The sequence below is a fragment of the Pseudomonas capeferrum genome (assembly GCF_000731675.1).
Taxonomy (GTDB): domain Bacteria; phylum Pseudomonadota; class Gammaproteobacteria; order Pseudomonadales; family Pseudomonadaceae; genus Aquipseudomonas; species Aquipseudomonas capeferrum.
Genome location: NZ_JMIT01000001.1, coordinates 2674958 through 2787505, shown reverse-complemented (window position 1 = coordinate 2787505; position 112548 = coordinate 2674958). Strand labels below are relative to the sequence as shown.

The window sequence follows — 112548 nt, the reverse complement described above, 5'->3', positions numbered from 1 at the left end:
GGGTTGGTGATCAGGCGGTACACGGCCAGGGCCAGGTTGTTGGCAACCAGGGAGTCGGCGGTGGAGAAGAAGCCCAGGTTGCGCATGACGATGCGGCGCTCGTCTTCGGTCAGGCCGTCCTGGCTCTTCCACAGGGCGATGTCGGCGGTCATGTTGACCTCTTGCGGCATCCAGTGGTTGGCGCAGCCGTCGAGGTACTTCTGCCAGGCCCAGTCGTACTTGAACGGTACCAGCTGGTTGAGGTCGGCGCGGCAGTTGATCATGCGCTTTTCGTCGACCGCAACGCGGGCAGCGGAGCCTTCCAGCTCGGCCAGGCCTTCAGCAACGTCGAGGGCGTCGAGGGCGGCCTTGGCGCGTTTTACGGCTTCGGAGTCAGAAGCGGTAGCAGCACGGGCTTCCAGGGCGGCGGCACCGCCGGCGCTGTCGAGCTTGTCGAGGGTGGCGGCGGCGTTGGCCTGCGCAGGGGTGTTGCCTTTGGCGGCTACTTCGCCGTCTTCGTTGTCGAATTCGTCCCAGCTCAGCATGGTTTGGCTCCTGCTTGAGGGTTGCCCTGAGGCAACCGGTTGGATTTTAAGAATGTGATGCCTGACGCAAGGCCGTTACGGCGAATGGACAGCTCGAGAGGCTGACTCTCGTTACATCTGACGTGTGCCTGGCCAGGCCTCGGGGAGGGGCCAGGGACTTGAATGGGTGCCCTTTTCAGAGGGGGCGCAGTATACCGGAATTCGTCTTCGATCGGGGCGCGTGTCTGGCGGTCGGGGGTAACTTTTTCGACCGGTTTTAGGTGCGTCCGTTCACGAGGCTTGTGTCGGCATCTACGGGGTGGAAGTGTAGCGGCAAAAAGCGCATGGCACTACATGTGGTGTGTTTTAATTTTAGCAGCACATTATGTTGTGTCTGGCGCGATTCTTGTAGGAGCGGCCTTGTGTCGCGAAAGGGCTGCGTAGCGGCCCCATGGATACCCGCGGCGACGCTAAAATCCTGGGGCCGCTGCGCAGCCCTTTCGCGACACAAGGCCGCTCCTACAGAACCGCGTTCAGCCGGCCACTGCGCAGATACAAAAATGCCGCAAAGGGGCACCCGTGGGCACCCCTTTTGCGGCATCAGGCCTTACTGGCAGGCTTCGCAGTCAGGCTCGTCGATGGCGCAAGCTTTCGGCACTGGTGCCGGGCCGGCAGCCTGGACCGGGGCGCTGTCGCCGCCGCTGGAAACGGCGTTGAGCTTGCCGGTGTTGATGGTCGACTTCTCGGTGCTGGTCGCGGCCAGGGCACGGAGGTAGTAGGTAGTTTTCAGACCACGGTACCAGGCCATGCGGTAGGTCACGTCCAGCTTCTTGCCCGAAGCGCCGGCAATGTACAGGTTCAGCGACTGAGCCTGGTCGATCCACTTCTGGCGACGCGAGGCGGCATCGACGATCCACTTGGTCTCGACTTCGAACGCAGTGGCGTACAGGTCTTTGAGCTCTTGTGGAATACGCTCGATCTGCTGCACCGAACCGTCGTAGTACTTCAGGTCGTTGATCATGACCGAGTCCCACAGGCCGCGGGCCTTCAGGTCGCGGACCAGGTACGGGTTGATCACGGTGAATTCGCCCGACAGGTTCGATTTCACGTACAGGTTCTGGTAGGTCGGCTCGATGGACTGCGATACGCCGGTAATGTTGGCGATGGTCGCGGTCGGCGCGATGGCCATGATGTTCGAGTTACGAATACCTTTTTGTACGCGAGCACGCACCGGTGCCCAGTCCAGGGTCTCGTTCAGGTCGACATCGATGTACTTCTGGCCACGGGCTTCGATCAGGATCTGTTGCGAATCCAGCGGCAGGATGCCCTTGGACCACAGCGAACCTTGGAAGGTCTCGTAGGCGCCACGCTCGTCGGCCAGGTCGCAGGAAGCCTGGATCGCATAGTAGCTGACCGCTTCCATCGACTTGTCGGCGAACTCGACGGCAGCGTCGGAGCCGTAGGCGATGTGCTGCAGGTACAGTGCGTCCTGGAAGCCCATGATGCCCAGGCCGACCGGGCGGTGCTTGAGGTTCGAGTTACGCGCTTGCGGCACCGAGTAGTAGTTGATGTCGATCACGTTGTCGAGCATGCGCACGGCGGTGTTCACGGTGCGTTGCAGCTTGGCGGTGTCCAGCTTGCCATCGACAATGTGGTTCGGCAGGTTGATCGAGCCCAGGTTGCAGACCGCGATCTCGTCCTTGTTGGTGTTCAGGGTGATCTCGGTGCACAGGTTCGAGCTGTGGACCACGCCCACGTGCTGCTGCGGCGAACGCAGGTTGCACGGGTCCTTGAAGGTCAGCCATGGGTGGCCGGTCTCGAACAGCATCGACAGCATCTTGCGCCACAGGTCTTTGGCCTGGATGGTCTTGAACACCTTGATCTTGTTGTACTCGGTCAGGGCTTCGTAGTACTCGTAGCGCTCTTCGAAGGCCTTGCCGGTCAGGTCGTGCAGGTCTGGCACTTCCGACGGCGAGAACAGGGTCCACTTGCCGTCATCGAAGACGCGCTTCATGAACAGGTCAGGGATCCAGTTGGCGGTGTTCATGTCGTGGGTACGACGACGGTCATCACCGGTGTTCTTGCGCAGCTCGATGAATTCTTCGATGTCCAGGTGCCAGGTTTCCAGGTAGGCACAGACAGCGCCCTTGCGCTTGCCGCCCTGGTTGACCGCAACGGCGGTGTCGTTGACCACTTTCAGGAAGGGTACGACGCCCTGGGATTTACCGTTGGTGCCCTTGATGTAGGAGCCCAGTGCACGCACAGGGGTCCAGTCGTTGCCCAGGCCACCGGCGAATTTCGACAGCATGGCGTTGTCGTGGATCGCGTGGTAGATGCCCGACAGGTCGTCCGGCACGGTGGTCAGGTAGCAGCTGGACAGCTGCGGGCGCAGGGTACCGGCGTTGAACAGGGTCGGGGTCGAGGCCATGTAGTCGAAGGACGACAACAGGTTGTAGAACTCGATCGCACGGGCTTCTTTTTCTTTCTCTTCCAGCGCCAGGCCCATGGCCACGCGCATGAAGAACACCTGTGGCAGCTCGAAGCGCACGCCATCCTTGTGGATGAAGTAGCGGTCGTACAGGGTCTGCAGGCCCAGGTAGGTGAATTGCTGGTCGCGCTCGTGGTTGATCGCCTTGCCCAGTTTTTCCAGGTCAAAGTCGGCCAGGGCCGGGTTCAGCAGTTCGAACTCGATACCTTTGGCGATGTAGGCGGGCAGGGCCTTGGCGTACAGCTCGGCCATCTCGTGGTGGGTGGCGCTGTCGGCAACGCTGAGGAAGCCCAGGCCTTCGGCACGCAGGGTGTCCATCAGCAGGCGGGCGGTGACGAACGAGTAGTTCGGCTCACGCTCGACCAGGGTACGGGCGGTCATCACCAGGGCGGTGTTGACGTCCTTGATGGCCACGCCGTCGTACAGGTTCTTCAGGGTTTCGCGCTGGATCAGGTCGCCATCGACTTCGGCCAGGCCTTCGCAGGCTTCGCTGATGATGGTGTTCAGGCGCGCCATGTCGAGCGGCGCCATGCTGCCGTCGGCCAGGGTGATGCGGATGCTTGGGTGCGGCTCGACCACAGCGTCGGTGTTGGCGCGGGTGGCGCGCTCTTTCGCGCGCTGGTCGCGGTAGATCACGTAGTCGCGGGCGACTTTCTGCTCACCGGCACGCATCAGGGCCAGTTCGACCTGGTCCTGGATTTCTTCGATGTGGATGGTGCCACCCGATGGCATGCGACGCTTGAACGTGGCTGTGACCTGCTCGGTCAGGCGCGCGACGGTGTCGTGGATGCGCGACGAAGCGGCGGCGGTGCCGCCTTCAACTGCGAGGAACGCCTTGGTGATGGCCACGGTGATCTTGTCGTCGGTGTAGGGGACGACAGTGCCGTTACGCTTGATCACGCGCAGTTGGCCGGGCGCGGTGGCAGCCAGATCCTGGTTGGCATCGGCGGCCTGCGGCACCTGGGCCTGCGGGTTCTCGCGAGTTGTGTCGGTTTGCATGGGTGGGTGTCTCCACAGTTTCTATATTGTACAGGCGCCTTTTGAGCGCCCACCGTTCCGTCCACTTGCTCGATCACCTGGCGGGGGATGCGTCATGCGCGCGCATCCGCCCGCTCGGGTGTACCGACTTCGGGACAGACTCAGGAATAAGGGGCAATAGCTTGCCGCTCCCTGGCCGAAGTCAAAGGCTTTGGGCTGAGCCCAAAAGCTGTTGCAGTTCAGTACTCCGCTGGAGCGGTATGGCTGGTCAGATCACCTGAAGTTCAACCGTAAAATCGAATAATTTGCCGGGTTGACTTTTGTGTGTGATTTTGCACGAACCCCAACATCTAGTGGTTCGCTGCGATCGGGATACAAGATAATGCGGTATTGGGGTCTTTGCAAGGCGAGCGCCTGTGGATAAGTTGTGCGTACTTTGTGGGTATGGCCTGTAGGCCTTGTGCCAAGTGGTTTGCAGTATTTTTCTTTCGCTCGCTGCCCCAAGGCAGAATTTTGAGGGCGCGAACCCTACCACAAAAAACGGTTCAGTCCAGTGGCTTGTGCGGCACCGCTGGCCGGTTGGCAGTACCCGGGGCGGCACGTAGTATCGGCCACAGAACAACAACAATTGCAAAGGCACAGGCCATGGACCAACCCGCACCGCGCATCCTCATCGTTGAAGACGACCAGCGCCTGGCCGAGCTCACGGCCGAATACCTCCAGGCCAACGGCTTCGATGTGGCCGTCGAGGGCGATGGTGGCCGCGCCGTGCGGCGAATCGTCGACAGCCAGCCCGACCTGGTGGTGCTCGACCTCATGCTGCCCGGTGAAGACGGCCTGAGCATCTGCCGCCGGGTACGCAGCCAGTACGCGGGCGCGATCCTCATGCTCACCGCCCGCAGCGACGAGCTCGACCAGGTGCAGGGGCTGGACCTGGGCGCCGACGACTATGTCTGCAAACCTGTGCGCCCGCGCTTGCTGCTGGCCCGTATCCAGGCCCTGCTGCGGCGCAGCGAGGCGCCGGAAAGCAAGCGCCAGGCCCTGGCCTTTGGTGCGCTGCGCATCGACAACCGCCTGCGCGAAGCCCGGCTGGGCGAGCAGCTGATAGACCTGACCGGCGCCGAATTCGACCTGCTCTGGTTGCTGGCCAGCAACGCCGGCCGGGTGCTGTCGCGCGAGCAACTGTTCACCGCCCTGCGCGGTGTCGGCTACGACGGCCAGGACCGCTCCATCGATGTGCGCATCTCCAAGATCCGCCCCAAGATCGGTGACGACCCGATCCACCCACGCCTGATCAAGACCCTGCGCAGCAAGGGCTACCTGTTCGTCGGCGAGGCGCCATGAACAACTCGATCTTTCTGCGCATCTATGGCGGCATGCTCGCCGTGCTGGTGCTGGTGGCGCTGCTCGGCGTGCTCAGCCTGCACCTGGTCAACGAAGTGCGCGCCGCCCAGCACCGCGAGGGCCTGGCCCAGGGTACCTTCAGCCTGATGGCTGACAACCTGGCCGGGCAGAACGAAACCGAACGCAAGCGTTCGCTGCTGATGTGGGAGCGCCTGCTCGGGGTGCCGCTGGCGCTGCAGCCGATGTCGGCGCGTACCCTCGATGGCGGCCAGCGTGCCCGCCTGTACCGTGGCCTGGTGGTGGTCGAGAAGACCGGCCCGCACGCCGCCCAGGTGCTGCGCAAGGTCGGCCGCGAGGAGGTGCTGCTGGTGGCCCAGGTGAAGCAGGTCAGCGAGCAACTGGCGCGGGCCACCCTTTATCTGTTGGCCGACGAACTGGTGCGTTACCCGGTTACCGAGCAGCAGCAACGCCTGGCGCAACTCAAGCAGAGCAAGGGCTTTGGTTTTGACATTGCCTTGCAGCGCCTGGAGCGGGTTGGCCTGGATGACGACCAGCGGCGCCGGGTCGAGGAGGGCGACACGGTCATGGCCCTGGGCAAGGATGGCGATTCGATCCGGGTATTCGCCGGGCTGTCGGGCTCGCCCTGGGTGCTGGAAATCGGCCCGTTGCATCAGTTGAACCCCTATCCGCCGCAACTGCTGATCTTGATCGCCTTCCTTGGGCTGTGCCTGATCGGGCTGGTGGTGTACCTGCTGGTGCGTCAGCTGGAGCGGCGTGTGTCGGGGTTGGAGGTCGCCGCCACGCGTATTGCCCAGGGCAGCCTCGACACGCGGGTACCGGCTGGCGATGCCGATTCGGTCGGGCGCCTGGCTGCGGCATTCAACGGCATGGCCGAACATTTGCAGCGCTCGCTGACCATGCAGCGCGAGCTGGTGCGGGCGGTGTCCCACGAGCTGCGCACGCCGGTGGCGCGGCTGCGTTTTGGCCTGGAGATGATAGAGACCGCGAGCACTGAGCAGGCCCGTGCCAAACACTTGGCTGGCATGGATGGCGACATCCAGGACCTGGACAAACTGGTCGACGAAATGCTGACTTACGCACGGCTTGAGCAAGGCGCACCGGCCCTGAAGTTCCAGCGGGTCGACCTGGATGCGTTGCTGGACCGGGTGATCGAGGAGCTGGCGCCGCTGCGCGCTGAAATCAAGGTGGTGCGCGGCGCATGCCAAGGGGGTGAGAGCGAAGGCGCCTGGGTCGAAGCCGAGCCGCGCTACCTGCACCGGGCCCTGCAGAACCTGGTGAGCAACGCCATGCGCCATGCCGAGGCCGAGGTGCGCCTGAGCTACCAGTTGGGTCAGCAACGCTGCCGGGTCGACGTGGAAGACGACGGCCCGGGTATCCCGGAAGGGTTCTGGGACCGCATCTTCACGCCCTTCACCCGGCTCGACGACAGCCGCACCCGTGCGTCGGGCGGGCATGGCCTGGGCCTGTCGATCGTTCGGCGGATCATCTACTGGCACGCAGGCCGGGCCACGGTAGGGCGCAGCGAAACCCTCGGCGGTGCCTGCTTCAGCCTGAGCTGGCCGCGGGCACAGGCGCCGCTGTAGGGCTCAGACGCTGATCAGGCTGAGCAGGTGGCCGTCCTGAAGGCAGAACTGGCCTTGCAGCTCGGTGCCCTGCTGCCACTCGGCCGATAGGTCGGTGAGCAGGCGCAGGCGGGCCAGGCCCTCGGCCGACCATTCCAGCACCTCGGCGTGCTCGAAATAGAAACGCTGGCGGGTCAGCGGGTAGAGGGTCTTGAACAGGCTTTCCTTGAGCGAGAAGGTCAGGGTCACTGCCAGGCCGAGCTGGCGGCGGTCCAGGCGCTCTATTTCGGCGGGCGTGAGGATTTCGGCCAGCAGGCGCTCGGCGCGTTCGTCGTCCAGCAGCGCTTCCTGGTCCAGGCCCAGGCCGCGGCAACTGCCCTGGCCGGCGACCACGGCGGCGGCCCAGCCTTGGCCGTGGGTGATCGAGCCGTGAATGCCGGCGGGCCAGATGGGCGAGCGGTCTTCATGGCTGGCTGGCACGTAGTTGCGGCCGTCCAGGCGTTGCAGCGCGGCACGGGCGCAGACACGGCCGGCCAGGTACTCGGCCTGGCGCTTGGCCACCGAGCGTTGCAGGCTGGCGCTGGGGACGATGCCGGCACGCTGGAAGTCGTCGGCAGCCAGGCGGGCGGGGTCGAAGGCGCAACTGACCAGCACCGCACCTGGCAGCGGGCGGGGCAGGGGCCAGTGGTGCTGAAGCGGGGCGCAGCAGGTGGGGAGTGTGTTCATGGGGGGTATTGTGCCAGCCGTAGCGGCTGTAGGGGAGGTGGGCGCGTCGGGGGCGCTTGCGCCCCCAGCGATCATTACTGGAACGCCTTCTTGAAGAACGCCTGCATATCCTTCCACGAGCTTTCATCAGCCGCTTTGTTGTAACCAATGTCTGGCCCGCCATGCTCGCCATGGCTCAAGCGGTCGGCATCCGGGTTGGTAAACCCATGCTTGGCCTCAGGAATACTGACGAACTGGTAATTGACCTTGGCCGCGTCCATTTCCGCCTTGAACGCTGCAACCTGCTCCTCGGTCACCATGCTGTCTGCCGCGCCGTGCTCGACCAGTATGTCGGCCCTGACCACGCCGGGCTTGGCCGGGGTCTGTGTGGCCAATGCCCCATGGAAACTCACCACGCCGTCCAGCTTCTCACCCCGGCGCGCCGCATCGAGCACCACCTTGCCGCCAAAGCAGTAACCCACGGCGCCCAATTGGTGCTTGTTCACGTTGGGCTGCTTTTTCAGCAACTCAAGGCCTGCGTCGAAGCGCGCGGCCGCCGCTGCCGGGTCTTTCATTGCCTCGGCCATGAATGCCTGGGCATCCTGCGGATGCTCGGTGTGCTTGCCATCGCCGTACATGTCGATGGCCAGCGCTTTATAGCCCAGGGCCGCCAGGTCGCGGGCGCGGCGCTTGGCATAGTCGTTCAGGCCCCACCATTCATGCACCACGACGATGCCCGGGCGCTTGTCGTCCAGCGCATCGTCATAGGCGTAGTAGCCGACAAAGCGCTTGCCTTCGTCGTCCTGGTAGGGGATATCGCGGGTCACCACTTGCGCCTGGGCAAGGGCGGCGCTGCACATCAGGGTCAAGGCCAGCAGGGCACGCATGTTCACTACTCCTTGTTCATCGCAAACGGTTCGTTCAGCCGCGGTTCAGCCAGGGTTCAGTCACGGTTCAGGGTGCCCTCCTTACTCTAGCTTCCAGACCGAAACAGCGCATCCAACTGGAGTACGAAGCCATGAAATCCTTCAACACCCTGCTCGCTGCCATGGCCGTTTGCGCCGCTGGCATCACCACCGTCCAGGCCGCCGATGACAATTTCGCCAGCCTGACCTACGGCCAGACCAGCGACAAAGTCCGCAAGTCCGGCCTGCTGCAGCGCAACACCGACAACCTGAACGCCGACGGCATCATCGGCAAGGACGACACCTGGGGTGTGCGTCTGGGCAAAATCAATGACCAGGGTCGCTACTACATGACCTACGACAACGTCTCGGGCGACCACAGCGGCCTCAAGCTGCGCCAGGAAAACCTGCTGGGCAGCTATGACCTGTTCCTGCCGGTGGGCGACACCACCAAGCTGTTCGGCGGTGGCAGCCTGGGCATGACCAAGCTGACCCAGGATTCGCCAGGTGCCAGCCGTGATACCGACTACGGCTACGCGGTCGGCCTGCAGGCCGGTGTGATCCAGGAGATTACCGACAAGGCGTCGGTGGAACTGGGCTACCGTTACCTGCGCACCAATGCCGCGACCGAAGTCGGCCAAAGCGGTGGGCCCAAGGACGGCACCCTGCGCCTGACCAGCAGTGCACAGACGTATCTGTCGGCCAACTACAAGTTCTGAGGTAGTTGTTATCCTGTACTGCCCTGTGCGCGGGTAAACCCGCGTACAGGGCAGTACAGGCCATAAAAAAGGAGCTGCACATGAAACTGCTGGTGGTCGAGGACGAAGCCCTGCTTCGCCATCACCTCTACACGCGCCTGGGCGAAAGCGGCCATGTGGTCGAGGCGGTGGCCGATGCCGAAGAAGCGCTGTACCAGGCCGAGCAGTACCACTTTGACCTGGCCGTGATCGACCTGGGGCTGCCGGGCATGAGCGGCCTCGAACTCATTGGTCGCCTGCGCAGCCAGGACAAGACCTTCCCCATTCTCATCCTCACCGCCCGTGGCAACTGGCAGGACAAGGTCGAAGGCCTGGCCGCCGGTGCCGACGACTACCTGGTCAAGCCCTTTCAGTTCGAAGAGCTCGAAGCGCGCCTCAACGCCCTGCTGCGCCGCTCCAGCGGTTTCACCCAGTCGACCATCGCCGCCGGGCCACTGGTACTCGACCTCAACCGCAAGCAGGCGACGCTGGACGATCAGCCCCTGGCCCTGACCGCCTACGAATACCGCATCCTCGAATACCTCATGCGCCATCACCAGCAGGTGGTGGCCAAGGACCGCCTGATGGAGCAGCTGTACCCGGGCGATGAGGAGCGTGACCCCAATGTCATCGAAGTGCTGGTCGGGCGCCTGCGTCGCAAGCTCGAGGGCGAACGAGGCTTCAAGCCCATCGATACGGTACGTGGCCTGGGTTACCTGTTCACCGAGCGCTGCCGATGATCCGTTCCCTGCGGGTGCGCCTGATGCTGGCGGCCGCAGTGCTGGCGCTGCTGTTCATGCTGGCGCTGCTGCCTGCCTTGCAGAAGGCCTTCAGCCTTGCCCTGCAGGAATCCATCGAGCAACGCCTGGCCTCGGACGTGACCACGTTGATCTCCGCAGCACGCATCGAACACGGCCAGTTGCAGATGCCGACACTGTTGCCGGACGAGCGCTATAACCTGCCGTACACCGGCCTGCTTGGCTATATCTTCGACCGTGAAGGCCACCTGGTGTGGCAGTCGCGGGCCACCGCAGACCAGAACGTCAACTACCGGCCGCGCTACGACGGGCGTGGCAACGAGTTCGCCCGCATCCACCAAGGCGATGGCGAAGAGTTCTTCGTCTATGACGTCGAAATAAAACTGCTCGGCGGCCAGAGTGCGGCCTACAGCATCGTTGCGCTGCAACCGGTGCGCGAGTACCAGCACACCCTCGATGGCCTGCGTGAAAAGCTCTACCTGGGCTTTGGCGCAGCGCTGCTGGCGCTGCTGGTACTGCTGTGGGCCGGCCTGACCTGGGGCCTGCGTTCGCTGCGGCGGCTGAGCCGGGAGCTGGACGAGGTCGAGGCTGGCGCGCGGGACGGGTTGAGCCGCGAGCACCCGCGTGAACTGCTGCGCCTGACCGGTTCGTTGAACCGCCTGCTGCACAGCGAGCGTGAACAACGCCAGCGCTACCGAGATTCCCTGGATGACCTGGCGCATAGCCTCAAGACACCGCTGGCGGTGTTGCAGGGGGTGGGCGAGAGCCTGCGCCAGCGCAGTGGTGAGCGCGAGCAGGCGCGGGTGCTGCAAAGCCAGATCGAGCGCATGAGCCAGCAGATCGACTATCAACTGCAGCGCGCCAGTTTGCGCAAGAGCGGCCTGGTGCGCCACAGCGTGCACCTCAAGCCGTTGCTCGACAGCTTGTGCAGCACGCTGGACAAGGTCTATCGGGACAAGCGCGTCAGCGTGCTGCTGGAAATACCCGAGGCCGCGCAGGTGCCGATGGAGCAGGGCGCCTTATTGGAACTGCTCGGCAACCTGCTGGAGAACGCCTACCGGTTGAGCTTGGGCCAGGTGCGGGTGAGCCTGGAACAAGCGCCAGGCCAACTGACCCTGTGCATCGAGGACGATGGGCCCGGGGTGCCGGCCGATCAGCGCGAGCGCATTCTTGAGCGCGGCGAGCGGCTGGACAGCCAACACCCGGGGCAGGGCATCGGCCTGGCGGTGGTCAAGGATATCGTCGACAGCTATGACGCCAGCTTGAGCCTGGGGGATTCGCCACTGGGCGGCGCGGCGTTCCGGGTCACCTTCAGGCTGGATTGATGTGCGGCCAGGGGCAGCCCTTTTGCGGGGGAACCCATAGCGGGCGGATTCCCGCCATCATCCCCTGTACAAATTCCGCCACCGGGCGGATATCCGCCAGCCTTCCTCAGCATTTTCGCCCTGTCGTTGGGCAGTGACCCCTAGCAAACAGTGCCTTTGCACCCTTCATGGGCATTTTGGCATTGCCCTTGCTATTGATCCTGGCAGAGGCCTGCAAAGGCAACTCGAACACAACGACAAATCCCTCCAAGTGCAGGAGGGTTAGCGATTCAGGTGCCCTCACCCTGGGAAGGGTGAAAACCGGCACACTTGAGGAAATTAGCCATGACGACACGTCAGCCGCTGTACAAATCCCTGTATATCCAGGTGTTGGTCGCCATCACCATCGGCATCCTGCTCGGCCACTTCTATCCTGAAACCGGTGTCGCCCTCAAACCGCTGGGTGACGGGTTCGTCAAACTGATCAAGATGGTCATCGCCCCCATCATCTTCTGCACCGTGGTCAGTGGCATCGCTGGCATGCAGAGCATGAAGTCGGTAGGCAAGACCGGCGGCTACGCGCTCCTGTACTTTGAAATCGTCTCCACCATCGCCCTGATCATCGGCCTCGTCGTCGTCAACGTGGTCAAGCCGGGCGCTGGCATGCACATCGACGTCACCACCCTGAACGCCAGCAGCGTGGCCGCTTACGCCGCCGCCGGCGCGCAGCAGACCACCGTTGGCTTCCTGCTCAATATCATCCCCAACACCGTGGTCGGTGCCTTCGCCAACGGCGACATCCTGCAAGTGCTGATGTTCTCGGTGATCTTCGGCTTCGCCCTGCATCGCCTGGGCAGCTACGGCAAGCCGGTGCTGGACCTGATCGACCGCTTCGCCCATGTCATGTTCAACATCATCAACATGATCATGAAGCTGGCCCCGATCGGTGCCTTCGGTGCCATGGCCTTCACCATCGGCCAGTACGGCGTGGGTTCGCTGGTGCAGCTGGGCTACCTGATGGCCTGCTTCTACGTGACCTGCCTGCTGTTCGTCCTGGTGGTGCTCGGTGGTATCTGCCGCGCCCACGGCTTCAGCGTCATCAAGCTGATCCGCTACATCCGTGAAGAGCTGATGATCGTGCTGGGCACGTCCTCCTCCGAGTCCGCCTTGCCCCGCATGCTGGCCAAGATGGAGCGCCTGGGTGCCAAGAAATCCGTGGTTGGCCTGGTTATCCCGACCGGTTACTCGTTCAACCTCGACGGTACTTCGATCTACCTGACCATGGCCGCTGTGTTCATCGCCCAGGCGACTGACACCACCATGGACATCACCCACCAGATCACCCTGCTGCTGGTGCTGCTGGTGGCCTCCAAAGGCGCTGCTGGCGTAACCGGTTCGGGCTTCATCGTACTGGCCGCTACGTTGTCTGCTGTTGGCCACCTGCCGGTTGCCGGCCTGGCGCTGATCCTCGGCATCGACCGCTTCATGTCCGAAGCCCGCGCCCTGACCAACCTGGTTGGCAACGCTGTCGCTACCGTGGTCGTGGCCAAGTGGGTCAACGAAATGGACAACGACAAGCTGGCCTCAGAACTGGCTTCCGGTGGCGCCCCGCTGGAAGATACCCGCCCGACCGACGACCTCGGCGTGGCCGAAGGCCCGGCTCGCTGATCGCGCAACTGAAATGAAAAAGGCGACCTTCGGGTCGCCTTTTTCGTGGTGGGTCGATCAACAGTCCTGGACCACTTCCAGCACCCGGATCAGTGTGGGCTGCGGATAATGCCAGCGCACCTGCACATCCCAGAACTTCACCCCGTACACCCGCTCCGCAGGTGGCACCTGATACGCCGGCCGCGGGTCTTGCCCCAGGCACTGCTCGATCAGTTCCACCAGTGGCTCACCCAGGCGCAGTGCATGCGCGCGGGCCTGGGGCAGGGCATTGTCGTGCCACTGCACGGCGATTGCGTCAGGCGCTTCGCTGGCCATCAGGTTGCTGGCGCCGGCAACACTGTCGGCGTACGGTACGTAGGGCTTGATATCCAGCACTGGGGTGCCATCGAGCAAGTCGATCCCGGACAGCAGCAGGCGCCCAGGCTCAACGCCCTCCAGGCGTACCACCGACTGGCCGATACCGTTGGGCCTGTGGGTGGCGCGGGTGGCGAACACCCCCATGCTCTTGTTGCCGCCGAGGCGGGGTGGCCGCACTTTCAGGCGTGGTTTGTCTTCCACGGCCTGGTGAAACAGAAACAGCAGCCACACATGGCTGACCTGTTCCAGCCCCGCCACTGCATCACCCTGGTCGAACGGCGGCAGCAACTCCAGCACACCACGCGCCGCCGGTGCCAACTGCGGCTGGCGCGGGATGGCGAACTTTTCCTTGAAGCACGAGCGGACGATGCCGACCGGTGAAACCGTATGCTGCATGGCCACTCAGCCGCGCACGCGCAGGGTCAGGCCCTTGAGGAAGTTGCGCAGCAACTGGTCGCCGCACGGGCGGTAGTTGTCATGGCCGACTTTGCGGAACAAGGCGCTGAGTTCGGGTTTGGAGACCGGGAACTTGACCGAATTGAGGATGACATGCAGGTCTTCTTCCTTGAGTTCGAACGCTACCCGCAGTTTTTTCAGGATGGTGTTGTTGGTCACCGGCAGCTCCACCGGCTGGGCCGGGCGGCTGTCGTCCTTGCCGCGACGGTGAATCACCAGGCCATCCAGAAAGTGCGCCATGACCGGGTCAGGGCAGCGCACGAAGCCGGGCTCTTCTTCTTTCTTGACGTAGCTGGCCAAGGCCTCGGCGCTGACCTCCAGGCCAGACAGCTTGATGATGCCCACCATCTTGGCATCATTGAACTTGAGCATGTAGCGCAGGCTGCGCAGTACATCGTTGTGGTTCATTTGACTCGAATCCTGTTCTGAGCCGTGCCATCTGGCGCGGCGGTATTGCTTAGAAACGTTCGCTGGCGGCCATGTAACGCCACTGTGCCAGTGGCAGCTTGCCCATGGACACACCGCCCAGCCGAATGCGGCGCATGCTGATGATCTGCAGGCGCAGGCTGGCGCACAGCTCGGAGATCTGCCCCGGTTGCGGGTTTTTCAAGGCCAGGCGCAGGTGGGTTTCGTTCTGCCAGCTGGCTTTGGCCTTGGGCAGTTCACGGTCGTTGCGCATGATGCCGCGGGCCAGGCGCTCCAGCGCCTGTGGCGTGGCTTCGCCGCTTACTTCGATGATGTATTCCTGCTCCAGGCGCCGCAGGTCTGCGTCGATCTTGCGGGCAACCCGCCAATCCTGGGTGAACACCTGCAGGCCGCTGGCGCCGCGCTCCAGCGGGGCAATGCAGGACAACTTGGTGAAATGCCCATGCAATGGCCGTACGCCTTCACGGTGCGCCTCGCTGAGGCTGTCCATGGTCATGCTGATACGCGCCGACTCGGTGTCCAGGCCAGCAGGCTGGTTGAGCAGCAGGGTGACGGGCTCAAGGCTGTCGGCACGCGCGCCAGGTAGCAGCGCGACCTGCTGGCCGTCGACCTTGAACTGCGGCTGCTCGACCACCACGCCATCGACCGTGACCCAGCCGCCTTCGATATACAGCTCGGCTTCGCGGCGGGAGCAGCCGAACTGCTCGATAAGGCGTTTGGACAGGCGGACGGGCTCAGACATGACGGTGATTCGCAAAGGCAGGGAAAGGCCGCCATTGTACCTGCCTGAGCGGTCGAGGGGCTGGGAATCTGTGTCATTTACGCCGTTTAGGCGAGACAACACGGCAGGCGGCTCAGGCCCCTGTGCGGATCAGTCGCAGGTGCAGCAAGGGGTAGGGCTGCCCCAGCCCATCGGTTTGCGAGCGGCCGACCACCTCGAAGCCTTCGTGCAGATAGAACCCCAGCGCCTGCGGGTTCTGCTCGTTGACATCCAGGCGTTCGGCATTGAGTTCGTCGATGGCGTAGCGCAGCAGCCGCTTGCCAATGCCCATGCCACGGCAGGCGGGCGCGACGAACAGCATGTCGACCTGCCTGTTGGACACGCCGGCAAAGCCCTGTATGCGTTGCTGGCTGTCCTTGCTGCAGATCAGCATCACTGCGTCCAGGTAATGGCGCAGTACATGCTCGCGAAGCAGGACGATATAGGCATCAGGCAGGAAGTCATGGGTCGCGCGCACCGAGTCCTCCCAGACCTGGGTCAGCTCGGGGTAGTCGCTAAGATGAGGGGTTTGTAGCGTCGATACCTGGCGCATCCGTGTATTCCTCAAGGGGATTGAGGAAAACATAGATGTAAAAACCAGAGGGGGCCTGGCGGATGTTGGGGCTGCAACGCAGCCCCGGGAATTTCAGACCTATACGCCGATCAGACAGGCTCAGCCCACATGTCGTATTCGTCGGCATCCACCACCCGGCAACGCACTTTGTCGCCTGGCTTGAAGCCGTGGTCGCCATCGATGAACACGCTGCCGTCGATTTCCGGCGCGTCGAAGAAGCTACGGCCCACCGAACCTTGCTCTTCGACTTCGTCGATCAGCACTTCGATCTCCTTGCCGATGCGCAGTTGCAGGCGGGCGCTGCTGATGGCCTGCTGATGGGCCATGAAGCGGTCCCAACGGTCCTGCTTGACCTCATCCGGTACTTCATCAAGGCCCAGGTCATTGGCCGGGGCACCTTCGACAGGCGAGTACTGGAAGCAGCCGACGCGGTCGAGCTGGGCTTCGGTCAGCCAGTCGAGCAGGTACTGGAAGTCTTCTTCGGTTTCGCCGGGGAAGCCGACGATGAAGGTCGAGCGGATCACCAGCTCAGGGCACTGTTCGCGCCAGTTCTTGATGCGCGCCAGGGTACGGTCTTCGAAGGCCGGGCGCTTCATCGCCTTGAGCACCTTGGGGCTGGCGTGCTGGAACGGGATGTCCAGGTACGGCAGGATCTTGCCGGCGGCCATCAGCGGGATCACGTCGTCGACGTTCGGGTACGGGTATACATAGTGCAGGCGCACCCAGGCGCCCAGGCTGCTCAGCGCTTCGCACAGCTCGAGCATGCGGGTCTTGACCGGGCGGCCGTTCCAGAAGTCGGTCTTGTACTTGACGTCGACCCCGTAGGCGCTGGTGTCCTGGGAAATCACCAGGATCTCCTTGACGCCGGCCTTGACCAGGCGCTCGGCCTCGCTCAGCACTTCGCCAACCGGGCGGCTGACCAGCTTGCCGCGCATCGACGGGATGATGCAGAAGCTGCAGCTGTGGTTGCAGCCTTCGGAAATCTTCAGGTAGGCATAGTGGCGCGGGGTCAGCTTGACGCCCTGCGGCGGCACCAGGTCGATCAGCGGGTTGTGGTCCTGGCGCGGTGGCACTACCTGGTGCACGGCGTTGACCACTTGCTCGTACTGCTGGGGGCCGGTCACCGACAACACGCTTGGGTGCACATCGCGGATGCTGCCTTCCTCGACACCCATGCAGCCGGTGACGATGACTTTGCCGTTTTCCTTGATGGCTTCACCGATCACTTCAAGCGACTCGGCCTTGGCGCTGTCGATGAAGCCGCAGGTGTTGACCACCACCACGTCGGCGTCCTCGTAGGTAGGCACGACTTCATAACCTTCCATGCGCAGCTGAGTCAGAATGCGCTCGGAATCGACCAGGGCTTTTGGGCAACCCAGGCTTACGAAACCTACCTTGGGAGTGGCGGGAGTGGTGGACATGACTAACCTCGGTATTGAATGCAGGTCGCCCGGCCGGAAACGGGGGCGATCTTGACGGGCGCTTATTGGCGCCTCTGATCAAAAAGTGCGCAATTCTAGCGAGCGCAAGGTCACTTGACTAGCAGAAATGCGACGAACGCTGCGCTATGCTTCGCGCCGTTGCGTCCGGGCATCTGCCATGCCCTGGCGTGGGGGTGAATTCTATCGGCCGAGAGGGCCGTCTGCGGGAGTGGTCGATGGTTCAGGCAAGCAGTCATGCCGAAGGCGGGCACGCGGGGAAGCAGGGCGCGACACGGTCGCTGGGCCTGCTCGTGGCGGCAGTCGGGGTGGTCTATGGCGATATCGGCACCAGCCCGTTGTATACGCTCAAAGAAGTCTTTACCGGTGGCTATGGCGTGCCGGTCAACCATGATGGCGTGCTGGGGATCCTGTCGCTGATCCTCTGGTCGCTGCTGTGGGTGGTCTCGTTCAAATACGTGATGTTCATCCTGCGCGCCGACAACCAGGGCGAGGGCGGCACCATGGCGCTAACCGCGCTGGCGCGGCGGGCGACTGCGGCCCACCCGCGGCTGCGTAGCTTGATGGTCATCTGCGGGTTGATCGGCGCTTCGCTGTTCTATGGCGACAGCATGATCACCCCGGCCGTGTCGGTGCTGTCGGCTGTCGAGGGCATGGGCCTGGCCTTCGACGGCATCGATCACTGGGTGGTACCTATTTCGCTGGTGGTGCTGGTGGCGCTGTTTCTGGTGCAGAAGCATGGCACCGAGAAGATCGGCAAGCTGTTTGGCCCGATCATGGTGGCCTGGTTCGTGGTGCTCGGGGCATTGGGGGTGCATGGCATCTCGCAGAGCCCGGAAGTGCTCAGGGCGTTCAACCCAGGCTGGGCGGTGAACTTCTTCATCGTCCACCCCGGCATGGGCGTGGCCATTCTCGGCGCCGTGGTGCTGGCGCTGACCGGTGCCGAGGCGCTGTACGCCGACATGGGCCACTTCGGCCGTAAACCCATCGCTCGCGCGTGGTTTGCCTTGGTGTTGCCGGCGCTGGTGCTCAACTATTTCGGCCAGGGCGCAATACTGCTGCAGAACCCGGAGGCGGCGCGCAACCCCTTCTACCTGCTGGCACCGTCCTGGGCGCTGTTGCCGCTGGTGGGGCTGGCGACCATGGCCACGGTGATCGCTTCGCAAGCCGTGATTTCCGGGGCGTTCTCCCTGACCCGCCAGGCCATCCAGCTGGGCTACATTCCGCGCATGCACATCCAGCACACGTCCAGCGATGAGCAGGGGCAGATCTACATCGGTGCGGTGAACTGGACGCTGATGGTTGGTGTGGTGTTGCTGGTCATCGGTTTCGAATCTTCCGGTGCCCTGGCGGCGGCCTACGGTGTGGCGGTCACCGGCACCATGTTGATGACCACGATTCTGGTGTCGGTGGTGATGTTGCTGCTATGGAAGTGGCCGCCGGTGCTGGCAGTGCCGATTCTGCTGGGCTTTCTCTTCGTCGACGGGCTGTTCTTCGCCGCCAACGTGCCCAAGATCGTGCAAGGCGGGGCGTTCCCGGTACTGGCAGGTGGTGTGCTGTATCTGCTGATGAGTACCTGGAAGCGCGGCAAGCAGATCCTCGTCGAGCGCATCGATGAAGGGGCGCTGCCGCTGCCGGTGTTCATCAGCAGCATCCGCATACAGCCGCCGCACCGGGTTGAAGGTACTGCTGTGTTCCTGACTGCACGGCCGGACGCCGTGCCCCATGCGCTGCTGCACAACATGTTGCACAACCAGGTGCTGCACAGCCAGGTGGTGCTGCTGACGGTGGTGAGCGAGGACCGGCCACGGGTGCCGGAGCAGGAGCGTTTCGAGGTGGAAGCCTATGGCGACGGGTTCTTCCGTGTGCTGTTGCATTTTGGCTTCATGGACGAGCCGGACGTGCCGGCGGCCCTGAAGTTGTGCCATCTGGAGGATCTGGACTTCAGCCCGATGCGCACCACCTACTTCCTCAGCCGCGAAACGGTGATTGCTTCGCGGCTGGAGGGTATGTCGCGCTGGCGTGGCAACCTGTTTGCGTTCTTGCTCAAGAACGCCAACGGTAACCTGCGGTTCTTCAATCTGCCGTTGAACCGGGTGATCGAGTTGGGCACCCAGGTCGAGATCTGAATGGGTGCCTGATCTGCGTAGTGGGTTGGGCGTGGCTCAATTCTGCTCGGCCACGCTCGACTTGCCCTGGCGCGTCTCGATCTCACCGATCAGGCGCTTGGCCAGGGCCGGGTAGTTCTCGTCGAAGTGGTGCCCGCCCGGCAGCTTCAGGCGCTCGCCCACCGCCGTCTTCTCGGTGCAACCGCTCTCGTCGGTCTCTTCCACGCCATACACACACACCACTTTGGACGCCGGCAGCCGGGCCATTTCCGGCCCGGTTGGCGCCTCCTGGCCTTCCTTGCCCAGCCAGCCTTCCACCTCGATCTCGAAGCTGCCGCTACGGGCGAAGGCCAGTAGCATCACCGCGTCGATACGCTGCTGGTCCTCGGCCGGCAAGCGGTTGTAGATCGCTGGCAGCACGTCGGCGCCAAACGAGTAGCCGGTCAATACAAAGCGCTTGGTGCCCCATTTCTGGCGATAGTGCTGCATCAGTTCCGACAGGTCTGCGGCGCTCTGCTCGGGGGTCTTGTGTTGCCAGTAATAACGCAGCGTGTCGATGCCGACCACCGGGTAGCCCAGCTTGGCCATTTCTCCGGCCACGTCGCGGTCCAGGTCGCGCCAGCCGCCATCCCCGGAGAGGAACAGGGTGACGGTGTCGGTGGTTTGCCCTGCCGGCACCTCGACTACTGGAATGGCCAGGGCGTTGCCGTCGTGGCCGACCAGGGCTTGGGTCAGCTGTGACTTGAGCACCTGCGGCAAATGGATGTCGTAATCGCTGATGCTGGTTTCGGCGTTGGCCTGGTCGCGTACGAAGGCTGCGCTGGCGTCATCCGGGTTGTCGTTCCAGGCGACGTTCCAGTGGCCATGGGCCGCCGCTTTGGGTAGCGCGGCCTGGCAGCCGGGTTGCTCCAGGCTGAAGTCCACGGAAATGGCCCGCGCCTTGTCGTCGGTCTGTGCCGCCAGCCAGCGCCAGGCCTGCGCCGCGCCTGGGCCGATACCGGCTACCAGGGTCGGTTTTTCGGACAGCTGGGTCGCTGCCAGGTCCAGCGCTTGTTGCTGCTGGGTGCAGTCGTTGGGTGGCAGGATAACCTGCACCAGTTGCGCTTCCCCAGCCTGGCTCAGGTCCAGCAACTGCTTGTCGGTCAGGGCCTGGTCCTGAGGGACGCCGATGGCGACCCGGGCCTTGGCGTGCACGCCCGGGGTCACGCGGGTGATGCTGAGGTTGTTGAGGGACAGCTGTTCGAGGTGCGCCTCAGGCGCAGGGCGCGTCCATAGCCAGAAGGCCACGGCACCGCCCAGGGCGGCCAGCAGCAGGGGAATCGCCAGGTACAGCCAATAGCGTCGGATCATCAGCGTTTCACCAATCCAGTCAGGCCGCCAGCGATGAGGGCGGCAGTGTCGGCCAGTGCCACCAGCGGGTCGAGCCCCGCAGGCACGGCCATGTAACGGGGTTCCCAGTCCGGTTGGAATTTGTCCTTGAAGCGTCGAAGCCCCTGGAAGTTGTAGAGCTGTTCGCCACGGCGGAACACCATTGAACCCAGGCGCTGGGTCAAGGGCGCGCCGCGCCGTGGCTGCAGCCCGGACAGCGGGACCATGCCCAGGCTGAAGCGGGCATAGTCGTGGCTTTTGTAGTGCAGGATGAGCCCTATCATCATGAACTCCATGGTCAGCTTCGGAGCTTCAGGGTGGGCCCGCATCAGGTCGAGGCTGGCCAGCTCGCGACCGTGGGTTTCCAACAGGTTGGCAAAGGCCACCGGCCGGCCTTGGAAGCGAATCAGGGCGATGCGAAAGTGCTGCAGGTACTCGGGGCTGAAGCGCCCGAGCGAGAAGCCTTTCTCGCGCACGTTCTTGCCACCCAGCCAGGCATCGGAGATTTCCTTGAGCGCTATCAGTGGCGCGTGACCGGGTTCGTGGATTTCCAGGCTGAGGCCGTCACGGCCACCGCGGTTCCAGGTGTAGCGCAGGTCTTTCATCTCCTTGCCCTTGGCTTCGAGGTCGAAGCGGCGCAGGTCGACCCGGGCCTCCTCGCCAAGTTTGAGCGCGGTCAGGCCAATGTCCATGTAGAACGGCAGGTTTTCCGCGCGGACCTGATAAAACACCGGCCTGGCGTGGTGCAGGTCGCACAGGTCGCGGAACTGCCAGATCATCTCAGCGCGCTCCTGGGCCGGGCCGATCGGGTCATACAAGGCCACCAGGCTGCGACCGCGACGGGCGTACATAAGGAAGGCGTTGTCGCGCGGGTGGAACAGCAAAGCCTTGTCGCCGGTCAGGGCCAGGCCGCCATCGGGCTGGTCGGATGCCAGCAGGATGCGGTTGGCGCGTTGCAGTTCTGCGTCGTCAGGCAGGTGGATGACCGGCGGTGCGGTGCGCAGCAGCCAGGTCAGGGCGACAGCCACCAGCAGCACGGCGCTGCCCATGGCGGCGCGCAGGCCCCGCGGTGCATCGGCGTCCAGGGTGAACTGCCACCACAGCTGGTGGCTGTAGGGCACATCCTGGTAGGCGAACAGCAGCAGCCATACCGAGGCCCCGACCACGCACGCGCTGGCCACCAGAAACACCGGAGAGAAGGGCAGTTCCAGCAGGCGGCTGGGGCGGTAGAACGAACGGCGGAACAGGGCCAGCAGCGCGGCGGTGAACGTCAGTAGGCAGGCTTCTTCCCAGTCGAAGCCCTTGAGCAATGACAACAATGCGCCGACCAGCAGCAAGGTGGTGGTCAGCAGCCAGGCTGCGGACAGGCGCCGGCGCAAGCCTTGGGCCAGCAGCAGGCACAGCACGCCGATCAGGCTGGCGCCGAAGTGCGAAGCATCGATCAGGCGGTGGGGGACCAGAAAGCCCATGTGTTCCAGGCGCGTGTCGATCTCGGGCGTGGCCCCCGAGAACAGCAGCACCACCCCGGACAGAAACACCAGAATTGACAGCACCGGCGCCGCCAGCCCGGAGGCCACCTTGATGGCCTGTTGCGCGAACAGCAGGCGCCGGGCTTCGTTGGCCAGCAGCAGCACACACGCCAGCAGCAGCGGCAACACCACATAGATCAGGCGATAGAGCAGCAGGGCCGCAGCCAGTGGGGCGGCGCCCAACTGGTCGGCAAAGGCTGCCAGCAAGATCGCCTCGAACACCCCGACGCCCCCTGGCACATGGCTGAGCACGCCTGCGGCCAGGGCCAGCAGGTACACCAGGATGAAAGCGCCAAATGGCGGGGCTTCTGGCAGCAGGAGATACAGTACGGTGGCGGCGGCGGCCACATCCAGGGCGGTGATCAGCAATTGCAGCGAGGCGAGGCGAGCGCTCGGCAGGCGCAGGGTGCGACGGCCCAGCTGTACCAGTAGGTTGTCGGCCAAGGGCTGTTCGGCCAGGCGCTTGCGGTAAAGCCCGAGCACCAGCACGGCAGCCAGCACCAGCACGGCTGCGGCGATGCCGGCCAGCAGCCCCGGCGAAAGGCCCAGTGCGGACGAGGCTGCTGGCAGGTCGCTCAAGGTCGCCAGAGCAGCCAGCGGTGGCAGCGCACACCCCAGGGACAGGCTGGCAAACACGGTCATCCGCGCGACTTCGCCAGCCCCCAGGCCTTGGCGGGCATACAGGCGGTAGCGCACCGAACCACCAGACAGCAACGACAGGCCGATGGCGTTACCAATGGCGAAGGCGCTGAAGCCGCCCAGTATCAAACTGCCTGCTGGCAGTTTTACCCCGGCATAGCGGCTGGCCGACCACTCGTACCCAAGCAGAATCACAAACCCGACAGCCGTGGCCAGCAAGGCCCCCAGCAGCGACTGCGTCGGCACGCTGAGCATGGCATCGTGCAAGGCGTAGATGTCCAGCTCGCTCAGCAGGTGGCGGCAGGCAACCAGCGCCATGGCGAACAGTATCAGCGTCACCGCCAGGCCGATGGGTTGACGATAGCGGCTCATTCGCTCGATCAGGGGCAGGCGCTGCGCGGCCGTGGGTAGCACCGAAGCAAGGGGCACCGGAGGTTCGGGGTTATGGGAGGTCATGAATCAATACCCCGAGCAGGCAGCGCGAGGTGAGGGCGAGGTGCGGCCAAGTGAAAGTCCCTTAGGAAAACGTATCCAATGTTACTCCGGGCACAGGCGCTTTCAGCTGCCTGGCAGGGTTAAAGATAGTTCATCCAAAGGGCGACATCTCAAGCCTGGGGGGTAGGCTGATGGCAAGGCATTTCCAGGCGACGAAATGCAGGGGGCGTAAAACAACAAACCCCGCGCTGCTGTTACACAGGCGGGGTTTGTTCTGACGAATATGGTTGCGGGAGCCGGATTTGAACCGACGACCTTCGGGTTATGAGCCCGACGAGCTACCAGACTGCTCCATCCCGCGTCAGAGGTGCGCATTCTACAGCTTGTTGAAGCTGTGTAAAGCGTTAATTGTTGATTTATCGATCTTTTTTCTTCGGCATCATTTTCGATGCAAAGAAAAAGGCCACTGCGCTAACAGTGGCCTTTTCTTAAAGCTGGTTGCGGGAGCCGGATTTGAACCGACGACCTTCGGGTTATGAGCCCGACGAGCTACCAGACTGCTCCATCCCGCGTCTGTGGGGCGCATTCTACAGTTTATCTAATCAGTGTCAAGCGCTACTAATTGATTTCTCGCCAGTTTTTGCCAATGGCTTTTCTACGGGCAAAGAAAAAGGCCACTGCGTTAACAGTGGCCTTTTCTCGAATCTGGTTGCGGGAGCCGGATTTGAACCGACGACCTTCGGGTTATGAGCCCGACGAGCTACCAGGCTGCTCCATCCCGCGCCTGTGAGATCGAATTCTACGGATTTACGCAACTATGTCAAGCGTTTTTCCTAAAAAACCTTTTTCGTTCAAACCCTTAGCACTCGCTCAAAGCACGCGGCTCAGGCGCGGCGGGGGTTTCAGGCCGATTGTCGAGGCAAGCGGCGTGCAATCTGTTGCAGCGTAGGAGGCATGCGATATTATCTGTATGAATCTACAGTACTGACGGTCATCCATGTCCTTGCGCAAGATCATCCATGTCGACTGCGATTGTTTCTACGCCGCAATCGAAATGCGTGATGACCCGCGCCTGGCCGGTCGGCCCATGGCCGTAGGCGGGTCGGCCGACCACCGCGGGGTGATCGCCACCTGTAATTATGAAGCGCGGGCCTATGGTGTGCGCTCGGCCATGTCATCGCGCCATGCGCTCAAGCTTTGCCCTGACTTGTTGATCGTCAAGCCTCGCTTTGAAGCCTATCGCGAGGCATCCCGTGAGATTCACGCCATTTTCCGTGACTACACCGAGCTGATCGAGCCACTGTCGCTGGATGAAGCCTACCTGGATGTGAGCGATAGCCAGTGGCATGCCGGCAGCGCCACGCGTATCGCCGAAGATATCCGCCGGCGCGTTGCCCGTACCTTGCATATCACCGTGTCGGCGGGTGTTGCACCCAACAAGTTCCTGGCCAAGATCGCCAGTGACTGGCGCAAGCCCAACGGGCTGTTCGTCATAACCCCGGGTGAAGTCGAAGCCTTTGTCGCGGCCTTGCCGGTGGCCAGGTTGCACGGCGTTGGCAAGGTCACGGCGGACAAACTGGCGCGGCTGGGTATCGATACCTGCCTGGACCTGCGTGACTGGTCGCGCTTGGCGCTGGTGCGCGAGTTCGGCAGCTTTGGTGAGCGGTTGTGGGGGCTGGCGCGGGGTATTGATGACCGCGCCGTGCACAACGACAGCCGCAGGCAGTCGGTCAGTGTGGAAAACACCTACGACACCGACCTGCCAGACCTGGCCAGTTGCCTGGAGCGTCTTCCTGCGTTGCTCGACAGCCTTAATGAACGCATTGCCCGCATGGACAGCAGTTACCGGCCAGACAAGCCTTTCGTCAAGGTCAAGTTCCATGACTTCAGCCAGACAACGATGGAACAGGCAGGGGCTGGCAGGGACCTGGAAAGTTATCGGCAGTTACTGCGGCAGGCGTTTGCCCGGGGTGGCAAGCCGGTGCGCTTGCTGGGGGTAGGGGTGAGGTTGAAGGACTTGCGCGGGGCGCATGAACAGTTGGAATTGTTCCCGCCTAAATGAAAGGGGCCGCAAAGCGGCCCCTGAATCAGTTCACTGCACGCCAGGGTCGGCGACCAATCGCCCGGTTGCCTTGGTCAGCGACTGCAGAAATTCCTGCTGCAGTTCCGGATCGTTGCGCGTCAGCTCGATCAGGCTCTGCTCCATTTCGCTGGCTTCCTCTTCCAGGCCCAGTTCGGACAGGCGTTTGACCCGGTGTACCCACTGGCCGACATCATCGTCTTCCAGGTCGTCGAAGATCAGTTCGTGGGCTTCGAGCAGCTTGTTGCGCAGGGTGGCGCTGACCAGCAGGCTGGCGTCACCGCGCACCGCGTTGTCCTCATCCACCACCTGCAAGTGCAGGGTACCAATGTGGTTGAGGTTCTGCTCGGAGAACGGGCTGTCGAGCAGGTTCAGGCGCAGTACGCCGTTTCTGTCGGTGGTCAGCTCGTGGGTCATCTTGCCGGCCTTGACCTCGACCAGGCGCTCGCTCCAGGGCAGGCTGGTGGATTCTTCGCGCTGGTCCTTCTGCACTTCGCTGATCCCGGCAAGGTTCTGCTGGGCGCGACCGTTGGACTGCACGTTCATGAACGGGTTGAGCCCCGCCACGCCATAGCTGAGCCAGTCGTGGGTCACGCTTTCGGGCAGGTTGCCCAAGGCGAACACATTGACCACGTTGGCGCCCACGCCGGCCACCACAGCCACCGCGCCCAGCGGGATCTCGTAGACCTCCCGCCAGGGCTGGTAGGGCGTGTAGCGGTCGTAGCGACGGGTGACTTCGAATTCGGTGACTTCGAAGCGCTTCTGCTCATGCACGCGCACACGTCGTTGCGGCAGCTCCATCACCTTCGGCTCGCCGACATCGATCTGCAGACTGTGTTCGAGCAACTTGCGCTCGACGCGCTCCTCATGCTCGCTGCGCTGGGACATCTGGTTGGCGCAGCCGCTGATGAGCAGGGCGCCGCTAAGTGCGGCGCCCCCCAGGGTAAAGGTACTTCGCTTGGACATGATCACTCGTGCATTGATTATCAGCGGCGAACGCGGGCCTGCAGGAACGACAGCACTTCATTGAGTGGCAGCGCTTGAGCATCCTGTTCGGTGCGGTGCTTGTATTCCAGGTTGCCTTCGGCCAGCCCGCGGTCGCTGACGACGATGCGGTGCGGGATGCCGATCAGCTCCATGTCGGCAAACTTGATGCCTGGGCTGGTCTTCTTGTCGCGGTCGTCCAGCAACACTTCAAAACCGGCGGCGGTCAGCTCGGCATACAGCTTGTCGGTAGCCTCGCGAACCACGTCGGTTTCGTAGCGCAGCGGCACCAGGGCGATCTGGAAGGGCGCCAGGGCATCGTTCCAGATGATGCCTTTGTCGTCGTAGCTCTGCTCGATCGCGGCGGCGACCACGCGGGAAACGCCGATGCCGTAGCAACCCATCGACAGCACCACCGGCTTGCCGTTCTCGCCCAGTACCTGGCACTTGAGCGCCTCGCTGTACTTGGTGCCGAGCTGGAAGATGTGCCCGACTTCGATGCCGCGCTTGATCACCAGGGTGCCCTGGCCGTCCGGGCTCGGGTCGCCTTCGACGACATTGCGCAGGTCGGCGACTTGCGGTACCGGCAGGTCGCGTTCCCAGTTGACGCCGAAGTAGTGCTTGTCGTCGATGTTGGCGCCAATGCCGAAGTCGCTCATCAGGGCAACCGAACGGTCGATGATGCATTCCAGCGGCAGGTTCAGCGGGCCGAGCGAACCTGCGCCGGCGCCAATGGCGTCGTGCAGTTCGGCTTCGGTGGCCATGACCAGCGGGTCGGCAACCTGTTCCAGTTTGGTGGCCTTGATTTCGTTGAGCTCGTGGTCACCACGGACGATCAGGGCGATCAGCTTGCCTTCTTCGGCGCCGCGCACGATCAAGGTCTTGACGGTTTTCTCGATCGGCAGGCCGAACTGCTCGACCAGTTGCGCGATGGTCTTGGCGTCCGGGGTGTCGACCAGGCGCAGCTCCTCGGCAGGGGCAGGGCGCACGGTTTCACGCGGGATGGCCTCGGCCTTCTCGATGTTGGCGGCGTAGTCGGAGCTGTCGCTGAAGATCACATCGTCTTCGCCGGACTCGGCTAACACGTGGAATTCGTGCGAATAGCTGCCACCGATGGAGCCGGTATCGGCCTGCACCGGGCGGAAGTCCAGGCCCAGGCGGGTAAAGATGTTGGTGTACGCCTGGTGCATGCGGTCGTAGGTTTCCTGAAGGGAAGCCTGGTCGGCATGGAAGGAGTAGGCGTCCTTCATGATGAACTCGCGGCCGCGCATCAGGCCGAAGCGCGGGCGGATCTCGTCACGGAATTTGGTCTGGATCTGGTACATGTTGAGCGGCAGCTGTTTATAGCTGGACAGCTCGTTACGGGCCAGGTCGGTGATGACTTCTTCGTGGGTCGGGCCAACGCAGAAATCACGGTTGTGGCGGTCTTTGAGGCGCAGCAGCTCGGGGCCATACTGCTCCCAGCGGCCGGATTCCTGCCACAGTTCGGCGGGCTGGATGCTTGGCATCAGCACTTCCAGGGCGCCGGCGGCGTTCATTTCTTCGCGGACCACGGCTTCGACCTTGCGCATTACTCGCAAGCCCATCGGCAGCCAGGTGTACAGGCCCGAGGCCAGTTTGCGGATCATGCCGGCGCGCAGCATGAGCTGGTGGCTGATGACCACTGCGTCGGCAGGGGTTTCTTTCTGGGTGGCGAGCAAATATTGACTGGTGCGCATGGTGGGCCGTGTCGATTGCCTAAGACGTTGAAATGACCCCGCATTGTACGGGGGCGAAACGAAGGCGTACAGGATGCCCCAGGGCGTGGCAAATGTCAGCCAAGAAAAAGCCCGGCAATCGTGCCGGGCTTTTTCAGGTGCGGGGCACTATAAGCGAGGCTTACAGGATGCTCAGCGGGTACTCGACGATCAGACGCAGTTCGTCGATCGAGCTCGAACCGTAGTACACACCGTCGCTGGAACGGTAAGTGGCCTGACGGACACGGAAGCTCAGGTCCTTCGCTGGGCCGCTCTGCATCACGTACTTGACGTCGATGTCGCGTTCCCATTCCTTGCCGTTGTCGGTGGTGCGGGTGGTTGCACCGCTACCGCGAGCATAACGGGTCATGAAGGTCAGGCCTGGTACGCCGAACTCGGCGAAGTTCAGGTCGTAGCGTGCCTGCCAGGACTTCTCGTCTTCGGCGTTGAAGTCGGAACGGGCGATGGAGTTGGCCAGGAACACGGTACCGCCGCCGTCTACGCCGTAGGCGTAGTCGCCGTCACCGCTGACCTTCTGGTAGGCCAGGGTAAAGGTGTGGGCGCCGATGTTGTAGGCGCCGGACAGGCTGGCTGCGATGTTGTCGAGTTCGTTGCTGCCGTCGGACTTGGTGACGAACGCGCCAGTGCGGTTGTCGCCGATGGACTTGGTGTCATAGATGTTGAAGTCGAACACCAGGCCTTGCTTGTCGCTGATCGGCAGCGCCCAGTTCACGTTGCCGTACCACTTGCGGAAGTGATCTTCGACGCGCGAGTAGTAGATGCTGGTGCTGAGGCTGTCGGTAAAGGCGTAGGTGCCACCGAAGATGTTGGCTTCGCTCAGATTCAGGCTGTCGTGGTAGGTCTGAGCCTGGGCATTCATCGCGGTGAAGTGACCGGCGTTCAGGGTCAGGCCGCTGATCTCGTTGCTGGTGATCAGGCCGCCTTCGGCAACTTCCGGCAGCAGTCGGCTGTCGTCGGTGGCGAATACAGGCATGGCGGTGAACTGGTCGCCGAACTTCAGCACGGTATTGGAGATGCGCATTTTTACAGCGCCACCGCCTTCGGAGTAATCATCTTGCGAGCGACCGTCGGAGCCTTGTGGGAACAGGCCGGTGCCGGCACGGCCACGGCCGCTGTCCAGCTTCAGACCGAGCATGCCGATGGCGTCGACGCCGAAGCCTACGGTGCCCTGGGTGAAGCCCGATTCGTAAGTGCCGAGGAAGCCAAGGCCGGTTTCTTCCACGCGGCTCTGGGTGCCGGCTGGGTTGTTGCGGAAGTCACGGCTGAAGTACAGCATGCGAGTTTTGACGTTCAGCTGGCTGTCTTCGATGAAACCCTTGGACTCGTCTTGTGCAGAGGCGAAGGCCAATTGCGAGGTCCCTGCCGAAACGGCCAGGGCGATCATGCTCCACTTCATCACGCGCATCGTGATTTGCTCCTTTGGTTTTTAGGAAGAGTACCGCTGCGCCCAAGTCTTTTAGTTATATGGGGCAGCTCTTTCTTGTTATGTCGGCGGAAATGTATAGCACGCTGACTGTTGTTGGCGATATGGGCATATAGAACCTTTCGGGAACTTTATGGTCATGTCGCTTGTAGGTAATTCCATGTCGCAAATCACGTCCCGGATTCCCGGGCCGTACAACGCCAGCGCCGTTCCTGTCACCGTAACGAATCTGTAACTACAGATTCCGGCTAGGGAAACTCCCTGGTGTATCCAAAGCGGCTGTTGTTATTTGTCGCGTACATCCCTTGATGCAGATGTCGTGCCGACTTGGTGTGGAGGGAATGCAACAAGCGTGCACAAAATTAACCCCGGTTCATGAAATTTTCACAAATGGGGGTGCCGAAGGTCGGAAAGTACCGGAAACACGGGCTGAGGCTTGTCTGATGGTGTGCCAGATAAGTTAGGCGTTTCAAACCCAAAAGCTGTCATAAAAGTCAATGTGTTACCGGCCACTGTTAATGCAGTGTCATTCGAGTGGGTAAAAGCGTAGTGGTGTGCTCGTTTGCGGCCTCATTTTGGTGCGAAAAGTAGCGCTGTGTTACCGCCGTTGTGCAGGCGGCGGGCATGGATGAACTTAAAGTGTGCAGCGCAGGGCAGCGCTTGCATGCCGGCGCCTGCGAAGCAAGGTATCCTTGCCCGATGCCCCGTGTAGGGCGGGCCCGTTTTTGTTTGTTGGAGGTTTTGCAGTGTTTGAGATGGATACGCGTTTGCAGCAGGATTGCCTGGTGCTTGGAGACTTCCCGTTGTGCCGTCTGCTGCTCAGCAAAGATGCCAATTACCCCTGGTTCATCCTGGTGCCCAGGCGCGCCGGCGTGAGCGAAGTGTTCGACTTGAGTCAGGAAGACCAGGCCCAGCTGTTCAAGGAAACCACGGACCTGGCGCAGGCGCTCAAGGGTGAGTTCAAGGCTGACAAGATGAACGTTGCCACGCTGGGCAATGTGGTCAGCCAGTTGCACATGCATGTCATCGTTCGCCGCCATGGCGATGTGGCCTGGCCTGCGCCGGTGTGGGGCAGGGTGCCTGCGGGCGAGTATGCGCCTGGGCAGGTCGACGCCATTCGTCAACGCCTTCGCACGCTGCTCGACAACGATTACCAGGAGGCCTGATATGACACCTGAATCGCGAATTATCGAGCTTGAAACCCGCCAGGCGTTCCAGGACGACACGCTCCAGGCGTTGAATGATGTGGTGGTCGAGCAGGGGCGTGTGATCGACCGCTTGCAACTGCAGATGGCCGAACTGCTCAAGCGTTACGAAGAAATGGTAGGGCAGTACGGCAGCGAGGGAGAAGAGGCGCCGCCCCCTCATTATTGAGTTCAGGCAGCCCTGGCATTGCACCAGGGCTGGCAAGGTCAGCGACGGGTTACTGCCACCACATCTTCGGCCTGCAGGCCTTTGTCACGGTGCATGACCGAAAACTCGACGCGCTGGCCTTCCACCAGAATGCGGTGGCCTTCGCCGCGAATAGCGCGAAAGTGCACGAAGATGTCATCGCCCGAATCGCGGGAAATAAAGCCAAAGCCTTTGGAGGTATTGAACCACTTCACGGTGCCCGTATCGCGGTTGCCGGCCTCCAGTGGGGCGCTCTGGCTGTTGCGGGCCTTGCGGGGGGCACGGGCGAAACCTGCGGCCAGGTGCAGGGCCACGGCCAGCACCGCGCAGACCAGTGCAGCCAGGTTGCCCATCTCGGGGCGAGCCAGCAGGGTCAGTGTCTGCAGTACCACGGCGACCACCAGCAAGGCGCAAGCCAGGTGTTGCAGCTGTTGCCGTGCACCTCGGTAGTACAGCGGCACGACCGGGGCCAATACCAGGTTAAGCAGGCCGAGCAGTGCCAGGTAGACCGCATCGGGTTGCTGCAGGAAGGGTGTTGCATCGGTTTTCAGGCTGGGCATGAGCGATAGCAGCAAAGCCGCTACGCCCGTCACCAGGTGGACGATCTTGAACATGGGGTTGGCTCACAGTTGACAAGCTGATCACAGGAAGAGCTGGCGACACGGTGCGCATGAGGTGTAAAGCGCGAACACGTGATGGGCCAGCCTATGCACCCGGCAATGACAATCCGCACGGGTGGCACCCTGCCTATTTAACAGCAAAGGCGCAGGCTACTCAAACCGCAGGTCTGCGCAGCCGATGTGTTGCGCCATGTCACAGGCGGCTTTTGCCAAGTGTTGATACAGTGTCAAGGGCCCGCTTGATCATCAAGCCTTATGGAAAGGGGAACTTCATGGCAATCGATATCGGTATCAGTGAAGAAGATCGTAAGTCCATCGTCGACGGGCTGTCGCGCCTGTTGTCGGATACCTATGTGCTGTATCTGAAAACCCATAACTTTCATTGGAACGTCACCGGCCCTTCGTTTCGCACCCTGCACCTGATGTTCGAAGAGCAATACAACGAGCTGGCCTTGGCGGTCGACTCGATCGCCGAGCGGATTCGTGCCCTGGGCTTCCCGGCACCGGGGTCCTATGCATTTTATGCGCGGCATTCTTCGATCAAGGAGGAGGAGGGCGTGCCGGTGGCGGATGAGATGATCCGTCAGTTGGTGCAAGGCCAGGAAGCGGTCGTGCGCACGGCGCGCAGCATCTTCCCCGTGGTGGATAAGGTCAGCGATGAGCCGACCGCCGACTTGCTGACCCAGCGCATGCAGGTACACGAAAAGACTGCCTGGATGCTGCGCGTGTTGCTTGACGGTAAATAGCCGCCGTAGCGTCAGAAATGCCTGAAAAGCCCGGTTGCCGTCACGGCAACCGGGCTTTCTGCATTTCTGCGGGAAGGTTTTGCCGCTGCTGCGGATGCGCAGGCTGGCGCTTCATGGCTGCCGTAGCCCTGGGTGCAGGGCAATGACAGTCGATGGATGGAGTGGCCCGATGGCGAGTATGTGGCAGGTGGACAAGCGGGGCGCTGGTCAGGGGGGGTGGCCAGGCAAGCAATGCGTCGACCCCTTCAAGGCCGATTTCGACATGCTGCAGATCAGGCCGGTGTCACGCTCGGTCCGGCTCAATGGGTTTTCAACCTGCCTGCGGCTGGAAGCAGTCTACTGGGGCATTCTGGAGCGTATCGCCGAGGCCAACCGCTGTTCGGTCAGTGCGGTGCTGTCGTATGTGGACCGCGAGGTACATCTGCGCCAGGGTGGGGTACGCAACTTCAGCGGCCTGATCCGCGTGATCTGCGTCGCCTGGCTGCTCGACCCGCCGAGTGCACGCTGATCGCCAGGCGGGCTGCGCAGTGCTTGCTAACCATATATAATCCCGCTTTTTGCTGCCCCGGCAGCCAGCGTTATGGTTGACGAGAGACACCCATGCCCCTTTATGACTATCAATGTGCGTCCTGCGAGCACCGCATGGAAGCGCTGCAGAAGATCAGCGCCGCGCCGCTGACCGATTGCCCGGCCTGTCAGGCGCCGGCACTGAAGAAGCTGCTGTCTGTCCCAGGCTTTCGCCTGAGCGGCACCGGTTGGTACGAAACCGACTTCAAGACCGGGGCAAAAAAGAATCTGGCAGGCGGCGACAAGGCCGACTGAGTTGAATGCTGTGACCGGGTCTTGCAGTATTAGCCCTCTGGGCGGCCAAGGCCTCCACCGAATACACGAATCACGAGAAGCGAAACCACCATCATGATGCGCAGCCATTATTGCGGCCAACTGAACGAGAGCCTGGACGGCCAGGAAGTCACCCTTTGCGGCTGGGTCCATCGTCGCCGCGACCACGGCGGGGTGATCTTCCTCGACATCCGTGACCGCGAGGGCATGGCCCAGGTCGTATTCGACCCTGATCGCGCCGAAACCTTCGCTGCCGCCGACCGTGTGCGCAGCGAGTACGTCGTGCAGATCACCGGCAAGGTACGCCGCCGTCCGGAAGGCGCGGTCAACCCGAACATGGCCTCCGGTGGCATCGAAGTGCTGGGCTACGAACTGCAGGTGCTCAACGAGGCCGAAACGCCGCCGTTCCCGCTCAACGAATACTCCGACGTCGGCGAGGAAACCCGCCTGCGCTACCGCTTCATCGACCTGCGTCGTCCGGAAATGGCCGACAAGCTGCGTCTGCGTTCGCGCATCACCAGCAGCATCCGTCGCTTCCTCGACGAGAACGGCTTCCTTGACGTCGAGACGCCGATCCTCACCCGCGCCACCCCAGAAGGCGCGCGTGACTACCTGGTGCCGAGCCGCACCCACGCTGGCAGCTTCTTTGCCCTGCCGCAGTCGCCCCAGCTGTTCAAACAGTTGCTGATGGTTGCCGGTTTCGACCGTTACTACCAGATCGCCAAATGCTTCCGTGACGAAGACCTGCGTGCTGACCGCCAGCCGGAATTCACCCAGATCGACATCGAGACCAGCTTCCTCGATGAAGCCGAGATCATGGGCCTCACCGAGAGCATGATCCGCAAGCTGTTCAAGGAAGTCCTGGACCTGGAGTTCGGTGAATTCCCGCACATGACCTTCGAAGAAGCCATGCGCCGTTACGGTTCCGACAAGCCAGACCTGCGTAACCCGCTGGAACTGGTCGACGTTGCCGATCAGCTCAAGGACGTCGAGTTCAAGGTCTTCGCAGGCCCGGCCAACGATCCTAAGTGCCGCGTTACCGCCCTGCGTCTGCCAGGCGGCGCCAGCATGCCGCGCAGCAAGATCGACGAGTACACCAAGTTCGTCGGCATCTACGGTGCCAAGGGCCTGGCGTACATCAAGGTCAACGAGCGCGCCAAAGGCGTCGAAGGCCTGCAGTCGCCGATCGTCAAGAACATCCCTGAGGCCAACCTCAACGTGATCCTTGATCGCGTGGGCGCAGTCGACGGCGACATCGTGTTCTTCGGCGCCGACAAGGCCAAGATCGTCAGCGAAGCCCTGGGCGCGCTGCGGATCAAGGTGGGTAACGACTTCAACCTGCACACCTGCGAATGGGCGCCGATGTGGGTTGTCGACTTCCCGATGTTCGAAGAGAACGACGACGGCAGCTTCACTGCGCTGCACCACCCGTTCACTGCACCGAAGTGCTCCCCGCAAGAGCTGGAGGCCAACCCGGCCACCGCGCTGTCGCGTGCTTACGACATGGTTCTGAACGGCACCGAACTGGGTGGCGGCTCGATCCGTATCCACCGCAAAGAGATGCAACAGGCGGTGTTCCGTCTGCTGGGTATCGAAGCGGCAGAACAGGAAGAGAAGTTCGGTTTCCTGCTCGACGCCCTGAAGTTCGGCGCCCCGCCTCACGGTGGCCTGGCCTTCGGCCTGGATCGCCTGGTCATGCTGATGACCGGCGCCCAGTCGATCCGTGAAGTGATCGCCTTCCCGAAAACCCAGAGCGCTGCCTGCGTCATGACCCAGGCTCCAGGCATGGTCGACGCCAAGGCCTTGCGCGAGCTGCATATCCGCCTGCGCGAACAGACCAAGGTCGAGTAAGCGGGCCCCAGGCGCATCCACATGGATGCGCCTTTGCGTTACGGCGCAGGTTTTTTTGTCGTTGCGCCCCGTCAGGGGCGCAATTGTTTGTGTTTCAAAGAATTTGGAGTCGTTATGGCTGGTCATTCCAAGTGGGCGAACATCAAGCACCGCAAAGAGCGCCAGGATGCCAAGAGAGGCAAGGTCTTTACCAAGTGGATCCGTGAGCTGACCGTTGCAGCCAAGCAGGGCGGCGGTGACCCGGCGTCCAACCCGCGCCTGCGTCTGGCGCTGGACAAGGCCCTTGGCGCCAACATGAGCCGCGATATCATCGACCGCGCTGTTGCCCGTGGTGCTGGCACCAACGAAAGCGACAACGTCGAAGAGCTCAGCTACGAGGGTTACGGCCCAGGTGGCGTGGCGATCATGGTCGAGGCCATGACCGACAACCGCAACCGTACTGCCGCGGCCGTGCGTCATGCCTTCACCAAGTGTGGTGGCAACCTCGGTACCGATGGCTCGGTGGCCTACCTGTTCGAGCGCAAGGGCCAGATCAGCTTCGCGCCGGGCGTGGATGAAGACGCCTTGATGGAAGCCGCGATGGAGGCCGATGCCGACGACGTGGTGAGCAATGACGATGGCTCGTTCGACGTCTTCACTTCCTTCAACAGCTTCTACGCTGTGCGTAATGCCCTGGAAGAGGCCGGCTTCAATGCCAATGACGCCGAAATCGTCATGCAGCCGACCACCAGCGCCGATCTCGACCTGGAAGGCGCAGAAAAGGTGCTCAAGCTGATCGACATGCTCGAGGACCTGGACGACGTGCAGAACGTCTATTCCAATGCGCAGATTTCTGACGAGATCATGGAAAAACTCGGCTAAGGTGTGCTGGCGGATCAAGCCCGGCATGTGAGTTTTTCAGCGTCTGTACCGGCCCTTTCGCGGGGCGAGCCCGCTCCCACAGGTCCCTGCCATCCTTAAGGCCAGCGGGGTACCTGTGGGGGCGGGCTTGCCCCGCGAAAGGGCCGGTGCAGTTTGCAAAAATGCATCCCTAAATACGACAGGCGTTATGACTCTGATTCTTGGTATCGACCCCGGCTCGCGGATCACCGGTTACGGCGTGGTTCGCCAAACGGCCCGTGGTTGCGAGTATGTGGCGTCGGGTTGTATCCGCACGGGCAGTGGCGAGTTGCATGAACGTCTGCAGATCGTCTTTCGCGGTGTCGGCGAGGTCATCAGGCTGCACGAACCGGTAACCATGGGCATCGAACGGGTGTTCATGGCCCGCAACCCCGACTCGGCGCTCAAGCTCGGCCAGGCCCGCGGTGCGGCGATCGTGGCGGCGGCCGAGGCGGGGCTGGAAATCGCCGAATACAGCGCCACCCAGGTCAAGCAGGCCGTCGCGGGCACGGGCGGTGCCAACAAGGAGCAAGTGATGATGATGGTCATGCACCTGCTCAAGCTGACGCAAAAGCCGCAGATCGACGCCTCCGACGCCCTCGCCATCGCCCTGTGCCATGCCCATACCCGCTCCAGCCTGGTGCCACATGGCTTGGCCACGGCACGCCGACGCGGTGGGCGCTTGCGTCTGTAAGCGCTTCATGCGCTGATACACATTTTGTTCGGGTGGCAAGCTCACCCGGCGCATTTGCTGATAGGGTTGAGCGGTCTTTGACCGGCTCCCCGAGAGGAAGGATCGGAACGTGATTGGACGTTTGCGCGGCACCCTGGCGGAAAAACAACCGCCGCACCTGATTATCGACGTCAATGGCGTGGGCTACGAGCTGGAAGTGCCCATGACCACCCTGTATCGCCTGCCCAAGGTTGGCGAAACGGTGACCGTGCACACCCACCTGGTGGTACGTGAAGACGCCCACTTGCTCTATGGCTTCCACGAAAAGCGCGAGCGCGAACTGTTCCGCGAACTCATTCGCCTCAATGGCGTCGGGCCGAAGCTGGCGCTGGCATTGATGTCGGGCCTGGAAGCCGACGAGTTGGTGCGCTGCGTGCAGGCCCAGGACACCTCGGCCCTGGTGCGCGTGCCGGGTGTTGGCAAGAAGACCGCCGAACGCCTGCTGGTCGAACTCAAGGACCGCTTCAAGGCCTGGGAGACCTCGCCGGCCATGTTCACCCTGGTGTCCGACGGGCCGGTACCGGCCAGCGGCGACTCCTCGGCCGAGGCCGATGCGGTCAGTGCATTGGTTTCCCTGGGCTACAAACCCCAGGAAGCCAGCAAGGCAGTGTCCGCCATCAAGGACAAGGCCGGCCTGAGCAGTGAAGAGCTGATCCGCCGCAGCCTCAAAGGGATGATTACCAAGTGATCGAAGCCGACCGTCTGATCGCCGCCAGTGGGCGTGACCGCGAAGAGGTCCAGGACCGCGCGATCCGCCCCTTGCGCCTGGATGACTACATCGGGCAGCCCGTGGTGCGCGAGCAGATGGCGCTGTTCATCCAGGCCGCGCGTGGCCGCAGCGAGTCGCTTGACCATACCTTGATCTTCGGCCCGCCAGGGCTGGGCAAGACCACCCTGGCCAACATCATCGCCCAGGAAATGGGCGTGTCGGTCAAGAGTACCTCGGGGCCAATTCTCGAGCGCCCGGGCGACCTGGCGGCGATGCTGACCAACCTTGAGCCCCATGACGTGCTGTTCATCGACGAAATTCACCGGCTTTCACCGGTCGTCGAAGAGGTGCTCTACCCGGCAATGGAAGACTTCCAGCTCGACATCATGATCGGCGAGGGGCCCGCCGCACGTTCGATCAAGCTCGACCTGCCGCCCTTCACCCTGGTGGGGGCCACCACCCGTGCCGGCATGCTGACCAACCCCTTGCGGGACCGTTTCGGCATTGTTCAGCGCCTGGAGTTCTACAGCGACAAGGACCTGGCGACCATTGTCAGCCGTTCCGCCGGTATCCTGGGCCTGGTCATCGAAGACCAGGGCGCCTTCGAGATCGCCCGGCGTGCCCGTGGCACGCCACGTATCGCCAACCGCTTGCTGCGCCGTGTGCGCGACTACGCCGAGGTGCGCGGCAAGGGCCAGATCACCAAGGCCGTGGCAGACCTTGCGCTGAACCTGCTTGACGTCGACGAGCGTGGTTTCGACCACTCCGACCGCCGCCTGCTGTTGACCATGATCGAGAAATTCGACGGTGGCCCGGTGGGGGTAGACAACCTTGCGGCAGCCATCAGCGAAGAGCGTCACACCATCGAGGACGTGCTCGAGCCCTACCTGATCCAGCAGGGTTACATCATGCGCACGCCGCGCGGCCGTGTGGTCACCCGGCATGCCTACCTGCACTTTGGCCTGAATGTTCCCGGGCGCCTGGGGGAGGGTAGTGATTTTTCCGAGCCAGGCGATGAATGACAGATCAAAACCGGCTTTTTGTGGTCCTACCGCTGGCATGCCACAGGCGCGCTGGCAATAAGACATTAATGAAGAAAAAACAGTTGCCGCAGCGGATTGGCAAGCTGAGGAGTAAGCACTAGAGTATGCGCGCGCAAAATCAGCTCGAACCGTTCGCCCACCGTTGTCGCGTCTATTACGAAGACACCGATGCGGGCGGCGTGGTGTATTACGTCAACTACCTGAAATTCATGGAGCGCGCGCGTACCGAGCGGTTGCGGCACCTGGGCTTTTCCCAGTCGCAGCTGGCCGGTGAAAACCTGTTGTTCGTGGTCCATTCCAGCGAGGCGCGCTATCACGCGCCGGCGCGGCTGGACGATGAGCTACGGGTCACCGCGCAAGTACTTGAACTCAATCGTGCCAGCCTGCGCTTCGTGCAGCAGGTCTGGCGGGAAAAGGATGAAACGCTGCTCTGCGAGGGGCAGTTCCTGGTGGCCGCCGTGCGCGCCGACACTTTCAAACCCCGAGCCATACCCCCCAAGCTGCGCGACGCCTTTATGGCGGACGGCTCGGGTACTCAATCGAATGCAGGAGAATAAGCGTGGAAGCTAACGTCGTCGACCATACCTCCATGTGGAGTCTGGTCAGCAATGCCAGCGTGGTGGTACAGCTGGTAATGCTGATCCTGGTGGCCGCCTCGGTCACCTCATGGATCATGATCTTTCAGCGCAGCACCATGCTGCGCGCCGGTCGTCGTGCGCTGGATGCCTTCGAGGAGCGCTTCTGGTCGGGTATCGACCTGTCCAAGCTGTACCGTCAGGCAGGCAGTAACCCGGACCCGGACTCGGGCGTGGAGCAAGTCTTCCGCGCAGGTTTCAAGGAGTTTTCGCGCCTGCGCCAGCAGCCTGGCGTAGACCCGGACGCGGTCATGGAGGGCGTTGGCCGGGCCATGCGCGTGGCCATCTCGCGTGAGGAAGAAAAGCTCGAGCAGAGCCTGCCGTTCCTCGCCACTGTTGGTTCGACCAGCCCGTACATCGGCTTGTTCGGTACCGTGTGGGGCATCATGAACTCCTTCCGCGGCCTGGCCAGCGCCCAGCAGGCCACTTTGGCCACGGTTGCCCCAGGTATCGCCGAAGCCCTGATCGCCACCGCAATCGGCCTGTTCGCGGCAATCCCTGCGGTTATCGCCTACAACCGTTTCGCCGCACGCAGCGAAGTGCTGATCGGCCGTTACTACACCTTCGCCGACGAGTTCCAGGCGATCCTGCACCGCAAAGTGCACACCAGCGAAGAGTAATCAGGTAGAAGCCCATGGCCCGAGTTCGCCACAAACGCAAGCCGGTCGCCGAGATGAACGTGGTGCCCTACATCGACGTGATGCTGGTGCTGCTGGTCATCTTCATGGTGACGGCCCCCATGCTCAACCAGGGCGTGAAGGTCGACCTGCCCAAGGTTTCCAGTGAAGCCTTGCCGCAAGACAACAACGTCCAGATTCTCACCATCTCCATCAAGGCCGACAAGACCTACTACTGGAACCTCGGCAGCGAAGTCGATACCGATAAACAGATGGACAAGGCCATGACCTTGCCCGACATGACCAACGCAGTGACCAAGATCATTGCTGCCGGTCGTGACCAGGGCAAGCAGACCCAGGTCTTCATTCGTGGCGACAAGGCTGTCGACTACGGCGCGGTCATGGGTGCCATGGGCGGGTTGCAGAAGGCCGGTGTCGGTAACGTTGGCCTGATTACCGAGGCGCCCTGATGCAACAGCGAGAGCCATCCGCCTCGGAAAGCTACTTCTGGCCCAGTGTCTGGGCCATCGGCCTGCATGTGCTGGTGTTCGCTATGCTGTTCGTCAGTTTTGCCATGACGCCTGAACTGCCGCCTTCCAAGCCGATCGTCCAGGCTACTCTGTATCAGCTCAAGTCCAAGAGCCAGGCGACTACCCAGACCAATCAGAAGATTGCCGGGGAAGCGAAGAAAACCGCCTCGCGCCAGACCGAAGTCGAGCAGCTGGAGCAGAAGAAGGTCGAGCAAGAGGCCGTGAAGGCCGCGGAACAAAAGAAAGCCGACGCCGCTCAAAAGGCCGAGGAGGCTCGCGAGGCCGCCGAAGCCAAGAAGGCCGAGGACGCCGCCAAGGCCGCCGAGGCGAAAGAGGCCACCGAGGCCAAGAAAGCCGCCGAAGCCAAGAAGGCCGATGAGGCGAAGAAAGCCGCCGAGAAACAGCAGGCCGACATCGCCAAGAAGAAGGCTGAGGAAGAGGCCAAGAAGAAAGCCGCCGAGGACGCCAAGAAAGAGGCCGCCGAGGAAGCGAAAAAACAAGCCACCGAGGATGCCAAGAAAAAGGCAGCCGAAGAGGCCAAGAAGAAAGCAGCCGAGGACGCCAAGAAGAAAGCGGCGGCCGAGGACGCGAAGAAGAAGGCAGCTGAAGAGGCCAAGAAAAAGGCCGCGGCAGACGCCCAGAAGAAAAAGGCACAGGAAGCGGCCCGCAAGTCGGCAGAAGACAAGAAAGCCCAGGCCCTGGCCGAGCTGTTGTCCGATACCACCGAGCGGCAGCAGGCGCTGGCTGACGAGCAAGGTGACCAGGTGGCCGGCGATTTCGACGACCTGATCCGCATGCGCGCAGCCGAGGGCTGGGCACGTCCGCCTTCCGCGCGCAAGGGCATGACGGTAGTCCTGCAGATCAACATGCTGCCAGATGGCACCATCACCAACGTCAGCGTGTTGCGCTCCAGTGGCGACGGCCCGTTTGACAGTTCGGCGGTGGCAGCGATGAAGAACATCGGTCGTCTGACCGAAATGCAGGGTATGAAGCCGAGCGATTTCAACAGGTATCGTTCGTTCAAGATGACATTTACTCCTGAGGATCTAGCGTTGTGATTAAACTCCTTCGAGGACTGCTGGTCATGCTGTGCTGCGTGGCAGGCATGGCCGTAGCAGAGGAAAAGAACATCCTGGTCACCAGCGGCAGCGACCGGGCCACGCCCATCGCGGTAGTGCCGTTCGGTCTGCAGGGCGGCAGCGTGCTGCCCGAAGACATGGCTGACATCATTGGCAACGACCTGCGCAACTCCGGCTACTACTCGCCGATCCCGCGGCAGAACATGATCAGCCAGCCTTCCCAGGCCAGCGAAGTCATCTTCCGCGACTGGAAGGCGTTGGGTGCGCAGTACGTGATGGTCGGCAGCATCGTGCCGTCCGGCGGCCGCCTGCAGGTGCAGTACGCCCTGTTCAACGTCGCCACCGAGCAGCAAGTGCTGACCGGCAGCGTGGCGGGCAGCGTCGACCAACTGCGTGACATGTCGCACTACATCGCCGACCAGTCGTTCGAAAAGCTCACCGGCATCAAGGGTGCGTTCTCTACCCGCATGCTGTACGTGACGGCCGAGCGTTTCTCCACCAACAACACCCGTTACACCCTGCAGCGCTCGGACTACGACGGTGCCCGGGCAGTGACCCTGCTGCAATCGCGTGAGCCGATCCTGTCGCCACGCTTTGCACCGGATGGCAAGCGTATTGCCTATGTGTCGTTCGAGCAGAAGCGCCCGCGCATCTTCGTGCAGCACATCGACACCGGCCGCCGTGAGCAGGTCACCAACTTCGAAGGCCTCAACGGTGCACCGGCCTGGTCGCCTGACGGTTCGCGCCTGGCGTTCGTGCTGTCGAAAGATGGCAACCCGGACATCTACGTGATGAACGTGGCTTCGCGTCAGATCAGCCGTGTCACTGCCGGCCCCGGTATCAATACCGAGCCGTTCTGGGGCAAGGATGGCAACACCCTGTACTTCACCTCCGACCGTGGCGGCAAGCCGCAGATCTACAAACAGTCGGTCAGTGGTGGTAGCGCCGAGCGCGTAACTTTCGTTGGTAACTACAACGCCAACCCGAAACTTTCGGCGGACGAAAAGACGCTGGTGATGATCCACCGTCAGCAGGGCTTCACCAACTTCAAAGTGGCGGCACAGGACTTGCAGCGCGGAAGTGTAAAGATTCTCTCAGAAACAAGTCTTGATGAGTCTCCCACTGTTGCGCCAAACGGCACCATGCTAATCTACGCCACCCGCCAGCAGGGCCGGGGAGTCTTGATGCTCGTGTCGCTTAATGGCCGCGTGAGGCTCCCACTTCCTACCGCTCAAGGCGAAGTCAGAGAACCGTCCTGGTCCCCTTACCTGAACTGATTGCGGCGTAATACGTTTTGCTTAACACACTGGGGTTTCATTAGGAGTTTCACGATGGAAATGCTGAAGTTTGGTAAATTCGCTGCGCTGGCTCTGGCCATGGCTGTAGCTGTAGGTTGCTCCTCGAAAGGCGGTGACAACGCTGGTGAAGGCGCTGTTGACCCGAACGCTGGCTACGGTGCCAACACTGGCGCTGTCGACGGCTCCCTGAGCGAAGAAGCCGCCCTGCGCGCAATCACCACCTTCTACTTCGAATACGACAGCTCGGACCTGAAGCCAGAAGCCATGCGCGCTCTGGACGTTCACGCCAAGGACCTGAAGTCCAACGGCAACCGCGTTGTTCTGGAAGGCAACACCGACGAGCGCGGCACCCGCGAGTACAACATGGCTCTGGGTGAGCGTCGTGCCAAGGCCGTTCAGCGTTACCTGGTTCTGCAGGGCGTTTCCCCTGCTCAGCTGGAACTGGTCTCCTACGGTGAAGAGCGTCCTGTTGCTACCGGCAACGACGAGCAATCCTGGGCTCAGAACCGTCGCGTAGAACTGCGTAAGTAAGTTCCCATGCGAATGTGCCGCCGTGTAGTAACCGTCCTCGCACTCAGCCTGCCGCTCGCGGCCTGGGCTGAGGTCCCTGTAGTAGATGACAACGCAGGCAGTTATCCGCCTGCGGGTTATGGCACGAGCGGCGCCTATGCCGGGGCAGGGGCTTCAACCCCTGCCTCGGCACAGGGCCAGCTGTTCATGCAGCTGCAACAGATGCAGGACCAGCTTTCCCGCCAGCAAGGCATCATCGAAGAGCTGCAAAACGATGTGTCGCGCATGAAGCAGGAAAACCTGGAGCGATACCAGGACCTGGACCGTCGCATCAACAGTGGTGCCGCGCCTGCCGCGACCCCTGACAATTCCTCTACCGGGGGCGCATCCAATGCCGCCGCCGGTGCAGCAGCAGGTGCCGCTGGCGCCGCTGCGCAACAACCGGCCGCCAGTGGCGAGCCCGGTGATCCGGCGAAAGAGAAGCTCTATTACGATGCTGCTTTCGACCTGATCAAGCAGAAGGACTTCGACAAGGCCAGCCAGGCGTTCAACGCCTTCCTGCGCAAGTACCCCAACAGCCAGTACGCCGGCAATGCCCAGTATTGGCTGGGTGAGGTGAACCTGGCCAAGGGTGACCTGCCAGGTGCCAGCCAGGCGTTCGCGCAGGTGAGCCAGAAGTACCCCAAGCACAGCAAGGTGCCTGATTCGCTGTACAAGCTGGCCGACGTCGAGCGCCGCATGGGCCACACCGACAAGGTCAAAGGCATTCTGCAACAGGTCATTACCCAGTACCCTGGCACATCCGCCGCGCAACTGGCGCAGCGTGACCTGCAAAAGCTCTAAGCAGCACCCTTCGCAAGAAACCCGCGCCAGTCGCGGGTTTTTTCGTTAGAATCACTGCCCTTTTTCTTAAACACGCTGCAGCGGATAACGCCATGTCGAGTCCGCGACAGTGCCTGACGGAGGCGGACAGCCTGTTTAGCTGTCACGCCCGTGGCGATCATGCAAGACACACTACGCATCACCGAAGTTTTTTACTCTTTGCAGGGTGAAACACGAACGGCTGGGCTGCCCACGGTTTTCGTGCGCCTGACCGGTTGCCCCCTGCGCTGTCAGTACTGCGACAGTGCCTACGCGTTCAGCGGCGGCACCCTGCGCACACTCGATTCGATCATGGAACAGGTGGCCGGTTTCAAGCCGCGTTACGTCTGCGTAACGGGCGGCGAGCCGTTGGCCCAGCCCAATGCCTTGCCGTTGCTTCAGCAACTGTGCGATGCCGGCTACGAGGTTTCGCTGGAGACCAGCGGCGCGCTGGATATTTCGGGTACCGACACCCGCGTCAGCCGTGTGGTCGACCTGAAGACGCCAGGCTCCGAGGAGTCGCACCGTAATCGCTATGAGAACATCGAGCACTTGACCCGCAACGACCAGGTCAAGTTCGTGATCTGCTCGCGCGAGGACTATGACTGGGCGGTGTCCAAGCTGATCCAGTACAACCTTGCCGAGCGTGCCGGCGAGGTATTGTTCTCGCCTAGCCATCACCAGGTGCGCGCGAGTGACCTGGCCGACTGGATCATTGCCGACAACCTGCCCGTACGCTTCCAGCTGCAGCTGCACAAGCTGCTGTGGAACGACGAACCCGGACGTTGATTGAGGAGTAGCAGTACATGACTGAAAAACGCGCGGTAATCCTGCTGTCTGGCGGCCTCGACTCGGCCACCGTTGTTGCCATGGCCAAGGCCGAGGGCTACAGCTGTTACACCATGAGTTTCGACTACGGCCAGCGTCATCGTGCAGAACTCGATGCCGCTGCCCGCGTGGCTCGCGACCTCGGGGTGGTCGAGCACAAGGTCATCGGCCTGAGCCTGGACGGTATCGGTGGCTCGGCCCTGACCGACAGCAGCATCGATGTACCGGAAACCCCCGGTGAGGGGATTCCAGTCACCTACGTGCCAGCGCGCAACACTGTGTTTCTGTCCCTGGCCCTGGGTTGGGCGGAAGTGCTCGAAGCGCGTGACATCTTCATTGGCGTCAATGCCGTGGACTACTCCGGTTACCCGGACTGCCGCCCCGAATTCGTTGAAGCCTTCGAGCGCATGGCCAACCTGGCGACCAAGGCGGGCGTCGAAGGGCAGGGCTTCCGTATCCAGGCGCCGTTGCAGAACCTGAGCAAGGCACAGATCGTTCAGGAGGGCATCGCCCGCGGTGTGGACTACAGCTTGACGGTGTCCTGCTACCAGGCCGATGAGCAGGGCCGTGCCTGCGGCAAGTGCGACAGCTGCCGCCTGCGTGCCGATGGCTTCAAAGCTGCCGGTGTGAGCGACCCGACGCGTTATTTTTGATTTTTTTGCCGTAGGGTGTTGATTTCCCGTTAGAAATCAGTATTATACGCGCCATCCAACGGGTCGTTAGCTCAGTTGGTAGAGCAGTTGGCTTTTAACCAATTGGTCGTAGGTTCGAATCCTACACGACCCACCATACGCAGTAAGTCAAAGCCCGCTACCGGCAACGGTCGCGGGCTTTGTCGTTTCTGGCTCGTGTTGCTTGCCTTGGCCCATCGCCGGCGAGCCGGCGATGGGCTGCAAAGCGGCCCCGTTACTCGGCCCACTCCGGGTCGCCGGTAAACACCACGGTCAGCCAGCGGTCCGGCCCTTCGCCGCCCACGGCATCACCGATCTCGTTGCGCAGTGCATCCCACTCATCGATGGTTTTCGCGCCCATGCCGGTCGGCACGATGAAGTACAGCTCGATCTCCCGCGAGCGCCCCACCTTGGCCACATAAGCGCGGTACGACTGCAGGCCGTGGCGCGCGACGAATGCCTTGGCTACCTCGTCGACATGCAGTTTGAGGTCGCCCGGTGTCACCAGGAAAATCTCCGAAAATGCCTGGCGTACCACCGACAACGGCAACGGAATGATCACCAGGCAGACCAGTGCCAGTACCGCCGGGTCGATGTACGGTGACATCCACTCCCACTGCGTGCCTTGCACGGCATAACCAAAGCAGAAGGCGATCAGCAACGCGGCGGTAATGCTGGCCGACATCACCCAGCCCTTGACGTCCATGCGCACGAAGTCCGAACACAGCTTGCGGTTGGCCCGAGCTTCGATCACCGCGATGGTCACGCAGGCAATCACGGTGAGTACCGCGTAGACCATGGCAATGCCGAATTCCAGGTGGCGCCCGCCTTGCAGCACGCTGCTGACGGCGTTGATCAGCGCATAGATGGCCACGCCGCTGAGCAGGATGCCATTGAGCGCCAGCACCATCGGCTCCAGGTGCCAGAAGCCCATGGTGAAGCGCTCGCGCAGTTTGCGTGACATGTGCGCGGTGGTGGTGTGCGAGGTGATCAGCTTGACCACCACCAGCGACAGCCCGCTCATGCTGGCGTCGACCAGTGAATAGACGCCGTCGAAGATGATCGAGAACGAGCCGGAGGCCAGGCCGAAGGCGATGCCGATGGTGGCGATGAACAGGGTGACGGCGATCGAGGTGCGTAGCAGGCCTTGTTCGCTGGTGATGTCGAAGAATGGGGGTTTGTGTGCTGCTTCCATGGGTAAAGCTCTTTCAAAAGGTGGGTTGCCTGTACCGGCCTCTTCGCGGGGCAAGCCCGCTCCACAGGTGCGGCACCGCTCTCAAGGCTGGTGATAATCCTGTGGGGGCGGGCTTGCCCCGCGAAGCGGCCAGTACAGACTAGACGCGAAACTGCTCCATCAAGGCTTGCTGCTGGTTGGCCAGCCGGTTCAGTGCCTGGCTGATCCGCGCCGACTCCTCGGCCTGGCCAGACAGCGATTCTGTCACATCGCGGATGCCGGCCACGTTGCGGTTCACTTCCTCGGCCACCGCACTTTGCTCTTCCGCTGCCGAGGCGATCTGCAGGTTCATGTCGCTGATCACCGCCACCGCCTCGCCGATTCGCTGCAGGGCCGGCAGTGCCTGCTCCATGCGCGTTGCGCTGGCTTGGGCCTGGCGTTGGCCTTCATGCATGGCGCCCACCACATCCTCGGTGCCTTGCTGCAAGCCTTCGATGACCTGGCGGATTTCCTCGACCGATACCTGGGTGCGTTGGGCCAGGCTGCGCACTTCATCGGCGACCACGGCAAAACCGCGTCCGGCTTCGCCAGCCCGGGCGGCTTCGATGGCGGCATTGAGCGCCAGCAGGTTGGTCTGCTCGGCAATGGCGCGGATCACATCCAGCACCGAGCCAATTTGCTCGCTGCGGCTTTCCAAGGCGCGTGCTTCGTCCATCGCGGTGGTCATGTCGGCGGCCAGGCGGTCGATGGCCTGGCGGGTACTGGCGATCAGTTGCAGGCCCTCGCGGCTCGCCTGGTCGGCGCCACGAGCCGCCTGAGCTGCCTGGGCGGCATTGTGGGCGACATCCAGTGCGGTAGCGCTCATTTCGTTGGCGGCGGTGGCCAACTGCTCGATTTCCCGGTGCTGTTGCTGCATGCCGTTGCTGGTTTGGCTGGCGATGGCAGCGGACTGGTCGGCGGTGCCGCGGGCTTCCTGCAGCGAGCCCTTGACCTGTGCAATTACGGGTTGGAGTTTGTCGAGGAAGCGGTTGAACCAGCCAGTCAGCCGGCCCAGTTCGTCCTCGCGGGCGTAGTCCAGACGGCGGGTCAGGTCCCCTTCACCGCTGGCGATGTCCTCCAGGCGCGCTGCTACGGCAAGTATCGGCCGGGTTACCCCGCGTGCGGTCAGCCAGACCAGCAGCAGGCCCAGCACGGCAGCGCCGAGGCCGATCATCAGGCTGGTGAGGTTGGCGCGCTGGTTGTTCGCGTCCAGCCGTTGGTTGAGGGCGACCGCTGGCGCTCGCAGGACGCTTTGTGGCACTTCAAGCAGTACCTGCCAGGGGGCTGCATCGGGGATCGGCGCGAAGGGGTGGGCAACCCGCAGCAGGCCGCTCGCCACGCTCGTGCTCAGCGCCTTGCCGAGCTGAGAGCTGTCGCGGCTGTGGCCTGCCAGCAGGCCGGCCGGGCTGACGATGCTGACCTGGCCCTGGCCATCGAACAGCTCCTGACGGCCGTCCAGGCTCAGCTGCTGGAGGTTGTCCAGGCCAATGTCCAGGCCGATCACGCCGATGACCTTGCCGTTTTCCAGCAGGGGCAGGGCGATGCTGGTCATCAGCACCTCGCGGCCATTGACCTGGTCGAGGTACGGTTCGAGCATGCAGGTCTGGGCCGTCTCTTGCGGGCAGGTCAGCCAGCGGTTCTGCGGGCTGCCGCTGGTGCTGGTGCGGGTGTCGGCCAGCATCGATTCCGGCATGGCTTCTGCTTCGAGGGTGCCAGGGCGCGGTTGCGACCAGTACAGCGAGAACCGCCCGCTGTCGTTGCTGCCCAGGGCATCCTGGCCGATGTACTGGCTGTCCTGGTGGTCCAGAGCATTGGGCTGGAACACTAGGTAAAGGCCGATCACATCCGGGTTGCCGGCCAGGCTGGCACGCGCTTCGCGGGTCAGGTCGCCGCGCAGGTCGCTGCCGCCGCGGGCCTTCAATACCTGCACCAAGCGGCGCAAGCCATTGCCATACTGATAAGCGTCCATGAAATAGCGCTGGATGCGCAATGCCTGGGTCTGGGCGTGCGCTTGCAGGCGCAGGTGCGCGCTCTGGTCGAGCATTTTGGTGTTGGCCTGGTTGACCAGTGCCGCGCTGCGCCGGGCCTGGGTCAGCGAGGTGGCGACCAGCAGGGCGACGATGGCCAGCAGGCACAAGCCGGCAAGCAGGGTGATCTTCCACTGGATGGAGAGGCGGCGCAGCGGCATAGGGGCTTTCCTTTTCGATCAAGCGCAACGCCCGCTATCAGGCGCGGGCGTTGTCGGCAGCGTGGGTCATTCAGCGATGCAGTTCGGTGGGGCAACCCTGAAGGCCTTGGTCAGCCAGGCCAGGTAGCACAAGCCGAACAATGCCCAGATGCCGCCAAACATCAGCGAGTGCGCGTTCAAGTCCAGCCACAGCGAAACGATGATGCAGAAGCCGATGGTCGGCAGCACCAAGTACTTGAGCTTGTTGGCCAGCCCCTGGCGATTGCCCTCGCGCAGGTAGCAGTGGTTGATCACCGACAGGTTGACGAAGCTGAAGGCCACCAGGGCGCCGAAGTTGATGATTGAAGTGGCCGTGACCAGGTCGAAGAAGATGGCCGACAGCGAAATCAACCCCACCACCGCGATGTTCATGACCGGCGTCTTGTAGCGCGAATGCAGGCGGGCAAAGATGCTGGCCGGGATCACGTTGTCGCGGCCCATCACGTACAGCAAGCGTGACACGCTGGTCTGCGAGGCCAGGCCCGAGGCGATGGTATTGATCACGGTGCAGGCGATGAACACCGACTGGAACAGCTTGCCGCCCACGTACAGGGCGATTTCCGGCAAGGCAGCTTCCTGGTCATGGAAGCGCGCCATGGTCGGGAAGTAGGCCTGGATGAAGTACGACACCAGGATGAACACCATCCCGCCGATCAGCGCGGTGAGGAAGATCGCCCGTGGGATGGTCTTGCCCGGGTCGCGGGTTTCTTCCGACAGGCAGGTGACTGCGTCGAAGCCCAGGAACGAGAAGCACAGAATGGTCGCGCCAGCGGCCAGGGCGCTGAGCTGGGTCTGGTTGTCGGCGAAGGGCAGCAGGCTCCAGGTGGTACCCATCCCTTCGCCATGGTGCAGGCCGCGCACGCAGAGGTAGATGAACACGCCGATGATTGCCACCTGCACCGCCACGAACAGCAGGTTGAAGTGCGCCACCAGGTTGATGCTGCGCATATTGATCAGGCTGATCAGGCTGACAAACCCGACCACCCACACCCACGCCGGCACTTCGGGGAACATGGCCGACAGGTAGAGCTTGGCCAGCAGCGCATTCACCATAGGCAGGAGCAGGTAGTCCAGCAGCGATGACCAGCCCACCAGGAAGCCAACGTGCGGGTTGATGGCGCGCTGGGTGTAGGTGTAAGCCGACCCCGATTGCGGGAAGCGTCGTACCAGAGTGCCATAGCTCACGGCGGTGAACAGAATGCCGGCCAACGCCAGGATGTAAGCGCTGGGCACATGCCCGGCGGTGATGCCGGAAACAATCCCGAACGTGTCGAACACGGTCATCGGTGTCAGGTAGGCCAGGCCGATGATTACCACGTGCCAGAGGCGCAGGGATTTGTGGAATTGGCCGCTGCCGGTAGCGCTCTGGTCAGGCTGCATGCTGGCATGGCTCCTGCGGCTGGGCGTGAACGGCGGGCACAGTGATTGGCGCATGCGGCAAGTGCGAGCGGGTGGGCTCCATGTTGTTCACCTTTATTGTTCGGAGCAGAGGGAGGCGCGTGCGAGACGCCGGTTGTTCTTTGTGAGGTGGGCGCGGTGCAAGTGGTTAAAATAAAAAACGATGGGTAGGTTGGTGTCAAGTTAAACATGACAAGATGTTACGAAACTGAAATATTTATCGATTTGAACTAGGTTTTGTTCGGTTTTTGCGCGATTTTGTGCGCTTTTGCTCGATTTAGATGTCCGTAAAATTGAACAATCCCGCAGCGCTTCCTGCGCCTTTCAGGCGCTTCCTAAAAGCGGGATTTCTCTGCTTCGGCCGCCACGTGCCTCTGGCTGCAGTGATATTCTTCAGGCCCTGCGTGGCACCTGGCCGCGTGCAAGCCCTTATGGACAGCAATCGGTTTTATTCATGAAGAAATCAGTAGGCATCCTTTCCGGCCTGGCCCTTGCCATTGCCGTCGCAACCACCGCTGGCGCCTGGTACACCGGCGAGCGCCTGCCTGCGGAGCTGGAATATTCCGTCAACCGCAGCAACGCTGAACTGAAGAAAGCCCTGGTAGGCGTCGGCGGCAGCATGACCGTCGAACTGGTCTCGCTGGAGCGGCACTTCTTCAGCAGTACCGCCCAATACCGGCTCACCGCCAAGGACATCAACCTTGGCGACGGCGAGGCGGTCAATTTCGAGGTGGGCATGACCGACCAGGTCGAGCATGGCCCGTTCCCTTGGTCGCGGGTCAAGGCGCTGAAGCTGATGCCAGTGCTGGCTGTCAGCAACAGCACGCTGGTCAAAGACGCATTCACCGCCCCCTGGTTCGCCGCAGCGGGCGAGCAGTCGCCGGTCAGCGCGCAGACCAGCCTGGGTTACGGCGGCAGCGTCGACAGCACGGTATTGCTGGCCCCGGCCAAGGTCACCGAAACCGATGGCAACAGCCTCGACTTCTCGGGCATGCAGCTGCACGTCAGCGGCGACCGCGAAGGCAAGGCGACCCAGTTCCAGGGCAGTGCCGAGCGCTTCGAGATGAAGGTGGTCCGCGATGATCAGCCGCCTGCCACGTTCGAGCTGAAAGGCCTGAAGGTCGGCGGCGACCTGGCGGCCACCAAGCATGATGCGATCTATGTCGGCAACGTCGACCTGTCGCTGGCTGAAACCAAGGTCACCTTGGGGCCCAAGCAGCAGGTGCTGTTGATTAAAGGTTTCGAGCAGAATGCCGTGCAAACCCTCGACGGCCCGGACACCGTGGGTGGGCGCGTGGCTTACACGCTGGCGGATATCACCTGGGACGGCCGCGCGGTCGGCAATGCTCAGTTGGCCGTGAGCATCAAGTCGCTCAACGCGCCGGCGCTGCAAGCGCTGTCGCACTGGTACCAGGCGCACTTGCCGGAGTTCGAGGCAGCGGCCGCAGCCGGCCAGCCGGTGCCACAGATCCAGATGGACGAGGCCGAGAAGGCCAAGTTCCAGGGCAACCTGCAACAGCTGTTGGCGTCCAAGCCCAAGCTGGCCGTGGAAAACTTCTCGTTCAAGACGGCCAATGGCGAAAGCCGCTTCAACCTGGCCATGGACTTCGCCAGCCCGACCTCCTTCGACCTGCCGCCTGACCAGTTGAGCAAACAACTGATCAGCGAGGTGAAGAGCAAGCTGTCGCTGTCCAAGCCGATGATTGGCGACCTGGCAACCTTGCAGGCATTGCTGGAAGGGCAGACCGATGCCCAGGCGATCGCCATGCAGTCCAGCCAGGCGGGTGAAATGGTCGGCATGATGGCGCTGCAAAGCGGCATGGCCACGGTGCAGGGCAATGATGTGGTGAGCAGCCTGCACTATGCCGATGGCATGGTCGACTTCAATGGCCAGAAAATGACCGTGGAAGCGTTCGCCATGCTGATGTCCTCGCGTCTTGCAGCCTTGCAGCCGCAAGGTTGATTGGCTGAGCGGTACAGCCCTGTCGCCGGCAACCCGGTTACAGGGCTGTACCGGCTGCATAAAACCCTTTTGAATTGCCTCGATTGTCTGTAGCCTTCGGCGTCCGATAATAATCCGCGCCCGCAGAGGGCCGTGATGGCCTGCGCGCCGTCCGGCGCCCCTAGCCGATCTGCCAGGGCCGGGTGATACACTCGATTTGATGCGCACACGCGCCTGCAGGTCCAGCGATCATGACCCAGATTTCCGAACGCCTGTTGGTTCAGGCCCACCTCGACGCCAAACAGCCCAACCCGCTGACAGCCGAGCAGGAGGCCGAATACCGTGCGGCCATCGCTGCCGAGCTCAAGGCGCAGAACGCCGTGCTGGTCGCCCATTACTACTGCGATCCGGTGATCCAGGCGCTGGCCGAAGAGACCGGCGGTTGCGTATCCGACTCGTTGGAAATGGCCCGTTTCGGCAAGAACCACCCCGCCGAGACCGTGATCGTTGCCGGTGTGCGCTTCATGGGCGAAACGGCAAAAATTCTTACCCCCGAAAAACGCGTGCTGATGCCGACCCTCGAGGCCACCTGCTCCCTCGACCTGGGGTGCCCGGTTGAAGAGTTTTCGGCATTCTGCGACCAACACCCGGAACGTACCGTGGTGGTCTATGCCAATACCTCGGCGGCAGTGAAGGCGCGTGCCGACTGGGTGGTAACCTCCAGCTGCGCGCTGGAGATCGTCGAAAGCCTGATGGACAACGGCGAGACCATCATCTGGGGCCCGGACCAGCACCTGGGGCGCTACATCCAGAAGCAGACCGGCGCCGACATGCTGCTGTGGGACGGCGCGTGCATCGTTCACGAAGAATTCAAGTCGCGCCAGCTGGCCGACATGAAGGCGCTTTACCCGGACGCAGCCATTCTGGTTCACCCTGAATCGCCCGAAGCGGTGATCGACCTGGCCGACGCGGTAGGTTCGACCAGCCAGTTGATCAAGGCCGCCCAGACCCTGCCGAACAAGACCTTCATCGTCGCCACCGACCGCGGCATCTTCTACAAGATGCAGCAGCTGTGCCCGGACAAGGAATTTGTCGAGGCGCCGACGGCCGGTAACGGTGCAGCCTGCCGCAGTTGCGCGCACTGCCCGTGGATGGCGATGAACACCCTGGAGCGGGTGCTGGATTGCCTGCGCACGGGCAGCAACGAGATTTTCGTTGACCGGGCGCTGGTGCCCAAGGCGATCAAGCCGCTGAACAGGATGCTCGATTTTACTCAGGCGGCGCGCTTGAAGTTGTCGGGTAACGCCTGATATTGCTGGGGCCGCTTTGCGGCCCATTCGCGGGGCAAGCCCGCTCCCACAACCCCGCTAACCTCAAGGGCAGCGGGGTACTTGTGGGGGCGGGCTTGCCCCGCGAATAGTGCGGTCCAGATGTGCCCTAGCGGCCCATCATGTCCTTGACCATCCGCTGCTGCTCCATGATCTCGCGCTGGCGCTGATCGATCTGCGACGCCAGCGGGAAGTTGCTGCCCGCACGGCGTTTGGCGTAATCCAGCTGCTGGATGGCCTGGTCGAAATCCCCCACCAAGGTGAAGTACTCGGCCCGTGCCCGGTGCAAGCCGATGGTATTGCCCGACAACCCCCGCACTTCGGCAACCTCGTACCACACATCCGGGTCATCCGGCCGGCTCTTGAGCAGGTCGTTAAGTACCTTTTCTGCCTCGGCCGGCTTGTTCTGCTTGACCAGCAGGTCGGCGCGCACCTGTTTCAGCGGGTAATTGCCTGGGTACAGCCCCTGCATCCGTTCGGCGCGCTGCTGTGCATCGGCCAGGCGGTTGTTGGTGATGTCCAGGTCGATCTGCGCCAGGTTGTAGGTAATGTCGTTGGGGGCCTTGGCCAGCAGCGGCTTGAGCAGCTCGCGGGCCTCGTTCAGCTGGCCACCCTTGATCTGCGCCAAGGCCAGGCCATAGCGCGCGGCGTCAAGCTTCGGGTCTTCGTCAAGCTGGGCGCGGAAGCGCTTGGCGGCAAGGCCCGGGGTGCCTTCGTAGGTGAGTGCCACGCGGGCGCGGATCAACTGGTAGCGCTGGGTGTCCTCGATGCCGCCCTTGGGCGCCTGCTCGGCGCGGTTGCGCGTGTCGGCAACCCGCGACTCGGTCACCGGGTGAGTCAGCAGAAATTCTGGCGGCTTGGCATCGTAGCGGTACTGGCGCGCCAGGCGCTCGAACATGCTGGGCATGTTGCGCGGATCGTAACCGGCCTTTTCCAGGTTCTGGATGCCGATGCGGTCGGCTTCCTGTTCATTTTGCCGCGAGAAGCGCCGCTGCTCCTGAATAGCGGCGGCCTGGGTGCCTGCGATCACGCCGATACCGGCGTCGCCGCCACCACCCGCGGCCAGCACGATGCCTGCCAGCAGGGCGGCCATCATCGGCAGTTGCATGCGTTGCTGGGCTTCGACGCCACGGGCGAAGTGGCGCTGCGACAAGTGCGCCAGTTCGTGAGCCAGTACCGAGGCGTATTCGCCCTCGGTCTGGGCATTGAGGAACAGCCCGCCGTTGACCCCGACGATGCCGCCAGGGGCGGCGAAGGCGTTGAGCTCGCGGCTGTCGATCAGGATGAACTCCAGGCGCCGGTCCTGCAACTGGCTGGTTTCCGCCAGGCGGTACACGCTGGTTTCGACGTAGTCCTTGAGCTGCGGGTCGTTCAACTGGTTGACCTGGCCACGCAATAGGCTCAGCCAGGCGCGGCCGAGCTGGTGCTCCTGTTGCGGCGAGACGATCGCAGAGCTGGCATCACCCAGTGATGGCAGGTCGTCAGCATGGCCGGGAAGGGCCATCAGGCAGGCCAGCGTCAACAGGGTAGGGCGCAGTAGATTCATGCACGAAGCTCGCGTCGGGTCAAAGGCCTCTACTGTAGCCCGCTCACACGTTGGCGACCAGTGGCGGTATCCTAGCGGGCCTGTTACCAAAGACGTCTGCCCCGCACGTGGAGAACCCCGATGAGTGACACCCTGACCTGCGACGCCGAACTCGACGCCAGCGGGCTGAACTGCCCGCTGCCACTGCTGAAGGCAAAGATGGAACTCAACCGCCTGGCCAGTGGCGCGGTGCTCAAGGTGATTGCTACCGATGCTGGCTCGCAGCGCGACTTCCGCACTTTTGCCAAGCTGGCCGGTCATACGCTGCTGCATGAAACGGCCGAGGCCGGCACCTACACCTACTGGCTGCGCAAGGCCTGAGTCTCAACCAAGGATCGTCAATGTTCAAAGTGCTTCGCGACTGGATGCAGCGCTATTTCTCCGATGAGGAGGCGGTGGTGCTGGCGGTCCTGCTGGTTCTGGCGTTTACCGCGGTACTGACCCTGGGCGGCATGTTGGCGCCGGTGCTGGCGGGGATGGTGCTGGCGTTTCTGCTGCAAGGCCTGGTCAACGCCCTGGAGCGCCTGCGGGTGCCCACCCGGCTGGCGGTGGCCGTGGTGTTTGCGTTGTTCATGGGGGCACTGGCGGTCATCCTGCTGGTGCTGGTGCCGTTGCTCTGGCATCAGCTGATCACCCTGTTCAACGAGCTGCCCGGCATGCTCGGCAAATGGCAGTCGCTGTTGCTGCTGCTGCCCGAGCGCTACCCGCACCTGGTGTCGGATGAGCAGGTATTGCATGCCATCGAGTCGGTGCGCGGTGAAATCGGCAAGTTCGGCCAGTGGGCACTGACCTTTTCGTTGTCGAGCCTGCCGCTGCTGGTCAACGCGATGATCTACCTGGTGCTGGTGCCGATCCTGGTGTTCTTCTTCCTCAAGGACCGCGAGGTGATCGGGCGTTGGGTGGTGGGTTATCTGCCCCGTGAGCGCACCTTACTCAACCGCGTGGGCAACGAGATGAACCGGCAGATCGCCAACTACATTCGCGGCAAGGGCATCGAGATTCTGATCTGCGGGGTTGCCACCTATATCGCGTTCATCAGCCTGGGGCTGAACTATGCGGCCTTGCTGGCGTTGCTGGTGGGCTTGTCGGTGGTGGTGCCCTATGTGGGCGCCGTGGTGGTGACCGTGCCGGTGACGTTGATTGCATTGTTCCAGTGGGGCTGGGGCGATCAGTTCATCTACCTGATGACGGTGTACGCGATCATTCAGGCGCTGGATGGCAACGTGCTGGTGCCGTTGCTGTTTTCCGAGGCGGTGAGCCTGCACCCGGTGGCGATCATCTGCGCGGTGCTGCTGTTTGGCGGGTTGTGGGGCTTCTGGGGGATCTTCTTTGCGATCCCGCTGGCAACGCTGTTCAAGGCGGTGCTGGATGCCTGGCCGCGGCAAGAGCCGACAGTGGCGCCGCTGTTGTGATTTTTGGGGCTGCAAAGCAGCCCCGACAATCTCAAGCCTTGTTCAACGCCTGAGCCGCCGCCAAGACGGCATCCACATGCCCGGGTACCTTCACCCCACGCCATTCCTGGCGCAGCACACCGTCCTTGTCGATCAGGAAGGTGCTGCGGTCCACGCCCATGTACTCCTTGCCATACAGCTTCTTCAGTTTGATCACGTCGAACAGCTGGCACAGGGCCTCGTCCTTGTCGCTGATCAGCTCGAACGGGAAGCCTTGCTTGGCCTTGAAGTTCTCATGCGACTTGAGGCCATCGCGCGATACGCCGAACACCACGGTATTGGCGGCGGCAAAGGCTTCATGCTGGTCACGGAAGCCCTGGCCCTGGGTGGTGCAGCCCGGGGTGCTGTCCTTGGGGTAGAAGTACACCACCACCTGGCGGCCCTTGAGCTCGGCAAGGCTGACCGCCTGGCCGCTGGTGGCCTGGGCCTGGAAATTGGCAACGGGTTGGTCGAGTGCTACGGCCATGGGGGCTTCCTTACATGGGGTTCTGTGGGCGCCAAGGCTCGATCAGCGCATCCAGGTTCAAGGCATCGGCAAAGTCCAGGAACTGGTCACGCAGCCAGCTGATCTGGGTGCCGGCCGGCAAAATCACGGTGAACTGGGCGTTGAGCATGCTGCTGCCGGTCTGTGGCGCCAGGTAGGTGTCGCAGGTCATGGCTTCGAGCTCGACACGGTGGTCGAGGAAGAACTGGCACAGCTCGTTGATGATGTCGGGGCGGTAGGCCGCGCTGACATAGGCCACGTAAGGCAGCGCCTGCGGGCGTACCTCCTGGTCGGCGCTGCGCACCACATCGAGGGTCAGGCCGTGCTTTTTGCCCAGGCCAGGCAGGGAGGCTTCAAGACGCGCCAGGGCGTCCCAGCTGCCACCGACCTGCAGCACCAGGGCGCTGGTCTCGCCATGGCGGCTCAGGCGCGAGGTGACTACCGCGCAGCGGTTCTCGACGGCAGCGCGGCTGAGGACGTTGGCCAGTTCCATGGGGTTTGGGCCCAGGGCACTGATGACAAGGAATTGTTCGCGGACGGTGGGGGTGGACATGCAGCATTCCTAAAGCGATGAGCGGTCGGTGCAGGACAGGCAAAAGCCTCCAGTCGGCAGTGCCCGGGGCTCGCATGCGAGGTCGTGGACGCCGGCGGGGAGCAAGGTCGACGGCCCGGCGGGCCGCGCTGCACCGATCAAAGGATCAAGGGTAGCGAATTAAGCCGCCGAGGGGAATGCTCCGCCCGCCTGCTTCGCTTGTGCAAGGCCGATGCCCCCAGTACCATTACCGCTCTCTTTTTCCGGCAGGAGCAGTTACATGATTGCGGGCAGTATGGTGGCATTGGTCACTCCCATGGATGCACAAGGGCGTCTTGACTGGGACAGCCTCGGCAAACTTGTAGACTTCCACCTGGAAAACGGCACTCACGCCATCGTCGCCGTCGGTACTACCGGCGAGTCGGCCACCCTGACCGTCGAAGAGCACATCGAGGTCATCGAATTCGTGGTCAAGCGTGTCGCTGGCCGCATCCCGGTCATCGCGGGCACTGGCGCCAACTCCACCTCGGAAGCCGTGCACCTGACCCAGAACGCCAAAAACGCCGGCGCCGACGCCTGCCTGCTGGTCGTGCCGTACTACAACAAGCCGACCCAGGAAGGCTTGTACCAGCACTTCAAGCACATCGCCGAAGCCGTCGACATCCCGCAGATCCTCTACAACGTACCCGGCCGCACCTCCTGCGACATGCAGGCCGAGACCGTGATCCGCCTGTCGACCGTGCCGAACATCATCGGCATCAAGGAAGCCACCGGCGACCTGGCCCGTGCCAAGGCCATCCTCGATGGCGTCAGCAAAGACTTCATCGTCATGTCCGGCGACGACCCGACGGCTGTCGAGCTGATCCTGCTGGGCGGCAAGGGCAACATCTCCGTGACGGCCAACGTCGCCCCGCGCGAAATGGCCGACTTGTGCGAGGCCGCCCTTGAGGGCAATGCCGAGAAGGCCCGCGCAATCAACGAAACACTCATGCCGCTGCATAAAGACCTGTTCTGCGAAGCCAACCCGATTCCGGTGAAATGGGCGCTCGTCGAAATGGGCCTGATGCACAAAGGCATTCGCCTGCCGCTGACCTGGTTGAGCGAAGGCTGTCACGAAAAAGTCCGTACTGCCTTGCGCCAGTCCGGCGTACTGGTTTAATCGAGGAAGTACACCGCATGAAGCGACTGGCTGGTCTTTCCGCCCTTGCCCTGATCATTTCCAGCACCAGCGGTTGCGGCTGGCTGTGGGGCGACGAGGGTTATTTCCGCGACCGCGGCAGCGATTACCTGCAGGCGCACCCGACCGCGCCGATGCAGCTGCCGCCGGACGCCAGCAACGTCAAGCGCCTCGACCCGCTGTTGCCTATTCCGCGTAACGTTGCCGATGACAGCGCCACCGGCGAGTTCGAAGTGCCGCGTCCGCAACCGCTGACGGCCGGTGCCGAAGTCAGCGACTTCAGCTTGCAACGCAGCGGCAACAGCCGTTGGGTGCTGGCCCAGCGCTCGCCAGCCGAAGTCTGGCCTGCGGCCCGTCAGTTCTTTGAAGACAATGGCTTCCGCATTGCCGAAGAGCGCCCGCAAACCGGCGAATTCAATACCAGCTGGCAGCGTTTCGATGAACTCTCGGCCTCGCTCGGCCAGCGCCTGGCGAGCACCGCCAGCAGCGGCGACAGCGAAGTGCGCGTGCGTGTACGCATGGAGCCCGGCGTGCAGCGCAACACCTCCGAGGTGTACATCGTCAGCGTCGAGCGCCCGGCTGGCAGCACCGCCGAGCCTGGTTTCCCGTCCACCTCCAGCAATACCGGCGCCGATGCCCTGCTGGTTGACGAAATGCTCGCCAGCATGAACCGCAGCGCCGAGAAGGGCGGGTCTGTCTCGCTGCTGGCCGCGCGCGATTTCGATGCGCCAAGCCGCGTCAGCCTGAGCGAAGACGGCAGCGGCAACCCGGTACTGTTCCTGGGCGCCGACCTGGATCGCGCCTGGTCCAGCGTGGGCCGTGCCCTGGAGCAAGGTGGCGAGTGGCGTGTCGAAGACATCAACCGCAGCCTGGGCCTGTACTACATCAACCTGTCCGAAAAGCCTGACGACAAGCAGAACGAGCCGGGCTTCTTCAGCCGCATGTTCGGCAGTGCACCGACCAAGGAAGAGCGTGAAGCCCGTGCCGAGCGCTACCAGGTACGCCTGAGCAAGGTCGGCGAGAGCGTGCAGGTCACCGTCGAGAAAAACATCAACACCGTGGCTCCGGCCGATGTCGCCCGCCGTGTGCTGAGCGCCATTCAGGACCACCTGGGTTAAGTGCGCTTCGCGGTACTCGGAAGCGGCAGCCAGGGAAACGGCACGCTGATCGCCAGTGGTGACACGTTCATCCTGGTCGATTGCGGGTTCTCCCTGCGTGAGACCGAGCGGCGCCTGGCGCTGCTCGGGGTCTCGGCGGCACAGCTGAGCGCGGTGCTGGTTACCCACGAACATGCCGACCATGTGCATGGGGTGGGGTTGCTGTCGCGGCGCTACAATGTACCGGTCTACCTCAGCCAAGGGACGTTGCGCGGCCTGCGCAAGCCGGTGGAGGTGGCCGGTTTTCTCGCTTGTGGCGACAGCCTGCGCATCGGTGGCCTGGAGGTGACGGCAGCGCGCGTCGAGCACGACGCCTACGAGCCGTTGCAGTACGTGCTCAGCGACGGCCGGCGGCGTTTCGGCATGCTCACCGACCTGGGCTCGTACGATGCCTTGTTGCTGGAGCGCTACCAGGGCCTGGATGCCCTGTTGATCGAAGCCAATCACTGCCGCGACATGCTGGCACGCGGTCACTACCCGTCGTTCCTGAAGCAGCGGGTAGGTGGCATGCAAGGGCATTTGAACAATCACCAGGCCGCGCGCCTGGTGGACGAGTTGGGCTGGAGCAACCTGCAACACCTGGTGCTGGCCCACCTCAGCAGCAAGAACAACCTGCCACAACTGGCCCGCCAGTGCTTCGTCGACACCCTTGGGTGCGACCCAGACTGGCTTCAGGTGGCGAATCAGGAACACGGGCTCGACTGGCGCGAAATCGCCTAGCCCAACTACTCAAGCAAGCGGAGCCCATCATGGAAAAACGCGAAGAACTTTACCGCGGCAAGGCCAAATCGGTTTACAAGACCGACGACGCCGACCGCTTGATCCTGCTGTTCCGCAACGACACCTCGGCGTTCGACGGCAAGCGTATCGAACAGCTCGACCGCAAAGGCATGGTGAACAACAAGTTCAACGCCTTCATCATGCAAAAGCTCGAAGAAGCCGGCGTGCCGACCCAGTTCGACAAGCTGCTGGGCGACAACGAGTGCCTGGTGAAGAAGCTCGACATGATCCCGGTCGAGTGCGTGGTGCGTAACTACGCGGCGGGCAGCCTGGTCAAGCGTCTGGGCGTGGAGGAGGGCATCAAGCTGGAGCCGTCCACCTTCGAACTGTTCCTGAAGAACGACGAGAAGGGCGACCCCTTCATCAACGAATCCCACGTTGTCGCGTTCGGCTGGGGCACCGCCGAGCAGCTGGCAGAGATGAAAAAGCTGTCGCTGAAAGTCAACGAAGTGCTGAACAAGCTGTTCGATGACGCAGGCCTGTTGCTGGTCGACTTCAAGCTGGAGTTCGGCGTGTTCCACGGCCAGATCGTCCTGGGCGACGAATTCAGCCCCGACGGCTGCCGCCTGTGGGACAAAGAAACCCGCAAGAAGATGGACAAGGACCGCTTCCGCCAGGGCCTGGGCGACGTGATCGAAGCCTACGAAGAAGTTGCCAAGCGCCTGGGCGTGCCGCTGTAAGCGGCCTGTTCACGCAAGCGCCTGATACCACGCGATTTTTTTGAAAATAAAGGTTTGCGTTTTCAGAATTCGCTGGTATGATGCGCGGCATTGGAGAGATGCCGGAGTGGTCGAACGGGACGGATTCGAAATCCGTTGTACTGGCAACAGTACCTAGGGTTCAAATCCCTATCTCTCCGCCATATTAAAGGCCCCGAGCGCTGTATAGCCCTCGGGGTTTTTTCGTTTGGGGAAATTTGGGGGAATGGGGGAGCGTGTATTTCCCCCCAAGCGTTCGCTATCATTCCGCCATTGCCTACTACGAAAAGCGGCGTTCGGACCAAGAACCCCTGCAACATCAATTACAATCCGCGCAACGCCTAGCAGTGGCAGCTCGGCCGGAAAGAAGAGGCGGAAGCCCGCGCTTTGCCCGATTTGACAATACAGAGAATGGCATCCGTGCCTTGCAAGCTGCTGATCAACTACCGCGGCAAGGCCGGTATGCCTGGCGTGGGCGGGAACGGCATCGATACAGGGCTCGAGACCATCAACCGTTGGGTACCGAGCAGCGAGAACGACACCCAGGGCTATGCTGCTGTCGTGGTCAAGCGCCTGGGCGTCCGGGCGCGGACCCGATCGACATCAAAGACCCAGCCACGCTGCGCAAGGTGGTGCTCGGTATCATCATCCATGAGAGCGGCGGTAACCTGTATCCGTTGATGATAATTGATGAGTGTATCCGGCGGGCTTTGGCATGAGCGTCTGGCCTGCGCGGCTGCCGCTCTTCTTGTACTTCTGGCGTCCCATTGGGGGGCTACCAGCACGGCATAGCGGGCGAAGGGCGGTCAGGCATCAGTGCAACGGGGCAGCGGCGACCGCTTGGTCGAGGTAATCGGCGAACGATCGGCGCACCAGGAAGATCACCGGAGCGCAAACGCGCAGCAAGAGGCGCGGGTAAAAGCGTATGACGAAAGAACGATTGCTGGTGCTGGCGCTACTGACGCCGATGCTGCTGGTCACCGGCTGCGCAGTTAAGCCACCCAGCTCATAGTCACCGTCAGTTGCCCCGGTATGTATATCGCCGCTATCACCCAAGGCCAGGCAGCCACCCTTCCGCCACGGTGCTCTCAGATTTACTCACACGGGCCGATGCTCGAGCGGGAGAATTGGCGAAAGCTTATGACCGAGCCCTGTCAACTGGGCGTGCGTGTAAGGCGTCTTACATTGCTCTAAAAAGATAAACAAAATGCAGGAGTAGGGCTCTGTAAGGTCGTGATTCTGAACTCGATTAAGCCTTCGCGGTGAAGGTTGTCGAGCCGCGAAAAGTAGAAGGCTTTCTGTACTTAGAGTTTAGAGTTCTTTAGATGACCGCCCTCGATGATCATGATCAATCTGTGAGTGAGTCGCCCACTACGATTCGTTATCATAAGGTTGCGCTGCAGGGCTTGCTGAGATGAGATGCTAAAAGTATTTTGCATTAAAGAGTCGGAGCGCATATATTTACAGAGAGCTTGGACTTAATTGAATTTCTTGTCTAGTTGGTGGAGCTGGATTTATGCTTGTGCTTGATGACTTTCGCTTTGAATCCCATCGCTTGTTGCTTGAAATTGACGCTTCAACAAATCTCCTTATGATGCTTATAGTGGCAAGGAACGTAACGGGTGATGTGTGGGCTAATGCAGTGAGTCGTCACGAAGCGGCCTATGAGGCGTGGGTTAGCATGCTCCGTAGTTCCTCTATTAGCAAATAGGACGTTTAGACACTCGTGACAGGATGTCAGGGAACTAGCGACGGCTTAACTTGTTTTTTTGCCATCCAGTCACGAGGGCATTAAATTTAAGGTGGTGTAACGGTAATAACTGTCGAGCCAGAGAACGCACCGGGGGCCACGGTTCCCCGGGTGGCAAGGGTCGACTCGATGTTTAATGGGGCTTGGCCATTTGGAACGGTCACGTTGATACCCGCTGTGGCGTCCTTGCCATTGATCGTGATCTTCGAGTACAGGCTTTTGTCGTCTCTGAGCTGCACCCCGTTAGTGTCTGTTCTGGATGCTGAGACGGTGACGCTGGCCGGGCCCCGACACTTTAGCTGGAGCTTGGTCGAAGCCTTAGCCCCGTTGGCTTCAATGTCGGATAAAGTTTTGTGGTTGATATTGGTGTCCCCTGTGATATCGCATTGTAGCGTCGGAGCAACAACACGGGTGCACGGGCCGAACAAGTTAAATGCGGCGCCAAGATTTCCAGAGGTTGTTGCATATGCAAAAGAGATACATAAATTATTGCTTGCGTCTTGGTTAGCTACTAGAATCGAGCCGCTTAGAGGAACTCTGAAGCCGACAGCCTGTAGGTCGGAGTACAGGTCGCCCAAGGTTGAAAGTTCTCGCCGAATAGGTACGCTCCATATAGCGTAATGACCTACCTGGTAGCCCGGCCCCCACGAAACCTTGGTCGCTGACAACATAATATTGCAAGTGTTTAATAGTGGGTCGCTATCCCTACACGGATTTACCCCACTTGTAGTTGTTGTCCAGTCGGTTACGGTAAAGTAGTAACGTACACCCCCCTGCTCATAACGACTTTGCGTCGTCGTGATGTTGATCGCTTGTGCTTGTGCAGCTACAACACACAGTAGTACTAATGCAATGGTGCGGCGTAACGTGGTCGTGTATGAGGCTTTCATGGTCGTTACTCGTAACTCAGTTCAAAGGTCATTGACGCTTCAAAATCGCCTAGTCCTAGGGTGCGATTGGCTAGAACCTCGGGTGCTCCTTTCAAGTAGGCATTGAAGTTGAGCGCGTTATAGCCGCTGGTCAGTTCGCCCATGGGATGGTTCTTGTTCAGCGGCAGTGCGGTACCGCCCGCCGTCTCCAGTCCTACCATCAAGCCTTGTACAGTGGTGCTTTGCAGCAACAGCAGGCCCGGCGGTTCGCTGCTTTCATTGCCGCTGAACGTGATATTGACCATGCGTTTTCCGACGTCTAAGTCGCAATTGTTCAACCGCAGCACGATCGGCCGCCCTTTGGTTCTCCCGTTGAGATAAAGGTCCTTGTTGACCACGCTTTTGAAGTCCAATTTGATCAACTCATCTCTCTCATCAAGCACGCAAGGCTCATTCACCAGCGTTCCTGAGAAGTACAGGTTATCTTCTGCTGCTTGCACCGCCGAGACCCACAGGCTGGCGGAGAGCCAGATGGTCAGGATAATGGCCCAATTGCCCATACAGCCTCCTAGTAGAGTTCAGCCATCAGAAGTGCCGAAGCGGTAAAGTTGGTGCTGGGTAACTCCGCAGCGGCAAGCTTCACCGGCACGGCCTCCAGTATCGGTGGTGTGGATGCGTTCACATCGATCTCTCGAGGCTCATTAGGAATGAGTGTGGTACCGCCGAGCAGTACCTTGATGCCTAGGTCGTTCACAGAGCTTGTCAGTGCGGTATGGTCGAAATCCGCATACTTGCCTATGAGAGTCAAGCGCATGTGCCAAGTGATACCAGTCCCGGAAGCACCCGGGCATGAGATCTGGTACGGAATCGCCTGGCGATAAAGTTCGCCATCAATGCGATTAACGGCGATATTGCGCTCGAAGCGCACATTGATACGGCCGCCTTTGTCGCTGACAGTGCAGCCCGGCGGCGCCAGCAGGTTGCCGGTGAACTTCAGGTTGTCCGCGCCAGCACAAATTAGGGGCAGGGTGGCGATCGAAAGTATCGCAAAGGTGCGGTGCAGCATAATCATCGATAATCCACCACGAGAGTTGCGCTGGCATCCAATTTGCCGGCTTGAACCTCACTGTTTTCGCGCTTGACCAAGACGGCTTGCAGCACAGGCTGTTTGCGGGTGTCTATATCTGCCCAGGTATTGAGCGCAAGCGGCACACCGTCTTTCTTCAAGGCGATACCGAGGTTGTCGTAACCGCGTACCACTAACAGTTGAGGATCGAACGCTGGGGTACCGCGTACTTGAATGCGTAACTCATTGGTCGCGGAGCGGCTGCAGTCGAGTGCGTATTCCAGGGTGATGGTCTTGTACGTGCCATCGATGCCGGTGGTCTGCACATCGCCAAAGGGGGCAGTGATGGGGGCGTTTTTATTGATCACGCACGGGATCGCCGCATAGATGACACCCTCGATCGTCACCTTTTGCTCGATGGCATGCGTCATGGTTGCGCAAGCAAACAGTATGGCTAGCAGTGCGGGCCGTGCGACGGTCATTGCCAGACCCTTAGTCATATGCAAGATTCACATTGAGGCTGGCGCGGAAGGCGCCCGGGCGCAAAGGGGCGGATGTGCGCTCAGGGCGGATGTAGTATGTCAGTTGGTTGTCACCCGGGGAGACGAACCACCCGGGGGCGGTTCGGCCCAGGCGTACATCGTTGCCTTGGATATCTAGCAGGCGTAGGCCGAAACCCTCGGCGCCGCTCACCCTTATAAGCGCGGGCGTATTGGCATCGGCGACCGCGTTGAACGCCATCGTGGCTACCGGCTCGATGGCGCTCCAGACCAAGGTGCCTTGCTGCTCATCCTGACGTCCGCCGTTGACGCGTATACAGCCTTGCAGTTTGAGATGCAGGGCTATAGGCGCACCCTGATCGCCAATGCGCAACAGGCGGGCAGTGCTCAAATCGCCCAGCGACAGAGTCTGGTACGCAGAACTGGGGTCCAGGTAGCAGGCGCTTTCTAACAAGGTGCCGGTGACCTGGAATTCGGCCGTCTGAGCAAGATTGCCGGCGGCATGGGTCAAGACACTGGCATTACATAGCCAGGCGGCAAGACAGATACGGAGTCCAGGCTTCATGATTTGCCCTCACTGGAATAAGTCGTCGGGTGTCAGCGATTGCTGTCAACGGGGCTGGCGTTGCAGCTGTCTGCAGTACAGTTGAACTGCAGTTGCGGGCGGCCGCCAAAGTCATTGACGTAGGTCAGCACTGGCTTGTCGCCCAGCGCCTTGCTGCTTACGCCCAGGTCGAGTTGGCCTCTAGGGGCGATCATCAGGGGTTTGAAGTCGGTTGCGCTGGCGGCCTTGAGGTTGGGCGTGGCATCGATCAGGGTGACGTAGTATGGCGTCGGATTGTTCACTAGATAGCGGTCGTTCTGGCGGGTCAGGGTCAGCTTTTCCTGCCACGGGGCTTCGTTAACACCGGACCTCGCGACGATCGCCGCCGGTCGATAAAACAGCTTCACACGCGTTTGCAGGGCAATTTGCAAGGTATTGGGCTGGTCGCTGCGTGGCGGGATTTCGCGCAGGTTGAAGTAGAACAACGATTCGCGGTCCTGGGGCAGTTGGCTAAGCTCAGGCAAGCCTTGAATCTTTACCTGGCTGTTGCCCCCTGCTTCCAGCCGCTGGATGGGCGGCACTACCACCAGGGGGCTAGTAATTTTTTCGGCCTGCTCATTCTCGATCCACGCCTGTGCAAGGTAGGGCAGTTGGGTGTTCTGGTTACTGACGCTGAGGCTGATCGATTTCTCGCTGCCGGTAAAAATGACTCGGGTACGGTCTAGCGACACTGCGGCCAGGCAGGTTTTCGCCACGCAGGTGCCAGCGAGGGCAAGCAAAGTCAGGCTGATGCATTTAAAACGGGTGTTCATAGAAGTACCTATTGCAAATAGATTAAGCGGCGGAGTCGTCCGTATCGCTGACGGGCTGGCAAAGCAGTTCCAGTTGTCGTTCGGGCGATACCACCTGGTCAGGCAGTGTGAAATGGCAGCGCGCGCTGCCGTCCCATTGCAGCGACATGGTTTCGCCTGGCTTCATGCCGCTCAGGTAAGTCGATCCTTCTTCGCCAACAATGCCGGTCTCCTGGCCGCGGCTGTTCCGTGCGCTGGCGCCAAAGGGCGGCGCGCGGTGATTGGCCATGCGAATGATGACCATGGCCTTACGGCCGGAGATCACATCGAAACGGCGGTAGCCGATCGCGCCTTCGGTCAGGGTTGCCTGGGTGATCGACTGGGTGGCTTCGACATCGTCGGCCAAGTCGTCCAGCACAATGCTGGCCTGGTTGCGGTAGTAGCTGTTGACGTCCGTCACCACCGCCTTGCCGAAACGGTTGGTGCGAGTTATCCCGCCGTTGCCGCGCACGGGTACGTCGGCAACGCCCTGGGTATCAACCAGCAGGCGCGTGCCGCCCATGATATTGCTGCGATGCAGGGCCGCACCTTGTGCAGTCAGCGTGGCACCGCCTTGCAGAGACAGTCCTGCCGACGTGTACTCACCGGCCTGGTAACTGGCGCTCGCAACTACCTGAGCTTCATCCCCGTCATGCGACAGAAAACCGCTGGCCATTGCTCCGCTGGAGGACTTACCCGCGCTGAGCATGTAATTGTTACGCGCATCGATACGGTCGTAATAGCTCAGGCTATGAGAAGTGTCGCCGCGATTGACCGACGAGCTGTAACTGAACGAGCCCGTGCTGTCCCAGGGGATGTTGACCGATAAGTAGGCACCATCATCAGAGGTGCCTTTGCCCTTGTTCTGGTACGCGGTCAGGGATAGGCTGAGGTTCTTCAAACCACCGACATCGAAATAGCGCGACACTGACAGGCTGTAGCGGTCGCTTGCCTGGCTGTTCCAGTAAGTCTGGTGGTTGTAGTTGAAGTACATGCTGAGAGCTGAATCGCGAAATTGTTTGCTCACCGTCGCGGTGTACAGCTCCTTGCTCTGGTTCAAAGGTTGGCTGCCACGCCGGGCCTCGATGAATTCGTTCATGCTCATGTAGTTCTCTTCGGAGAACCGGTAGCCGGCGAAGGTAATCTGGCTGTCGTACTCGTCGAACCGCTTGGAATAACTGGCACGGTAGGACTTACCGCTCAGTGTGTCACGTTCCGGGATCGTGGCCCGTGACTGCGTGACGTCGAATGACAATGCACCGAAAGCCATCAGGTCGCGACCAACGCCAACGGCGAGGGATCCATAGTCCTTGGCACCAAGGCTACCGCCATACAGCGACCAGCCGTTGCTCACACCCCAAGAAAACTCACCGGTGGCGAAAGCGGGGCCATCGAGTTGATGTTCCCAGTCAGAGGGTTTGCCGGTGGCCAGCTTGTAGCGCACCGTGCCAGGACGTGTCAGGTAGGGAATGCTGGCCGTGTCCATCTGGAATTCCTGGACGCTGCCATCCTGTTCCTCGACGCGCACGTCTAGCTGGCCAGAAACCGCATCGTTGAGATCCTGAATTCGAAACGCCCCTGGGGGGACTTGGGTGTCGTAAAGCACGCGGCCTTGCTGGCGAATGATCACGCGCGCGTTGGTGCGGGCCACACCGCTGACTTCCGGGGCATAACCCCTTAGATTGGGGGGCAGCATGTTGTCGTTGCTGCTCAGGTTCACCCCGGTGTAGCGGAAACTACCGAACAGGTTGGAGTCGAGGTAGTCTTCCCCGACGATCAGGTTCGAGCGCAGAGACGGCATCGCGCGTAGCGCATAGAAACGGCTCCAGGCGAATTGGTTTTGTGACGGCTGGTTGTCACTACGTTGCATCTGGGTCTGCCAGTCGCCACGCAAGCGCCAGGCGCCGAGATTGATCCCGGCGGTACCGTTGCCGCTGAGGTTGTCGCTGCGGCCTTTGCCCCGCGTGCGGTCGGTGGTCTGGGCATTGAGGTTGTAATCGAAAAGCACACCGGAAATGCCCTCGTCCCAGCGAGATGGTGGGTCCCAGTTCGGCGCAGTATATTCCAACTGTTCTTGGGGAATGCTCACGTACAATGCCGAAGTGCCCAGGTTGCCACGGGCCTGCATGCCGGTAACGCTGGCCAGGTCCAGGCAGGCGCCATCGCGCCACCAGGTGAGCGACTTAATAACCTGTTCTTTCAGACCCAGTTCATTGACCAATGCCGGCGAAAGACAGGGGACGCTGCTTTTCGGATCGTCTTCGGCCGGAAGATAGTCGACAGCAAACTCCGTCAACGTATCGCGGTTCACGTGTACCATCAGGTTGTATTGGCCGGGCATGATGAAGTTGGCCGAAGCAAACACCCCAAGATCAAGGTTCTCGCGATCTTTGAGGTCCAGTACATCTGTGTTGAATTGGAACTCTTCGGCTGCACTTGCCCACGTCGCGATACAGCACAACGCCGTGGTAGCCAGTACCTTACGGTGATTCACGTGACTAAGTCCTTGAGCGAAACTGCACAAATGATTGTGGGGCAGTTCAGAAGTGCTGAATGTTAAGCTTGATGGTGGCGTGATAATCGCCTGCTTCCAGTGCATGTCCGACGCCAACGAGCGTCAATGAGTAGTTGAGCATTAGGCTGTCAGTAGACAGTTCGTTGTGCTCAAGTACCATGCCTGGCGATACTAATTTACCCTGGCGGTCTTTTATTTGCAGGGCAATGCCTTTAGCGATGCCCTCGATAGCAAAGTACTTTCCATTGGGTTGTCCTTCGAATGTCAGTTTAAAGCGCTGGGAAACATCGGTGTCGTTGGGCTTTTCCGATGCAATACAGTCGCTGATATAGAGGGTTAAGGAATGCTGCGATGATGTATCGCCGTTTAGCAGGCCATTCAGTGTCATAGGTTTGAACGCAATCGTTTGACGATCGCTACCCACTCGCATATTACAGGCGCTGTCCACGATGCTCCCGCCCAGTTGTACATGCCCTTCGAGTGCATCGGCAGCACTGGTGGGCATGATTAGAGGGCATAGAGTCAGCAGCAGGACGGTTGAGCGAATCATTTAAACCTCCGCAAACTCCCCGCAATAAGCGATCCGTGCTTACTGCGGGGCACCTCATCACGCGATCCGTGCGTACTGCGGAGCACCTCATCATTACGCGATCCGTGCGTACTGCGGGGCGCCTCATTACGCGATCCGTGCGTACTTCGGAGCACCTCATCACGCTATCCTTGCGTACTGCGGAGCACCTCAGTAACGGATTAGCTTACTGATAAGCGAGGGTGAAGTTGGCGAACGTTTCGAAGTCACCCGGTTTGATTGCGGCTCCTGTTGCTGCGCCGCCACCAGCTGGGGCAACCATGTCACCCTGCAGATAGGCTTTGAACTCGAGGTAGGTGTCGCCATTGGACAGCGTCTGGGCAGGAGAAGCGTCACCCAGCTTGATCAGCTCACCGGTGTGATCGGCGATGGCCAGGCTGGCGCCTTGGGCCGTACCTCTGATAGCCAGCAGGTCGGGGTTGGACGCAGGCGAACCGGTGAAGGTTGCAGTGGCCGACTTCAGTGCGCCCAGTTCACAACCGCGCAGTTCGATCTTGAAGGTTTTCGGAGTGGATTTTCCGCCGTCTTTCAGGGAAACATTGGAGACTTGATCCATCTCGACGGTTTGGTATGCCGACTCTTGGGCGATGGAGCACGGTGCCTCAATAATTGCGCCCCTGAAGGTAATGCGACCGTGACCTTGATCTTGGGCAAAGGTGACAGCCGAGGTGGATGCCAAGGCAACTGCCATGATCGCGCCAGCCAACGAACTAACTTTCATTTCATACTCCTAGGTTGATAGTGAAGTGCTTGAAGGGGGCTTAGTTGAACACTCTCTTTCTGCTCGGGTATCTGTGTACCGTTGAGCTGGAGTAAGCCTAGGGGGCGAAAGGGAAGAAATGAGTAGGAAATTGCCTACGGAAGCATAGGAAATTTCCTACGGGTGCATTTATGCAGCGATTACCGCGTCAATTCATTGCGTTTGGCAAACTCCGCCAGGTCAACCAGCGACGTAGCGCCCAGCTTTTGCAATAGCCGCGTTTTGTAGGTGCTCACAGTTTTATTGCTCAAAAAGAGCATGTCGCCAATTTGTTTGTTCGAGTAGCCCTGCGCCAAGTATTGCAATACCGTCACTTCCCGGGCGGTTAATGAGCGAATCTGCTCCAGTTCCGACAGTTGGTCGGCAGGGTTGACACTGTCGAACGTGAGCGAGGGAAAGAACGTATAGCCGGCATCCACCGATTTGATCGCTGTAATCAGGCTGCCCAGGTCCTCTTCCTTGTTGACGAAACCGCGTGCACCTAACTGGATACAGCGACGGCATACCGAATCGGCAGGTTGCGAAGTCAGGATAAGCACCTTGCTACGCACATCTAGCGTTTTAATCTTGGTGATAACGGTAAACCCATCCAGTTTGGGAATACCAATATCGAGAATGACCACCTGCGGGTTGAGCTCGCGTACCAGCTGAACCGCATCCAGGCCATTGTCCGCTTCGCCCACCACGCGCATGCCGTGCTTTTCCAGCAGCACCCGGACTGCAAGTCGAATGACTGGATGATCGTCAACTATCAGAACGCTATGCATAGTGTGAATCTACCTTGAGAACGCGCTTGTTACGGAACGGTATCGATAAGCCACTAGCAGGTTATCACCATTAGCTGCGTAGGACAGAGCTGTACTTGCTTCGGAAATTTCCGATGGATGAGAGGAAATTTCCCATGGAGGTGTCAGATGCGAGCCTTGCAGACTGTGGCTCCTTCAATTGCGTGCGTGTAGACCTGCGATGCAAGACTTGACTGTTCTGGTGCTGGAGGATGAACCCTTCCAGCGCCTTGTCACCGTGACTGCACTGGAAAAAGTGTTGCCGGGGCCCATTCTGCAAGCGGCGGACGGCCACGAGGCCGTTGCTGTGCTGTCAGCCTGCGACGCGGTAGACATTATTATCTGTGACTTGAGAATGGCTGGCATGGACGGCTTGGCGTTTCTTCGCCAAGCCAGTAGCAGCGGCAAAATTGGGGCTGTGGTGCTATGCAGCGAACTGGACCCGGCGCTGCGTCAAGCCACGGTCGCGATGATCCACTGTCTGGGCCTGACTTTTTTGGGCGACTTGGGCAAGCCTTTCAACCTGGAAGGATTCAGCCAGGTGGTCAAACGCTATAGGGAACACTGCAGCGCCGCGCCTAAAGTGTTGTCGCCGGCAGAGCTCCCCACGCTGAACGATGTGCAGCAAGGCTTGGACAACGGAGAGTTCGAGGCCTATTACCAACCCAAATTTACCCTGCAGGGGCAGCAACTGGTTGGCGCAGAAGTGCTTGCACGCTGGACGCACCCTCAATGGGGGGTGCTGCCACCCGCACATTTTTTACCGGTGATGGAAGCGCACAACCTGATCAACCGCTTGTTCTGGCAGCTGTTCGAACAGGGCCTGTCTCTTCAGCAAAGGCTGGCAGCGCAGCGCCAGGGGATCGACCTGGCGTTCAACTTGCACCCGGCGCAGCTGGCGTGCGCCGCGTTGACTGAGCGCATCACCCTGCTGATCAAGCGGTCACAGGTGCCAGCGGCCAGCGTGACGTTCGAAATCACCGAGTCTGGTCTCATCAGTGCACCTGCCAGAAGTCTGGAAAACTTGGTGCGGCTGCGTATGCTCGGTTGTGGCCTGGCCATGGATGATTTTGGCGCCGGTTATTCTTCACTGGATAGACTAAGTGAACTGCCATTTAGTGAAATCAAGCTTGACCGGGCGTTCGTGCGCAAGATGCAAAACCAGCCCAAGAGCGCTGCGATTATCAGTTGCTCGGTGGCGCTGGCCCGGGCGTTAGGCATCTCGCTGGTTATCGAAGGTGTAGAGACCGTCGAGCAACAGGCTCACCTGATTGAGTTGGGCGCCACCCTTGCCCAAGGGTTTTTGTTCGCCCGGCCGATGCCGGAAAGCCACTTCATCGACTTCTGCATGCAGCGCAGGTTGTGAGGCAGGTCCTCATGAACGAGCGACGGCAACCACTTTGAACTATTATTGCGCCGCCACTGGCGGCGATCCCCAGGCTCCTTCGGTTTCTATCTCGCATGCATTTACGTTCTTTCTGCCTGTCCATCGGCCTACTGTTGAGCAGCGTTCCGCTGCTGGCTGCCACCCTGCCTTTGGCCCCGCAGGTGTTGTCCAGCCAGCTGCGTATCGATCGTCACGATATGGCGATCACGACTGAAGACTGGCATTGGCTGCGGCACAAGGCTGAGCTCAAGGTGGGTGTGTATGCAACCGAGTCCGCGCCGTTTTCAGTCTATGCCCAAGATAACCTGTACGAAGGCATCAGCGCCGATGCAACCGCTCTGGTCGCTCAACTCTTGGGCTTGCAGGTGAAGGTCGTTCCCTTTGCTAATGAGCAGGACGCGCGCAAGGCATTACAGGCCGGTAGTGTCGATGTCATCAGTATTCACGGCAGTACAGAGCCTCGCCCCGACCTGCTGCTGAGCATTCCCTACGCCAGGGACCGGCTGGCGGTGTTCAAACGCAGTGCCGAACCCCGGCATTCACCCCCTGATCTTGCCGGCTTGCGTGTCGCGATCACCCACGAGCATAGCGCCGAGCTCAAACACCGCTACCCGCGGGCCGTTTTTAGGGTGTACGCCGACCATGAAAAAGCGATTGCCGCTGCCGCCTTTGGGCAGGCGGATGTTTACTTGGACGACCTGTACAGCGCCTATTACCTAATCAATCGTTCGTTCTACAACTTTGTCCGTTTTGAGCGTTTCTCGGATGTTCGCGGAGGCGACTACAGTTATGCGCTGAAGGTCGACAACACGCGTATGCAACGGCTTCTCAATGTCGCCCTCACATCCATCGGCGAAGATCAGTTGCGCAATTTGGCCAAGCGATGGGTGGGCAACAGCTTCATCCCCAGTGAAGACCCCATTAGCCTCACCGTAGAGCAAACACGCTGGATACAGCGGCATCCGGTGGTACGCCTGGTGATCAATGATGACCTGGCCCCGGGCGCCTATTTCGATGCTAGCGGGGTGTTTTCAGGCGGCATCGCCGATATTCTTGAAGTGATCACGCTAAGTACCGGCCTGCATTTTGAAGTGGTTTCCCGCAGTGGTGGCTTCCCCCAGATTATCGACGCGGTGCAGAAGGGCAAGGCAGATCTGGCACTGATGACGGCAAGCTCGGAGCGCGAGGAATACCTGCGCTTTTCCCGGCCACTGCTCAACAGTCCCTTTGTATTGCTCAGCAACATTGACCAGCAAGGCAAGCTGGGCAATCTGATCGACAAGCGTGTGGCGGTTCCAACGGGTCATGTGGCCATCGAGCAACTGCGCGAGCGTTACCCCGAAGCCAGGGTGGTGGAGGCGGGTGGCTCGCTGGATACAATGAACTTGCTCTATGAAGGCAATGCTGATGCTGCGATGGTGGCGTTGCCTGCTGCACGCTATTACATCGAGCGGTTGTTCCACGACAAACTGGCCATCAACCAGATACTTGATGTTGGACCGGCGACGGTCAATTTCGCCATGCGTCGTAGTGACGTAGAGCTGCAGTCGATCATCGATACCGTCTTGCAGAGCATTGCACCGGACGAGCTCAATGCGATTTCCAACCGCTGGCGTTCGCCACCGGGTATGAGCGGTCAGACCTGGGTAGATTATGAGCGGCTGATCACTGAAATTGTCGCCGCTGCCGCGCTGTTGCTGTTGTTGTCACTGGTGTGGGTGTTTTACCTGCGTAGGCAGATCAAAGCCCGGCTCAAGGCCGAGCGCATGCTCAACGATCAGTTGCAATTTATCGAGACCCTGACCGACTGCATGCCGCCACCGCTTTATGTCCGTGATACCAAGGGACGAATGCTGTCGTGCAACCGCAGCTATCTCAAAAGCGTTGGCTTGAGCGCCGATGAGGTGTTGCATAAAACGGTCCGGCAGTTACCGAAGGAGAATTTCGAAAGCCTCCCGGAGTTCCATCGCAATTACTCTCAGGCCATGCGCGACGGGCAGACGATCGAGTCGGTACATGCCGTGCGGCTCCAGGGCAAGGAGGCGTGGATCAACCACTGGGTGCAACCGTTTCAGGACTCCAAAGGGGTGACAAAGGGTGTCATCTGTGGCTGGCTGGATATCACCGAGCACCGCCAGTTGGTGGCGCAGTTACGCGAAGCGAAGGCCCATTCGGACGACGCTAGCCGCGCCAAGACCAGCTTCCTGGCCACCATGAGTCACGAAATCCGCACACCGATGAATGCCGTGATCGGCATCCTCGAGCTTGCACTCAAGCGCGCCGACAGCGAGCCAATCGACCGCGCCAGCATTGAGATCGCTCATACATCGGCAAAAAGCCTGCTGGAATTGATCGGCGATATCCTCGACATCGCCCGCATCGAGTCTGGACGCCTTAGCCTGTCGCTTAAACGTGCGAACTTACGTGTTTTGATTGAGTCAGTGGCGCGGGTGTTTGAAGGGCTGGCGCGTCAAAAGCGCCTTGAGCTTTTGCTCGATATCGACTCTAGCATCAACTGTGACGTACTGATCGACGCTCTACGTTTCAAACAGGTTCTTTCCAATCTGGTTAGCAACGCAATCAAATTCACCGAAGCGGGAACAGTCAAAATCAGCATCAGTGGTGTGTTGAGCGAAGCAAGCGTGCTAACTATCAAGCTCAGTGTCGAAGACACTGGCGTGGGTATCAGTTCTGAAGATCAACAACGATTGTTCCGTCCTTTTGTTCAGGCTCAACGAAACTCACATCAAAGCGAAGGCACTGGGCTGGGGCTAGTGATCAGTCGCTCGCTTTGCGAAATGATGGGCGGCCGAGTGAACCTGAGCAGCGCCGTCGGTAGAGGGACTCGCGTCGAAGTCGAGCTAGGCCTGCAGATACTTGAACCTGTTAATTTTACGCCAATAACTGCACTGCCGTTAATTCAACAACCACGCTATCGTTTGCAAGTATTGATCGTCGATGATCATGAAGTCAATCGACAGGTACTGCGTCAGCAGCTGAACTTTCTGGGTCATGATGTCAGCGAGGCGGAAAACGGCCGGTCGGCTTTTGAACGCTGGTGTGAGCACGCTTTCGATATTGTCATTACCGATTGCCACATGCCGGTCATGAGCGGTGCCGAACTTACTCAGGCGATACGGCAGGTAGAGGAGGCTCAAGGGTTGGAGGCTTCCATAATCCTGGGTCTGACCGCTGATGCGCAATCGGAAGAGATAGAGCTTTGTCTTAAAGTCGGTATGAATGATTGTCTAATTAAGCCGATTGCTTTGGATGAATTGGACGCTCGCTTGTTGCAGTGCTCTAAGAACGAAAGTCCTGCGATCGACTTGCAGTCTACGGAACGATTAGAGGCGAGGCCTGTTTCAACGAGCGTGGTCGACCTTGGGCCCTTGGAAATGTTGATCAGCAGCGAGCCTGAGAAGTTTAGACAGATTCTTGATGAGCTGATCAATAACAACCGCAAGGATTGTAAAGCTCTTGGTATCTTCATGCAGGAAGACCAATTCGAAAAGCTGGCGGAGCTGGCGCACCGAATCAAGGGCGCTGCAAGGGTGGTAAAAGCTGAGCAACTGGTTGAGTGTTGTCGTCAACTGGAGGTTTTGTGCCGTACACCGGAGATGTATCAGAGCCAGATCAGCGATGTCGTGGTAGAGGTTCAGGCTGCTATCACAGCCCTGGAGCAGGCGCTTATGAGTTATAGATAGCGCTCAGGCGACAACCTTAGCCTTTTGGTGAGGCCGTGATCAGGCGTCTCTGTTGATAGTGCTTGCGATGGCAATTGCTCTACGCTGCCCAGCCTGTATACGTCTCAGTGTCCACACACCCTCCGTCAAGAACGCTGCGAATACTTGGGCATTGTCGAGAAAGCGCGAGGCCTCGAACGGTTTGGTGTTGCTCAAATTCAGATCGAGGACTCGCATAGCGTTGCCTTAATGTTTCATCATCCCCAGCTCAGCATCATCTAGCAGCGCCTTGGCCATCGCGCTCAGGTAATGCGAGGCCCAGATCAGCTTTTGATCACCATCCATCAATCCAGCCAAGGTCATGTCGCGTACGTAGCCCATCAATTCGGAAGCCTGTTCGCGGGCGCTTTGGCAGCAGATGCCCGGCTCGATGCGAAAGAGTGGGTGGGTCTGGTTTTCGCCTTGGTAGAACGTGGTTTTGCCGGCTGTAGTGGGCGGCTTGGGGGTGTCTGTAGTCATCATTGAACTCCCTGGAATGTTCAGTTCCCGGGCGTGCCTGTTCGCGGTTTTACCCGCGAACAGGCACGCCCAGGCGATGCATCACTTCAATGGTTTCAGTGCAGGGTGCGCGGCTCTGCCGGAGCATGCGGCTGCATCTGCAGTTGCATCAAGGCGGACTCCACCAGGCTTTGTACGGCTTCCATCTCGTGGATGACGGCTTGCATCACGATCGAGCTGGGCGAGGTGGGTTTGAGTTGCACGGACTGACGGGCTACGGACAGGGCGCAGAGGACGTACTCTGTGGATTGGATCAGGGTGTCCTGCAGGATTTGAGAGGCATCGAGGGAGTAGGGCGGATCGGGGACTATCTTGCGCATATACAGCTCCTTGAGTCAGGTGGAGCTGCCTGCTAACGCTGTCAAACGAATGGAGGCAGCTATACATGGGTTGACAGACCGGTGACCCAAGGAACCCGGCGCACACGAGTGTGCCCCATGTACAGCTGCCATTAAGCGCTGCAAGTGAGTTCTTAAGTCGGGACGGCCTGTCAAAGCCGGTCGCTACAGTGGCAACGACACGGCGAGACTAGAGCGCGACCCAAGCACTAGCAACAGTTTGAGCGGGTTGGGAGTATGTTTGGGAAATGGACTACAAGATAGGGGAAAAAACTGAAGGTTAGCTGTAGGGCGGAAGGCTAAGTTGCCGTCTTTTATCGTTCAGGGAATGAATACTGGGCTGACCTGTTGGTTATGGTTTGCTGGATAGATCCTGGGGCCGCTTTGCGGCCCATCGCAGGGCAAGCCAGCTCCTACAGTGCAGCGCAAGCCTTGTAGGAAAACCCTCAGCGCATCGCCGCCAGCTTGATCCCGAACCCAACCAGGCACACCCCCGCCAATCGCTCGAACAGGTGGGTAATCCGCGGATTCGCGCGCATGCGTTCAGCCAGCTTGTGGGTCAACACCACCGCAATCAGCCCATACAGCAACGTCACCACCGCCACGGTCGCCGCCAGGAAGCCAAAGGTCACCAGCCCCTGGTGCTTCACCGGGTCGACGAACAGCGGGAAAAACGCCATGTAGAACATGATCGCCTTGGGGTTGAGCAAGGTGATCATCATGGTCTGGCGCAAGTAATGGCCGTTGTCCATGCCGCTGGCACGCGGGGCGCCGCCGGGTTTGCTCAGCAACATGCGTAGCCCCAGGTAGGCCAGGTACGCAGCGCCCGCCCACTGCACCACATGGAACGCGGCAGGGTAGGCGGCCAGCAGGGTGGCAACGCCCGCCACGGCCAGCCACAGCAGCACCTGGTCACCCAGGATCACCCCGCAGGTCGCCGCCATGCCAGCCTTGATGCCGCCTTTGCCGGTCGCCGTGATCAAGGCAAAGTTGCCCGGGCCGGGGATGGCCAGAACGATGATGAAGGCGATGACGAACGCGCCGTAGTCGGTAACACCGAGCATGGGAAACTCCTGTAAGCGTGCAGGTGTGAGGCAGAACGACAGACTATCTTCCGAGGCGGCCTGCTTTTCAACTGTCGGTTAATGCTGCGATAACGCGACGTATTGTTACATCGCGGCCCGCACGACTTGGATCCAATGCCTTGGTTCTGTATGATCCGGGCGCCATCAGCACGATGGCCGACGATTCATTTAAAGGACTTTGTATGAAAAAGCTGTTGAAAGCCACTGTTGCTGTTGCTGTCGTTTCGGGCGTTGCCCTGCTGTCCGGCTGCACTGGCCAAGTCTACAACCAGCAGAAGAACTGCTCGTACGACTACCTGTTCCACCCTTCGGTTTCCATCTCCAAGGTCATCGGTGGCTGCGGCCCAATCGATAAACTGCCTCAGCCGCAGTAATCTTGGCGATACCCTGATCGCGCCGCTTGCGACGTGATCCAAAGACCCCGGCCATGCAAGTGGCCGGGGTCTTTTGTTTAACGGCTCACCAGCGCAGCGACACCGTGCCCAGCAAGGTGCGCTCCTCACCCCAGTAGCAACGCCCGGCGTTGTTGCAACCGGCCACGTACTCTTTGTCGAACAGGTTGCGGGCGTTGACCTCGACCGACCAGTTGTCGTCGAGGGTGTAACCCACCTTGGCGTCCACCAGCGTGACATCGCCGGTATCGAGCTTGCCGTACAGGCTGGCTGGGGTATAAGCGAATGTGCTGTCGAAATGACGCACGCCGCCGCCAATCTGCAAGCCCTTCAACAGCCCATCACGAAAACGGTAGGTGCTCCACACCGACGCCTGGTTGCGCGGTACCCCGGTCATCTGATGGTCTTCATACAGCGAGCCGGCCACGTCTTTGGTAATGCGCGAATCGGTGTAGGTATACGCCGCCGTGAGGTTGAGGTTTTCGCTCAGGTCGCTGTTGAGCTCCAGCTCCACGCCCTTGGCGCGGCTGGCGCCGATCTGGCGGTAGTCACCGACGCTTGAGTCGAACAGCACATCGTCCTTCTTGCGCAGGTCGTACACCGACGCGGTGAAGGCGGTGTTCCAGCCTTTGGGTTCGTACTTGATACCCACTTCGTACTGTTCGCTGGTGGTCGGGTCCAGCGGGCCGCTCTTGCTCTCGGTCTGCTGGGTCGGGGCGAAGGCAGTGGAGTAGCTGAAGTAGGGCGACAGGCCGTTTTCGAACTGGTACATCACGCCGGTCTGCCAGGTGAAGTCGCTGTCCCAGCTGTCCATGTCCGCTGGAACGTTGAGCGTGCCAGCCTTGTTGCGGAACTGGCTGTTGACCCGGTCCAGGCGCCCGCCGAGCAGCAGCACCCAATTGTCGACCTTGGTCTGCAACTGGCTGTAGAGGCCGTACATGGTCTGTTCGAGCAAGGCGTTCTGCACGTGCAGTGGCGTGCTTGGCTTGCCGTTCCACACCGGGTCGAACACGTTGATGGTGCCGCCGTTGCCGGCGTCCCAGTCCTGGTTGAACGAGGTGCGGTCAAGGCTCGCCCCCAACAGCAGGGTGTGCTCGAACGCGCCGCTGTTGAAGTGGCCTTCGAACTGGTTGTCCAGCGAGTAGGCGATGGACTTGTTGTAGCGGTCGTAGGCCTGGTTGCTCAGGGTGGTGCCGAAGCCGCCATTGTTGAGGCTGCCTGGCCAGGTCTCCTGGCGGTCGATGCGCGACTGCAGGTAACGCGAGTTCTGGCGGAACTGCCAGGTATCGTTGAAGCGGTGGCTGAACTCGTAGCCCAGGCTCCAGGTTTCGCGTTCGAAGTTGTCCCAGTCCGGGTTGCCGGACAACTGGTCCTTGTCGATCTTGCCATTGGGGTTGTGCAGCAAGGTGCCGGCGGCCGGGTAGCCGAGTTCCATCAGCGTGCGGTCGCGCTGGTAGGTGGCCAGCAGGGTGAGGTTGTTGAAGTCGTCGAAGTTCAGGGTCAGCGAGGGGGCGATGTAGAGGCGGTCATCGGGCTGGTGATCGACCTGGGTAGCGGAGTTGCGGCCCATCATCACCAGGCGGCCCAGCACGTTGCCTTCTTCGTTCAGTGGGCCGGACACGTCGACGCCCAGTTGGCGGCGGTTGTGCGAGCCGTAGCTCAGCTGCACTTCGCCACGGGGTTCGGCGGTCGGCCGCTTGCTGACCAGGTTGACCACGCCACCTGGGGCATTCTCGCCATAAAGGATAGAGGTCGGGCCGCGGAATACTTCCACGCGCTCCAGGCCATAAGGTTCGCTGCTGGTGTCGTAGCGGTTGCCTTGTACCCGCAGGCCGTCGCGCAGCAGGCCGTAGCCATAGTCGGTGGCGTTGAAGCCACGGATGAAGAACAGGTCGCCCGCCTGGCCATCACCGCCGGCAAACGGTGGGGAGAAGATGCCCGGCACATAGCCGAGCACCTCGGTAAGGGTTTGTGATTGCTGGTCGTCCATGCGCTGGCGGGTCACCACCGAGACCGAGCGCGGCGTGTCGGCCAGGGCGCTGCTGGTCTTGCTGGCGGTGGCGCTGGCTACCGCGCGGTAGCCACTGTCGCCCTGGCCATTGCTGGCGACTAGGGTTGCGGCGTTGATGGCGGTGGCATCGAGTTGCAAGGCATTGCCGTCGGCGACCGGTTGCAGCACATAGCCGGCGCTGCCTTGCGGTACGGCTTGCAGGCCACTGCCTTGCAGCAGGCGGGCCAGGCCTTGGGCGACGCTGTAGCGGCCTTGCAGGCCCGGGCTGGTCTTGCCGGCGGCCAATGCATTGCTGCCGGCCAGGTAGATGCCGGCCTGGCTGCTGAACTGGTTGAGGGCGCCGGCCAGCGAGCCGGGGGCGATGTTGAAGGTGGTCTCGGCGCTGGCGGCTTGTTCGGCATGGGCCAGCGTTGCCGGCAGCATGAGGGGGGCGGCGGCGCATAGAGACAGTGGGGCGGCAAGCGCCAGGCGAAGGGCGGGGAGGAAGGGCGTCGGCATGCTGGTCCCTGGGGTGGATACGGTGAGTTGAAGGGGGTTGTGAGGGGGTAACCGAACGAGATTGGGAAAAGGGAACTGGGCGGTGGGGGTTTTTTGGGGGTTTTGGGGCTTTTGGGTGTATGCCGTTGTTTTTGTATTGCCCTTGAGATCGAGCGCCGCGCGGGCGGCGCTCGATCTCAAGGGCGCTGCAAACCTATCGGCATGCACCTGTCACCCCCACACCCCCTCAAGCGGGCTCCACACTCACCCACCATGGCGTCACCCGCTGCACCCGCACCGGCAGCGCCGCCTGCAACAGCTCAAGCGCGCGGTCGGTATCATCAAGCGGAAAAGCCCCCATCACCGACAACTGCGCCACCGCCGGATGCCACCCCAGGTGCCCATGGCGATAGCGCCCCAGCGTCTGCAGCAACTGCGCCAGAGGCATGTCCTCGGCATTCAATCGCTGCTGAATCCACGACTCGCCCGCACTCTGCGCCGGGCGCGCTGTGCTGATGCCCTGGGCACTGAAATCCACCTGCTGCCCGGCCTGGACGATAAGGCGCTCACCCCGCAGCGCAGTACAAACCTCGACCGCACCGGCATACACGTTCAACCGCGTGCTGTCGCCCAGTTGGCAGACCGCAAACCGTGTACCCAGCGCCTGCATGCGCCCTTGCGCGGTGTCGACGAAAAACGGCCGGCGCGGGTCGGCGGCGGTCTCCACCAGTATTTCGCCAAAGCGCAGCTTCAACACTCGGCTCAGCGCCGAAAATTCCAGGTCCACCGCACTTTGTGCACCCAGCCACAACTGGCTGCCGTCGGCCAGGCGCGTTACCCGGGTTTCGCCAATGCCGGTGGCAAGGTCGGCGCTCCAGCTCGACAGCGGCGCCCCCCGCCAAGCCTGCCAGCCCAGCAGCGAGCTGGCGCCGAGCACCAGCAACGTCTTGAGCCCCGTGCGCCGGCTGAAGCGGCGCGGGTCGTGCTCGCGCAGGGCGCGGCCCGCCGCAGCGCCTTCGGCCTGCAAGGGGGCGAAGCGTTGACCGACGCGTTGCACATAATGCCAGGCCGCCTGGTGGTCGCCGTGCTGGTCCAGCCAGCGCTGCCACTGGTGGCGCACCTGCGGGTCGGCGGCTTCGTCCTGCAGTTGCACATACCAGTGCGCGGCTTCCTGCAGGCTGGCGTGGCTGAGTTTCTGCGCGGGTGTACTCATGGCGTCATTCCACCAGCACGCCGTCGAGTTCGGCTTCAAGGATGGCGCAATGCAAAAACGCCTGCGCCAGGTACTTCTTGACCATGCGCTCGCCAACGCCCAGGTGCGCGGCAATATCGCGGTAGGCCAGGCCATCGATCTGCGCCAGCAGAAACGCCTGGCGCACTTTGCCGGGCAGGCGCAACAGCATGGCGTCGACCTCGTGCAGGGTCTCGACGATGATCGCCCGCTGCTCGGGGGAGGGCTGCAATGCTTCCGGCTGCGACGCCAGCTGTTGCAACCAGGCTTGCTCCAGCTTCTGTCGCCGCCAGTGATCCACGCACAGGCCACGGGCGATGGTGGCGAGGTACGAGCGTTCACCACGCTCACCGTCGAACTGGCGGGGGCGGTTGAGGATGCGCAGGAAGGTGTCCTGCACCAGGTCGGCGGCATCGCAACGGCTGCCCAGGCGCCGGTACAAAAAGCCAAGCAACCAGCGCGAATGGCTGTGGTACAGGGTATGGATCGAGGTGTTCAACTCAGGTATCGAAACCACGGCGGCATCCGGCGCGAGCGCGTACTGGTGCGAATGAGAAATAATCGCAATAGTAGGGGCGGCGGAACAATACTGCAATCGGTGTCGTTCTTCCCCGTGCACCTGGGACAACCTGCCGCCTTGACGCGAACCCCCTCAATTTGTTTGTGCTGGCAATTGGGTTACAATCGGAAAAACGTTTCAGCGATGGCCGGTCAATTCGACCAACGGCTGAGCGTTCACTGTTTCTCTTGGCTGCTGACTCCAATGACCAATAACAAGCGCGCGCTGAAGGACAGAGAAATACAAGGCCCCGCCTAGGCCTTCCTTACGTGCTAACCATTGGAATCAATCAATGTTCAAGAAAGCTGGCAAGACCTTGCTGGGTCTGGCTGTCGCGGCGAGCGTCATGCAAGCGCACGCGGCAGAAACCAAGAAAGTCGACGTGCTGCTGGTCGGCGGCGGCATCATGAGTTCCACCCTGGCTGTCTGGCTGCACGAGCTGGAGCCGAGCTGGTCGATGGAAATGGTCGAGCGCCTGGACGGCGTCGCGGAAGAAAGCTCCAACGGCTGGAACAACGCCGGTACCGGCCACTCCGCGCTGGCCGAGCTGAACTACACCCCGGAAGACAAAGACGGCAACGTCAACATCACCAAGGCCATCGAAATCAACGAAGCCTTCCAGATCTCCCGCCAGTTCTGGTCGTGGCAGGTCCGCCAGGGTGTGTTGAAGAACCCGCATTCGTTCATCAACAGCACCCCGCACATGAGCTTCGTCTGGGGCGATGACAACATCAAGTTCCTCAAGAAGCGTTACGACGCGCTGCAGGCCAGCCCGTTGTTCCGCCCGATGCAGTACTCCGAGGACCACGCGCAGATCGCCAAGTGGGTCCCGCTGATGATGGAAGGGCGCGACCCTAACCAGAAGCTGGCCGTGACCTGGACACCGATCGGCACCGACGTCAACTTCGGCGAGATCACCCGCCAGTTCGTTGGCCACCTGAAGACCCAGGACAAGTTCGACCTGAAGCTGTCCAGCGAAGTGCAGGACATCACCCGTAACAAGGACGGCTCCTGGCACGTCGAGTACAAGAACCTGAAGGACGGTACCGAGTCGGCCACCGACGCCAAGTTCCTGTTCATCGGTGCCGGCGGCGGCGCGCTGAAGCTGCTGCAGAAGTCGGGTATCCCGGAGGCCAAGGAATACGCCGGCTTCCCGGTGGGTGGTTCGTTCCTGGTGACCGAGAACCCGACCGTTGCCATGCAGCACATGGCCAAGGCCTACGGCATTGCCTCGACCGGCGCGCCGCCCATGTCGGTACCGCACCTGGACACCCGCGTGCTGGACGGCAAGCGCGTGATCCTGTTCGGGCCATTCGCCACGTTCTCGACCAAGTTCCTGAAAAACGGCTCGTACCTCGACCTGTTGGGCAGCACCACGCTGCACAACGTGTGGCCGATGACCAAGGTCGGTATCGAACAGTACCCGCTGGTCGAGTACCTCGCTGGCCAGCTGATGCTGTCTGACGACGACCGCTTCGAAGCGCTGCGCACCTACTTCCCCAACGCCAAGAAAGAAGACTGGCGCCTGTGGCAGGCCGGTCAGCGCGTGCAGATCATCAAGCGTGATGCCGAGAAGGGTGGCGTGCTGAAGCTGGGCACCGAAGTGGTGGCTTCCCAAGACCGCACCATCGCCGGCCTGCTGGGCGCCTCGCCAGGTGCTTCGACCGCGGCCCCGATCATGCTGAATGTGCTTGAGACCGTGTTCAAAGAGAAAGTGGCGACGCCAGAGTGGCAGGCCAAGATCAAAGAGATCGTGCCAAGCTACGGTACCAAGCTGAATGATTCGGCTGCGGCCACGCAGAAAGAGTGGAACTACACCGCTGAAGTGCTGCAGCTGGAGAAGCCGCCAGTGATCGACGCCAGCGTTGATTTCGGCAACGCGCCGAGCGAGCCGGTAGAAAGCAAGCCTGAGAACGACATGGCGCTGTAAGCCCCATTGTTGTAATCGAAAGCCACGGGGGTGACCTCGTGGCTTTTTTTTGGGTTCTTCACGCCATGTTGGGGAAGAATGGCTGCGATTTGTTCATCGGGAGATCGGGTGAGGGCGGCTAGGGGCCTGTCATGGGGTGGGTGGAGGGGCGTATATCGAGCGCCGCCCGGGCGGCGCTCGATTTCATAGCCGCTGAAACTGCTATGGCGAGCACACGGCATCACCGCTGACGCAAAACACACTCCAGCAACCCAGGGAACCGTTCGTCGAGCATTTCGCTGCGCAGCGAATTCATGTGGGTAGTGCCGACGTTGCGCGTGTGCACCAGCCCCGCATCGCGCAAGACGCGAAAATGGTGGGACATGCTCGACTTCGGCCGCCCGCCGTCAAGCTCGCCGCAGCTGGCCTCCGCCACGCCCGCCAGGTGGCGCACAATCTCCAGGCGCACGGGGTCGCTCAGGGCGTAAAGCAGGCGCTCGAGAATCAGGTCTTCAGGGTTGGGATGTTTGTAGGCTCGCATGGTCGACATGATAACGGGCCTTTCAATTATTGCCATAGTTCGATTATGATCGAACTATCGTATTCAGATAACCCGGGAGCTTCTCCATGTCCGCATTGTTCGAACCCTACACCCTCAAGGACGTCACCCTGCGCAACCGCATCGCCATTCCGCCGATGTGCCAGTACATGGCTGAGGACGGCATGATCAACGACTGGCACCACGTGCACCTGGCCAGCCTGGCCCGAGGTGGTGCCGGCCTGCTGGTGGTCGAAGCCACCGCCGTGGCGCCGGAAGGGCGCATCACCCCCGGTTGTGCCGGTATCTGGAGCGACGCCCACGCCCAAGCCTTCGTGCCGGTGGTGCAGGCGATCAAGGCCGCAGGCTCGGTGCCCGGCATCCAGATCGCCCACGCCGGGCGCAAGGCCAGCGCCAACCGCCCCTGGGAAGGTGACGACCACATCGCCGCCGACGACGCCCGTGGCTGGGACACCATCGCCCCGTCGGCCATTGCCTTCGGTGCTCACCTGCCGAAAGTGCCGCGCGAAATGACCCTGGGCGACATCGCCCGGGTCAAGCAAGACTTCGTCGACGCTGCACGCCGTGCGCGGGATGCGGGTTTTGAATGGATCGAACTGCACTTTGCCCACGGTTACCTGGGCCAGAGCTTCTTCTCCGAACACACCAACCAGCGCACCGACGCCTACGGTGGCAGCTTCGAGAACCGCAGCCGCTTCCTGCTGGAAACCCTGGCCGCGGTACGTGAGGTGTGGCCAGAAAACCTGCCGCTGACCGCGCGTTTCGGCGTGCTGGAATATGACGGTCGCGATGAGCAGACCCTGGAAGAATCCATCGAGTTGGCCCGCATGTTCAAAGCCGGTGGCCTGGACCTGCTGAGTGTCAGCGTCGGCTTCACCATCCCTGACGCCAACATCCCGTGGGGCCCGGCGTTCATGGGGCCGATTGCAGAGCGTGTACGCCGCGAGGCGGGCCTGCCGGTGACGTCGGCGTGGGGCTTTGGTACGCCGCAGCTGGCCGAAGGCGCGCTGAAAGCCAATCAGCTCGACCTGGTGTCGGTAGGGCGTGCGCACCTGGCTGATCCGCATTGGGCGTACTTTGCGGCCAAGGAGCTGGGCGTGGATAAAGCCTCGTGGACCTTGCCGGCGCCTTATGCGCACTGGCTTGAGCGTTATCGCTGAGTTGCTGATTATTCAGTAGCCTGGGCCGGCCTCTTCGCGGGGCAAGCCCGCTCCCACAGCTACTCCGCTGGCCTTGAGGTTGGCAGTTACCTGTGGGAGCGGGCTTGCCCCGCGAAGAGGCCGGCCCTGATCAAAACCGATCCAACCGATAGGCCTCCATCTGCGGCCCTTTTTCCTGGTCGGCAAGCCGCCCCACCCATTCGGCCGTCACGGCCGCCTGGGTCAGCCCCAGGTGCTGATGCCCGAATGCCAGCAACACCCGCCCATCACACACCCGGTCGATCACCGGCAATGAGTCCGGCAACGATGGCCTGAAGCCCATCCACGGCGTCGCGCCCTCGGCATCCAGGTTCTGCTTGAACAAACCCTGGCTCAGCCGATGCAGCTGCCATGCCCGCTGCATGCTCGGCGGCGCATCCAGCCCTGCGAATTCCACCGTGCCGGCCAGGCGCAAGCCGTCGGCCATCGGCGTCATGATGAACTTGCGCTCCAGTGAGGTCACGGCGAACGGCAGCCGTTGCTGCTCGCCAGGCAACATCAGGTGGTAGCCGCGCTCGGTATCCAGCGGCACCCGCTTGCCGGTGAGGGCTGCGGTAAGTGTTGCCGAGTGCGCGCCGCAACTGATCAGCACCTGGCGGGCGTTGAACGTGCCCTGGTCGCTGACCAGGCTGACCCCGCCGCCGTGCAACTGCCCACCTTCGACCTGCGCCCGGACGAAGCGCACCCCACTGGCCCTGGCTGCTTCGAACAGTTCACAGACCACGCGGTACGGGTCGATAAAATGCCCGGTAGCGGGGAAAAACAGCCCACCTAAAAGCGCTGGGCTCAACTGGGGCGCCGCTGCCTGCACCGCATCGGCCGACCACCAGTCGACCGGCACGGCCTGCTGGTGCATGCGCGCCTGCAAGGCCACGAGTGCTTGGCGCGACTCGCTGCGTTCGAACACCAGCAACGACCCCTCTTCCTTGAACAGGTCGCTGCGCCCAATGGAGCCGAGCAACTGCTGCCACGCCGCCAGGCTGCCTTCGTTCAATGCACGGATACCGGCTACGCTGCGCTGGAACGGCGCCGGCCGCAGGTTGAGCAGCAGGCGGGTGAACCAGGGCATGGCCTTGGGCAGGTACTTCCAGTCCAGGCGCAGCGGGCCCATCGGGTCCATCAGCATGCTCGGCAGGCGCTTGAGGATCGACAGGTCGGCGATCGGGAATACCTGCTCGGTGGCCAGGTGCCCGGCATTGCCGTAGGAGGCGCCATGGCCGGGTTGCTCGCGGTCGATCAGCAGCACCCGGCGGCCCTGGCGGGCCAGTTGCAGGGCGCAGGCGACGCCGACGATGCCGGCGCCGACCACGGCGATATCGGTGTCGGCAGCGTTGAGTGGCTCGACCATGGCCTAGCCTTCCCGCTTGCCGTCGAGCAGCCGGCGCAGTTGCAGCGGGTTGCCGTGGCGCAAGGCCTCTGGCAGCAGGCCGTCAGGGAAGTCCTGGTAGCACACCGGGCGCAGGAAGCGCAGGATCGCCGCCGTCCCCACCGAGGTGGTGCGGGCATCGGAGGTGGCAGGGAACGGCCCGCCGTGGACCATCGCATCGCACACCTCGACCCCGGTAGGCCAGCCGTTGACCAGAATGCGCCCGGCTTTGCGTTCCAGGGTTGGCAGCAGCGCGCGGGCGCTGTCGAGGTCGGCCTCGTCCAGCTGCAGGGTGGCGGTCAGTTGGCCTTCCAGGTGCTCGGCGACCTGGCGGATCTGCGCGTCGCTATCGCATGCCACCACCAACGAGGCGGCGCCAAAGACTTCGGCCTGCAGCGCGGGGTCGGCCAGAAACGCGCTGGCCTGGGTCACGAACAAATGGGCCTGGCACTGGTTCGGGCCTTGCGGTGGCTGGCCGCTGGCCGCGACCTCGGCATTGCTGTTTTCGGCCAAGGCGCCGACGCCCGTTGCATAGGCGCTGAAAATACCGGGGGTGAGCATGGTCTGTGCCCCCGCGCGTTGCACCTGTGCGCTGGCGGCGGCGACAAAGCGTTGCAGCGCCGGCCCTTGGCGCGCTATCACCAGGCCAGGGTTGGTGCAGAACTGCCCGGCACCCTGGGTCAGCGAAGCGACGAAGCCTTGCGCCAGCGCCTCGCCACGGTTGTGCAGGGCGGCATCAAACAGGAACACCGGGTTGATCGAACTCATCTCGGCGTACACCGGGATGGGCTCCGGGCGTGCCTGGGCGGCCTGGCACAGGGCGATGCCACCGCTGCGCGAGCCGGTAAAGCCGACCGCCTTGATGCGCGGGTCGCTGACCAGCGCGATGCCCACTTCACGGCCCGCGCCGTACAACAGCGAGAACACGCCTTCGGGCAGGCCGCAGCGTTTCACGGCCTGTGCCAGTGCCTGGCCCACGAGCTCGCTGGTGCCTGGGTGGGCGCCGTGGGCCTTGACCACTACCGGGCAGCCAGCGGCCAGTGCCGAAGCGGTGTCGCCGCCGGCCACCGAGAAGGCCAGGGGGAAGTTGCTGGCACCAAACACCGCCACCGGGCCCAGGGCCACCTGGCGTTGGCGCAGGTCGGGGCGCGGCAAGGGCTGGCGCTCGGGCAGGGCGTTGTCGACGCGCACGTCCAGCCACTCGCCGGCACGTACCACGCGGGCGAAGGTGCGCAGTTGCGTGCAGGTGCGGCCGCGTTCGCCCTGGATGCGCGCCTTGGGCAGCCCGGTTTCGGCGACGGCGCGGTCGATCAGCGCATCACCCAGGGCCTCGATCTGTTCGGCGATGGTTTCGAGGAAGTGGGCCCGCTGTTCCACCGAGGTTTCGCGGTATTCATCGAACGCCGCCCAGGCCAGTGCGCAAGCTTGGGCCACGTGCTCGCCGGTGCCGCCGGCATAGGCGGGCTCAAGGGCTTGGTCGGTGGCCGGGTCGATGGCGCGGATCGCTTCGCGGCTGCCGGTCACGGCGCGCTGGCCGATCAGCAGGTTGCCAGTCAGGGTCATGGAGCCTCCTTTGGAGTCAGATTCGGCTTACCCTGCGGGAAAGCGCCCAACCCTTTCGGGCTGCGCCTTCACACAGAGAACAAGGGCATTCATTGTGGGAGCGGGCTTGCCCCGCGAAGCAGGCACCGCGGAGGATGGCACGGGCATAGCCCGTGTTCGCGGGGCAAGCCCGCTCCCACAGGGGTCACGCTTGAGCAAGACAGTTGCTCCCAGAGTTATCAGGCGACGTTCTGCTCGGCCGACCAGTTGGCGTACCACTGGCGGAACAACGCGTACTGCTGTTCGGCGTAGTTGCGCTGGGCGTCGGTAAGGGCGTCGGTCTCATTGAAGTGCAGGCTGTATTCGCGGTCGCCGTTCAGCACCATCAGGTGCTTGTAGTACAGCACCAGGTCGCAGCCTTCATCGAACGACGACAGCACTGCCAGCGCCGCTTCCAGTTCGCGGGCCAGGCGCCGGGCCTTGGCGTCGCCCTTGGCGGCCTGTTTGCTCAGGCCCACCAGTTGCAGCACCTCACGCGGCAGGGCGTTGCCGATACCGGTGATGGCGCCGGTGGCGTTGCAGTTGACGAAGCCATGCACCACCTGGGTGTCGACGCCGACCATCAGGGTCACGTCGTCGTCCTTGGAGGTGATGTGTTCGGCGGCGTAGCGCAGGTCGGCACCGCCGCCGAATTCCTTGAAGCCGATCAGGTTCGGGTATTCGCGGCGCAGTTCGAAGAACAGGTCGGCGCGGGTGGCGAAGCCGTAGTACGGGCTGTTGTAGATCACCGCCGGCAGCTTCGGCGCAGCCGCCAGAATGGCCGAGAAGTGGTGCTTCTGGGCGATCAGCGAGGCGCCGCGGGACAACACCCGCGGGATTACCATCAGGCCGGCGGCGCCGACTTCGGCGGCATGGGCGGCGTGGGCGACGGCCTCGCGGGTGTTCACCGCGCCGGTGCCGACGATGGTCGGGATGCCGGCCGCCACCAGGCGCGCCACGCCTTCCTGGCGCTCGGCCTCGGTCAGCAGCGGCCAGTCGCCCATCGAACCGCAGTACACCACGGCGCTCATGCCGGCTTCGATCAGCTCGCGGCCTTTGCGCACCAGGGCGTCGAAGTCTGGTTTGCGCTCGGCGGTGCAAGGGGTCATCAGGGCAGGCATGCAGCCGGTGAAGATGTTGTCGCTCATGGGTGTCACTCCTTGCAATATTCAGTAGGGGGGGGCGAATAAAAGGCCTGGGCGGGTCAGATGCCCCAGGCGAAAGGGTCCTGTTCGTCGATCAGCAAGGTGCTGTCGGCGGTCATGTAGGCGCGGCCGGTGATGAACGGGCGAATACGCTCGCCTTCGCGTTCGTAGCGGCCCTGGAACTGGCTGCCGGTGATGCTCGCCTGGACCCAGGTCTGGCCCTCGTCGAGCTTGCCGTCGGCGGCCAGGCAGGCCAGCTTGGCGCTGGTGCCGGTGCCGCAGGGGGAGCGGTCGTAGGCCTTGCCGGGGCACATGACGAAGTTGCGGCTGTCGGCGTCGGGGTCATCGGCAAACAGCTCGACATGGTCGATCGGCTGGCCGTTCTCGCCGGTGATGCCCTGGGCCTCCAGGGCTTTGAGCATTGCCCAGGTGTAATCGGTGAGCGCCTCGACGTTGTCCATCGCAATGCGCTGGCCGTGCTCGGACACCAGGAAGAACCAGTTGCCGCCCCAGGCGATATCGCCGTGCACCACACCATGGCCCGGTACCTCGACCGGCACCTGCTGGCGATAGCGGTAGGCCGGCACGTTGCCTACGGTGACCGCGCCGTCTTCATGCAGGGTGGCGCTGACCTGGCCGACCGGCGTGTCGATCTTGTGCACGCCCGGTGCGATGAGCCCCAGGTGCTGCAGCGAGGCGATCAGGCCGATGGTGCCGTGGCCGCACATGTTCAGGTAGCCGGCGTTGTTGAAGAAGATCACCCCGCAGGTGGCGCCCTCCGACACCGGTGGGCAGTACAGCGCGCCCACCAGTACATCGTTGCCGCGTGGCTCCAGCAGGCAGGCGCGGCGCCAGGGGTCGTGCAGCTCGCGCAGTTCGTCGCGCTGTTCGGCCATGGTGTGGCCATTGAGCTGCGGGAAGCCTTTCATCACCAGGCGGGTCGGTTCGCCGCCGGTATGCGAGTCGATGACGTGAATGTGTTTCATGGGCATGTCCCTTGGGTAGAGGCCGAGGTCAGGAGGCGACGGCGGCAGGGCGGTGGCCCAGGTGGGTGTCGGCGCTGGCTTCGCTTTCATCTTCGCCATCCAGGCGCACCAGATGGGCCGGCACGCCGGTGGCCGCGCCCCAGTAGTAGATGCCCAGGGCGCAGGCCGCGACGGCCACGGTGTCGAGTGGATGGCCAATCACGCCCAGGCCACCGAAGCTGCCCAGCCAGGAGAGCAGGATGGTCACGGCATAGAAGCCGATCAGCCAGGCCGACGAGCGCACTTGCTGGCCAAGGGACAGGTGCTGGGTGGGCACGGAGCGGGCGCACAGCAGGTACAGCACGAACATCACGATTTGCAGGGCCAGCAGCCACGACACGGTGTTCCAGCCAGACCAGTAGACGATCAGCGCGGCGATGATGAACGACAGCGGGCCGAGTACGCTCATGCCCTTGACCCGGAACGGGCGCGGCATGTCAGGGGCGTTGCGGCGTAGCGCGGCGACGGTGACCGGGGCCACGGCATAGCTCAGCACCAGTGCCGCCGACACCACGTTGATCAGCGCTTCCCAGGAGGGGAACGGCAGGGTCCAGAACACCGACAGGGCGAAGGTCAGCCACAGGGCCGGGCGGGGGATGCCGGACTGCTCGTCGATGCGCGTGAAGAACTTGAAGAAGGTGCCGGTCTGCGCCCAGCCATAGATCACCCGCGGGGTGGCATTCATGTAGATGTTGCCGCAGCCGCTGGGCGAGATCACCGCGTCGGCCACCACCAGGTAGGCCAGCCAGCCCACGCCCAGGGCCAGGGCGATGTCACGGTAGGGCAGGGCGAGTTCCTTGGTCACCCCGGCCCAGCCGTTGGCCAGCATTTCGGTCGGCACGCTGCCGAGAAACGCCAGTTGCAGCAAGGCGTAGATCGCAGTGGACAGCAGCACCGAAAGAATCAGCGCAATCGGGATGGTGCGCTGCGGGTTCTTCACTTCACTGGCCACCGAGATGATCGGCGTCAGCCCCAGGTAGGCGAAGATGATGCCGCCGGCCGACACGGCCATTTCCACACCGGACAGGCCGTAGGGCGCAAAACCCTGGACTTCGAAGTTTGCCGGCTTGAAGAAGGTGAACAGCACGCCGATCACCAGCAAAGGCACGATGAACTTGAACACGCTGACCAGGTTGTTGGCTTTGGCAAAGGTCTTCACACTGCGGTAATTGAGCACGAAGAACAGCCCCAGCAGCGCGAACTGCACCAACCAGCCGAGCACGCTCGGGTCACTGGAGCCGGCCTTGGTCAGTTCGGGGAACCAGGCAGCGGCGTATTGGCGCGAAGCGACCACTTCGATGGCGATCAGGCTGGAGAAAGCGATCAGGGTGATGAAGCCCATCAGGTAGCCGAGCAGCGGGCCGTGGGAGTACACCGGGTAACGCACCACGCCACCGGCGCGGGGCAGGGCGGCGCCGAGCTCGCAGTAGACGATGCCCAGCAACAGCACGGCGAAACCGCCGAGGAACCAGGAGAGGATACCGGCGGGGCCGGCGATGGCCGAGACGTGGCTGGCAGCGAACAGCCAGCCGGAGCCAAAGATGGCGCCTAGGCCGATGAAGGTGAGGTCCAGCAATGACAGCTGTTTTTTGAATTTACCTGACATGGGTGCGCCTTTTTGTAGGTTTTGGATAGGCAGGTCTGATGTCACGAGATGCGGCTTTTGGGCCGCGCTCTTGTAGGTCTTGGGCGGCTTGCGTGGGGCATAGAGTGGACCGATCGGGGCGTCGGTTCTTGATGGTTTTCTGCAAGGGGGATGACGAAATCGGCACAGTTGCAGAAAAAGCTGGCGGCTGGCGGGGGCGGGCGGATAGGCTGGAAGCCATACCGGCTGTGGGCTGGCGAGGAGCAGTGACGCTTCTGGCGCCTTCGCGGGGCAAGCCCGCTCCCACAGGTGGTCAATAGCGTCGCCCCCGAGAAGCGAGATGACAGATCACCCCCTGGCAACCTTGTATCAGTGCTTCGACCCGCACCGCCCCGCCACCCTGGAGGCGCTGCTCGCCGGGGTCTCCCTGCTGCTGCCGATCCTCGACGCCATCCCCAACGCCGCGATCTTCATCAAGGACCCCGACGCCCGCTACGTGCTGGCCAACGACACCTTGGTCCAGCGCTGTGGCCTCAAGCGCCTGCAGCCGTTGCTGGGCAAGACCAGCGCCGAAGTCTTCCCGGCGCAACTGGGCCCCGGCTACACCGAGCAGGACCGCCGCGTACTCAAAGATGGCCTGGTGCTGCAAGACCAGCTCGAACTGCACCTGTACGGCAGCCGCGAGCCCGGTTGGTGCCTGACCCACAAGCGGCCGCTGTATAACCCGCAAGGCGCCATCATCGGCTTGGTGGGCATCTCGGTCGACCTGCAGTCAGCCGCCGACACCCATCCCGCTTACCAGCGCCTGGCCGCCGTGGATGAGCATATTCGCCAGCACTTTCACCAGCCGATCAGCATGGGTGAACTGACCCGCATCGCGGGTATTTCCGTGGCGCAACTGGAGCGCTATTGCAAGCGGGTGTTCCACCTCACGCCGCGGCAGATGATCCACAAAGCGCGCCTGGAGCATGCCCATCGCTTGCTGCATTCGGACCTGCCGATCACCGACGTGGCGATGCGCTGCGGCTACACCGACCACAGCGCCTTCAGCCGGCAGTTCAAGCAACTGACCGGCTTCACCCCGCGCCAGTACCGCCAGGCGACGGCGGCTCAGGGGGCTTGAAACAGGGCACGGGCCTCGTCAAAGCACTGCTCGGCAATTGCCGAACGTGGCTCGCTGCGGCGCAGCAGCAGGCCCACCGGGCTGTGGATGCTGGCATCGACGATGGGCAGTATGCGCATGTGGTCGCTCAAGTCTTCCAGCCCGCAATCGAGTGGCATGATCGCGCAGCACACGCCGGTGTTGATGGCCTGGATCAGCTGGAAGCTTGAGTCGCTTTCCAGCACGGCGTTGGGCTCCAGGCTGCGGCTGCGAAAACTCAGGTCCAGCGACTGACGGTAGTGCATGCCTTTGCTCAGCAGGCCCAGGGGGATCTCGCCGAGCTCCTCCCAGCGCAGGCTGTCGGCCTCGAACTGGAAGTGCCGGGTGTCGTGCAGCAGGCCCATGGTGGTGGTGCCCAGCTCGATCACTTCGAAGAAACTGGCGTTGACCTGGTCCAGGTAGCAGATGCCCAGGTCGAGCTGGTTGCGGCTCAGGCCATCCATGATCTGTTCGGTGCTGTGCGAGCTGAGCTGAAACTGCAGCTCGGGGTATTTTTCGCGCAGTGGCAGCAGCAATTGCATCGGGTTGAAGCTGGCCAGCGGCACCGTGCCCAGGCGCAGGCTACCGACCACCTGGCCACGGCAACTGGCGGCTTCGGCCTGCAGGCCGTCGTGGGCGGCCAGTAGGGTGCGAGCCCAGGCCAGGATGCGTTCGCCGGCCTCGGTAAACCCTTCGAAGCGCTGTCCGCGCTTGACCAGCACCAGGTCCAGTTCGTCTTCCAGGTTGCGCAGGCGCATCGACAGCGTCGGCTGGGTGATGTGGCACAGCGCTGCGGCCTGGCCGAAGTGGCGGGTCTGGTCGAGCGCGATGAGGAACTTGAGTTGCTTGATGTCCATGGGAGTGCCTGGCGTCTGGTTGTGCTGACCTTAACCAAGTCAGCGATAGATGTCATTGATCACCCGGTACGCCATATCGATTGGACGCCCCCAGGCCATGCCTCTAGCGTGGTGACAATGCCCTTTCAGGAGTAGCCCACGTGAGCGTCAAACCCGACGCGGTCTTCGTACCGCTCAATATCGCCGTGCTGACCGTCAGCGACACCCGCACCTACGACAACGACACCTCCGGCGAGCTGCTGGCCAGCCGCTCGGTGGAGATCGGCCACCGCCTGGTGGCACGGGCGTTGCTCAAGGACGACCTGTACAAGATCCGCGCCCAGGTCGCTACCTGGATTGCCGAGGAGCAGGTGCAGGTGGTGCTGATCACCGGCGGCACCGGCTTTACCGGGCGTGACAGTACGCCGGAAGCGGTTGAATGCCTGCTGGACAAACGTATTGATGGCTTTGGCGAACTGTTCCGGGCGTTGTCGATTCTCGATATCGGCACCTCGACCGTTCAGAGCCGCGCTTTGGCCGGATTGGCCAACGGTACCCTGGTGTGCTGCCTGCCGGGCTCCACCGGCGCGTGCCGCACGGCATGGGAAGGGATCCTGGCGGAGCAGCTGGATGCGCGGCACCGGCCGTGCAATTTCGTGCCGCACCTGAAGCCCGTCGAGGCTTGTGCCAGCCGAGGGTAACGGCCAGCCAGAAAGCAGAAAACCCTCAGCTCAATACATACCCCACCGGCTCCAAAGCCGGTGGCAGTGGCGTTACCCCCAACCCCGCCAGCACATCGCGCTCCACGGTACGCACCAGCGCATCGGTGGGCAGGTCGTTCTCATCCCGCCCGAACGGGTCTTCCAGCTCATTGCCAATCGCATCCAGCCCGAAAAACGTATACCCGACGATGGTGGTGAACAAGGGCGCCAGCCAGCCCAGCGGTTCGGCCAAGGCGAACGGCAGCAGCAGGCAGAAGATGTAGATGGTGCGATGCAGCAACAGGGTGTAGGGGAACGGCAGCGGCGTGCCCTTGATGCGTTCGCAGGTGGCCTGTACTTCCGACAGGCCCACCAGGCGCTGCTCCAGCACGCTGTAGCGCCAATCGCTGATCTGTTGTTGCTCGGCCAGCCGCGAACAGTGCCCGCCAATCTCGCTCAGGATGCTGTTGCACACGTTATGCGGGCTGATTGCAGCCGGGCTGGCCAGCCAAGGTCGGGCAGCGGCCAGGTCATCCTCGTTGCGCAGCCGGGCATTGAGCGCATGGGCAAAGCCGCACAGGTTGCGCAGCAGCTCGGCACGCAGCGCCGGGTCGGCGATCACCACACTCTCGCGCACGAATGAACGGGTCTCGATGATCAGCTTGCCCCAGGCCTTGCGGCCCTCCCACCAGCGGTCGTAGCAGGCGTTGTTGCGAAAACTCATGAAAATCGACAGCGACAGGCCGAGCAAGGTGAACGGAGTGGCGCTGACCGGGTAGAAGAACGCCGGGAAATGCCGCTCGACCAGCACGATCAGCGCGGCCAGCACGGTGACCATCAGGCAGCGCAGGGCAATGCGCTTGACGATCGAACCCTTGAGGGTGAACAGCACGCGCAGCACATCGGGGCGGGGGTGGACGATCATGGAAATCCAGAGGCAGCCAATCAGCCGCCGGTCATGTTCATGAAGCGCAGAATCTGCACCTCACCGCCCACTTCGAAGTGATGGCGGTAGGGCTTGAGGTGCAGCGAGTCGCGGATGGCTTTTTCCAGCCGCGCGGCATCGCCAGGGTGGGCACGCAGGACCTGTTTCAGGTCCACCGAATGCTCGTTGCCCAGGCACAGCAGCAGGCGGCCTTCGACGGTCAGGCGCACGCGGTTGCAAGTGGCGCAGAAGTTGTGGCTGTGCGGCGAAATGAAGCCCACCCGGGTGTGTGCCGCTTCGGCCAGGCGCCAGTAACGGGCCGGGCCTTGGGACGACTCGGTGGACTCGATCAGGGTGAACTGCTCGGCCAGGCGGTCACGCACCTGGTCGCTGGAGTAGAACGACTCACCGCGCTGGTGTTCGCTGATTTCACCCAGGGGCATTTCTTCGATGAAGGTGATGTCCAGCTCGCGGTCGATGGCAAAGCGCACCAGGTCGACCAGCTCGTCATCGTTGCGGCCTTTGAGCACCACGCAGTTGAGTTTGGTCTTTTCAAAGCCTGCCTTGCGTGCGGCGTCGATGCCGGCGATGACCTGGTTGAGGTCGCCGGTGCGGGTCAGCTGCTTGAAGCGCCCGGCGTCCAGGCTGTCGAGGCTGATGTTCAGGCGCGATACGCCGGCGTCGAACAGCGGCTGGGCCAGGCGCCCGAGCTGCGAGCCGTTGCTGGTCAGGCACAGTTCGCGCAGGCCGGGCAGGGCGGCGATGCGCCCACACAGCTCGACGATGCCCTGGCGTACCAGCGGCTCGCCCCCGGTCAGGCGGATTTTGCGGGTGCCCAGGGCGACGAAGCGCTCGGCCACCTGGAACAGTTCTTCGAGGCTGAGGATCTGCTGGCGTGGCAGAAACTGCATGTCTTCGGCCATGCAGTAGACGCAGCGGAAGTCGCAGCGGTCGGTGACCGACATACGCAGGTAGTCGATTTTCCGGTTGAAGCCGTCGATCAGGGCCCGGCTGTTCTGTTCCACGATTGTGCTCGAATGGGTTGGACTCATCTCCAAGCTATAACCTGGGTGCACCCCCGTCAAATTGCTTTCCCCGACCGAATGATCAATATGCTCTATCACGGCTGCTGGGCCAGCCCCCCATGATCGAAACGGCTTATCACGCCGTAAGATCTTTCGATTGGACGCCCCCACCCCACGCTCAATAGTCTGGAAAAAACACCGAGCGTGAGGATTCACCGCATGAGCCAGGACGAACACATCAGGGACTACAAAGGCGCCGCCGCCGGCTGGGGTGCGCTCAAGAGCGTGACCAAAAGCTGGCTGGGCAGCGAAAACGCCTTCAAGAACCTGCGGGCCATGCTCAAGACCAACCAGAACGGCGGCTTCGACTGCCCAGGCTGCGCCTGGGGCGAGTCGCCGGAAAACGACATGGTCAAGTTCTGCGAGAACGGCGCCAAGGCGGTCAACTGGGAGGCTACCGGCCGCTCGGTAGACCCGGCATTCTTCGCCAAATACAGCGTCAGCGCGCTGGCCGAGCAGACCGACTACTGGCTCGAATTCCAAGGCCGGCTGACCCACCCGATGCGCTACGACGCGGCCACCGACCACTACGTCGAAACCTCCTGGGAAGACGCCTTCGCCCTGATCGCCCAGCACCTGCAGGCACTGGACTCGCCCGATCAGGCCGAGTTCTACACCTCGGGGCGGGCCAGCAACGAAGCGGCGTTCCTGTACCAACTGTTCGTCCGCGCCTACGGCACCAACAACTTCCCCGACTGCTCGAACATGTGCCACGAGGCCAGCGGGGTGGGCATGTCGGAAACCCTCGGCGTGGGCAAGGGCACGGTGGTGTTCCATGACCTGGAGCTGGCCGACGCCATCTTCGTCATCGGCCAGAACCCCGGCACCAACCACCCGCGCATGCTCGAACCGCTGCGCGAGGCGGTCAAGCGGGGCGCCCAGGTGGTCTGCTTCAACCCGCTGAAAGAGCGTGGCCTGGAACGGTTCCAGCACCCGCAGCACCCATTCGAGATGCTCAGCAACGGCTCCGAGCCGACCAACACCGCTTACTTCCGCCCGGCCCTGGGCGGCGACATGGCGGCCATGCGCGGCATCGCCAAGTACCTGCTGCAGTGGGAGCGCGAGGCCCAGGCCAAGGGTGAGCCGGCCGTGTTCGACCATGCCTTCATCGTCGAGCACACCAGTGGCGTCGATGCCTACCTGGCGGCGGTGGATGCCACCGCCTGGGCGCATATCGTCGAGCAGTCGGGGCTGACCCAGGCCGAGATCGAGTTGGCCGCGCGCATGTACCGCAAGGCCGAACGGGTCATCATGTGCTGGGCCATGGGCATCACCCAGCACCGCCATTCGGTGGCCACCGTGCAGGAAATCGTCAACCTGCAGCTGCTGCGCGGCAACGTGGGCAAACCGGGTGCCGGCCTGTCGCCGGTGCGTGGCCATAGCAACGTGCAAGGCGACCGCACCATGGGCATCGACGAGAAGCCCAAGGCCGGCTTGCTCGACGCCCTGGAAGAACGCTTCCAGTTCCGTGTGCCACGTGCCCACGGGCATAACGCGGTGCTGGCGATCAAAGCCATGGAAGAAGGGCAGGCCAAGGTCTTCATCGCCCTGGGCGGCAACTTCGCCCAGGCCACGCCGGACACCCCGCGCACTCATGCGGCCCTGCGCAATTGCGCACTGACCGTGCAGATTTCCACCAAGCTCAACCGCTCGCACCTGGTCACCGGCCGCGATGCGCTGATTCTGCCGTGCCTGGGCCGTACCGAAATCGACCTGCAGGCCAGCGGGCCGCAGGGTGTCACCGTGGAGGACACCTTCAGCATGGTGCACATCTCCCACGGCCAGCTGCGCCCACGTTCGCCGCACCTGCGTTCGGAGCCGGCGATCGTTGCCGGCATGGCCCAGGCGACCTTGGGCAAGAAGCCGATCGACTGGGAATACGCCATTGCCGACTACGGCCGCATCCGCAGCATGATCGCTGACGTGATCCCGGGTTTTGCCGACTTCAATGCGCGCCTGCAGCACCCGGGTGGGTTCCACCTGGGCAACAATGCGGCGGATCGCAACTGGCGCACCGCGACCGGCAAGGCGCGTTTCAGTGCCAGCCAGTTGCCGGAGCAACTGGTCAATGCCCAGGTGCTGGCCCGTGGCGACAAACCGGACCTGATCCTGCAGACCTTGCGTTCGCACGACCAGTACAACACCACGCTGTATGGCCTGGACGACCGCTACCGCGGGGTGTTCGGCCTGCGCGAGGTGGTCTTCGTCAATGAGGCCGACATTCGCCGCCTGGGCTTTGAGCCCGGCGAGCATGTTGACCTGGTGTCGCTGTGGGAGGATGGTCGCGAGCGGCGGGTGTCGGGGTTCCGCCTGGTGGCGTATGACGTGCCCGAGGGGCAGGCGGCGGCCTATTACCCGGAGACCAATCCGTTGGTGCCGCTGGAGAGTTATGGCGAGGGGACGTATACGCCGACGTCGAAGTTTGTGGCCATCAAGCTAGAGAAGGCCAAGGCCGGGAACCGGATCGAGGCGGTGTTGGCGGCGGATTGATCGGTGGCCTGGAAGGGCCTCCAGCATCCCGTCAGGGGCGGTGCACGGGGTACGCCGTGGTGTACTTCATCTGCTCCATGGCAAAACTCGAGGTGATGTTGGAAAGCCCATCCGTGCGAGTGATCAGCTTCTTGTAGAACCGGTCATAGGCGGCGATATCACCCACCACCACCCGCAGCATGTAGTCCCAGTCCCCGGACATGCGGTAGAACTCCATCACCTCTTCGAAACTGGTCACGGTGGCGGCGAATTGCTCCAGCCAGGCGCTGTCGTGGCGCTGGGTCTTGAGCTGGACGAACACGGTCAGGCCCAGCCCCAGGCGCGTGGGGTCGAGCAACGCGACACGGCCGACGATGTAGCCGTCTTCTTCCAGGCGCTTGACCCGCTTCCAGCAGGGCGTGGTCGACAGGTTGACCGCCTCGGCCAGGTCCTTGAGGGAAACCGACGCGTCGCGTTGGAGCAGGGTGAGGATGTGCTGGTCGAAACTGTCCATATCGATAGAAGGCTGGCTGTAGAAAATTCTTCTCCAGATTACGCCAGAATGCAGGAAATTAATCCCCCTTGCTGCGCGCCCTTGCCGAGCGCGGCGGTTGTGCGATAGTTGCAGGCTCTATTCAGTCAATGGACCGGATCATGTCCGACAAGCCGCGTAATTTCGCCACCCGCACCATCCACGCCGGCGAACAGCATAGCGTTGCCGACAACGCGATCTTCCCGCCCATCTATACCGCCAGTTCCTACATCAAGCGCAGCCTCGACGATAACCCCGAGTATGCCTACAGCCGTGTCGGCAACCCGACCCGGCATGCCTACGAGAGCTGTGTGGCGGCGCTGGAAGAAGGCGTTGGCGCGGTGGCTTGTGCCTCTGGCGTGAACGCCACCGCGACGGTGCTCGAACTGTTGCCCAAGGATGCCCACGTGGTGGTGATGAACGGTGTCTATGGCGGCACCTTCCGTATCCTGGAGGACTACCGCAGCCATACGTCGGGGCTGACCACCACCTACGTCGACCTCAACGACCTGCAGGCCGTGGCTGCGGCGATACGCCCGCAAACCCAGCTGATCTGGATAGAATCACCGACCAACCCGCTGCTGCACCTGGTCGATATCAAGGCGGTCTGCGACCTGGCGCGTGCGCGCGGTATCCTCACCTGCATCGACAACACCTTCTGCTCGCCCTGGAACCAGCGGCCGATCACCTTGGGCGTGGACCTGGTGATGCACTCGGCAAGCAAATACATCGGCGGCCACTCCGACCTCACCGGCGGTGTGGTGGTAGCGGCCAATGACGCACTGCTGGCGCGTTTGCGCAAGATCAGCATGGCGGTCGGGGCCATCCAGGGGCCGTTCGACTGCTACCTGGCGCTGCGCGGCCTGAAGACCCTGGATGTGCGCATGGAGCGCCAGTGCGCCAATGCCCTGCAGGTGGCGCGTTTTCTCGAAAGCCACCCGCAGATCGAACAGGTCTATTACCCGGGGCTTGAAAGCCACCCGCAGCATGACCTGTGCAAGCGCCAGATGCGCGCGGGCGGGGCCGTGGTGGCAATGAAGGTCAAGGGCGGCGACCGGGCCGCGCTCAATCGCCTGGTAGAGGCCTTGCAGATCTTTGTGCTGGCCGACTCGCTGGGCGGGGTGGAAAGCATGATCAACCACTCCTGGAGCATGTCGCACAACTCGCTGAGCCCGGAGCAGAAAGGCGAGATGGGGATCGGTGAGAACCTGCTGCGGTTGTCGGTGGGGATCGAAGACTACCGCGACCTGATCGAGGACCTGGACTGCGCGCTGCGGGCGTCGGCAGCGGTGTGAGGGTTGCCGGCCTGTTCGCGGGTTTGCCCTGCGAACAGGCCGGCGCATTCAAATTCAGGTTGTGTGGGTCAGGCTTTGGGCGGATGAACGATGCGTTCGATCTTGTCCTTGATCAACAGCCGCTCCTTGCGCAAACGGGTGACGGTGTCATCGGTGCTGGCGTTGCCCTCGGCGGCCAGCACTTCCTTGTCCTTGGCGTTGTACTCCTTGTGCAGTTTGTGCAGGTCATGGTCCTTGTCAATGCGCATCTGGAAGTCGTCGGCAGTGATGTTCAGGTCAGCGAGCAGATCGTGCGGAACGGGCATTTCTTCACCTCTCTTGGGGGTTGGCGAATGGTCCTGACTTTTGAGGATAGTCGCCTTTGCGCCGAGGGGGGGCTGGGGTAGGCTGTCGCATCCCCCTGTGAGCCGTACGCCAAGCTTCGCCTGCCTGGCTGAATGGCGGCTGAATGAACTTCATTTAATGTGATAAAGATGCCCGCTCACTGTTTTGTTGGCGTCTTTTTCACGAAACATTGATGGTGCCCTTTCTAGAGTTCAGCCAACGTTCCCCCGGTGCCGCACAGGCCCACGGGCTGATACTCACTCTTGATTGCGAACCCTGATGCTCAACGTCAAATCCCTGCGGACTGAATGGGTCACGCTGCTGGCCAGCCTGTACCTGCTGATCGGCTTCAATGTCTTTCTCTGGCAACACCTGGAACAGGTGGTTCCGCCAGGGCTGCCGGGGCTTTGGCTGAGCCTGGCGTTTGCTGTGCTGATGCTGTTCGCGTTTAATTTGATCTTGACCTTGTTTGCCTTCCGGTTTGTGTTGAAACCGGTGCTGATCCTCTTGTTCATGAGTGGTGCAGGTGTCGCTTACTTCATGAATCAGTACGGTGTACTTATTGATGCCGGTATGTTCCGTAATATCGCCGAAACCAATGTCACGGAAGTGCGCGACTTGCTCTCGCTGAAGTGTGCCTTGTATATCCTGGGGTTGGGTATTTTGCCTTCGGTGCTTTTGTGGAAGGCGCCGATCGCCTACCGCGCCTGGCACCGCGAACTGCTGGGCAAGCTGGTGGTAAGCGGCGCCTGCGTGGTGGCCTTGGGGTCGGTGGCGCTGGTCAACTATCAGGGGTTGTCTTCGCTGTTTCGCAATCACCACGAACTGCGCCTGATGCTGACGCCGAGCAATATCGTCGGCGCCTCCATTGGTTATGTCAGTGAACGTGTGGGCACGGCCGCCCGGCCATTCCAGCCTTACGGTGAAGATGCCCGGCGCGATGCAGCCTGGCAGCAGCACGCCCGTAAGTCGTTGACCGTGCTGGTGGTGGGTGAGAGCGCGCGTGCAGAAAACTTTGGTGTGCTCGGCTATGCCCGCGACACCACGCCAAACCTTGCCAAGGAGCAGGGCCTGCTGGCGTTTTCCGACGTGCATTCGTGCGGTACCGAGACGGCGGTGTCGGTGCCGTGCATGTTCTCGGGCATGGGCCGTAAGGAGTACGACGCGCGCGTCGCCAAGAACCGTGAAGGGCTGCTCGACATCCTCCAGCGCGCAGGCCTGGCCGTGCAGTGGCGCGACAACCAGTCGGGCTGCAAGGGTACCTGTGATCGGGTGCAGTTCATCGATGTCAGCAACCTCACCGACCCGGCCCTGTGTGCCCATGGTGAATGCCATGATGAGATTCTGTTGCAGGGTTTGGCCGAGCTGCTCGACAACCTTGACAAGGATACCGTGCTGGTGCTGCACCAGATGGGCAGCCATGGCCCCGAGTACTTCAAGCGTTACCCGGCGCAAACCGAGCGGTTCACGCCGGTGTGCCACAGCAATGCCCTTAACCAGTGCAGCCAGCAGGAGATCGTCAACGGCTACGACAACACCCTGGCCTACACCGACAAGGTCCTGGCCATGTTGATCGATACCCTGCGCAGCAAGCAGGACAAGGTCGATACCGCCATGATCTACCTGTCCGACCATGGCGAATCGCTGGGCGAATACAACCTGTTCCTGCATGGCACCCCCTACATGCTGGCGCCTGAGCAACAGAAACACGTGCCGTTGCTGACCTGGTTTTCGGACAGCTACCGCGAAGATTTTGGCCTGGACACCGACTGCCTGGCCAAGCTCAGCGACGCACCGCTGTCCCAGGACAACCTGTTCCACTCGATGCTTGGCCTGTTGCAGGTGCGCACCGAGGTCTACCAGCAGTCGCTGGACATGTTCGCCAGCTGCCGGCCTTGGCTGGCAGCCAAGCGTTGACTGCCAATGGCCTGCATACCACCGTTTATCTATTCCAAGGATGGCGCAGGTTTCACCCGCAGTGCCCGCGCCGTATATACTGCGCGCCAATGTTAGTGGGAGAGCCTCGTGGCCATCGAAATACACTGGATCCGTGACGACCAGACCCTGGCCGAACTCTGCCGAAGCTGGCGCGAACTGCCCTTCGTAGCGCTCGACACCGAATTCATGCGGGTAGACACCTTCTACCCCAAGGCGGGGCTTATCCAGATTGGCGACGGCCAACGCGCCTTTCTGATCGATCCGCTGCTGATCAAGGACTGGCAGCCCCTGGCCGAGTTGCTGGAAGACAGCGGCGTGGTCAAGGTGCTGCACGCCTGCAGCGAAGACCTCGAAGTGTTGCTGCGCCTGACCGGCAAGCTGCCACAGCCACTGTTTGACACGCAGTTGGCCGCCGGCTACCTGAACCTGGGCTTCTCCATGGGTTATTCGCGCCTGGTCCAGGAAGTGCTGGGGCTCGAGCTGCCCAAGGGTGAAACCCGCTCCGACTGGTTGCAGCGCCCGCTTTCCGAAACCCAGATCAGCTACGCCGCCGAGGATGCCGTGCACCTGGCCGAGCTGTTCACCGCCCTGCGCCCGCGCCTGTCCGACGACAAGTACGCCTGGGTGCTGGAGGACGGCGCCGAGCTGGTTGCCCAACTGCGCCGCGAGGTCGAACCCGAGAGCTTGTACCGCGACGTCAAGCTGGCCTGGAAGCTTGCGCCCCAGCAGTTGGCGGTGTTGCGCGAGCTGTGTGCCTGGCGCGAGCGCGAGGCACGCCACCGCGACGTGCCGCGCAATCGCATCCTCAAGGAGCACTCGCTGTGGCCGATGGCCAAGTCCCAGCCGTCCAACCTGTCGGCGCTGGCCAAGATCGACGAGATGCACCCGCGTACCATCCGTCAGGACGGTGAGTTCCTCGTTCAGCTGATCAAGCGGGCTGCCAGCCTGCCTGCCGAGCAGTGGCCGCAGGTCCTGCCCGAGCCCTTGCCGATCGAGGCTGCCGGTATCCTCAAGCAGCTGCGCGCGATCGGCCAGGCCGAAGGCGAGCGCTTGGGCATAGCCCCCGAGCTGATGCTGCGCAAGAAAACCCTGGAAGCCCTGCTCAAGAGCGGCTACCCCAACGGCCCCTATCAACTGCCCGATTCGCTGCGCGGCTGGCGCCGTGAGCGTATGGGCCAGGCCCTGCTGGACAACCTGGCAGGTGCCGGAGAAACCCGATGAAACGTATCTGCTCGATCTACAAGAGCCCCCGCAAGAACGAAATGTACCTGTATGTGCTCAAGGCCGAAGGCCTGGAGCGCGTGCCCGAGGCCCTGCTGCCGTTCTTCGGCGCCCCCGTGCATGCTTTCGACCTGGTGCTGACCCCCGAGCGCAAGCTGGCGCGCGAGGACATCGCCAAGGTGCTGGAAAACCTCGACAACCAGGGCTATCACCTGCAGATGCCGCCGGTCGAAGACGAGTACATCGAGCACCTGCCCGAAGAGCTGCTGCGCCGTAACGATCCGGTCTGACCCAGGCCTGGTTCCCCTCTTTCGCCAAGTGGCCCGCGCGTCGGGCCGCTTTGGTTGTCTGCCAAGGTTGTTTTCACGAATGCGCGTTCTGATTGCCGAACAGGATCATGCCCATTACGCCCAGTTGTTGGGCCAGGCGGCCCCTGACCTGGAAATCCTGACCAGCAGCGACTCTGCCGAACTGGCGCTGCAGGCGTCGCAGTGCCCAGTGTGGCTGGGTCAGCCTGACTTACTGGCGAGCCTGCTACGCCAGGGCCACAAGCCGGCCTGGATGCAGTCGACCTGGGCGGGCATTACCCCGCTGCTGGCCGACGGCTTGCCACGGGATTATCGCTTGACGCGTGCGGTGGGCATTTTTGGTCAGGTGATGGCGGAATACATGCTCACCTACATGCTTGGCCATGAACGCGAAGTGCTGCCGCGCCTGCTGAGCCAGGTGGAGCGGCGCTGGGACGACCGCCCGGGCGGCACGCTGGAGGGGCGCCAGGTGTTGATCGTCGGCACCGGCGATATTGGCCAGCGGGTAGCCGAGTTTCTCCAGCCGTTTGGGGTAACCCTGTACGGTATTGCCAGCAGCGCCCGTGAGCAGGCGCCGTTCGCCGAAGTGGCCGCGCTGGCGGACCTGCCGAGCAGGGTCGAGCGGGCCGATTACGTGATCAACCTGCTGCCGGACACGCCGGCTACCCATGATCTGTACGATGCGGCGCTGTTCCAGCGTTTCAAGCCCAGTGCGTTGTTCATCAATGCCGGGCGCGGGGTGGCGGTGGTCGATGGCGACCTGGTCGAAGCACTGAAGCAAGGCCACCTGGCGGGCGCGGTAATCGATGTGTGCCGCCAGGAGCCGCTGCCCCAGCGTCACCCGTTCTGGACCGCCTTGGGCTTGCTGCTGACCGGGCACAGCTCGGCGCCCACCTCGCCGGCGGCGATGGTGCGGCTGTTTGTCGAGAATGTGCGGGCATATGAGGCGGAGCAGGGCTTGCGCGGGGAAGTGGATTTCACCCGGGGTTACTGATGTGCAGTGGCTTTACTGGCCTCTTCGCAGGGCAAGCCCGCAGGTACTGAGCAGTTCTGCAACTTGCTCAGTGCCTGTAGGAGCGGGCTTGCCCCGCGAAGAGGCCAGTACAGCCAATAAAGCGCTTACAGGCTGAAATCACCCTCAGCCGCCAGCTCGCTCAGCGGCCGGCGTGGGCTTGGCACCTCACGCGCCTGCAGTGCCTCGGCCAGGGTCGCCTTGTCGCCCAGCTTGCCGATCGCGATCATGGCATGCAGCTCGTAACCTTCAGGCACTTTGAGTTCGGTACGCGCCAGTGCCTTGTCGAAACCGGCCATGCCGTGGGTGTGCCAGCCACTGATGCTGGCCTGCAGGGCCAGGTGCCCCCAGGCGGAACCGGTATCGAAGGTGTGCCACAGGGCCGGGCTCTCTTCCGCGGCGCCAGGCGCTGCGAAAGTGGTCTTGGAAATGATCAGCACCAGCGCCGAAGCCTGTTGCGCCCAGCTGCGGTTGAAGGGCACCAGCAGGTTCAGGTAGCGCTCCCAGTTCGGCGTATCGCGACGGGCATAGAGGAAGCGCCAAGGCTGCGAGTTGTACGCCGACGGCGCCCAGCGCGCGGCTTCGAGGAAGCTCAGCAGGGTCTCTTCGCTGATCGGCTCGGCAGTGAAGGCGCGCGGCGACCAGCGGTTGATGAACTGCTCGTTGATCGCGTAATCGGCAATACGGGGTGTGGCGCTCATGGCTGCTCCTGCAAGAGGATGGGAAAAACCGCACGCTACTGCGTCCCGTCGTCACTGACAAGCGGTCTGGCTTTGCCGAAGGCCAGGCTCTAGACTGGCGCCGCCGCGCGCCGCCCATTGAAGATGAATGCAGGAAACCCGTGTGATGATCGCTGACAGCGCGCCGTTCTGGCGGCGCAAGACCCTCGAACAACTCAACCCGCAAGAGTGGGAATCGCTCTGCGACGGTTGCGGTTTGTGCTGCCTGCAAAAGCTTGAGGACGAGGACGACAACAGCATCTATTACACGCGCATCGCCTGCAAACTGCTGGACCTGAACACCTGCCAGTGCAGCGATTACCCCAACCGCTTTGCCCAGGTGCCCGACTGCATCCAGCTCACCCCGGGCAAGGCCGATCAGTTCAAGTGGCTGCCAAGCACCTGCGGTTACCGCCTGGTCAGCGAAGGCAAGGACTTGCCGGACTGGCACCACCTGATCTGCGGCGATCGCCAGCAGGTCCATGAACAGCGCATTTCCCAGTCAGGGCGTATGCTCAGTGAGCATGATGTCGACGAGGACGATTGGGAAGACCATCTGATTTTTCGCGCCAGCTGACCGGCGCGCCCCGTCGCCTCTGGGAAACAAGGAGTTTCTGTATGCGTTGCCCGCTGTTGCTGCTGTTAAGCCTGGTGGCCTGTTCGCCGGCCTGGGCGAAGAAAGTCGACCTGGATTATCACGTGCGTCTGTTGCCCGCCAATGGCCAGGCTGAAGTGCGCCTGACCCTGGCTGAGGGCAGCAGTGTGCGCAGCCTGGATTTCGACCTGGGCAAGGGCGGCACCTACAGCGGCTTTCAGGCCGACGGCCAATGGCAGGTGGCAGAGCAGGGCGCGCGCGGGGTGTGGCACCCGGCGCCGGGCAAGACCAGCCTCAGCTACCGCGTGCAGCTGGACCAGCAGCTGCGCAGCGGCGCCTACTCGTCGCGTATCACGCCCCATTGGGCGTTGTTCCTCGGTGACCAGTTGGTGCCGCCTGCGCACCTCGACCAGCAGGACGGTACCGAGCTGGTGGCGCGCCTGTGGTTCGACCTGCCCGAAGGCTGGAAGAGCATCGAAACGTCCTGGCCACGTGTCGGCAAGGACAAGTTTCGCATCGACAACGTTTCACGCCTGTTCGACCGCCCCACCGGCTGGATGCTAGCCGGTGACCTGGGCAGCCGCCGTGCACGTCTGGGCGAAACCGAAGTCACCGTTGCCGCGCCGGTCGGGCAGGGCATGCGGCGCATGGACAGCCTGACCTTGCTGACCTTTGTCTGGCCGCAGTTGCAGGCGGTGTTCCCCCGTAACCCGCCGAAGTTGCTGCTGGTCGGTGCCCGTGACGGCATGTGGCGTGGCGCGATGGCGGCGCAGGGGTCGCTGTATCTGCACAGTGCCCGGCCGATGATCAGCGAGAATGGCAGCAGCCCGTTGTTGCGCGAACTGGTGCAACTGTTTGCACAGATCCATGGGCGTGATGGCAATGACTGGCTTGTCGAGAGCCTGACCGACTACTACGCCAGCGAATTGCTACGCAGAGCGGGTGGGGTAAGCGATGACCGCTACCAGGCCTGGCAGGCGCGCTTGAGCAAGCAAGGCGCCAAGGTCACGCAGCTCAAGGGCGAGCAGGCCAGCCCGGCTCAGGTTGCCCGGGGGGTGATGCTGTTGCAGGCACTGGACAAGGAGATCCGCATCCACACCCAGGCCAAGCGTTCGCTGGATGATGTGGCGCGGGCGCTGATGCGTTTGCCGAGCGTAAGCACCGAAGAGTTCGTGCAGATCAGCGAGAGCGTGCTGGGGCGCCGGTCCGAGGTGTTGCAGAGCAAGGCGTTGCGCTAAAGGCCTCTGTAGCCTGTGCCCGCGAACCGGCTGGCACAGGCCAAGTAACATCAAAGGCCGGTCAACGGATCCTTCCCTGTCACCGTCACCCCGCGCGTAGCTGCCTTGGCGCTCGCCTTCAATGCCTGCAACTGTTCCGCGCTGCGTTCGATGTCCGAGCGCAACCGGTTGTATTCCTGACGGTGCCGTTGCCACCAGGCCTTGGTCGAGCAGTGCCCGCTGACCCCACGCGCCACCGCCAGGCCGCCCACTACCATCTGCAGCAGGCCGACCAGGCCGCCATGGCGCAGCCCCTTGCTGAACATCAGCGCCCCCCCAGCCAGCGAACCGACCCTTTCCAGGCCCTGAACATTGTGCTCCGGCGACGCCGCAGCGGTATGGATATCGAGCATGGCAAGCCCTCCGTGTGAAGTGTAAGTAGCTGACCGCAGGCTGATTGCAGCCGTTCATTCGTGTTGCTCAACGGCATGCGGGATGAGTGGCTGCAAAGTGGAAGGGGGTGGTCGCAAATAATCCGCAAGGTGTCCGGTCTGGATAACATTTTGTCCGGTTTGGAAATGCAGCGCCAACGGTGTTTAATCTCACCCCAGGTAACCCCTCAAGCCCTTTGAATCAGGGGCTTTGAGAGATTCAATCGCTCATCGAAAATGCTGTAGACACATTGTCTAACAGTGCCCTATAGTCGTTATACAAATAGTAGACACAGCGCCATGACAACAAAGAAGGCCGCCATGAAAGCCACCGTTCAAGCCATCAGTGCGCCCGCAGGCGCTGAAGCGCCGCAGGACCGCAAGGCCGTCCTCGCCGAAGCGCTGCGCCGCCGGATCCTCAGCATGGAACTGGCCCCAGGGGCTGTGGTGGACGAGCTGGCGCTGTGTGACGAGTTCGGCCTGTCGCGCCCACCGGTGCGTGAACTGCTGCGCCAGATTGCCGCTGAAGGCTATATCGAGCTGGAAGCCAACCGTGCGCCACGGGTTGCCGCGATGAACCATGATTCGCTGCACAGCTTCTTCGTCGCCGCGCCGCTCATCTATATCGCCACCACTCAGTTGGCCGCCACCAACGCCAGCACAGCGGAAATCGAGGCGCTCAAGGCTATCCAGGTGCTTTTTCGCCAGGCCATCGAAGCGCGTGATGTGGAAAACCGGGTGGTCTACAACGATGCCTTCCACCTGGAAATCGGCAAGATGGCGCACAACGACTACCTGATGCCGAGCCTGCGCCGCCTGCTTATCGACCATGCCCGCCTGGGCAAGATTTTCTATCGCCACCCGACCACCGATGACATGCAGCAGGACCTTGAAGTCGCCTGCGATCAGCATGACCAGATGATCCACGCCATCGAACACCGCGACCCCGCGCGCGCCGGGCAACTGGTGCGTGAGCACTTCGAGCTGTCGCGCCGGCGCATGGCCGAATACGCAGCGCCGCAAGGGCTGGATGTACCCATTCAGCTATGAGATTCCCAGGTCTCGCCGCTGGCGCCGACCGCTCGTCAACAGCAAGATCCAGGTTAGTGACATGACAAGAATAAGTTCGTTACCTGCCGATGATGCCACCTGTGGTTGGTATCACCTGAGCAAGCCCCGTAAGCCCCGGCCGGCCCACAGTGGCCACAGCCAGGCGCGTTGGGTGGTGGTCGGTGCTGGTTTCACCGGCCTGGCCGCTGCACGCCAGCTGGCAACGAACTTCCCGGACGACGAAATCGTGTTGGTCGAGGCCCAGGAAGTCGGTTTCGGCACCTCCGGGCGCAACGCCGGTTTTGCCATCGACTTGCCCCATGACATTGGTGCCGAGGATTACATCGGCGACATCGATATCGCCAAGACGGTGCTCAAGCTCAACCTGGGCGGCCAGTCCTATCTCAAAGCGCTGATCGAACGCTACGACATCGACTGCCAGTTCCGTCACTGCGGCAAATACCAGGCGGCCGTCGAAGATCGCGGCATCGCGGTGCTGGATGCTTATCGCCGTGGCCTGGACAAACTGGGCCAGCCGTATGAAGTGATTGAAGGCCGCGACATGCCGGAGCATATCGGCACCAACTTCTACCGCAAGGGCCTGTTTACCCCCGGCACTGCCTTGCTGCAGCCCTCGGCGCTGGTCAAAGGCCTGGCCGACAGCCTGCCGAGCAACGTCTCGTTGTACGAAAACACCCCGATTACCGACGTCGAATATGGTGCGAAGGTGGTACTGCGTCATGCCAACGGCTCGATCACGGCCGACAAGCTGGTGCTCACCACCAACGCCTTCGGCATGAGTTTCGGCTTTCTCAAGGGCCGCATGCTGCCTGTCTTCACCTATGGCAGCATCACCCGCCCGTTGACCGATGAGGAACAGGCACGCCTGGGGGGCAAACCCTACTGGGGCGTGATCCCGGCCGACCCGTTCGGCACCACGATGCGGCGCACCGTCGACAATCGCCTGCTGATCCGCAACAGTTTCAGCTACAACCCGGACGGGCGCAGCAACCGCAAGTACCTGGAACGCTTTGTCCAGCGCCACCGCGAGTCGTTTGCCCGGCGCTTCCCGATGCTGCCCGAGGTGAACTTCGAATACACCTGGGGCGGTGCCCTGGCGTTGTCGCGCAATCACATGGGGTTCTTCGGCCAGTTGGCGCCCAATGTCGTAGGCGCCCTGTGCTGCAATGGCTTGGGCGTTACCCGTGGCACCGTCACCGGCGCATTGCTGGCCGACTGGCTGGCCGGCGACAAAAACGAACTTATCGCGTTTCTGCTCAATGCCCCCGGGCCTTGCGCAAATCCACCGCAGCCCTTGGTATCCCTGGG

104 protein-coding genes, 5 tRNA genes and 2 pseudogenes (2 of these 111 only partly in view) are annotated in these 112548 nt (G+C 62.0%); 57 read left to right on the top strand and 54 right to left on the bottom strand.

Annotated features, from left to right (window positions below):
* Positions 1-524 carry the beginning of a ribonucleotide-diphosphate reductase subunit beta gene (locus PC358_RS12370; protein ID WP_033699886.1) on the bottom strand. It extends 727 nt beyond the left edge of the window, so the window shows 524 of its 1251 coding nt (coding positions 1-524); it begins with the start codon at positions 522-524; its stop codon lies beyond the left edge, outside the window.
* Positions 525-1110: 586 nt separating this feature from the next.
* Positions 1111-3990 carry a ribonucleoside-diphosphate reductase subunit alpha gene (locus tag PC358_RS12365; RefSeq protein WP_033699885.1) on the bottom strand — a complete coding sequence of 960 codons (2880 nt, stop codon included), beginning with the start codon at positions 3988-3990 and terminating at the stop codon, positions 1111-1113.
* 624 nt (positions 3991-4614) lie between these two features.
* Here PC358_RS12365 and PC358_RS12360 point away from each other — a divergent pair.
* The gene (locus PC358_RS12360; protein WP_033699884.1) at positions 4615-5313 is read left to right on the top strand and encodes a response regulator; all 699 of its coding nucleotides are present in this window, start codon (positions 4615-4617) and stop codon (positions 5311-5313) included.
* Complete coding sequence (locus PC358_RS12355; RefSeq protein ID WP_033699883.1) at positions 5310-6917, top strand: ATP-binding protein; 1608 nt, start codon at positions 5310-5312, stop codon at positions 6915-6917. The genes PC358_RS12360 and PC358_RS12355 overlap by 4 nt, the downstream gene beginning before the upstream one ends.
* Positions 6918-6920: 3 nt before the next feature.
* On the opposite strand, the gene PC358_RS12350 is transcribed toward PC358_RS12355, so the two are convergent.
* Positions 6921-7622 (bottom strand): 4'-phosphopantetheinyl transferase family protein, encoded by a 702-nt coding sequence (locus PC358_RS12350; RefSeq protein ID WP_033699882.1) that lies wholly within the window; start codon positions 7620-7622, stop codon positions 6921-6923.
* A gap of 74 nt (positions 7623-7696) precedes the next feature.
* On the bottom strand, positions 7697-8488 hold the full coding sequence (locus PC358_RS12345) for a dienelactone hydrolase family protein (protein WP_033699881.1): 792 nt from the start codon (positions 8486-8488) through the stop codon (positions 7697-7699).
* Between the two features lie 131 nt (positions 8489-8619).
* Between PC358_RS12345 and PC358_RS12340 the strand changes: the two genes are divergently transcribed.
* From PC358_RS12340 to PC358_RS12325, 4 genes are all read left to right on the top strand, one after another.
* Positions 8620-9225: an outer membrane protein gene (locus PC358_RS12340; RefSeq protein WP_033699880.1), complete on the top strand. Its 606-nt coding sequence runs from the start codon at positions 8620-8622 to the stop codon at positions 9223-9225.
* Between the two features lie 80 nt (positions 9226-9305).
* Entirely contained in the window at positions 9306-9983 is a 678-nt protein-coding gene (locus PC358_RS12335) for a response regulator (protein WP_033699878.1), read from the top strand.
* Entirely contained in the window at positions 9980-11326 is a 1347-nt protein-coding gene (locus PC358_RS12330; RefSeq protein ID WP_033699876.1) for an ATP-binding protein, read from the top strand. Before PC358_RS12335 ends, PC358_RS12330 begins: the two co-directional genes overlap by 4 nt.
* Before the next feature lie 324 nt (positions 11327-11650).
* Positions 11651-12973 carry a dicarboxylate/amino acid:cation symporter gene (locus tag PC358_RS12325; RefSeq protein WP_033699874.1) on the top strand — a complete coding sequence of 441 codons (1323 nt, stop codon included), beginning with the start codon at positions 11651-11653 and terminating at the stop codon, positions 12971-12973.
* 57 nt (positions 12974-13030) lie between these two features.
* Here the strand turns inward: PC358_RS12325 and tsaA are convergent, their stop codons facing one another.
* The 5 genes from tsaA to rimO all read right to left on the bottom strand — a co-directional run bounded on the left by tsaA (position 13031) and on the right by rimO (position 16967).
* Positions 13031-13726: a tRNA (N6-threonylcarbamoyladenosine(37)-N6)-methyltransferase TrmO gene (gene tsaA, locus PC358_RS12320; RefSeq protein ID WP_033699872.1), complete on the bottom strand. Its 696-nt coding sequence runs from the start codon at positions 13724-13726 to the stop codon at positions 13031-13033.
* A 6-nt stretch (positions 13727-13732) separates the two neighbouring features.
* Positions 13733-14194, bottom strand: coding sequence for a YehS family protein (locus PC358_RS12315; protein ID WP_033699871.1), 462 nt, complete (start codon positions 14192-14194; stop codon positions 13733-13735).
* A 49-nt stretch (positions 14195-14243) separates the two neighbouring features.
* Entirely contained in the window at positions 14244-14954 is a 711-nt protein-coding gene (locus tag PC358_RS12310; RefSeq protein ID WP_033699870.1) for an rRNA pseudouridine synthase, read from the bottom strand.
* 112 nt (positions 14955-15066) lie between these two features.
* Positions 15067-15525, bottom strand: a complete 459-nt coding sequence (locus tag PC358_RS12305; RefSeq protein ID WP_033699869.1) for a GNAT family N-acetyltransferase — start codon at positions 15523-15525, stop codon at positions 15067-15069.
* Positions 15526-15635: 110 nt separating this feature from the next.
* Positions 15636-16967, bottom strand: coding sequence for a 30S ribosomal protein S12 methylthiotransferase RimO (gene rimO / locus PC358_RS12300; protein WP_033699866.1), 1332 nt, complete (start codon positions 16965-16967; stop codon positions 15636-15638).
* A 236-nt stretch (positions 16968-17203) separates the two neighbouring features.
* Here rimO and PC358_RS12295 point away from each other — a divergent pair, with 236 nt between their 5' ends.
* Complete coding sequence (locus tag PC358_RS12295) at positions 17204-19114, top strand: potassium transporter Kup (RefSeq protein WP_033699865.1); 1911 nt, start codon at positions 17204-17206, stop codon at positions 19112-19114.
* Between the two features lie 36 nt (positions 19115-19150).
* On the opposite strand, the gene PC358_RS12290 is transcribed toward PC358_RS12295, so the two are convergent.
* The 5 genes from PC358_RS12290 to PC358_RS12270 all read right to left on the bottom strand — a co-directional run bounded on the left by PC358_RS12290 (position 19151) and on the right by PC358_RS12270 (position 23847).
* Positions 19151-20443, bottom strand: a complete 1293-nt coding sequence (locus tag PC358_RS12290; RefSeq protein WP_033699864.1) for a virulence factor family protein — start codon at positions 20441-20443, stop codon at positions 19151-19153.
* Positions 20443-23085, bottom strand: coding sequence for a bifunctional lysylphosphatidylglycerol flippase/synthetase MprF (gene mprF / locus PC358_RS12285; protein WP_033699863.1), 2643 nt, complete (start codon positions 23083-23085; stop codon positions 20443-20445). The genes PC358_RS12290 and mprF overlap by 1 nt, the downstream gene beginning before the upstream one ends.
* A 263-nt stretch (positions 23086-23348) precedes the next feature.
* Positions 23349-23425, bottom strand: a tRNA-Met gene (locus PC358_RS12280).
* 134 nt (positions 23426-23559) lie between these two features.
* Positions 23560-23636, bottom strand: a tRNA-Met gene (locus PC358_RS12275).
* 134 nt (positions 23637-23770) lie between these two features.
* Positions 23771-23847 (bottom strand) — tRNA-Met (locus PC358_RS12270).
* Positions 23848-24067: 220 nt separating this feature from the next.
* Here PC358_RS12270 and dinB point away from each other — a divergent pair.
* Positions 24068-25126, top strand: coding sequence for a DNA polymerase IV (gene dinB, locus PC358_RS12265; protein ID WP_162181149.1), 1059 nt, complete (start codon positions 24068-24070; stop codon positions 25124-25126).
* Positions 25127-25156: 30 nt separating this feature from the next.
* Here the strand turns inward: dinB and PC358_RS12260 are convergent, their stop codons facing one another.
* From PC358_RS12260 to PC358_RS12250, 3 genes are all read right to left on the bottom strand, one after another.
* The gene (locus tag PC358_RS12260) at positions 25157-26110 is read right to left on the bottom strand and encodes a YceB family lipoprotein (protein WP_033699859.1); all 954 of its coding nucleotides are present in this window, start codon (positions 26108-26110) and stop codon (positions 25157-25159) included.
* Positions 26111-26130: 20 nt separating this feature from the next.
* The gene (locus PC358_RS12255; RefSeq protein WP_033699858.1) at positions 26131-27846 is read right to left on the bottom strand and encodes a proline--tRNA ligase; all 1716 of its coding nucleotides are present in this window, start codon (positions 27844-27846) and stop codon (positions 26131-26133) included.
* A 160-nt stretch (positions 27847-28006) separates the two neighbouring features.
* Positions 28007-29290, bottom strand: coding sequence for an OprD family porin (locus tag PC358_RS12250; RefSeq protein WP_033699857.1), 1284 nt, complete (start codon positions 29288-29290; stop codon positions 28007-28009).
* Positions 29291-30054: 764 nt separating this feature from the next.
* Between PC358_RS12250 and PC358_RS12245 the strand changes: the two genes are divergently transcribed.
* A complete protein-coding gene (locus tag PC358_RS12245; RefSeq protein WP_033699855.1) occupies positions 30055-30474 on the top strand; it encodes an HIT family protein in 420 nt (139 codons plus the stop codon).
* 1 nt (position 30475) lies between these two features.
* Positions 30476-30682 (top strand): SlyX family protein, encoded by a 207-nt coding sequence (locus tag PC358_RS12240; RefSeq protein ID WP_033699854.1) that lies wholly within the window; start codon positions 30476-30478, stop codon positions 30680-30682.
* 38 nt (positions 30683-30720) lie between these two features.
* On the opposite strand, the gene PC358_RS28280 is transcribed toward PC358_RS12240, so the two are convergent.
* Positions 30721-31314 carry a cold-shock protein gene (locus tag PC358_RS28280; protein WP_033699853.1) on the bottom strand — a complete coding sequence of 198 codons (594 nt, stop codon included), beginning with the start codon at positions 31312-31314 and terminating at the stop codon, positions 30721-30723.
* Between the two features lie 278 nt (positions 31315-31592).
* Between PC358_RS28280 and PC358_RS12230 the strand changes: the two genes are divergently transcribed.
* The 18 genes from PC358_RS12230 to PC358_RS12145 all read left to right on the top strand — a co-directional run bounded on the left by PC358_RS12230 (position 31593) and on the right by PC358_RS12145 (position 45268).
* Positions 31593-32066, top strand: coding sequence for a Dps family protein (locus tag PC358_RS12230; RefSeq protein ID WP_033699851.1), 474 nt, complete (start codon positions 31593-31595; stop codon positions 32064-32066).
* Positions 32067-32244: 178 nt separating this feature from the next.
* A complete protein-coding gene (locus PC358_RS12225; RefSeq protein WP_033700215.1) occupies positions 32245-32574 on the top strand; it encodes a ribbon-helix-helix domain-containing protein in 330 nt (109 codons plus the stop codon).
* Positions 32575-32666: 92 nt separating this feature from the next.
* A complete protein-coding gene (locus tag PC358_RS12220) occupies positions 32667-32888 on the top strand; it encodes an FmdB family zinc ribbon protein (protein ID WP_033699849.1) in 222 nt (73 codons plus the stop codon).
* Positions 32889-32981: 93 nt separating this feature from the next.
* Positions 32982-34757 (top strand): aspartate--tRNA ligase, encoded by a 1776-nt coding sequence (gene aspS / locus PC358_RS12215; RefSeq protein ID WP_033699848.1) that lies wholly within the window; start codon positions 32982-32984, stop codon positions 34755-34757.
* Positions 34758-34871: 114 nt separating this feature from the next.
* Positions 34872-35618 carry a YebC/PmpR family DNA-binding transcriptional regulator gene (locus PC358_RS12210; protein WP_033699847.1) on the top strand — a complete coding sequence of 249 codons (747 nt, stop codon included), beginning with the start codon at positions 34872-34874 and terminating at the stop codon, positions 35616-35618.
* Positions 35619-35805: 187 nt separating this feature from the next.
* Positions 35806-36330, top strand: a complete 525-nt coding sequence (gene ruvC, locus PC358_RS12205; RefSeq protein ID WP_033699846.1) for a crossover junction endodeoxyribonuclease RuvC — start codon at positions 35806-35808, stop codon at positions 36328-36330.
* A gap of 109 nt (positions 36331-36439) precedes the next feature.
* Positions 36440-37057 (top strand): Holliday junction branch migration protein RuvA, encoded by a 618-nt coding sequence (ruvA, locus tag PC358_RS12200; RefSeq protein WP_033699845.1) that lies wholly within the window; start codon positions 36440-36442, stop codon positions 37055-37057.
* Complete coding sequence (ruvB, locus tag PC358_RS12195) at positions 37054-38100, top strand: Holliday junction branch migration DNA helicase RuvB (protein ID WP_033699844.1); 1047 nt, start codon at positions 37054-37056, stop codon at positions 38098-38100. The genes ruvA and ruvB overlap by 4 nt, the downstream gene beginning before the upstream one ends.
* A 125-nt stretch (positions 38101-38225) precedes the next feature.
* Positions 38226-38678: a tol-pal system-associated acyl-CoA thioesterase gene (gene ybgC, locus PC358_RS12190; protein WP_033699843.1), complete on the top strand. Its 453-nt coding sequence runs from the start codon at positions 38226-38228 to the stop codon at positions 38676-38678.
* 2 nt (positions 38679-38680) lie between these two features.
* The gene (gene tolQ / locus PC358_RS12185; RefSeq protein WP_008090219.1) at positions 38681-39376 is read left to right on the top strand and encodes a protein TolQ; all 696 of its coding nucleotides are present in this window, start codon (positions 38681-38683) and stop codon (positions 39374-39376) included.
* A gap of 14 nt (positions 39377-39390) precedes the next feature.
* Positions 39391-39843, top strand: coding sequence for a protein TolR (gene tolR, locus PC358_RS12180; protein ID WP_012273765.1), 453 nt, complete (start codon positions 39391-39393; stop codon positions 39841-39843).
* Positions 39843-40961 (top strand): cell envelope integrity protein TolA, encoded by a 1119-nt coding sequence (gene tolA / locus PC358_RS12175; RefSeq protein ID WP_033699841.1) that lies wholly within the window; start codon positions 39843-39845, stop codon positions 40959-40961. The genes tolR and tolA overlap by 1 nt, the downstream gene beginning before the upstream one ends.
* 26 nt (positions 40962-40987) lie before the next feature.
* Complete coding sequence (gene tolB, locus PC358_RS12170) at positions 40988-42259, top strand: Tol-Pal system beta propeller repeat protein TolB (RefSeq protein WP_033699839.1); 1272 nt, start codon at positions 40988-40990, stop codon at positions 42257-42259.
* A gap of 54 nt (positions 42260-42313) precedes the next feature.
* Positions 42314-42811 carry a peptidoglycan-associated lipoprotein Pal gene (gene pal / locus PC358_RS12165; protein ID WP_008090230.1) on the top strand — a complete coding sequence of 166 codons (498 nt, stop codon included), beginning with the start codon at positions 42314-42316 and terminating at the stop codon, positions 42809-42811.
* A 6-nt stretch (positions 42812-42817) separates the two neighbouring features.
* Positions 42818-43633, top strand: coding sequence for a tol-pal system protein YbgF (gene ybgF / locus PC358_RS12160; RefSeq protein WP_033699838.1), 816 nt, complete (start codon positions 42818-42820; stop codon positions 43631-43633).
* 159 nt (positions 43634-43792) lie between these two features.
* Positions 43793-44440, top strand: a complete 648-nt coding sequence (gene queE, locus PC358_RS12155; RefSeq protein ID WP_033700214.1) for a 7-carboxy-7-deazaguanine synthase QueE — start codon at positions 43793-43795, stop codon at positions 44438-44440.
* A 17-nt stretch (positions 44441-44457) separates the two neighbouring features.
* A complete protein-coding gene (gene queC, locus PC358_RS12150) occupies positions 44458-45132 on the top strand; it encodes a 7-cyano-7-deazaguanine synthase QueC (protein ID WP_033699837.1) in 675 nt (224 codons plus the stop codon).
* A gap of 60 nt (positions 45133-45192) precedes the next feature.
* Positions 45193-45268, top strand: a tRNA-Lys gene (locus PC358_RS12145).
* 117 nt (positions 45269-45385) lie between these two features.
* Here PC358_RS12145 and PC358_RS12140 read toward each other — a convergent pair.
* The 4 genes and pseudogenes from PC358_RS12140 to PC358_RS12130 form a co-directional block, all read right to left on the bottom strand.
* Positions 45386-46345 (bottom strand): cation diffusion facilitator family transporter, encoded by a 960-nt coding sequence (locus PC358_RS12140; RefSeq protein ID WP_033699836.1) that lies wholly within the window; start codon positions 46343-46345, stop codon positions 45386-45388.
* A 139-nt stretch (positions 46346-46484) separates the two neighbouring features.
* Positions 46485-47240: a methyl-accepting chemotaxis protein gene (locus PC358_RS28415; protein WP_420847910.1), complete on the bottom strand. Its 756-nt coding sequence runs from the start codon at positions 47238-47240 to the stop codon at positions 46485-46487.
* A gap of 102 nt (positions 47241-47342) precedes the next feature.
* Positions 47343-48332 (bottom strand): annotated as a pseudogene (locus tag PC358_RS28410) (methyl-accepting chemotaxis protein); the annotation flags it as partial.
* A 285-nt stretch (positions 48333-48617) separates the two neighbouring features.
* A complete protein-coding gene (locus tag PC358_RS12130; RefSeq protein WP_033699834.1) occupies positions 48618-49970 on the bottom strand; it encodes an APC family permease in 1353 nt (450 codons plus the stop codon).
* A gap of 472 nt (positions 49971-50442) precedes the next feature.
* Between PC358_RS12130 and PC358_RS12125 the strand changes: the two genes are divergently transcribed.
* Both PC358_RS12125 and nadA read left to right on the top strand, forming a co-directional pair.
* Entirely contained in the window at positions 50443-51951 is a 1509-nt protein-coding gene (locus PC358_RS12125) for a YdgA family protein (protein WP_033699833.1), read from the top strand.
* Between the two features lie 230 nt (positions 51952-52181).
* Positions 52182-53240: a quinolinate synthase NadA gene (nadA, locus tag PC358_RS12120; protein ID WP_033699832.1), complete on the top strand. Its 1059-nt coding sequence runs from the start codon at positions 52182-52184 to the stop codon at positions 53238-53240.
* A gap of 127 nt (positions 53241-53367) precedes the next feature.
* On the opposite strand, the gene PC358_RS12115 is transcribed toward nadA, so the two are convergent.
* Positions 53368-54804 (bottom strand): M48 family metalloprotease, encoded by a 1437-nt coding sequence (locus PC358_RS12115; RefSeq protein WP_033699831.1) that lies wholly within the window; start codon positions 54802-54804, stop codon positions 53368-53370.
* Between the two features lie 120 nt (positions 54805-54924).
* Between PC358_RS12115 and PC358_RS12110 the strand changes: the two genes are divergently transcribed.
* Both PC358_RS12110 and PC358_RS12105 read left to right on the top strand, forming a co-directional pair.
* On the top strand, positions 54925-55164 hold the full coding sequence (locus PC358_RS12110) for a sulfurtransferase TusA family protein (protein WP_027594652.1): 240 nt from the start codon (positions 54925-54927) through the stop codon (positions 55162-55164).
* Positions 55165-55184: 20 nt separating this feature from the next.
* Positions 55185-56255 carry an AI-2E family transporter gene (locus PC358_RS12105; RefSeq protein ID WP_033699830.1) on the top strand — a complete coding sequence of 357 codons (1071 nt, stop codon included), beginning with the start codon at positions 55185-55187 and terminating at the stop codon, positions 56253-56255.
* Positions 56256-56286: 31 nt separating this feature from the next.
* On the opposite strand, the gene PC358_RS12100 is transcribed toward PC358_RS12105, so the two are convergent.
* Complete coding sequence (locus PC358_RS12100) at positions 56287-56760, bottom strand: peroxiredoxin (RefSeq protein ID WP_033699829.1); 474 nt, start codon at positions 56758-56760, stop codon at positions 56287-56289.
* 10 nt (positions 56761-56770) lie between these two features.
* Positions 56771-57331, bottom strand: coding sequence for a glycine cleavage system transcriptional repressor (locus PC358_RS12095; RefSeq protein ID WP_033699827.1), 561 nt, complete (start codon positions 57329-57331; stop codon positions 56771-56773).
* Between the two features lie 259 nt (positions 57332-57590).
* Between PC358_RS12095 and dapA the strand changes: the two genes are divergently transcribed.
* From dapA to PC358_RS28405, 8 genes and pseudogenes are all read left to right on the top strand, one after another.
* Positions 57591-58469 carry a 4-hydroxy-tetrahydrodipicolinate synthase gene (gene dapA, locus PC358_RS12090; protein ID WP_033699825.1) on the top strand — a complete coding sequence of 293 codons (879 nt, stop codon included), beginning with the start codon at positions 57591-57593 and terminating at the stop codon, positions 58467-58469.
* Positions 58470-58486: 17 nt separating this feature from the next.
* On the top strand, positions 58487-59605 hold the full coding sequence (bamC, locus tag PC358_RS12085) for an outer membrane protein assembly factor BamC (RefSeq protein WP_033699823.1): 1119 nt from the start codon (positions 58487-58489) through the stop codon (positions 59603-59605).
* Positions 59606-60364, top strand: coding sequence for an MBL fold metallo-hydrolase (locus PC358_RS12080; RefSeq protein WP_033699821.1), 759 nt, complete (start codon positions 59606-59608; stop codon positions 60362-60364).
* 29 nt (positions 60365-60393) lie between these two features.
* Entirely contained in the window at positions 60394-61104 is a 711-nt protein-coding gene (gene purC, locus PC358_RS12075; RefSeq protein WP_012315794.1) for a phosphoribosylaminoimidazolesuccinocarboxamide synthase, read from the top strand.
* 92 nt (positions 61105-61196) lie between these two features.
* Positions 61197-61286: transfer RNA gene (locus PC358_RS12070), tRNA-Ser, on the top strand.
* Between the two features lie 109 nt (positions 61287-61395).
* Positions 61396-61841 (top strand): annotated as a pseudogene (locus tag PC358_RS28135) (structural protein P5).
* 97 nt (positions 61842-61938) lie between these two features.
* Positions 61939-62118, top strand: coding sequence for a DUF2514 family protein (locus PC358_RS28325; protein ID WP_143500797.1), 180 nt, complete (start codon positions 61939-61941; stop codon positions 62116-62118).
* Between the two features lie 86 nt (positions 62119-62204).
* Positions 62205-62324, top strand: a complete 120-nt coding sequence (locus PC358_RS28405; RefSeq protein ID WP_346656678.1) for a DUF2514 family protein — start codon at positions 62205-62207, stop codon at positions 62322-62324.
* A 595-nt stretch (positions 62325-62919) separates the two neighbouring features.
* Here the strand turns inward: PC358_RS28405 and PC358_RS27760 are convergent.
* The 10 genes from PC358_RS27760 to PC358_RS12020 all read right to left on the bottom strand — a co-directional run bounded on the left by PC358_RS27760 (position 62920) and on the right by PC358_RS12020 (position 71312).
* On the bottom strand, positions 62920-63762 hold the full coding sequence (locus PC358_RS27760; protein WP_143500793.1) for an MrpH family fimbial adhesin: 843 nt from the start codon (positions 63760-63762) through the stop codon (positions 62920-62922).
* A 5-nt stretch (positions 63763-63767) separates the two neighbouring features.
* Positions 63768-64301, bottom strand: coding sequence for a fimbrial protein (locus PC358_RS12060; RefSeq protein ID WP_050506092.1), 534 nt, complete (start codon positions 64299-64301; stop codon positions 63768-63770).
* A gap of 8 nt (positions 64302-64309) precedes the next feature.
* Positions 64310-64813, bottom strand: coding sequence for a fimbrial protein (locus tag PC358_RS12055; RefSeq protein ID WP_050506091.1), 504 nt, complete (start codon positions 64811-64813; stop codon positions 64310-64312).
* A complete protein-coding gene (locus PC358_RS12050) occupies positions 64810-65289 on the bottom strand; it encodes a fimbrial protein (protein WP_160015248.1) in 480 nt (159 codons plus the stop codon). Before PC358_RS12050 ends, PC358_RS12055 begins: the two co-directional genes overlap by 4 nt.
* Before the next feature lie 10 nt (positions 65290-65299).
* The gene (locus PC358_RS12045) at positions 65300-65818 is read right to left on the bottom strand and encodes a fimbrial protein (protein WP_160015246.1); all 519 of its coding nucleotides are present in this window, start codon (positions 65816-65818) and stop codon (positions 65300-65302) included.
* An 86-nt stretch (positions 65819-65904) separates the two neighbouring features.
* Positions 65905-66663, bottom strand: a complete 759-nt coding sequence (locus tag PC358_RS12040; protein WP_033699816.1) for a fimbria/pilus periplasmic chaperone — start codon at positions 66661-66663, stop codon at positions 65905-65907.
* A 22-nt stretch (positions 66664-66685) separates the two neighbouring features.
* Complete coding sequence (locus tag PC358_RS12035) at positions 66686-69175, bottom strand: outer membrane usher protein (protein ID WP_201773250.1); 2490 nt, start codon at positions 69173-69175, stop codon at positions 66686-66688.
* Between the two features lie 46 nt (positions 69176-69221).
* Entirely contained in the window at positions 69222-69746 is a 525-nt protein-coding gene (locus PC358_RS27755; RefSeq protein ID WP_033699814.1) for a fimbrial protein, read from the bottom strand.
* Between the two features lie 205 nt (positions 69747-69951).
* On the bottom strand, positions 69952-70506 hold the full coding sequence (locus tag PC358_RS12025) for a fimbrial protein (RefSeq protein WP_033699813.1): 555 nt from the start codon (positions 70504-70506) through the stop codon (positions 69952-69954).
* Positions 70507-70685: 179 nt separating this feature from the next.
* Complete coding sequence (locus PC358_RS12020) at positions 70686-71312, bottom strand: response regulator transcription factor (RefSeq protein ID WP_033699811.1); 627 nt, start codon at positions 71310-71312, stop codon at positions 70686-70688.
* Between the two features lie 199 nt (positions 71313-71511).
* Between PC358_RS12020 and PC358_RS12015 the strand changes: the two genes are divergently transcribed.
* Both PC358_RS12015 and PC358_RS12010 read left to right on the top strand, forming a co-directional pair.
* Positions 71512-72696, top strand: a complete 1185-nt coding sequence (locus PC358_RS12015) for an EAL domain-containing response regulator (RefSeq protein WP_033699810.1) — start codon at positions 71512-71514, stop codon at positions 72694-72696.
* A gap of 95 nt (positions 72697-72791) precedes the next feature.
* Positions 72792-76421, top strand: a complete 3630-nt coding sequence (locus PC358_RS12010) for a transporter substrate-binding domain-containing protein (RefSeq protein ID WP_033699808.1) — start codon at positions 72792-72794, stop codon at positions 76419-76421.
* A 225-nt stretch (positions 76422-76646) separates the two neighbouring features.
* Here PC358_RS12010 and PC358_RS12005 read toward each other — a convergent pair whose 3' ends face one another.
* The 3 genes from PC358_RS12005 to PC358_RS11995 form a co-directional block, all read right to left on the bottom strand.
* Positions 76647-76919, bottom strand: a complete 273-nt coding sequence (locus PC358_RS12005) for a DUF3077 domain-containing protein (protein ID WP_033699807.1) — start codon at positions 76917-76919, stop codon at positions 76647-76649.
* 95 nt (positions 76920-77014) lie between these two features.
* Positions 77015-77278, bottom strand: a complete 264-nt coding sequence (locus PC358_RS12000) for a hypothetical protein (RefSeq protein ID WP_033699806.1) — start codon at positions 77276-77278, stop codon at positions 77015-77017.
* A gap of 464 nt (positions 77279-77742) precedes the next feature.
* A complete protein-coding gene (locus PC358_RS11995) occupies positions 77743-78360 on the bottom strand; it encodes a LysE family transporter (RefSeq protein WP_033699805.1) in 618 nt (205 codons plus the stop codon).
* Positions 78361-78563: 203 nt separating this feature from the next.
* On the opposite strand from PC358_RS11995, the gene PC358_RS11990 reads away from it, so the two are divergent.
* Positions 78564-78755: a DUF4223 family protein gene (locus PC358_RS11990; protein WP_027594641.1), complete on the top strand. Its 192-nt coding sequence runs from the start codon at positions 78564-78566 to the stop codon at positions 78753-78755.
* Between the two features lie 85 nt (positions 78756-78840).
* Here PC358_RS11990 and PC358_RS11985 read toward each other — a convergent pair whose 3' ends face one another.
* The 3 genes from PC358_RS11985 to PC358_RS11975 form a co-directional block, all read right to left on the bottom strand.
* Positions 78841-81282 carry a TonB-dependent siderophore receptor gene (locus tag PC358_RS11985; RefSeq protein WP_033699803.1) on the bottom strand — a complete coding sequence of 814 codons (2442 nt, stop codon included), beginning with the start codon at positions 81280-81282 and terminating at the stop codon, positions 78841-78843.
* Between the two features lie 226 nt (positions 81283-81508).
* Complete coding sequence (locus tag PC358_RS11980) at positions 81509-82474, bottom strand: FecR domain-containing protein (RefSeq protein ID WP_033699801.1); 966 nt, start codon at positions 82472-82474, stop codon at positions 81509-81511.
* A gap of 4 nt (positions 82475-82478) precedes the next feature.
* Positions 82479-83009, bottom strand: a complete 531-nt coding sequence (locus PC358_RS11975; protein WP_033699800.1) for a sigma-70 family RNA polymerase sigma factor — start codon at positions 83007-83009, stop codon at positions 82479-82481.
* 334 nt (positions 83010-83343) lie between these two features.
* On the opposite strand from PC358_RS11975, the gene mqo reads away from it, so the two are divergent.
* The gene (gene mqo, locus PC358_RS11970) at positions 83344-84981 is read left to right on the top strand and encodes a malate dehydrogenase (quinone) (RefSeq protein ID WP_033699799.1); all 1638 of its coding nucleotides are present in this window, start codon (positions 83344-83346) and stop codon (positions 84979-84981) included.
* A 220-nt stretch (positions 84982-85201) separates the two neighbouring features.
* Here the strand turns inward: mqo and PC358_RS11965 are convergent, their stop codons facing one another.
* A complete protein-coding gene (locus PC358_RS11965) occupies positions 85202-85537 on the bottom strand; it encodes an ArsR/SmtB family transcription factor (RefSeq protein WP_033699797.1) in 336 nt (111 codons plus the stop codon).
* A gap of 50 nt (positions 85538-85587) precedes the next feature.
* On the opposite strand from PC358_RS11965, the gene xenA reads away from it, so the two are divergent.
* A complete protein-coding gene (gene xenA, locus PC358_RS11960) occupies positions 85588-86679 on the top strand; it encodes a xenobiotic reductase XenA (protein ID WP_033699795.1) in 1092 nt (363 codons plus the stop codon).
* Positions 86680-86809: 130 nt separating this feature from the next.
* Here the strand turns inward: xenA and PC358_RS11955 are convergent, their stop codons facing one another.
* From PC358_RS11955 to PC358_RS11935, 5 genes are all read right to left on the bottom strand, one after another.
* Positions 86810-88066, bottom strand: a complete 1257-nt coding sequence (locus PC358_RS11955) for an NAD(P)/FAD-dependent oxidoreductase (RefSeq protein WP_033699794.1) — start codon at positions 88064-88066, stop codon at positions 86810-86812.
* 3 nt (positions 88067-88069) lie between these two features.
* Positions 88070-89647, bottom strand: a complete 1578-nt coding sequence (locus tag PC358_RS11950) for an aldehyde dehydrogenase (NADP(+)) (RefSeq protein WP_033699793.1) — start codon at positions 89645-89647, stop codon at positions 88070-88072.
* A 218-nt stretch (positions 89648-89865) separates the two neighbouring features.
* Positions 89866-90813, bottom strand: a complete 948-nt coding sequence (locus PC358_RS11945) for a dihydrodipicolinate synthase family protein (protein ID WP_033699792.1) — start codon at positions 90811-90813, stop codon at positions 89866-89868.
* 56 nt (positions 90814-90869) lie between these two features.
* A complete protein-coding gene (locus PC358_RS11940; protein WP_033699791.1) occupies positions 90870-91796 on the bottom strand; it encodes a 4-hydroxyproline epimerase in 927 nt (308 codons plus the stop codon).
* Positions 91797-91824: 28 nt separating this feature from the next.
* A complete protein-coding gene (locus PC358_RS11935) occupies positions 91825-93441 on the bottom strand; it encodes an APC family permease (RefSeq protein ID WP_033699789.1) in 1617 nt (538 codons plus the stop codon).
* Positions 93442-93760: 319 nt separating this feature from the next.
* Between PC358_RS11935 and PC358_RS11930 the strand changes: the two genes are divergently transcribed.
* On the top strand, positions 93761-94543 hold the full coding sequence (locus PC358_RS11930; RefSeq protein WP_033699787.1) for an AraC family transcriptional regulator: 783 nt from the start codon (positions 93761-93763) through the stop codon (positions 94541-94543).
* Here the strand turns inward: PC358_RS11930 and PC358_RS11925 are convergent.
* On the bottom strand, positions 94531-95418 hold the full coding sequence (locus tag PC358_RS11925; RefSeq protein WP_033699786.1) for a LysR family transcriptional regulator: 888 nt from the start codon (positions 95416-95418) through the stop codon (positions 94531-94533). The genes PC358_RS11930 and PC358_RS11925 overlap by 13 nt on opposite strands.
* Positions 95419-95558: 140 nt before the next feature.
* On the opposite strand from PC358_RS11925, the gene moaB reads away from it, so the two are divergent.
* Positions 95559-96098, top strand: coding sequence for a molybdenum cofactor biosynthesis protein B (gene moaB, locus PC358_RS11920; protein WP_033699785.1), 540 nt, complete (start codon positions 95559-95561; stop codon positions 96096-96098).
* A gap of 25 nt (positions 96099-96123) precedes the next feature.
* Here moaB and PC358_RS11915 read toward each other — a convergent pair whose 3' ends face one another.
* Both PC358_RS11915 and moaA read right to left on the bottom strand, forming a co-directional pair.
* Entirely contained in the window at positions 96124-97023 is a 900-nt protein-coding gene (locus PC358_RS11915) for a bestrophin family protein (protein WP_033699784.1), read from the bottom strand.
* Positions 97024-97043: 20 nt separating this feature from the next.
* A complete protein-coding gene (moaA, locus tag PC358_RS11910) occupies positions 97044-98048 on the bottom strand; it encodes a GTP 3',8-cyclase MoaA (RefSeq protein ID WP_033699783.1) in 1005 nt (334 codons plus the stop codon).
* 219 nt (positions 98049-98267) lie between these two features.
* Between moaA and PC358_RS11905 the strand changes: the two genes are divergently transcribed.
* Entirely contained in the window at positions 98268-100598 is a 2331-nt protein-coding gene (locus PC358_RS11905) for an FdhF/YdeP family oxidoreductase (RefSeq protein ID WP_033699782.1), read from the top strand.
* Positions 100599-100629: 31 nt separating this feature from the next.
* Here PC358_RS11905 and PC358_RS11900 read toward each other — a convergent pair whose 3' ends face one another.
* Positions 100630-101091, bottom strand: a complete 462-nt coding sequence (locus tag PC358_RS11900; RefSeq protein ID WP_033699780.1) for an Lrp/AsnC family transcriptional regulator — start codon at positions 101089-101091, stop codon at positions 100630-100632.
* Between the two features lie 128 nt (positions 101092-101219).
* Between PC358_RS11900 and PC358_RS11895 the strand changes: the two genes are divergently transcribed.
* Positions 101220-102404, top strand: a complete 1185-nt coding sequence (locus PC358_RS11895; RefSeq protein ID WP_033699778.1) for a trans-sulfuration enzyme family protein — start codon at positions 101220-101222, stop codon at positions 102402-102404.
* 68 nt (positions 102405-102472) lie between these two features.
* Here PC358_RS11895 and PC358_RS11890 read toward each other — a convergent pair whose 3' ends face one another.
* On the bottom strand, positions 102473-102709 hold the full coding sequence (locus tag PC358_RS11890; RefSeq protein WP_033699777.1) for an HP1242/YdcH family protein: 237 nt from the start codon (positions 102707-102709) through the stop codon (positions 102473-102475).
* A 298-nt stretch (positions 102710-103007) separates the two neighbouring features.
* On the opposite strand from PC358_RS11890, the gene PC358_RS11885 reads away from it, so the two are divergent.
* The 4 genes from PC358_RS11885 to PC358_RS11870 all read left to right on the top strand — a co-directional run bounded on the left by PC358_RS11885 (position 103008) and on the right by PC358_RS11870 (position 107189).
* A complete protein-coding gene (locus PC358_RS11885; protein ID WP_033699776.1) occupies positions 103008-104645 on the top strand; it encodes a phosphoethanolamine transferase in 1638 nt (545 codons plus the stop codon).
* A gap of 108 nt (positions 104646-104753) precedes the next feature.
* Positions 104754-105887, top strand: coding sequence for a ribonuclease D (gene rnd, locus PC358_RS11880; RefSeq protein ID WP_033699775.1), 1134 nt, complete (start codon positions 104754-104756; stop codon positions 105885-105887).
* The gene (locus PC358_RS11875) at positions 105884-106177 is read left to right on the top strand and encodes a YcgL domain-containing protein (protein ID WP_033699773.1); all 294 of its coding nucleotides are present in this window, start codon (positions 105884-105886) and stop codon (positions 106175-106177) included. Before rnd ends, PC358_RS11875 begins: the two co-directional genes overlap by 4 nt.
* A gap of 79 nt (positions 106178-106256) precedes the next feature.
* Positions 106257-107189, top strand: a complete 933-nt coding sequence (locus PC358_RS11870; protein ID WP_033699772.1) for a D-2-hydroxyacid dehydrogenase — start codon at positions 106257-106259, stop codon at positions 107187-107189.
* Positions 107190-107314: 125 nt separating this feature from the next.
* Here PC358_RS11870 and PC358_RS11865 read toward each other — a convergent pair whose 3' ends face one another.
* Positions 107315-107908 (bottom strand): nitroreductase family protein, encoded by a 594-nt coding sequence (locus PC358_RS11865; RefSeq protein ID WP_033699771.1) that lies wholly within the window; start codon positions 107906-107908, stop codon positions 107315-107317.
* Between the two features lie 145 nt (positions 107909-108053).
* Here PC358_RS11865 and PC358_RS11860 point away from each other — a divergent pair, with 145 nt between their 5' ends.
* Positions 108054-108503, top strand: a complete 450-nt coding sequence (locus PC358_RS11860; protein ID WP_033700206.1) for a YcgN family cysteine cluster protein — start codon at positions 108054-108056, stop codon at positions 108501-108503.
* A 41-nt stretch (positions 108504-108544) separates the two neighbouring features.
* Entirely contained in the window at positions 108545-109759 is a 1215-nt protein-coding gene (locus PC358_RS11855; protein ID WP_033699770.1) for a hypothetical protein, read from the top strand.
* A gap of 50 nt (positions 109760-109809) precedes the next feature.
* Here the strand turns inward: PC358_RS11855 and PC358_RS11850 are convergent, their stop codons facing one another.
* Positions 109810-110151, bottom strand: a complete 342-nt coding sequence (locus tag PC358_RS11850; RefSeq protein WP_033699769.1) for a DUF2892 domain-containing protein — start codon at positions 110149-110151, stop codon at positions 109810-109812.
* Between the two features lie 339 nt (positions 110152-110490).
* Here PC358_RS11850 and PC358_RS11845 point away from each other — a divergent pair, with 339 nt between their 5' ends.
* Both PC358_RS11845 and PC358_RS11840 read left to right on the top strand, forming a co-directional pair.
* Positions 110491-111219: a GntR family transcriptional regulator gene (locus tag PC358_RS11845; RefSeq protein WP_033699768.1), complete on the top strand. Its 729-nt coding sequence runs from the start codon at positions 110491-110493 to the stop codon at positions 111217-111219.
* A 61-nt stretch (positions 111220-111280) separates the two neighbouring features.
* Positions 111281-112548, top strand: partial view of an NAD(P)/FAD-dependent oxidoreductase gene (locus PC358_RS11840; protein WP_033699766.1) — the 5' portion only. Its footprint extends 52 nt past the window's final position; only the first 1268 of its 1320 coding nucleotides appear in the window; the start codon lies at positions 111281-111283; the stop codon falls past the right edge of the window.

Excerpts from the sequence above, each read along its gene's own strand:
- PC358_RS12365 (WP_033699885.1), bottom strand. The coding sequence starts at position 3,990 with ATGCAAACCGACACAACTCGCGAGAACCCGCAGGCCCAGGTGCCGCAG.
- PC358_RS12360 (WP_033699884.1), top strand. The coding sequence starts at position 4,615 with ATGGACCAACCCGCACCGCGCATCCTCATCGTTGAAGACGACCAGCGC.
- PC358_RS12355 (WP_033699883.1), top strand. The coding sequence starts at position 5,310 with ATGAACAACTCGATCTTTCTGCGCATCTATGGCGGCATGCTCGCCGTG.
- PC358_RS12350 (WP_033699882.1), bottom strand. The coding sequence starts at position 7,622 with ATGAACACACTCCCCACCTGCTGCGCCCCGCTTCAGCACCACTGGCCC.
- PC358_RS12345 (WP_033699881.1), bottom strand. The coding sequence starts at position 8,488 with ATGCGTGCCCTGCTGGCCTTGACCCTGATGTGCAGCGCCGCCCTTGCC.
- PC358_RS12340 (WP_033699880.1), top strand. The coding sequence starts at position 8,620 with ATGAAATCCTTCAACACCCTGCTCGCTGCCATGGCCGTTTGCGCCGCT.
- PC358_RS12335 (WP_033699878.1), top strand. The coding sequence starts at position 9,306 with ATGAAACTGCTGGTGGTCGAGGACGAAGCCCTGCTTCGCCATCACCTC.
- PC358_RS12330 (WP_033699876.1), top strand. The coding sequence starts at position 9,980 with ATGATCCGTTCCCTGCGGGTGCGCCTGATGCTGGCGGCCGCAGTGCTG.
- PC358_RS12325 (WP_033699874.1), top strand. The coding sequence starts at position 11,651 with ATGACGACACGTCAGCCGCTGTACAAATCCCTGTATATCCAGGTGTTG.
- tsaA (WP_033699872.1), bottom strand. The coding sequence starts at position 13,726 with ATGCAGCATACGGTTTCACCGGTCGGCATCGTCCGCTCGTGCTTCAAG.
- PC358_RS12315 (WP_033699871.1), bottom strand. The coding sequence starts at position 14,194 with ATGAACCACAACGATGTACTGCGCAGCCTGCGCTACATGCTCAAGTTC.
- PC358_RS12310 (WP_033699870.1), bottom strand. The coding sequence starts at position 14,954 with ATGTCTGAGCCCGTCCGCCTGTCCAAACGCCTTATCGAGCAGTTCGGC.
- PC358_RS12305 (WP_033699869.1), bottom strand. The coding sequence starts at position 15,525 with ATGCGCCAGGTATCGACGCTACAAACCCCTCATCTTAGCGACTACCCC.
- rimO (WP_033699866.1), bottom strand. The coding sequence starts at position 16,967 with ATGTCCACCACTCCCGCCACTCCCAAGGTAGGTTTCGTAAGCCTGGGT.
- PC358_RS12295 (WP_033699865.1), top strand. The coding sequence starts at position 17,204 with ATGGTTCAGGCAAGCAGTCATGCCGAAGGCGGGCACGCGGGGAAGCAG.
- PC358_RS12290 (WP_033699864.1), bottom strand. The coding sequence starts at position 20,443 with ATGATCCGACGCTATTGGCTGTACCTGGCGATTCCCCTGCTGCTGGCC.
- mprF (WP_033699863.1), bottom strand. The coding sequence starts at position 23,085 with ATGACCTCCCATAACCCCGAACCTCCGGTGCCCCTTGCTTCGGTGCTA.
- PC358_RS12260 (WP_033699859.1), bottom strand. The coding sequence starts at position 26,110 with ATGTCCAAGCGAAGTACCTTTACCCTGGGGGGCGCCGCACTTAGCGGC.
- PC358_RS12255 (WP_033699858.1), bottom strand. The coding sequence starts at position 27,846 with ATGCGCACCAGTCAATATTTGCTCGCCACCCAGAAAGAAACCCCTGCC.
- PC358_RS12250 (WP_033699857.1), bottom strand. The coding sequence starts at position 29,290 with ATGCGCGTGATGAAGTGGAGCATGATCGCCCTGGCCGTTTCGGCAGGG.
- PC358_RS12240 (WP_033699854.1), top strand. The coding sequence starts at position 30,476 with ATGACACCTGAATCGCGAATTATCGAGCTTGAAACCCGCCAGGCGTTC.
- PC358_RS28280 (WP_033699853.1), bottom strand. The coding sequence starts at position 31,314 with ATGTTCAAGATCGTCCACCTGGTGACGGGCGTAGCGGCTTTGCTGCTA.
- PC358_RS12230 (WP_033699851.1), top strand. The coding sequence starts at position 31,593 with ATGGCAATCGATATCGGTATCAGTGAAGAAGATCGTAAGTCCATCGTC.
- PC358_RS12225 (WP_033700215.1), top strand. The coding sequence starts at position 32,245 with ATGTGGCAGGTGGACAAGCGGGGCGCTGGTCAGGGGGGGTGGCCAGGC.
- PC358_RS12220 (WP_033699849.1), top strand. The coding sequence starts at position 32,667 with ATGCCCCTTTATGACTATCAATGTGCGTCCTGCGAGCACCGCATGGAA.
- aspS (WP_033699848.1), top strand. The coding sequence starts at position 32,982 with ATGATGCGCAGCCATTATTGCGGCCAACTGAACGAGAGCCTGGACGGC.
- PC358_RS12210 (WP_033699847.1), top strand. The coding sequence starts at position 34,872 with ATGGCTGGTCATTCCAAGTGGGCGAACATCAAGCACCGCAAAGAGCGC.
- ruvC (WP_033699846.1), top strand. The coding sequence starts at position 35,806 with ATGACTCTGATTCTTGGTATCGACCCCGGCTCGCGGATCACCGGTTAC.
- ybgC (WP_033699843.1), top strand. The coding sequence starts at position 38,226 with ATGCGCGCGCAAAATCAGCTCGAACCGTTCGCCCACCGTTGTCGCGTC.
- tolR (WP_012273765.1), top strand. The coding sequence starts at position 39,391 with ATGGCCCGAGTTCGCCACAAACGCAAGCCGGTCGCCGAGATGAACGTG.
- tolA (WP_033699841.1), top strand. The coding sequence starts at position 39,843 with ATGCAACAGCGAGAGCCATCCGCCTCGGAAAGCTACTTCTGGCCCAGT.
- tolB (WP_033699839.1), top strand. The coding sequence starts at position 40,988 with ATGCTGTGCTGCGTGGCAGGCATGGCCGTAGCAGAGGAAAAGAACATC.
- pal (WP_008090230.1), top strand. The coding sequence starts at position 42,314 with ATGGAAATGCTGAAGTTTGGTAAATTCGCTGCGCTGGCTCTGGCCATG.
- ybgF (WP_033699838.1), top strand. The coding sequence starts at position 42,818 with ATGCGAATGTGCCGCCGTGTAGTAACCGTCCTCGCACTCAGCCTGCCG.
- queE (WP_033700214.1), top strand. The coding sequence starts at position 43,793 with ATGCAAGACACACTACGCATCACCGAAGTTTTTTACTCTTTGCAGGGT.
- queC (WP_033699837.1), top strand. The coding sequence starts at position 44,458 with ATGACTGAAAAACGCGCGGTAATCCTGCTGTCTGGCGGCCTCGACTCG.
- PC358_RS12140 (WP_033699836.1), bottom strand. The coding sequence starts at position 46,345 with ATGGAAGCAGCACACAAACCCCCATTCTTCGACATCACCAGCGAACAA.
- PC358_RS28415 (WP_420847910.1), bottom strand. The coding sequence starts at position 47,240 with ATGCAGCAACAGCACCGGGAAATCGAGCAGTTGGCCACCGCCGCCAAC.
- PC358_RS12130 (WP_033699834.1), bottom strand. The coding sequence starts at position 49,970 with ATGCAGCCTGACCAGAGCGCTACCGGCAGCGGCCAATTCCACAAATCC.
- PC358_RS12125 (WP_033699833.1), top strand. The coding sequence starts at position 50,443 with ATGAAGAAATCAGTAGGCATCCTTTCCGGCCTGGCCCTTGCCATTGCC.
- nadA (WP_033699832.1), top strand. The coding sequence starts at position 52,182 with ATGACCCAGATTTCCGAACGCCTGTTGGTTCAGGCCCACCTCGACGCC.
- PC358_RS12115 (WP_033699831.1), bottom strand. The coding sequence starts at position 54,804 with ATGAATCTACTGCGCCCTACCCTGTTGACGCTGGCCTGCCTGATGGCC.
- PC358_RS12110 (WP_027594652.1), top strand. The coding sequence starts at position 54,925 with ATGAGTGACACCCTGACCTGCGACGCCGAACTCGACGCCAGCGGGCTG.
- PC358_RS12105 (WP_033699830.1), top strand. The coding sequence starts at position 55,185 with ATGTTCAAAGTGCTTCGCGACTGGATGCAGCGCTATTTCTCCGATGAG.
- PC358_RS12100 (WP_033699829.1), bottom strand. The coding sequence starts at position 56,760 with ATGGCCGTAGCACTCGACCAACCCGTTGCCAATTTCCAGGCCCAGGCC.
- PC358_RS12095 (WP_033699827.1), bottom strand. The coding sequence starts at position 57,331 with ATGTCCACCCCCACCGTCCGCGAACAATTCCTTGTCATCAGTGCCCTG.
- dapA (WP_033699825.1), top strand. The coding sequence starts at position 57,591 with ATGATTGCGGGCAGTATGGTGGCATTGGTCACTCCCATGGATGCACAA.
- bamC (WP_033699823.1), top strand. The coding sequence starts at position 58,487 with ATGAAGCGACTGGCTGGTCTTTCCGCCCTTGCCCTGATCATTTCCAGC.
- purC (WP_012315794.1), top strand. The coding sequence starts at position 60,394 with ATGGAAAAACGCGAAGAACTTTACCGCGGCAAGGCCAAATCGGTTTAC.
- PC358_RS27760 (WP_143500793.1), bottom strand. The coding sequence starts at position 63,762 with ATGAAAGCCTCATACACGACCACGTTACGCCGCACCATTGCATTAGTA.
- PC358_RS12060 (WP_050506092.1), bottom strand. The coding sequence starts at position 64,301 with ATGGGCAATTGGGCCATTATCCTGACCATCTGGCTCTCCGCCAGCCTG.
- PC358_RS12055 (WP_050506091.1), bottom strand. The coding sequence starts at position 64,813 with ATGATTATGCTGCACCGCACCTTTGCGATACTTTCGATCGCCACCCTG.
- PC358_RS12050 (WP_160015248.1), bottom strand. The coding sequence starts at position 65,289 with ATGACCGTCGCACGGCCCGCACTGCTAGCCATACTGTTTGCTTGCGCA.
- PC358_RS12040 (WP_033699816.1), bottom strand. The coding sequence starts at position 66,663 with ATGAACACCCGTTTTAAATGCATCAGCCTGACTTTGCTTGCCCTCGCT.
- PC358_RS27755 (WP_033699814.1), bottom strand. The coding sequence starts at position 69,746 with ATGATTCGCTCAACCGTCCTGCTGCTGACTCTATGCCCTCTAATCATG.
- PC358_RS12025 (WP_033699813.1), bottom strand. The coding sequence starts at position 70,506 with ATGAAAGTTAGTTCGTTGGCTGGCGCGATCATGGCAGTTGCCTTGGCA.
- PC358_RS12020 (WP_033699811.1), bottom strand. The coding sequence starts at position 71,312 with ATGCATAGCGTTCTGATAGTTGACGATCATCCAGTCATTCGACTTGCA.
- PC358_RS12015 (WP_033699810.1), top strand. The coding sequence starts at position 71,512 with ATGCAAGACTTGACTGTTCTGGTGCTGGAGGATGAACCCTTCCAGCGC.
- PC358_RS12010 (WP_033699808.1), top strand. The coding sequence starts at position 72,792 with ATGCATTTACGTTCTTTCTGCCTGTCCATCGGCCTACTGTTGAGCAGC.
- PC358_RS12005 (WP_033699807.1), bottom strand. The coding sequence starts at position 76,919 with ATGACTACAGACACCCCCAAGCCGCCCACTACAGCCGGCAAAACCACG.
- PC358_RS12000 (WP_033699806.1), bottom strand. The coding sequence starts at position 77,278 with ATGCGCAAGATAGTCCCCGATCCGCCCTACTCCCTCGATGCCTCTCAA.
- PC358_RS11995 (WP_033699805.1), bottom strand. The coding sequence starts at position 78,360 with ATGCTCGGTGTTACCGACTACGGCGCGTTCGTCATCGCCTTCATCATC.
- PC358_RS11990 (WP_027594641.1), top strand. The coding sequence starts at position 78,564 with ATGAAAAAGCTGTTGAAAGCCACTGTTGCTGTTGCTGTCGTTTCGGGC.
- PC358_RS11985 (WP_033699803.1), bottom strand. The coding sequence starts at position 81,282 with ATGCCGACGCCCTTCCTCCCCGCCCTTCGCCTGGCGCTTGCCGCCCCA.
- PC358_RS11980 (WP_033699801.1), bottom strand. The coding sequence starts at position 82,474 with ATGAGTACACCCGCGCAGAAACTCAGCCACGCCAGCCTGCAGGAAGCC.
- mqo (WP_033699799.1), top strand. The coding sequence starts at position 83,344 with ATGTTCAAGAAAGCTGGCAAGACCTTGCTGGGTCTGGCTGTCGCGGCG.
- PC358_RS11965 (WP_033699797.1), bottom strand. The coding sequence starts at position 85,537 with ATGGCAATAATTGAAAGGCCCGTTATCATGTCGACCATGCGAGCCTAC.
- xenA (WP_033699795.1), top strand. The coding sequence starts at position 85,588 with ATGTCCGCATTGTTCGAACCCTACACCCTCAAGGACGTCACCCTGCGC.
- PC358_RS11955 (WP_033699794.1), bottom strand. The coding sequence starts at position 88,066 with ATGGTCGAGCCACTCAACGCTGCCGACACCGATATCGCCGTGGTCGGC.
- PC358_RS11950 (WP_033699793.1), bottom strand. The coding sequence starts at position 89,647 with ATGACCCTGACTGGCAACCTGCTGATCGGCCAGCGCGCCGTGACCGGC.
- PC358_RS11945 (WP_033699792.1), bottom strand. The coding sequence starts at position 90,813 with ATGAGCGACAACATCTTCACCGGCTGCATGCCTGCCCTGATGACCCCT.
- PC358_RS11940 (WP_033699791.1), bottom strand. The coding sequence starts at position 91,796 with ATGAAACACATTCACGTCATCGACTCGCATACCGGCGGCGAACCGACC.
- PC358_RS11935 (WP_033699789.1), bottom strand. The coding sequence starts at position 93,441 with ATGTCAGGTAAATTCAAAAAACAGCTGTCATTGCTGGACCTCACCTTC.
- PC358_RS11930 (WP_033699787.1), top strand. The coding sequence starts at position 93,761 with ATGACAGATCACCCCCTGGCAACCTTGTATCAGTGCTTCGACCCGCAC.
- PC358_RS11925 (WP_033699786.1), bottom strand. The coding sequence starts at position 95,418 with ATGGACATCAAGCAACTCAAGTTCCTCATCGCGCTCGACCAGACCCGC.
- PC358_RS11915 (WP_033699784.1), bottom strand. The coding sequence starts at position 97,023 with ATGATCGTCCACCCCCGCCCCGATGTGCTGCGCGTGCTGTTCACCCTC.
- PC358_RS11905 (WP_033699782.1), top strand. The coding sequence starts at position 98,268 with ATGAGCCAGGACGAACACATCAGGGACTACAAAGGCGCCGCCGCCGGC.
- PC358_RS11900 (WP_033699780.1), bottom strand. The coding sequence starts at position 101,091 with ATGGACAGTTTCGACCAGCACATCCTCACCCTGCTCCAACGCGACGCG.
- PC358_RS11895 (WP_033699778.1), top strand. The coding sequence starts at position 101,220 with ATGGACCGGATCATGTCCGACAAGCCGCGTAATTTCGCCACCCGCACC.
- PC358_RS11890 (WP_033699777.1), bottom strand. The coding sequence starts at position 102,709 with ATGCCCGTTCCGCACGATCTGCTCGCTGACCTGAACATCACTGCCGAC.
- PC358_RS11885 (WP_033699776.1), top strand. The coding sequence starts at position 103,008 with ATGCTCAACGTCAAATCCCTGCGGACTGAATGGGTCACGCTGCTGGCC.
- PC358_RS11875 (WP_033699773.1), top strand. The coding sequence starts at position 105,884 with ATGAAACGTATCTGCTCGATCTACAAGAGCCCCCGCAAGAACGAAATG.
- PC358_RS11870 (WP_033699772.1), top strand. The coding sequence starts at position 106,257 with ATGCGCGTTCTGATTGCCGAACAGGATCATGCCCATTACGCCCAGTTG.
- PC358_RS11865 (WP_033699771.1), bottom strand. The coding sequence starts at position 107,908 with ATGAGCGCCACACCCCGTATTGCCGATTACGCGATCAACGAGCAGTTC.
- PC358_RS11860 (WP_033700206.1), top strand. The coding sequence starts at position 108,054 with ATGATCGCTGACAGCGCGCCGTTCTGGCGGCGCAAGACCCTCGAACAA.
- PC358_RS11855 (WP_033699770.1), top strand. The coding sequence starts at position 108,545 with ATGCGTTGCCCGCTGTTGCTGCTGTTAAGCCTGGTGGCCTGTTCGCCG.
- PC358_RS11850 (WP_033699769.1), bottom strand. The coding sequence starts at position 110,151 with ATGCTCGATATCCATACCGCTGCGGCGTCGCCGGAGCACAATGTTCAG.
- PC358_RS11845 (WP_033699768.1), top strand. The coding sequence starts at position 110,491 with ATGAAAGCCACCGTTCAAGCCATCAGTGCGCCCGCAGGCGCTGAAGCG.